Source organism: Streptomyces sp. NPDC058691, assembly GCF_042714775.1.
Taxonomy (GTDB): domain Bacteria; phylum Actinomycetota; class Actinomycetes; order Streptomycetales; family Streptomycetaceae; genus Actinacidiphila.
Map to the genome: position 1 here is coordinate 1 of NZ_JBHXSO010000016.1, position 112339 is coordinate 112339.

Consider the following 112339-nt stretch of genomic DNA (forward strand, 5'->3'; position numbering starts at 1 on the left):
ACCACCCCGCCCGGGCCGGGCACACAACGGTGGGGGGCGCCCGCCGACCCCGCTGCCCCCCGGCCGGGTCGGCCCCGTTCACCCCGGGCCGCCCCGCCACACCCACGCCGGCCCCGCCGCCTTTTCGTGCGCCCTGCTCCCGGCCGGGGCTGCCCGGCCGGGGCTACCGGCTACCGGCTACGGGTTGCGGTTGATGGTGAACGTGGACGTGGTGTTCTTGATGTCCAGGAAGTTGTCGTTGAGCTGCAGGTTGTTGAAGGTGACCGAGCCGACCGCCGGACCCTGGCCGGCCTCCGGCATCTCGTTGGCCCACAGGCCGAAGCCGGACTTGGCGTCGAAGGCGTCACCGCTGCGGTGGGCGCCGGTGATGGTCACGTTGGTGAGGATCGTGTCCTTGATCGGGTTCTGCGGCTGCCCGCCGACGTAGTTGGTCTGGAACATGATGCCGCTGTACGTCGGGTCCACGATGTCCACGTCGCTGACGCGGATGCCCTGGAAGACCTTCGAGGCGGAGAAGAGCCAGATGCCCGGGAAGGTCTGACCGCCCCAGAAGTGTCCGCCGGCGCGGACGATGGAGACGTTCTGGATGTTGGTCGGGTCGGTCCCGAAGCCGTTCATCGGGTAGCCGAAGTCCAGGGAGCTGATCGTGACGCCCGAGTAGACCAGCGTGTCCGCGATGAGGATGTTGCGGAACGTGTTGGCGTAGCCGCCGTAGACCGCGATGCCCGCGGCACGCCAGGTCAGCAGGGACGTCAGGTTCTCGTAGAGGTTGTTCTTCTCGTCCGCACCGCCCGCGTCGATCGCGGAGAAGAGCGCGAAGCTGTCGTCACCCGTGGCACGGGCCTCGATGTTGTCGAGGTGGTTGTCCGTGCTGCCGTTGGTCATGTTGATGCCGTCGGCGAAGGTGTCGCGGATGCGGGAGTTGGTGATGGTGACGTTGTCGGTGTTGGCGCCCCAGTAGAGGCAGACCGTGTGCTCATTCCAGACGTTGTCGATGGTGATGTTGGCGACGTTGGCGAAGTCGAAGACCTTGCCGGGACCGTCGATGCGGGAGGTGTAGTTGCCGAAGAACGCGAAGCCCGAGAAGGACGAGCCGTTGGCCGTGGAGTCGGCGCGGAAGCCCGCGTCGGTGTTGGACTGGCTCGACGGGGTGCGGAAGCGGGTGTACCAGGGGCCGGCACCGATGATCTTGACGGCCTTGCCGTAGACCTGGAACTTGCTGGAGGTGTCGTAGTCGCCGGCCGGCAGGTAGACACCCTTGATCGTGCCGGTGGTGTCCATGCGCGCCTTGTCCAGGGCGTTCTGGACGTCCTGCTGGCTGAAGCCGGTGGGCGCGGTGTACGCCGCGGGGTCGGGGTTGGCGATCGGCGTGGCCTGCTCGGTGTTGATGAAGTCGATCGCGTAGTTGGTGTTGTTGGCGCCGTCCTTCTGGAGCTTGATCTTGGCCCCGGCCGGCACGTTGGTGCCGAGCAGCATGCTGGCCTCGTCGTAGATGTGGCGCTGGCCGCCGTCGCCGGGGCTGTTGCCCGGGGCGGTCTCGTTGCCGTACAGCCACGCGTACTTGGAGGTCAGGTCGATGGCCTTGAGGAAGGTGCCGTTGACGTAGACGTTGAGCGTGGAGTCGATGCCCCCGCCGCCCGCCGAGTCCGGGATGGAGTAGCGCACGACCAGGGTGTTGGTGCTCGCCTTGGTGGTGAACTCCACCGAGCTGCCGGTGCTGTTCAGCGTGACGGCCTTGCGGCCGGACGCCTCGCCCGCGAGGTCGCCGACGGTGCGGTTCGGGCCGACGACCTGCGCGCCGCCGCCCAGGACGCCGTCCTCGGCCTCGTACATGTCGTACGGCATGTTGGCGCCGCGCCCGACGAACAGGGACTGGGTGCTGGTGTTGTTCTGCTGCTTGACCGCCAGCTCGTTGGCGTCGGCGGCGATCACCGTCTTGACGGTGTACTTGCCGTTGACCGCCGTCCAGGTGCCCAGGTTGACGGGGCTGCCGGTGCTGCCCGCGGCTATGGCGCCGCTGTAGGAACCGGTGAGCGTCTTCACGACACTGCCGGAGGCGGTGTCGGTGACCGTGACCGTGATCCCGTGGGCGCCGCCCGCGGAGGCCACGGTGCCCTGGTTCTTGATCGCGACCGAGAAGGTGACGGTGTTGCCCTTGCCCGGGTTGCCCGGCGTCCAGCTGGACGGCGCGGCGACCAGGTCCGAGCTGTCGACCGGCTTGACGACCAGCGGACTCGGGTTGCTGTAGGCGTTGTTGGTGTCGTTCTGCTCGATGACGGTGTTCGACTCGTCGACCTTCGCGCTCAGCGGGTAGCTGCCCGCGTCACGGGTGCCGATGTTCGCCGTCACCGTGGTCGAGGCGCCGGCGGCCAGCGCGCCGACCGCGGCGGTGCCGACCTTGGTGGTGCCCAGGTAGAAGTTGACGTTCGTGGCGCCCGAGGCCAGCTCGCCGATGTTGCGGACGGTGGCGGAGAGCGTGACCGCGTCGGTCTCGACCGGCGCGCTCGGGGACACGGACATGGCGGAGACCGTCAGGTCCGGGTTCGGCGCCGGGGTGCCGATCACCTGGAACTCGGCGACCTGCCCGCCGCCCGCACCGCTGTTGGCGGTGAACGTCAGCCGAACGTCGGCGACGCGCGCGCTGACCGGGATCGTCACCGTGTTGCCGGAGGCCGGGTTGAACGTGTAGTCCGCCGCGGCCTTGAGGCTGGTGAAGCCGCTCGCGCCCTGCTCCCGGCCGAGCACCTGGATGTTCTGGGTGCGGGTGCCCCAGGCGCCGTCGGGGTTGAGCTTGAGGACCAGCGAGGTCACGTCGGCGTTGGCGCCGAGGGAGACGGTCAGGGTGTTGGGGTAACTGCCGCCCGCGCCCTCCCAGTACGTGGTCACGCTGTTGTCGTTGGCGTTGGTCGCGACGAAGCTCTGGGTGGTGGAGGAGGCCGTGATCGGCTTGCCGACGGCCATGTTCGAACCGGGGCCGGTGGTGGAGCCGTTGCGGATGACGGTGGCGCTCGCGACGCTGCGGTTGCCCGCGGCGTCCTTGGCCTTGATGTAGTAGGCGACGGTCGCCGAGTCCGGCTGGGTGTCGGTGTACGTCAGCGTGCTGCCGGAGACCGTGGTGCGCAGCTGGTCGTTGGCGTAGACCTCGTAGCCGGTGACGCCCACGTTGTCCGACGAGGCGGTCCAGGTCAGCTTGATCTGGCCGGACGCGGGCTGGGTGTAGGCGAGGTTGCCGGGCTGCGAGGGCGCCTGCGTGTCGCCGCCGGTGTCGCCGGTGCGGGTGACGGTGTTGCTGTTGCCCGACTGGTTGCCCGCCGCGTCCTTGGCCCGTACCGAGTACGTGACCGTGGCGGTGTCGGGCTGGTTGTCGGTGAAGGTCGTCACGTTGCCGGCGACGCTCGTGCGCAGCGTGCCGTTGGCGTACACGTCGTAGCCGGTGACGCCGACGTTGTCGGTGGACGCGTTCCAGGTCAGCCGGATCTGGCCGGACGCGGGCTGCGTGTACGCCAGCCCGGTGGGCGCGGACGGCGCGATGGTGTCACCGGTGGCGGGGCCGTAGATCTCCAGCTCGGAGACCTGGGCGGCGATCCAGCCGGTGTTGGCCGTGACGTTGACCCGCACGTAACGCACGGTCGCCGCGGTCAGGTTGATCGTGACCGTGTTGTTGTTCCCGGGGGTGAACGCGTAGTCGTGGGACGCCACCAGGTCGCTGAAGTTCGACCCGTCCGTGCTGCCGCGCAGCGACAGCGTCTGCGTCCGCGCCTCCCAGGTCGGCGGCAGCTTCAGCACGACCTTGCTGACGCCCACCGAGGAGCCGAGGTCGGCCTGGAGCCACTGCGGGAAGGCGTTGTTGGGGCTCTCCCAGTACGAGGCCTGGTTGCCGTCGTTGGCGTTGGCCGGGCTGTAGGGGGCGTTGCTCCCGCTTGCGGTCAGCGTGCGGCCCAGGGCCAGGTTGTCCGACGAGGTGGCGGCACCGTGCACCTCGAGCTCGGAGACCTGGGCGGCGGACCAGCCGGTGTTGGCGGTGATGTTCAGCCGCACGTACCGGGTCGTGACGGAGGAGAAGCCGATCGTCACGGTGTTGCCCGACCCGGGCGCGAAGGTGTGCGCCGCCGAGCCGGAGAGGGTCGAGAAGGTGTTGCCGTCCGTGCTGCCCTGAACAGCGAACGTCTCGTCGCGCGCGCCCCACGGGGCGGGCAGCTTCACGACCACCTCGTCGATGTTCGTACCGCTGCCCAGGTCGACCTGGACCCATTGCGGTAAGGCGCTGCCCGCGCTCTGCCAGTACGTGTCCTGGCTGCCGTCGGTGATGTTCGCGACCCCGTACTCGGCGTGCGAACTGCTCGCGGTGGCCGGTCTGCCCGCCGCGAGGTTCGGCCCCCCGGCGGCCGAGGCGGGCGGCGCGGACAGGCCGAGCACGACCATGCCTGCCGCGATCACCCCCGCCACCAGCCGCTGGATCATGTGCTTCCTTCGCATGTCGTCCCTGTGCCTCTCGTGTATCGGTGACCGAGAAGTTGCGTTGATCGCTCATGAAATTGCGTTAACCGTGGCGATAGTTGCAGAGCCGATTGCGGGCGTCCATGGCTACGACCGGGCCTTTTGATATGCACGCGACAGGCTTGCGCTGCTGTGTCGTGCACCCGACACGTACTTGCGCGTGCACGTAAGATTTTGCGCAATTCGCAATTGCTCTTGCCTGCGGAGGTCGCCTTTACTACGCTCTCCGCCCCTCCGGCACCGCCTCGTCCAGGTGTTCGGACGCCGCCCCTCCGGATCCGCGGGGCACCTTCCGGCCGCGGCGCGGCCCCGGCGGCACGCGCGGGCGGGCTACGCCCGCTGGGCTCTGGCGGCGCGCAGCGCCTGACGGACGGACCAGAGCACGGAGACGAGAGGGACGGCGACGACCGCGCCGATGACGCCCGCGGCGATGGCACCGCCGATCACGCTGAGCGCGACCACGACGGGGTGGAGCCGGACGGCCCAGCTCATGACGAGGGGGTGCAGGACATGGCCCTCGATCTGGCCGATGACGACGATGAGGGCGACGACGACGAGCGCGATCAGCGGGCCCTGGGAGGCCAGGGCGACGACGGCGGCCACGGCGAGCGCGATGGGGGAGCCGATCAGCGGCACGAAGGCGGCGAAGAACTCCAGCAGCGCCAGCGGAAGCGCGAGCGGCACGCCGAGCGCGTAGAGGGCGAGCCCGACGAGGATGGCGTTGGTGGCGGCCACGAGCACGATGCCGTGCGTGTACCCGGTGAAGGTGCGCCATGCCGCCGTGCCGCCGACCGCCACCCGGTCCCGCACCGACAACGGCAACTGCCGGCAGAACCACTTCCACTGACGGTCGCCCGAGTGCAGGAAGAAGACCGAGCAGAACAGGGCGAGCGCGAAGACGGTGAGGACCTCGACGAGCCGTCCGGCGCCGCTGAGCGCGGTGCTGATGAGTGTCGAGCGGTGGCTGGACAGCCAGTCGCCGATCTTGGACTGCAGATCCGTCAGGGCCCTCGGGTCGAGCCGGAACGGCGGTGACTCCAGCCAGCGCTCGATTCTGGACAGCCCGGCCCCGAACTCCTTCTGCAGGCCCTCCTGTTCCTGGGCGACCGCCTCGCCGACCAGTGCCAGTACACCCATCACCAGGATGATGCTGCCGAGCAGCGACACCGCGACCGCGAGCGGCCGCGGGATCCACCGCGCCAGCAGGTTCGCCACCGGCCGGAGCATCGCCGTGCCGACCAGCCCGAGGAAGACGGCCACCGCGATCTCGTGGAAACGTCCCAGGACGGAGAAGATCCCCCAGACGACCACGCCGACGACGATGAGCCGCCAGCTGTAGGCGGCCGCCGTGTTGAGCGCGGGGAGCACCCGGGGCACGGTGCTCTGGGGAGTCCGGCCGGCCGCCGCGCGGCGGCCCGTGCGGATGCGGTCCCGGCGTCCTCCCTGCGGCGTGCCCGGGTGCGGGCCGCCCTGCGTGTGCGCTCGCCTGGGCATGGGCCCGCCACCACCTCCCGTACGCCTGGCACGTACCACCGCCCCCGGCCCCTGCAACGCGCCACCGGCGGCATTCGCCCGAAGGCACCCATCGCCGCCGGCTCGGGTGCCGGCTACGGGGAAGGGAAGACGTAGCAGCCGTTGCCGTCCGTGCCCGCGCCGGGGACGTCGTTGCGGACCTCGTGGTAGGCGGGGTGGTTCGGGACGGCTTGGCCGGCACCGCGGAGGGCGCGCGGAAGCGCATGGCGTCTCCCGGGGCGCGCCCAGTAGCCTCACCGCGTCCATTCCGCACCACGCAGGGGGAGACCGCCGTGGCATCGCCGTACAGCCGTTCCGAACCGTACGCACAGGGTCTGCTCGACGTCGGTGACGGCCAGCTGATCCACTGGGAGGTCAGCGGCAACCCGGAGGGCAAGCCCGTGGTGTGCGTGCACGGCGGCCCGGGATCCGGCGGCTCCCGGGGTTCCCGCAAGGGCTTCGACCCCGAGCTCTACCGGGTCGTGATGTTCGACCAGAGGGGCTGCGGGGAGAGCTTGCCGCACGCCTCCGACCCCGGTGTGAGCCTCGCCGAGAACACCACCGAACACCTGATCGCCGACATGGAGCGGCTGCGCGAGCACCTGGGCATCGAGCGCTGGATGCTCTACGGCGGCTCGTGGGGGTCGACCCTGATCCTCGCGTACGCCGAGCGCCACCCCGAGCGGGTCACCGAGATCGTCATCGTCGGGGTCACGACGACCCGGCCCGAGGAGACGGACTGGCTCTACCGCGGCGTCGGCCGCCTGGTGCCCGGCCCCTGGGAGGCCTTCCGCGACGCGCTGCCGCCCGAGGACCGCGACGGCGACCTGGTCGCCGCCTACAGCCGGCTGCTGAACAGCACGGACGAGGCCGTCCGCGCCAAGGCGGCGCGGGACTGGTGCACCTGGGAGGACGCGGTGATCGCCCACGAGAGCCTCGGGAAGCCCGGTGCCTACAGCGACCGCGCGGACGACGCGCTGATCGCCTTCGCGCGGATCTGCGCGCACTACTTCTCGCACGACGCCTGGCTGGAGGACGGGCAGCTGCTGCGTGACGCCCACCGGCTGGCGGGCATCCCGGCGGTGCTGATCCACGGGAGGCTCGACCTCGGCAGCCCGCTGACGACCGCATGGGAGCTGGCCAAGGTGTGGCCGGACGCGGAGCTGCAGGTCATCGACGACTCGGGGCACACCGGCAGCCCCGCGATGGGGCAGGCCGTGCAGCGCGCCATCGAGCGCTTCTCGGGGCGCGGGAGATGACCCGCGCCCCTGGTGTCACCCCGTTGTGCCGTCCTGCCACCACTGGCCGGGGTCCGACGCGGCGGGGGTCGACGTGTCCTCGGACGGCGTGTCGGTGTCCGTGGACGTGGGTGCCGGCGTCGGCGCGTCCGTGGGATCGGGGCTCGTCGGCGGGGTGCTGGGAGCCGGCTGGCTGGGCGTGGGCGGGGTCGCCGGGGGCGTGTGCGACGGGTGGGTGACCACCGGTGCCGGGGTGCCGGCGGGGTGCGTCGGGTGGGTCGTGTGCGGCGCGCTCGGGGCCGGGGTGTGCGGGGGCGCGGCGGCGTTCCTGGTGGGCTTGGCCGGCTTGTGCGTGGTCTTCACGGGGGTGGACGCCGAGGCCTTCGGGGACGGCGTCGCGGACGGCGACCCGTGCGCGGGCTTGTGGCTCTTGCCGGTGCCGCTCTTCTTCCCGGACGCGGTCTTCTCGCCGTGGACCGCCGAGTCGAGGCCCTTGCCGGAAGCGGCGTCGGGGCTGGGGGCGCTCGTGTCGGAAGCGGGCGCCGGCGAAGCGACGGCGGGCCGGGAGTTGCCTGCGGCCTCCGCGGGCTCCTGGAAGGACTGCTGGAGTGCCAAGGCGGTGCCGCCGAGCGCGGCCGCCGCTGCGACGCCCGCCGCCGTCACCTTCCACCGCAGGGACCGACCGCGGCGGTGCTTTGCCTGGTTGCTGCGTGGGGAAGCCATGGGAGGACAAGGACCCTTTCGAACGTGCCCCCCGCCCGAATGCGATGCCCCGTTGCCGCCTGAGCGACCGGGGCCGGATACGTCTGGACTCTGCGACAGCGGGCGCGGACAGCGCAAGGCCCTCGGGTCGGCGTCCGGTGGCCCTACCAGGCGCGATTCGGCGAAGTCGCAGGTCAGGGTGGTGATCGTCATGTCGGACGGTGTGGTGTGAAGTGCCCCACGCCGCCCGCCGTGGGCGTTTGGCCCCGAGGTGCCGTTTATTCCGTTCCCGGGAAGCATCCGGCTGAGGTCATGGTCACACGGCCTTAATCATTGAGATCGATCAACCGTCGTGTACGTTCAATTCCGCCCCGGACTTGTGAGGACGGGGTGATGGCCCTGCGCTCTGTGAGGGAGGCGCAGGAGGCCGCGCCCGTGGGGACGGTAAGTGCGGCTGACAGGACACGGCTGTCGCCCTGTCCGCCAGGGCGGGTGCCCGTCATCGCGCGTGGGGACGCTCGGACGTGACGGTCACCCGCCCTTCGCGCACCCGCACTCCGCGTTCCCGCCGAGCGCCATACTGCCCGGAGCTCAGCCCTCGTCGCAGGGGTTGTCGGCCGGGGAGGTCCTGACCCGGGCCAGGAGGCCGCGCAGCGTGGTGATCTCCTCGGGGGCGAGATCGGCGAAGAGTTCGTGCTCCACCTCTTGGAGAGCCTTCTCGACCCGGGTCAGCGTGTCGGTGCCCGCCTCGGTGATGGCGACGATGTGCCGCCGGCGGTCGGCCGGGTCGCGGCGGCGCTCGACGAGATGGCCGGACTCGAGGTCGTTGAGGATGCCGACCATGATGCTGGGGTCGACACCCAGTTCACCGGCGAGCGCCTGCTGGCTCATGTCGCCCGACCTGCCGAGCAGCATCAGCGTGCTGCCTTGACGGGGTGCCAGTCCGCAGACGGCGAAAGCGTGGTGCAGGCGGCCTCTGACGACGGCTCCGTGACGGGCCAACAGGAAGCAGAGCCGGTCCAGCGGATCGGATTCGGGATCCCGGGTCGCGTTCTCTTCGGCTGTCACGTCGGTCACCGTATCAAGCGGGAAACCATCCGTGGGCACGGATCGTTGCCGCCCCTCAATCATAGGCCGCGATGGTGTGCCCTGGCGGTCGCGGGCTCAGGCGACGGCCGGCGGCCCGCCGTGCAGGGCGATCGCCGCCAGCTCGCCGGCCGCGCCGGCCGGCGGGCTGGTGCGGGGGTGGACCAGGCGCAGGGCGCGTGTGAGATCGAGGTCACGCACGGGGACGGCGACCACGGTGCCGTTGGCGATCTCGGCGGCGAGTGCGAGCGAGCTGAGGACCGCGGGGGCGACCCCGTCGGCGACGGCGGTCTTGATGGCGGTCGTCGACGGGAGTTCGAGCAGGGGCGCGCCGAGGGGCACCGCGCCCACCCCGTGGAGGGCCCGTTCCAGATAGCGCCGGGTGCCGGAGCCGCGCTCACGGCTGACCAGCGGCGTGGCGGCCAGTTCGCCGGCGGTGATCCCCGAGCGGCGCCGGGCCCAGGGGTGGGCCGGGGCCACGATCACCGTGAGCTCGTCGCGTCCCACGGTGCGGGCGGTCAGTCCGCGCGGGACGTCGGGCGCCTCCACGAAACCGAGGTGGGCCCTGCCCTCCAGCACGGCGGCGCCGACCTCGTCGGAGTTGCCCGCGGTCAGGGCGACCGAGGTCTGCGGCGCGCGGGCCCGCAGCACCGCCAGCCACTGGGGGAGGAGGTATTCGGCCACCGTCATGCTGGCCGCCACCTGCAGCCGGCTCTCCGTGGTGCCCAGTAGGGAGGTCACGCCCGCGTCCAGCGAGGCCGCCGCGTCGACCGCGGTGCGTGCCCAGTCGGCGACCAGCGCGCCCTGCTCGGTGAGGCGCGAACCACGCGGAGACCGCTCCAGCAGTTGCAGCCCGAGCCGGCGCTCCAGATGACGGAGCCGGGAACTCGCGGAGGGCTGGCTGACGCCGTGCGCCCGGGCGGCCGCGCCCACGCTGCCCAGGCGGGCGACGGACAGCAGCAGGTCGTACGCCGCCAGGTCGCTCACGCGCTCGGGTAGGGGCATAGGCCCAGTCTATGACCCCATCGCGGAATGATCCCTACCGCGGTCCTCGCCGGCGACGGGAGGCTGAGGTCATGCACACCTCGCTCACCGCCCCGCCCAGGACCGGCGCCCACCCGCGCACCGGTCTGCTGCGGGAGCTGGACCACCCCTCCCAGCTCTTCCGCGACCTCGGCCCCAATTGGTACGCCTCCGTCATGGGCACCGGCATCGTCGCCGTCGCGGCGGCCGGCCTCCCCGTGCACATTCCCGGGCTGCGGACGTTCGCCACCGTCGTATGGGCCCTGGCCGCCGGCTGGCTCGTCGTGCTCACCGCCGCCTGGTCCGTGCACTGGACGCGGCACCCCGAGCGCGGCCGGGCGCACGCCGGGAACCCGGTCATGGCGCATTTCTGGGGCGCTCCCGCGATGGCCCTGATGACGGTCGGTGTCGGCACCCTGACGCTGGGTTCCGCGTGGATCGGGGAGCGCCCGGCGCTCGTCGTGGACGCGGTGCTCTGGTCGGCGGGCACCCTGCTCGGGCTGGTGACCTGGGTGTGGATCCCGTACCGCGCCATGACCGACCACCGTGTCACCGAGGACGCGGCCTTCGGCGGCTGGCTGATGCCCGTCGTGCCGCCGATGGTGTCGGCCGCCACCGGCGCGGCCCTGATACCGCACCTCGCGCCCGGGCAGGGACGGCTCACGCTGCTGCTGGCGTGCTACGCGATGTTCGGCATGAGCCTGATCGCGAGCCTGGTGATCATCACCCAGGTGTGGAGCCGGCTCGTGCACCACAAGACGGGTCCGGCCGCGATGGTGCCGACGCTCTGGATCGTGCTGGGGCCGCTGGGCCAGTCGGTCACCGCCGCCAATCTGCTCGGCGGGGTGGCGCCCTCGGTACTGCCGCGCCCCTACGCCACCGGCGCCGAGGTGTTCGGGCTCCTGTACGGCGTGCCCGTCTGGGGCTTCGCGATGATGTGGCTCGCGCTGGCGGCGGCGCTCACGGTGCGCACCGCGCGCCACGGCCTGCCCTTCTCCCTGACCTGGTGGAGCTTCACCTTCCCGGTCGGCACCTGTGTCACCGGCACCAGCGCGCTGGCGCTGCGCCTGCACGCGACGGCCTTCCAGGGTGCCGCGGTCGTGCTCGGCGCCCTGCTGCTCGTCGCGTGGCTCACCGTCGCGGTGCGCACGGCGCGGGCGGCGGCCCGGGGGAGCATCTTCCTTGCGGTGCCCGCGCGTTAGGGCTTGATGTTCTGGTTGAGGTGGAAGAGGTTGCCGGGGTCGTAGGCCCTCTTCACCTCCACCAGGCGGTCGTAGTTGCCGCGGTAGTTGGCCCGGATGCGGCTCTGGTCGTCGCCGGCCATGAAGTTGACGTAGCCGCCCTCCTGCGAGTGCGGCGCGATCGCGTCGTAGTAGCCGCGCACCCAGGCGGTGTTGGCGTCGTTGGCCGTGGCGTCGGGCCACATCCCGGCGATGACGGCGGCGAAGGAGGCGTCGCGGTAGGCGAAGGCGGTCGCGTCCGGAGCCACGCGGTGGCACGCGCCGTCGATCGGGTAGATGTGGACGGTCGAGTTGACCGCGGGCAGCCCCGGCGCGTGGGCGACGTGGGCGGCGATGGCCTTGTCGGTCAGTTCGGTGGCGAACGCGGCCTTCCAGTAGTGCTGGAGGCCCGGCGGAGTGAGCGCGTCGAAGAGGCCGTTCATCGCCGGATAGGGCATCGGGCCGACGTGCTCGGCGACCACGGGTGCCGCCTCGTGGAAGGGCCGCAGGGCGCGCTCGCCCTCCTCGGGCGGTCCCGCCCAGCACGCCACGACGGCGACGAACAGGTCCCCGTGCCGGTCCTCGGGGATGAACGGCAGCGGCGGGGCGATCTGGAACGCGGGGAAGGCGCCGAGCCGGTCGGGGGCGGCGGCGATGGCCTCCCGGTAGGCGCGCAGCACGGTGACCGCGTCGTCCATCTCGTAGAGCATCAGCCCGCCGTAGACGTCCGTCAGCGGTGCCAGCCGGAACCGGAACGAGGTCACCACCCCGAAGTTGCCGCCTCCGCCGCGCAGGGCCCAGAACAGGTCGTCGTGCTCCTTGCCGCTCGCGACGACCAGGTCGCCGTCGGCGGTCACGACGTCCGCGGAGACGAGGTTGTCGCAGCTCAGCCCGAGCCCCCGGCACAGGTACCCGATGCCCCCGCCGAGGGTCAGCCCGCCGACCCCGGTGGTGGAGATGATGCCGCCGGTCGTGGCGAGCCCGAAGGCGTGGGTCGCCGCGTCGAAGTCGCCCCAGGTGGCGCCGCCCTCGGCCTGTGCGGTCCGCGCCGCCGGGTCCACCCGCACCGCGCGCATGGCCGACAGGTCGGCGACGACACCGCCGTCACAGGTGCCGAAGCCGGGCACGCTGTGCCCGCCGCCGCGTACGGCCAGATCGACGCCGCTGTCCCGGGCGAAGTCCACGACGGCCCTGACGTCGCCCGTGTCGGCGCAGTGCACGACGGCCGAGGGACGCTTGTCGATCATGGCGTTGCGGACGGCGCGCGCCTGGTCGTAGCCGTCGCCGCCGGGGGTGACCACCGGGCCGCGGACGCGCTCGCGCAGCCGGTCGATCGAGGGGTTGCCCATGGCCCACGCTCCTCGTAGCGCTGAGGTCCCCCGCTGCCGCCGTCCCCCCCACGTCCCTTCCACGCTACGCCGCCGGGGCGTGGCCTCAAGCGGAACGGGCGTTGGTCTAGACCTTGACAGGTATAGGTCAATCCGGTTCATTGCTCAGTGCGAAACGCAACTCCCCCCACGCAAGGAGCAGTTACAGTCATGCGACGCACTCTGGCACTCCTCACCACCATCGCGGCCGCCGCCGGCATGGCGGTGGCCATCCCCTCAGGCTCCGCCTCCGCCGCCACCTGCGCGGCCCCGTGGAGCGCGTCATCGGTCTACACGAACGGGATGACGGCGTCCCTCGGCGGCCACAACTGGCAGGCCAAGTGGTGGACCCAGGGCGAGACCCCCGGCACCACCGGCGAATGGGGCGTCTGGGCCGACCAGGGCACCTGCGGCGGCGGTGGCACCGACCCCGGCAACCCGGGCAACCCCTCGGGATTCGTGGTCAGCGAGGCCCAGTTCAACCAGATGTTCCCGGGCCGGAACTCCTTCTACACCTACAGCGGCCTGGTCGCGGCGCTGTCGGCCTACCCCGGCTTCGCGAACACCGGCAGCGACACCGTGAAGAAGCAGGAGGCCGCGGCCTTCCTCGCCAACATCGCCCACGAGACCGGCGGCCTCGTCTACATCGTCGAGCAGAACACCGCCAACTACCCGCACTACTGCGACAGCGGGCAGCCCTACGGCTGCCCGGCCGGCCAGTCCGCGTACTACGGCCGCGGGCCCATCCAGCTCAGCTGGAACTTCAACTACAAGGCCGCGGGCGACGCCCTCGGCATCGACCTGCTGCACAACCCGTGGCTGGTCGAGCAGGACGCGGCCGTCGCCTGGAAGACCGGCCTGTGGTACTGGAACACCCAGAACGGCCCCGGCAGCATGACCGGCCACAACGCCATGGTGAACCAGGCGGGCTTCGGCCAGACGATCCGCTCCATCAACGGCTCACTGGAGTGCGACGGCCGCAACCCCGCGCAGGTCCAGAGCCGGGTGACCAACTACCAGCGCTTCACGCAGATCCTCGGGGTCCCCACGGGCGACAACCTCTACTGCTGACCGCCGGCGCACGCGGGCGCAGGGGCGCCGGCCCCCGCGCCCGCGGGCGCCCGTCAGGCCGGTCACCTCCCGTCCGGTCAGGCTCGGACCCTCGGGTGCCGGTACCGGACGCGTCCAGTGACTGCCGGTGTGTCCGGCCCTCGTCGTTGAGCAGCCGGACCGTGGTGCCGTTCGGCACGCCGGAGACCTCCGGGCGCACGTCGACGGGCGCGTCGCCGTCCACCGTGAGCGTCTCGACGATGACGGCCCGGCGGCCGCCGCCGGTCGCGGTGGAGGCCACCGTCACGCAGGCGCGGCCGTCGCGAATGGCCTCGAGGACCGTGTGGCGGCTCAGGTCGTCCGCGTACACCACGGTCAGCGGCAGCCCGATGACCTGCGGGACGCCGCGCGCGTCGCCGGGTGGGCGGACGTGGTCAACTCAGCAGCCCGCGCACCCGGTCCATCCGGGGCCGCGCCCGGTCCGCGTCCCGCCGCTCGGCGGCGGCCCGCGCGCCCTCCGGCGACTTCCAGTCCGCGTGCAGGGCCTCCCAGAAGTCCGTCCACGCCTCCGACTCGGTCATGCCCCGCCCCACCACGCCGGTGTCCCGGCACGCGACGCGATATCCCTCACCGGTCATCTCCACCGACACCTGGCGCTCCACGTCCCACCACCGCCTTCGGGGCACCGTCTCCCTGCCAGCCTCCCCACGTGCCCGCACCGCTCGCAACCCGGGCCACGAAAAAGCGTCCGGGCGCCGGCACGTTGCCGGCGCCCGGACGCCTTGGGCGCGGGAACCTCAGACGGCGGCCAGCGGGCCTTCCGTGGCCATGCGGTGCTGCATGGAGGTCAGCTTCCGGACGAAGAGGATCGCCAGGACGGCGGCGGCGACGTCCAGCGTGGTCGCGAACGTCATGGCGAGGGCGGAGTCCTGCACGGCGTCGGGGACCTCGGCACCGGAGTACATCCCGGAGGCCACCCGGTCGACGATCAGGCCGAGGATCCACAGGAGCCACCACGCGGTGATGATCCCCGTCCGGGCCGGACGCCACGAGCCGTCCGGGGCGCGCTGCGTACTGGCGGTCCAGATCTCACGGGCGATGCGGAAGGGGATGACAAGGTTGCCGACGGGGATGAACCACCCGCCGATGGCCCAGCCGCGGCCCTTGTCGAAGCCGCTGGGCGAGAAGACCTCGCCGTTGCTGCGCACCCGGAAGAACCAGATGATGAAGACGACCGCCGTGGCCGCGAGGCCGATGCCCTGCAGGACCGTGGCGAGCGCCACGAGCCCGTCGGCGGGGCCGGCCTCGCTGACCGCGGCGAGGTCGTCCGGTGACCACGTACCGGCCGTGGCGTACAGATTGATGTCCGCGCCGATCGCGAGCAGGTCGATCGCGATCACGAGTCCCAGCAGCGCGGTGAGCGCGTTCGCCAGGCCGAGCGGTGACCGGAGCACGCCGGGCAGGACCGGCGGCGTCGGGGTCGGCGTCAGGCCGGACGGGGAGTGCGGGACGCTGCCCGGCGGGCCGACAGGGGTGAAGGACACGGCGAAATCCCCCCCAAGGGATGTTGTTCGAGCGGTGGGCCCGCTGGGTGCGGGCAGGCAGGAACATATGTCACCAGGTCGGCGCACGTCCAAGCGGATTCGGACGCCCGGAACCGGCGCGTCCGGTGCAGCCGGTCCCGCGGGCGGGCGGGAACGCCTGCGGCGCCCGCCTCCGCCGTCGAACGGCGTGGAGCCCGGGCGAGGCGAGGTGCGTCGTCACCCGGGCCCGGCAGGCGATCCGCGGGGTGGAGCGCGACGATGGGGGGAGCGCAGGCAGACCCCCGGAGGCACGGATGACGGGCAGGGAACGGAACTTCGACCGGGCCGGTGACTCGGGTGGCCGGCGGGGGGTTCGGTCATGACCGCGGCAGCCGGCGTTCCCGGCACCCCCGGTCTGCCCGACTTCGCCGGGCAGACCGTCGTGGTGATCGGCGCCAGTGCGGGGATCGGGCTGGAGACCGCCCGCCAGGTACGCGCGAGGGGTGGCCGGCTGATTCTCGTCGGCCGTGACCCGGAACGGCTGGAGCAGGCGGCGCTCGAACTCCAGCCCCTCGGCACGGCGGCGTTCGACGCCACCGACACCGACCGCCTCAAGCAGTTCTTCGAGGATCTGAGCGGACCGGTCGACCATGTGCTGGTCACCGCCGGCGGTCCCGCCTACATGCCCCTCGAGGACATGGACCTCGCCGCCGCCCGCAGGCAGTTCGGCGACCGCCTCACGATGACACTCGCGGTCGCCCTCTACGGCCGCGAGAGGGTCCGGGCCGGAGGAACGCTGCTGTTCATCGGCGGCACCGGCGCCCGGCGCCCGGGCGCCGGCATGTCCGTCGTGGGCGCCATGACGGCGGCGCTGCCCGCCCTCGTCGCCAATCTGGCGCTGGAGATCGCGCCGGTCCGGGTCAACCTCATCGCCGCGGGATTCGTCGACACGCCCCTGTCGGCCTCGCTGCTGGGCGACCGACTCGAAGCGCGGCGTGAGGAGTTGCGGACCACGCTGCCCATCCGGCGGGTCGTGGGTCCGGGCGACATCGCCTCGCTGGCCCTCCACATCATGACCAACGACGCGCTCACGGGCGCGACCTACGACATCGACGGCGGCCAGCAGCTCCTTCCCCACTGACGGACTGACGGACTGACGGACTGACGGCTGATGCGTCGATCGTCAGTCCGTCAGTCCGTCACACCAGCGGGGGACGGCCGGACAGCTGGGGATACAGCGCTTCCGGACCCGCGGCGAGCGCCGCCTCGACCTGCCTGCTGACGTCGTCGGCGAGCACCTCGTCCAGTCCGGCGTCGACCCCGTCGACGGCCGCGCGGGCCACCGCGGCGGGATCGGCCTTCGGCCCCGACACGGCGGCGGCCATCTCCGTCGCCAGGTAGCTGACGTGCACGGCGGTCACCTGTGTGCCCTGTTCCGCGAGCGCCACCCGCAGGGCGTTGGTCACGGACCACTCGGCGGACTTGGCCGCCGCGTATCCGGCGCTGGCCGGGATCGACACCCAGGACAGCACGGACAGGACGTTGACGATCGCGCCGCCGCCGTTGCGCCCGAGAACCGGCGCGAAGGCCCGGCTCATGGCGAGGGTCCCCAGGACGTGCGTCTCGAACTCCTTGCGGAACGAGTCCAGTTCGGAGGTGAGCACATGGGCCCTTGTCGTCGAACCCGCGTTGTTGACGAGGAGCGTCACGTCCTGGGCCAGCCCGGCCGCCGCGTCCACGGATTCCTGGTCGGTGATGTCCACGGCGACCGGAATCGTCCCGGGTACGGAGACTTTCGCGGGATCACGCGCCCCCGCGTAGACCTTGGCCGCCCCGGCGTCGAGGAGCGCCCGCACGAACTGCTCACCGAGTCCGCGGTTCGCCCCGGTGACGAGCGCTACGGAGCCTTGGACCTTCATGGGGCACCTCACCGGCGATGGATTGCAGGGCGTACGACCGGCGTCGCGATGGTGTGCGAGCGTGCGGCGCCGCTCCCACGTCCAACGTAGGCCGCACGGGTTCCGGCCACCACCGGAGCCGGACGCCGGAGTCGGAGCGGGACGCAGGCGCCCGGCGCGGTCGTCTCGGACCCGGATCCGTGGCGGCAGCGGGTAGTTACGGCGAATTGATTAAGCTATTGTAAGTATTCATGGACGAGACGACACCGGCGTCGGCGGACGACCCCACGGAGGTCGGAGCGGCACTCCGGCTGGCCGTGGGCCGGATCGCGCGCCGACTGCGACAGGCACACGCCGTGGGGGACGTGACGCTCTCCGAGGTGTCCGTGCTGGCCCGGCTGGACCGTGAGGGCCCGGATTCCCCCGGCTCGCTCGCCGAGCTGGAGCGAGTGCGCCCGCAGGCCATGGCGACGACGCTGGCAGGGCTGGAGGAGCGGGGGCTGGTCAGCCGCCGCCCGGACGCCGCCGACGGCCGCCGCGCGGTCGTGACGGTGACGGACGCGGGCCGCAAGGTGCTCGCCGACCGGCGCTCGGAGTCCGTGCAACGGTTGGGCGCGGTCATCCAGGAGGAGTTCACCGACGACGAACGGCGGCGGCTGCTGGCGGTGCTGCCGCTGCTGGACCGGCTCTCGGAGCGGCTGTGAGCGGCACACGGACCGGTAAGGCGGCGGCGCGGCCCGGGGACGGCGGCCGGCCGGAGGACAACGACCGCTACAAGTGGGTGGCGCTCTCCAACACGACGCTGGGCGTCCTGATCGCGACCATCGACGGCTCGATCGTGATCATCTCGCTCCCCGCGATCTTCCGCGGCATCGGCCTGGACCCGCTCGCCCCCGGCAACATCGGCTATCTGCTCTGGATGATCCTGGGCTACCTGCTGGTCTCCGCGGTCCTCGTGGTCGCGCTCGGCAGGCTCGGCGACATGTTCGGCCGCGTCCGCATGTACAACATGGGCTTCGCGATCTTCGCCTGTGCCTCGCTCGCGCTGTCGCTCGACCCGTTCATGGGCGGCTCGGGCGCGCTCTGGCTGATCGGCTTCCGCATCGTGCAGGCCGTCGGCGGCTCGATGCTCACGGCCAACTCCGCGGCCATCCTGACCGACGCGTTCCCGGCCAGACAGCGCGGCATGGCGCTCGGCGTCAACCAGATCACCGCCCTGGCGGGGCAGTTCCTCGGACTGCTCGCCGGCGGGCTGCTGGCCACGATCCACTGGCGCGCGGTGTTCTGGGTCAGCGTCCCGATCGGCATCGTCGGCACCATCTGGTCGTACCGCAGCCTCCGCGAGACCGGCGTCCGCAAACCGGGCCGGATCGACTGGGTCGGCAACATCACCTTCACCGCCGGGGCGGGCGGTCTCCTCGCCGCCATCACCTACGGGATCCAGCCCTACGGCGGCCACCCCACCGGCTGGACCAACCCCTGGGTCTTCGGCGGCCTGGCGGCCGGTGTCGCGCTGCTGCTGGTCTTCTGTCTCGTCGAGACCCGCATCGCCGAGCCGATGTTCCGCCTCGGCCTCTTCCGTATCAGGGCCTTCGCCGCCGGCAACCTGGCCGCCCTGCTGATCTCCATCGCCCGCGGCGGGCTGCAGTTCATGCTGATCATCTGGCTCCAGGGCATCTGGCTGCCGCTGCACGGCTACGACTTCGAGGACACCCCGCTGTGGGCCGGCATCTTCATGCTGCCGCTCACCGTCGGGTTCCTCATCGCCGGCCCCGCCGCCGGGTACCTGTCGGACCGGTACGGCGCGCGGCTGTTCTCCACGACCGGACTGCTGCTGGTGGCCGCGGGCTTCGTCGGGCTGCTCATGCTCCCTGTCGACTTCCCCTATCCCGCCTTCGCGGGCCTGCTGCTGCTCAGCGGCATCGGGCAGGGCATGTTCTCGGCGCCCAACACCTCCGCGATCATGGGCAGCGTCGCGCCGGACCAGCGCGGCGTGGCCTCCGGCATGCGCTCGACGTTCCAGAACTCGGGCACCGCCCTGTCCATCGGGCTGTCCTTCTCGCTCATGATCTCCGGTCTGGCCGGCTCGCTCCCCGGCGCGCTGGAGAGCGGTCTGCGCGGCCAGGGCGTGCCCGCGGGCACCGCGAGCCAGGTGGCCGGGCTGCCCCCGGTCAGCACGTTGTTCGCCACCTTCCTCGGCAACAACCCGATCACCCACCTGCTCGGGCCCAGCGGCGTCCTGCACTCCCTGCCCGAGCACAACGTCGCGGTCCTGACCGGAACGGAGTTCTTCCCCGCACTGGTCTCCGGGCCCTTCCACCACGGGCTCGTCACGGTCTTCACCGCCGCCACCGCGATGTCCCTGATCGCCGCGGTCGCCTCGGTGCTCCGCGGCCGGCACCACAGGACCGGACCGGGCACACCGGCCGGCGCGAACGAAGGACAGGAAACAGAAGCATGGCGCACAGCGCACTCCTCGTGATGGACGTCCAGCGGGGCGTCCTCGACCGCTTCGCCACCGACACCGACTACCTGCCGCGCCTGCGCGGGGCCATCGACGCGGCCCACGCCTCCGGCATCCCGGTCCTCTACGTCGTCATCGGCTTCCGTGACGGGCACCCCGAGGTCAGCACCCGCAACAAGACCTTCAGCGCCCTGGCCGGCAGCGGCGCGTTCGCCGAGAGCGACCCCGGCGCGCAGATCCACCCGGACGTCGCCCCCGAGCCCGGCGACCTGGTCATCACCAAGAAGCGCGTCAGCGCCTTCGCCGGCAGCGACCTCGAGGTGGTGCTGCGCGCCCGCGGTGTCGACAGCCTCGTCCTGACCGGCATCGCCACCAGCGGGGTCGTCCTGTCCACCCTCCGCCAGGCCGCCGACCTGGACTTCGAGCTCACGGTGCTGGCCGACGGCTGCCTCGACGCCGACCCGGAAGTGCACCGCGTGCTCACCGAGAAGGTCTTCCCCCGGCAGGCCGCCGTCGTCTCCGTCGACGAGTGGGTGCTGGCCGTCAAGAACTGACCACCACGCGTCACGGCGGCACGGCACACCGCCGCCACCGGATCACCGCCGCCGCCCAGGTCCCGCCCCGGCCCTGGGCGGCGGCGTTTTGCCCAGGTCCGCCACCGTGCCCCGGCCGCGTCCCTGGGAGTGACAGGGACAGCCACCCTCCGGCAGGTACCGCCTACGGTGGAGCTATGGACAGCAGCAACGCCCTCGGCGACTACCTGCGGGCCCGTCGCGAACTGGTGCGGCCCGAGGACGCCGGGATCAGCTCCGGCGGCCTGCGCCGGGTGCCGGGTCTGCGGCGCGAGGAGGTCGCCACTCTCGCGGGCATCAGCGCCGACTACTACCTGCGGCTGGAGCAGGGCCGGGACCGCAATCCGTCCCTCCAGGTGCTGGAGGCGCTCGCCAGGGTGCTGCGGCTGGACGCGGACGCGACCGCCTACATGATCGGCCTGACCCGGGCGCGGCGGCGCGCCCCGGCACGGCCGGAGCGGGTGCCGCAGAGCATCCGGGAGCTCATGGACGGCTGGCCCGCCCATCCCGCCTACGTGCAGGACCGATTCGGCGAGCTGCTGGCCGTCAACTCCCTGGCGGCCGCCCTCTCGCCGAACTACGCCCCCGGGATCAACCTGCTGCGCGCCGTCTTCCTCGACCCCGCCGAGAGGGAGCTGCGGAGCGACTGGGAGGAGCTGACGGAGGACGGCGTGGCCGCGCTGCGCTCCCACGCCGGGGCCGACGTCGACGACCCGCGCCTGACGGCCCTGGTCGGCGAGTTGTCCGTGCGCAGCGACCGCTTCCGTGAGCTGTGGGGCCGGCACGACGTCCAGCCCAAGCGCGGCCGGATCACCAAGCTGCGGCATCCGCAGGTGGGAGACCTCGAACTGCGCTCCGACAAACTCACCATCGGCGGCACCGAAGGTCTGATCCTGGTCGTCTTCCACGCCGAACCGGGCAGCCGCGACGCCGAGTTGCTGGGCATCCTCGGCAGCCTCAGCGTGCCCGGCGGCGCGCCGCGCGAGGAGCCCGCGCGGCGGAGCGCGGACGACCGCCCGGAGCGAGGCGGTGCCCCGGGCGGCTGACGCGGCCGGGCCACCGCGCCGGTCCGGTGATGGCCCGGAGGCCGCGAGGTGTCAGGGCGCTCGCGGTCCCCGGGCGTTCCTGTGGGCGGGTCAGCCGCCGGTGGCGTCCGCGCCGTCCGGTACGCGGATCAGGTGCACCGCCGTGCTCGCCCAGTCCCCCGCGGGCAGGTCGAGCGTGAGCCCGTAGCCCGTCAGCACCGTGGTGTGGTGGACGGCGCCGGTGCGGGCGTCGCGGTAGCGGGCGCCGGGGGTGAGGCCGGCGAGGCGGACCGGGCGCCGGGGGGTGCCGTGGGGGAGCGGTGGCCGCCAGGCCAGCAGCAGGGTCTCCTCGCCGTCCGGGGAGACGTACTGGACGACGGTGGGCCCGTCGCCGTCCGGCCCGGCCGGCCGGTGCAGTACGCCGTGCTGGACGAGGTGGCGGACCGTCTTGTACTCCACCACCAGCTCCGCGGCTTCGGCCAGTTCCTCCTCCGGCCAGCGGCTCAGGTCGCCGCCGATGCCGAGCAGGCCGGCCATCGCCACATGGAATCGGAAGCGCAGCGGCACGGTACGGCCGGTGAGCTGGTTCGGGACGTCGGTGACCCAGGCGGCCATGGTGCGGGCGGGGTAGATCTGGGTGTGGCCGTGCTGGATGCGGGTGCGGTCGGCGGCGTCGGTGTTGTCCGAGGTCCACGCCTGGTCGGTGCGGGCGAGGATGCCGAGGTCGATACGGCCGCCCCCGCCGCTGCACGCCTCGATCCGCAGATCCGGGTGGTCGGCCCGCAGCCGGTCGAGGACGCCGTAGAGGTTGTGCACGTACCCGGTCCCCACGCGGTCGGCGCCACCGGCGGATTCCGGCCACCCCGCCTCGCTGAAGGCGCGGTTCATGTCCCACTTGAGGAAATCGATGCCGTGGTCGGCTACCAGCCGGGTCAGCCAGTCGTACGCCCAGTCGGCGACGTCACGGCGGGCGAAGTTCAGCACGAGCTGGTTGCGCAGCTCGGTGCGCGTGCGGTCGGGGACGTGCAGCACCCAGTCGGGGTGCTTGCGGTACAGGTCGCTGTCGGCGTTGACCATCTCGGGTTCCACCCACAGGCCGAACTTCATGCCGAGCCGGTGCACTTCGCGGACCAGCGGGGCCAGCCCGTCAGGGAAGCGGTCCGGTGCGGGGGTCCAGTCGCCGAGGCCCGCGCGGTCGTGGCGGCGGCCGCCGAACCAGCCGTCGTCGACGACGTAGAGCTCGACGCCGAGCGCCGCGGCCCGCGCGGCGAGTGCGGCCTGCGCTGCCGGTTCGACGTCGAAGCCCGTCGCCTCCCACGAGTTGTAGAGCACGGGCGCCGTCTCGCGCGGCCGGGGCAGGACGTGCGCCAGGGTGTACGCGTGCCAGGCACGGCTGGCCGCGCCGAACCCGCCGTCGCTGAAGAGCCCGGCCATCACCGGCGTGGTGAACTCCTCGCCGGGGGCGAGCGGCAGGATCGCGCCGTCGTAACCGGCGCCGCCGGTGAAGCCCGCCCGGCCGTCGGGGGTGTGCTGCGCGGTGATTCGCCAACTGCCGCTCCAGGCGCAGGCGGCGCTCCACACCCGGCCCTGCTCCTCCGTCGCGTCTCCCGCGTCGAGCATCACCCACGGGTTCGCGTGGTGGCTGGTGACGCCGCGGCGGCTGGTGAGGACGGTCTCCCCGGCCGGGAGCCGTTCGCGGTGCAGCCTGCCCTCCGCGGACCACTGCCCGGTGACGTGGCTCAGCCGGTAGCCGGGCAGTGCGGGCAGCGTCCAGGCGGCGGAGTCGGCGCGCGGCAGGGCGAGCGCCTGGTCGCCGGCGTTGCGCAGGACGGTCCAGCGCTCCACGACGTCGGTGTCCTCGTGCACCCGGTAGTGCAGCGTCACCTCCAGCGGGTACACGCGGTCGCGGAAGGAGAGCGCCAACTCGGCCGTCCCGGGGGAGGGTTCGTCGACCCGGTGACCGGCCGGCTCCCACTCGAAGGCGCGCGAGCCGTCCGCGAAGCGGACCTGGAGGGACGGCACCCCGTAGCGGGCACCGCCGTCGACGGGGAGTTCCTCGCCCACCGCCGGCCGCCCCTCGAAGCTGCTGGCCGGCGGAGCGAGGGGAACGGCCAGTTCCGCCGCCTCCGCGAGAGTCAGCCGCGGCCCCCAGGCGACGTGACAGGGGGCCCCGGTCTCGTCGGTCCGCAGCGCGTACGAGGTGCGCGCGGTGGAGAGCAGCCAGACCCCGGTGTGCGGGGCGAAGGAGATCAGGGCCATGGGTCCTCACGATCGGTCGACGCCACGAGGCAGATGGCGAAAGCCAACCGTGACCTTTGATCAAATGTCAACACCGACCCAGCACAACCCTTTACAAGTCCCGGTCGGCTCAAAACCGCAACTTCCGACCATCCTTGTTTCTTTCATTGACAGCAGAAAAGAACAGATCTAGGTTCCCGGCCATGCGCTCGACCCCACCCGGCGAGGCGATACCGGCCCACACTCCGGCCGCCTCGCAGATCTTCACCATCGTGCTCTCCCACGGCCCGCTCACCCGGGCCGACATCGCCCGGCGCGCCGGGCTGTCCGCCGCCGCGGTCACCAAGGCGGTCCGGCCCCTCATCGAGGCCGGCTACCTGGTGGACGAGGCGGACGAGGCGGCCCGCCCCGCCCTCGGGCGGCCCGCCAACCACGTCCGCGTGGATGCCGGCCGCGCCCTGTTCATCGGCCTCAAGGTGACCGGGGACGAGGTCATCGGCGTCCTCACCGACCTCTGCTGCCGGATCAGGGTCGCCCGGCACGTGCCGCTGACGAGCCGTGAACCGGGTCCGGTGCTGGCCGTCATCGGCGACCTGGTGCAGGAACTGCGCACCGAGGCGGACGGCTTCGGCGTCCAGGTCCGCGGACTCGGCCTGGCCGTGTCGGGCGACGTCGACCGGGGCGCGGGGGTCGTGCGCTGGTCGCCGTTCCTGGAGTGGCGGGACATCGCCCTGGCCGAGATCGTGGCCATGACGACCGGCCTGCCGGTCACCGTCGAGAACGACGTACGGGCCCTCACGGTCGCCGAGCAGTGGTTCGGGGCCGGTGTCGGGCTCACCGGCTTCGCCGTCGTCACCGTCGGCGCGGGCATCGGCTGCGGCCTGGTCGTGCACGGCAACGTGGTCTCCGGGGCCTACGGTGTGGCCGGCGAGATCGGCCACCTGCCCATCGACCCCACGGGCCCGGTCTGCCAGTGCGGCAACCGCGGCTGCGTGGAGGCCATCGCCGCGGACCCCGCCATCGTCCGGGACGTACGGGCGGCGACCGGCGTCGCGGTGGCCGACGCCGCCGAGGCCCTGGAACTCGCCCACCGGGGCGACCCGGGGGCCCGTGCGGTGTACGCGCGGGCCGGCGAGGCGATCGGCCGGGCCATCGGCGCCGTGGCCAACCTGCTGGGTCCCGAACGCGTGATCATCTCCGGCGAGGGCCTGGCGGCCTACGACCTGTTCGCCGACCAGATCCGCGACGCGTTCACCGCCGCCGCCTTCGGCACGGCCGCGCAGTGCGACCTGCAGACCCGGCCGCTGCCCTTCGACGAGTGGGCGCGCGGGGCCGCGGCCACCGCGATCCAGTCCTTCATCAGATCAGACACGCCAAAGGAGTAGTGATGACGCTGCAGAGCCGCACTTCCTGGACCGACTCCCAGCCCGGCCGCCGCCGCGTGGTCGGCGGCATGCTCGGCCTCGGGGCGGCCGCCCTGGCCGCGCCGCTGCTGACCGCCTGCGGCGGGGGAGCGGGAGCCGACCCCAAGACGGTGACCTTCGGGTCCAACGGCGCCGACGCCACGCCCAAGTCGGCCTACGCGGCGGTGACCAAGGCCTTCACCAAGGACAGCGGTCTGACGGTGAAGACGAACACCGTGGACCACGACAGCTTCCAGAAGAGCATCTCCACCTACCTGCAGGGCACTCCGGACGACGTCTTCACCTGGTTCGCTGGCTACCGCATGCAGTACTTCGCCAAGAAGGGCCTGTGCACGCCGCTGGACGACGTGTGGGACAAGATAGGCGACGGCTTCAGCGACGCGACCAAGCAACTGTCGCGCGGCGAGGACGGCAAGTACTACTTCGTGCCGCTGTACAACTACCCGTGGGCCGTCTTCTACCGCAAGAGCCTGTTCCAGGAGCGCGGTTACACCGCCCCCCGCACCTGGTCGGAGTTCACCGCGCTGGCCAAGCGCATGAAGAAGGACGGCCTGTCGCCCATCGCCTCCGGCTACGGCGGCGGCGACGCCTGGAGCATCCTGGGCGCCTTCGACTACCTCGACCTGCGGGCCAACGGCTACGACTTCCACATGCAGCTGATGCGCGGTGAGGTCGCCTGGACCGACCGCCGCACGGTCGCCGTCTTCGACCTGTGGCGCGAGATCGCTCCGTACTACCAGCAGGGCGCCGCGGGCCGTTCCTGGCAGGACGCCGCGCAGTCGCTGCTGGACAAGAAGTCCGGCATGGCGATCATCGGTCTCTTCGTCGGGCAGCAGATCTCCGACGAGAAGCTCCGCGACGACATCGACTTCTTCCCGTTCCCCGAGATCGACCCGGCGCAGGGCCAGGACGCCGTCGAGGCGCCCACCGACGGCTTCATGCTCAGCCGCCGGCCGAAGAACCAGGACGGCGCGAAGAAGCTGCTGGAGTTCCTCGGCAGCGCCGGTGCGGAGAACCTCTACATGGGCGTCGACCCGAGCAACGTGGCCGTCCACGCGAAGGCGGACACCGGCTCCTACAACCCGCTGCAGAAGAAGTCCGCCGAACTCATCGCCTCCGCCAAGCACATCACGCAGTTCGCGGACCGCGACAGCGACCCCGGCTTCGTCTCCACGGTCGTGCTGCCCGGGCTCACGCAGTGGCTGGGCCACCCCGACGACGCGTCGTCCCTGCTGAAGCAGATCGAGTCGCAGCGGTCCCGCTTCTTCACCGCCTGACCCGGACCGGGAAGGAACACCGTGCCGTCCGCTCCCCCCACCGCGCCGCCCCGCTCGCGCCCCCGGTCCCGCCCCGAGTCCCGTCCCAGGTCGCGTCCGCGCCGGCTCGGGCCCGGCGACCGCCTCTTCCTGACCATCGTCGTGGGCATCCCGCTGCTCGCGCTGCTGGTCTTCGTCTGGCTGCCCGCGCTGGCCTCCATGGGCCTGTCGTTCACCAGTTGGGACGGCATCGCGCTGTCCGACATCCACTGGACCGGACTGGAGAACTACCGGCAGATCTTCACCAACTACCCGCCGTTCTGGCCCGCGGTGCGCCACAACGTCATCTGGCTGCTCTTCACGGCGCTGCTGCCGACCCCGTTCGGCATCTTCCTCGCGTACCAGCTGGACCGGAAGCTGCGCTTCACCAGGGTCTACCAGACCGCGATCTTCCTGCCCATGGTGCTCTCGCTGGCCGTGGTCGGCCTCATCTGGGAGATCATCTACAACCCCGACAGCGGGCTGCTGGACGGGATCATCAACGCCGCCGCCCCCGGCCACCACATCGACTGGCTCGGCGACCCGGACCTCAACCTCTGGTCCGTGCTGGTCGCCTCGGCCTGGCGGCACACCGGCTACATCATGATCCTCTACCTGGCGGGCCTCAAGGGCTTCGACCCGGCCCTGAAGGAGGCCGCCGCCCTCGACGGCGCCAACGGCCGGCAGACCTTCCTCAAGGTGGTCTTCCCTGCGCTGCGGCCGGTCAACGTCATCATCCTGGTCGTCACCGTCATGGAGTCGCTGCGCGCCTTCGACGTGGTGTACGTGCTCGGCGGCGGCGTCGGCAGCAAGCCCGGGATGGAGCTGCTGTCCCTCCTGATCACCGACAACATCATCGGCGAGTCCAGCCACATCGGCTACGGCTCCGCGCTGGCCGTCGTGCTGCTCGTCGTCTCCCTCGCCGCCATCGGGACCTTCCTCGTACAGAACTTCCGCAAGGAGGCCCAGTGACCACCACCGCCACCGAGCCGGCCCCCTCCCGGGCCCGCGTCGAGCGCGGACCGGGGCCGCACACCGTCTCCCGCCCGCCCCGCCAGACGGGCCGTCACCTGATGCTCGGCGGCATCGCCCTGCTGTGGCTGCTGCCGCTGCTGTGGGCGGTGTACACCTCGCTTCGCCCGTACGAGGACACGGCCAAGCACGGCTATCTGTCCTGGCCGCACGGGATCAGCCTGGGCAACTTCACCGACGCCTGGACCCAGTCGGGCATGCCGCACTTCTTCTGGAACTCGGTGCTCATCACCGTGCCCTCGGTGCTGGGGACCCTGCTGTTCTCCGCGGCGGTCGCGTTCTTCGTCTCGCGCTTCGACTTCCGGTGGAACATCGCCCTGCTGATGCTCTTCACCGCGGGCAACCTGCTCCCCGCCCAGGTGCTCATCACGCCGCTGTACCGGCTCTACCTGCTGGTCCCGCTGCCCCCGTGGATGAGCGACTCGCTGCTGCTCTACAACTCCGTGTGGGGCATCATCGCCATCCACATCGCGTACCAGTGCGGGTTCTGCACCTTCGTGCTCAGCAACTACATGAAGACGATCCCACAGGAGATCTCCGAGGCGGCGCTCGTCGACGGCGCCCAGGTCTGGCGGCAGTTCTTCCAGATCATCCTGCCGCTGTGCCGGCCGGCCTTCGCCGCGCTGGCGACGCTGGAGTCGATCTGGATCTACAACGACTTCTTCTGGCCGCTCGCCCTCATCGAGACGGGCGACAAGCGCCCCATCACCTCGGCCCTGGCCAATCTGCAGGGCCAGTACTTCACCAACCCGAACCTCATCGCCGCCGGCGCCCTGATGACGGCCGTCCCCACGCTGCTGGTCTACTTCGCCCTCCAGCGGCAGTTCATCAGCGGCCTGACCATCGGCTCCGGCAAGGGCTGACGCCCCCGCGGCACCCGCCCCGCCCTGTCCGCCACACCCCCCACAACCCCAGGAGGCCGACCCATGCGGTCACCCTCGCACTCCGTCCTGCCCGCAAGCGCCGCCCGGACGCTGCTCGTCCTGGCCCTCACCGCCGGTGTGTCCACCGCCGTGCCCGCGGCCCAGGCCACCGCGCCGGAAGCGCCGGTCGCCACCGCGGCACCTGCCGCACCCGTCGCCGCCACGCCGTACATGGGCTGGTCGAGCTGGAGCATGCAGTCCTCCAAGTACCCCGGGCTCAACCCGGACGGCGACTACAGCTGGCTCACCGAGCAGAAGGTGCTCCAGCAGGCCGACGCCATGGCCGCCAAGCTCAAGAAGTACGGCTACAGCTACGTCAACATCGACGCCGGCTGGTGGCGCGACAACACCTGGAAGCCCGAGTTCGACGCCAACGGCCGCCAGACCGCGGACCCGGTGCGCTTCCCCCGCGGCATGAAGCCGGTCGCCGACCACATCCACGCCAAGGGCCTGAAGGCCGGCATCTACCTGCCCGTCGGGCTGGAGAAGGAGGGGTACGGCGACGGCAAGGTCCCGGTCTGGAACGCCCCGGGCTGCACCACCGCCGACATCGTCTACGGCGACCTGCGCACCACCAACGGCTGGGACAGCTCCTACAAGATCGACTTCTCCCGCCCCTGCGCGCAGAAGTACATCGACTCGCAGGCGCGGCTGATCGCCGACTGGGGCTACGACTTCCTCAAGATCGACGGCGTCGGCCCCGGTTCCTTCAAGAGCGGCGACAACCACGACAACGTCGCCGACATCGCCGCCTGGCAGAAGGCCATCGCCGCCACCGGCCGCCCCATCCACCTGGAACTGTCCTGGTCGCTCGACATCGGCCACATCGCCGACTGGAAGAAGTACTCCAACGGCTGGCGGATCGACACCGACGTCGAGTGCTACTGCGACACCCTGGTCAGCTGGGAGAACTCGGTCGACGACCGCTTCGCCGACGCCGCGGCCTGGAGCCGGCACGGCGGCCCCGGCGGCTGGAACGACCTGGACTCCCTCGACGTCGGCAACGGCGAGATGGACGGTCTGACCAAGGCCGAGCGGCAGACCTACATGACGCTGTGGGCCATCGCCAAGTCCCCGCTGTTCACCGGTGACGACCTCACCCGCCTCGACGCCTACGGCACCTCGCTGCTGACCAACCGTGAGGTCATCGCGATCGACCAGTCCAGCACCCCGCCGGCCCGCCCGGTCACCGCGACCGGCGACCGGCAGGTGTGGGCCGCGAAGAACGCCGACGGCAGCTTCACCGTCGCCCTGTTCAACCTCGGCGACGCCCCCGCCGCCGTCACCGCCGACTGGGCCGCCCTCGGCTTCTCCGGCCGCGGCTCCGTGCGCGACCTGTGGAACCACAAGGACCTCGGCAGCCTGAAGGACAAGGTCACCGCGACGCTGCCCGCGCACGGCTCGCGCCTGTTCACCGTCACCCCGCACGGCCCCGCCCAGGCGACCACCGGGTACGAGGCCGAGGCCGCCGGCAACACCCTGGGCGGCAGCGCCTCGGTCGCCGACTGCGGCGTCTGCTCCGGCTCCCGCAAGGTCGGCGACCTCTACCTCGGCGGCTCGCTGCGCTTCAACGACGTGGTCGTCCCCAAGGCCGGCGTCTACACGGTGAAGGTCGCCTACGTCAGCGGTGACCCGCGCCCGGCGGAGGTGTCCGTCAACGGCGACGCCGCCACCACGTACACGTTCCCGTCCACCGGCGACTGGGGGACGGCCGAGACCGTGAGCATCCCCCTCAGCCTCAAGGCCGGCGCCAACACCATCACCTTCGACAGCGGCTCCGGCTACGCCCCCGACATCGACCGGATCGACGTCCCGAAGCGCGCCTGACCGCCGCATGACCCGCGGGGCCCGGCGCGCGCGCCGGGCCCCGGCCGGCCGGCGGGGCGGGGTCCGGACCCCGCCAACGGGCGGAGGCCGTCCGGGCGAGGTAGACATCAAAGAGTGAGCCGTGGATCCGGATCCGGCGAGGGGCCGGGCGGGAAGATCGACTACGAGTCGGTGTTCCTGGCCTTTCCCGCTCCCGTGCTGCTGCTCACCCCGGATCTCGTCATCGCCGACGCCAACGAGACGTTCCTGCGGACCTTCGGCCTCGACCGGGCAGGCCTGCGCGGCATGCCGGCGGCCGAGGCGTTCCCCGTCCAACCGGACAACGACGTGAAGCGCATGAGCGCCTCGGCGCAGCGCGCCGTGGCCACCGGTGAGCAGGACGTCATCGGCCCGGTCCGGTACGACGCCGTGCGGCGCGACCCCGGCGACGACGGCGTGCGCTACTGGAGCCCCGTCCACATCCCCGTCGTCGGGCCGGACGGCGAGGTCAGCATGGTCATCGCGCGCCTGGACGACGTCACGGCCCTGGTCCGCGCCGGCGGCGGCCGGGATGCCGCGGGCGGCGTCCTGAGCAGCGACGTGCTCGCCACCGCCGGGCTGCTGGTGCGGGCGCAGGAGCTGGAGGAACTCAACGAGCGGCTGCGTGAGGCGCACGCCCGCGAGCGCGCCATCGCGGTCACACTGCAACGCGCGATGCTGCCCACCGTCGTCCACGACCAGTACGACTTCGCGGCCGTCCGCTACCGCCCGGCCACCGGCTCCCTGAACGTGTGCGGCGACTGGTACGACATGACCGGGCTGGAACGCAACCGGCTCGCGGTCGCCGTCGGCGACGTCGTCGGGCACGGCCTGGAGGCCGCGGGCGTCATGGGGCAGCTGCGCAGCGCGCTGAGCGCCGCCGTCCGTGCCTTCGGCCAGCCCGGGCCCGCGCTGAAGACCCTGGCCCGGTACGCCGTCACCGTCGACGGAGCGCTGGCCACCACCGCGGTCCAGATGGTCATCGACCGTGCCCGGGGCACCATCACGTACAGCAGGGCCGGCCATCCGCCGCCCGCGCTGCTGGACGCCGACGCCGAGACCGCGGTCTTCCTGGACGAGATCGCCGACCCCCCGCTCGGCGCCTGGACGTACGAGGCGAACCGGTCGCAGGCCACCGTGGGCTACTCGCCCGGGGCGACGCTGGTGTTGTACACCGACGGCCTGATCGAGCGCCGCGGCGAGGACATCGACGTCGGGCTGCGGCGGCTCGCCGACAGCATCGTCCGGCACCGCCGGCTCGGCCCGGAGGACCTCGCCGACGCCCTGCTGCGCGACCTGCGCGCCGAGGACGGCACGGACACCGACGACGACGTCGCCCTGGTCACCCTGCGCCTTTAGCGGGCGCGGCGCGGCGCGACCGGGCGCTGCCGGGGGCGCACATAGGGTGATCGGCACCGTGCGACCCGGGGTCCGTCCTGCGGCGGCGGTCGTGGAGAGGGAGGCGACGATGGCTGGGGAACCCGGCGGCCGGTGTGACGTGATCGTGGTCGGTGCCGGGGCCGCCGGACTGGCCTGCGCGGCCGACCTGAGCGCCGCGGGCCTCGCCGTGCGCGTCCTGGAGGCCTCCGACCGCGTCGGCGGCCGGATGCGGACCGACCGCCACCTCGGCTTCCTGCTGGACCGCGGCTTCCAGGTCTTCAACACCTCCTACCCGCAGGTGCGGCGCCGGCTGCGGCTGCGCGACCTGCGGCTGCGGGCGTTCACGCCCGGCGTGGCCGTGCACACCGACCGGGGGCGGCTGCTGTTCACCGACCCGACCCGCCGCCCGCGGGACGCGGCCGATCTGCTGCCGGGCCGCCTGGCCTCCGCCCGCGACCTGGCCGCGCTCGGCGTCCTGAGCGCCCGCGACATGCTGCTGCCCGCCCGCGTCCTGCGCGGCCGCGGGGACACGACGACGCTCACCGCGCTGGCCGCGGCCGGGCTCTCCGAGGACATCGTCGAGACCTTCTTCCGGCCGTTCCTTTCGGGCGTCTTCCTGGAGGACGATCTGGAGACGTCCAGCCGCTTCTTCCACCTGGTGTGGCGCAGCATGCTGCGCGGCACCCTCTGCCTCCCCGCGGAGGGCATCGGCGCGGTGCCCGCCCAGCTCGCCGGGCTGCTGCCCGAGGGCGTCGTCCGCACGGACGCCCCGGTGCGTGAGCTGACCGCGTACGGCGTCCTGCTGGACGACGGAACGGAGACGGCCGCGCCGTCCGTGGTCGTCGCCACCGGGCCGGCGGCCGCCGCCCGCCTGCTTCCGGGACTCCCGACGCCGGACACGCGCACCGTGACGACGCTCTACCACGCGGCCGACCGGTCGCCGCTGGCCGCGCCCACGCTCCTGGTCGACGCGCGGCGGCGCTTCCTCAACACGGTGGTCCTCACCGAGGTCCACCGAGGGCTGTCGCAGGACGGCCGCGCACTGGTGTCGACCTCCGTCCTGGGCGTCCCCGGACCGGACGAGGAGGCCGCGGTGCGGGAGGCGCTGGCCGACGTCTACGGGACCGACACGAGCGCCTGGGAGCCACTGCGCAATTGCACGGTCCCCGGCGCCCTGCCCGCGATGCCGCCGCCGTACCCGCTGAGCCGCACCAGCCGCTTCACCCCTGGCCGCTATGTGTGCGGCGACCACCGCGCCACCGGTTCCCTCCAGGGCGCGCTGGCCTCGGGCGCACGGGCGGCCCGCGAACTGCTGGCGGACCACCGCCGGGCGGCCCGGGCCTGACCGCTCAGCGGGCCGGCCGACCGTCCGGGCCGAGCGCGGCGTCGAGCAGGGACGTGGCGATCGAACGGGCGACGGCGCCGCTGCCGGGAGCGTTGAGCGCCGTGCTGCGGGCGACGGCGCCGTCGTACAGCAGGGCGAGCTGCTCGCCGAGTGTGTCCGGATCACGGGCGCCGGCGCGCCGTGCGAGGCCCGCCAGACGCCGGGCGAACTCGGTCTTGTAGGTCGCGGCGAGCCGGTGGACGGGATGGTCGGGGTCGGGGACCTCGACCGCGGCGTTGAGGAACGGGCAGCCGCGCAGCGGCGCCGACGGGTCCGGGGGCGGCCAGGAGAACACGGCGAGCAGCTGTTCCCCGGCCTCCCGCGCGGTCATCTCCGGCGGGACCTGCGGGGGCAGCAGTCCGTCCTCCATCCCGCGCAGAAAGGCGTGCACGAGCTCGTCCTTGCCGCTGAAGTGCTGGTACAGCGTGCGCTTGGACACCTCGGCGGCCGCCGTGAGCTGTTCCATGCCGGTGGCGTTGATGCCCTGGGCGGTGAACAGCTCGGTCGCCGCCTTGAGGATGCGCTCCCGGGCGCCGCGGCCGCGGCGCCGGCGGACGGGCGAGGGCTCGGTGGTGCTCATGCCTTCAGGATACCGATCGTTTTACTTAAGCGGAAACCCCTGTTACGGTCGCTTAAGTACACCGATCGGTTTGCTTAAGTGGGCCGCCGGCCCGGCACCGCGCCCGATCGACACGTCCCCCGCACTCTGTTGGAGACCTGGTCCATGACCTCCCCACCCCCGAACGTGACGCCCGCCGGCCACCCCGGCCCGGCACGGGCGTCCCTCTCCGGCGGCCGGCCCGCCGCACGCCCGGTGCACCCGGGCCTGGTCCTCGCCGTTCTGGCCACCTCGGTGTTCCTGTCCGGGCTGGACGCCTTCGTCGTCAACGTGGCGCTCGAGCCCATCGGCCAGGGCGTGGGCGAGACCTCGCTCTCGAAACTGAGCTGGATCCTCAACGGCTACGCGATCGTCTACGCCGCCCTCCTGGTCCCCGCCGGGCGGCTGACGGACCGCTTCGGCGGCAGGAACGGATTCCTGCTCGGTCTGAGCGTGTTCACCGCGGCCAGCCTGGGCGCAGCGGCCAGTGGCGACCTGTGGGTCCTGGTGGCCTTCCGCTTCCTGCAGGCGGCCGGTGCCGCCGTGCTCACCCCGGCCAGCCTGGGCCTCGTCCTGACCACGGCCCCGCCCGCCAAGCTCACCCGGTACATCCAGATCTGGGCGTCCAGCGGCTCGCTGGCCGCGGCGGCGGGGCCGATGGCCGGCGGACTGCTGGTGCAGGCCGCCTGGCAGTGGATCTTCCTGCTCAACCTGCCGATAGGCATCGCGGCACTGGTCCTCGCCGCACGCCTGCTGCCCCGCGGACGGCAGGCCGGCGCCGCCCGGATGCCCGACCTGCCGGGCGGCGCCCTGCTCGCCGTCGCGATCGGATCGCTGGCGCTGGGGCTGGTCCAGGCACCGGTGTGGGGCTGGGGCGCGGCGCCGACGATCGGCAGTTTCGCGGTGGCCGCCGTGGCGCTCGTGCTGTGCCTGCTGCGGTCCGCGCGGCACCCGGTCCCCGCCGTCGACCTGCGGCTGCTGCGCAACCCGGTCTTCGCCTGGGCCGGTGTCGCCACGCTGCTGTTCTACGCCGCCTTCGCCGTCCAACTGCTCGGCATCACCTTGTGGTTGCAGCAGGAATGGCACTGGTCGGCCATCGAGACGGGCCTCGGCGTCGCCCCCGGTCCCGCCATGGTGTTCGTCGCCTCCGCCGCCGGGCGGCGCCTCGCCCGGCGCCTGCCGGTCGGTGTGGTGGCGGCACTGGGCGCGGCGCTCGTCGCCGCCGGCACCGCGTTGCTCGCCCTCGCCGCGGGCGATCGGCTCCACTACGCCACCGACATCCTGCCGGGCTGGATCGTCGCGGGCGTCGGTGTCGGCCTGGCCCTGCCGACCCTGATCTCCTCGGCCACCGCCGAACTCCCCAAGGACAAGGCCGCCACCGGCAGCGCCGTCGTCGCCATGGCGGGCCAGGTCGGGAACGTGATCGGCGTCAGCGTCCTCGTCGTCCTCCTCGCGGCGGGAGCCGCCGGCCCGCCCGCACACACCTTCTCCCACGTCTGGTGGACGTCGGCCGCGGTCGTCGCCCTCAGCGCGCTGGCCGCGCTCGGCATCACGCCGCGACGCAGGACCGGCGTCGCGGAGCCCGGCGCCGCGGCCGGCTGAGCGTCGTGCGTCCCACGAAGAATTCCCGACTTCCCTCCGAGCCCAAGCCCAAGGAGATCTCCATGCGTTACACGACCTTCGGACACCGCACCGGACTGCGTGTCTCCGAGTACGCCCTCGGCACCGGCAACTTCGGCACCCGCTGGGGCGCCGGAGCCGACGCCGAGGAGTCCCGCCGCATGTTCGACCGGTTCGCCGAGGCCGGTGGCAACTTCATCGACACCTCCGACACCTACCAGTTCGGCGAGTCCGAAGAACTGCTGGGCGGCTTCCTCGCCGCGGACCGCGACCACTTCGTCCTGGCCAGCAAGTTCAGCAACGGGTACGCGGCGCGGAAGGACATCTCCAAGACCGGCAACAGCCGCAAGAACATGATCCATTCGGTGGAGGCCAGCCTGAAGCGCCTCGGCACCGACTACATCGACCTGTACTGGGTCCACTTCCCGGACGACCTGACGCCGGTCGAGGAGATCCTGCGCGGCATCGACGACCTGGTGCGGTCGGGCAAGATCCTTTATGCCGGGCTCTCCAACTTCCCGGCCTGGCGGATCGCCCGCGCCGCGACCCTCGCGGACGTCAACCACTGGGCCCCGGTCGCCGGTGTCCAGATCGAGTACAGCCTCGTCGAGCGGACCGCCGACCGCGAACTGCTGCCGATGGCCGAGAGCCTGGGCCTGGCCGCCGCGCTGTGGTCCCCGCTGGGCGGCGGGCTGCTGACGGGCAAGTACCGCGACGGCACGCAGGGCCGGCTGAGCGATCTCAAGACCCTGGTGCACACCGAGAGTTCCGACCAGAAGACCGCCGTCGTCGACACGGTGCTGGACATCGCACGGGAGACCGGCGCGACGCCCGCCCAGGTGTCCGTGGCCTGGGTCCGCGGGCGCGCGGAGCGGGCGGCGACCTCGTTCCTGCCCATCATCGGCCCGCGCAACGCCGCTCAACTGGAGGACTACCTGGGGGCACTGGAGGTCCGGCTCACCCCGGAGCAGTACGCGCGCCTGACCGACGTCAGCGCCGTCCCGCTCGGGGTGCCGCACGAGGCGGTCCTCGGCGTCCGCGACGTCGTGCGCGGCGGGGACGCCTCCCGCGTCGACGCCCCGGTGCGGCCGGTTGCCTGACCCCCGGGGCCCGCAAGTGCCCCGCGCCCTCCTGTGGCGCGGGGCACCGTCGGGAATGAATCCACCCCTCCGAAACGTAATGATAGGGTAAAACGCGCTGGTGGCCCGGCCTGCCGCGATGCTACCTGTGCCGTGGGGCCCGGACGGTCGAGGGCTGTGCCACCCGCCCGGCCACGCATCCATGGATCCATGACGTGGACCCACCCCCTGGGAGGCAAGAGTGGGCACTCGGCGGACGACACTTCCCGGCGTCGGGACGCAGTACGACGTCACCACCCGCGCGGGACGGCACCTCTCGGTGGTGGTGCACCAGGACGGCCGGCGCTTCCTGGGCTTCTACGGCGCCGAGGACCCCGACTCCTGCCTGGTGTCGATACCGCTGGAGGGCGAGGAGGCCGCCGTGCTGGCCCGGCTCCTGGACCCCACGCCGCTGGAGGCCGTGCACACCGAGGGGATCGGTCTGGTCACGGAGCAGATCCCGGTCAACTCACGTTCCCCGTACGCCGGGCGGCTGCTCGGCGACACCCGCGCACGGACCCGCACCGGCGCCTCCATCGTCGCCGTCATGCGCAGGACGAGCGCCCATCCCTCCCCGGGGCCGGACTTCCGGCTGGCGATCGGCGACACGCTGGTCGTCGTCGGCACCCGTGAGGGCGTGGACGCGCTGGCCGCGATCGTGGCGGGGGAGTGAGGATGCACGACACGACCGAACTCCTCATCGAACTCGGCGCCGTCATCCTCGGACTGGGACTGATCGGGCGCTTCGCCGGCCGCGTCGGGCTGTCGCCGATACCCCTCTACCTGCTCGCGGGGCTCGCCTTCGGGCACGGCGGCCTGCTGCCGCTCGACGCCAGCGAGGACTTCGTCGCCGTGGGCGCGGAGATCGGCGTGATCCTGCTCCTGCTGCTGCTCGGCCTGGAGTACAGCGCCTCCGAACTGGTCACCAGCCTGCGCACGCAGTACCCCTCCGGCGTGGTCGACTTCGCCCTCAACGCGGTGCCCGGTGCCGCCGCGGCGCTGCTGCTGGGCTGGGGCCCGGTGGCGGCCGTCGCCCTCGCCGGCGTCACCTGGATCTCCTCCTCGGGCGTCATCGCCAAGGTGCTGACCGACCTGGGCCGGCTCGGCAACCGGGAGACACCGGTGATCCTCGGCGTCCTGGTCATCGAGGACCTGGCCATGGCGATCTACCTCCCGCTGCTCACCACCCTCCTCGCCGGCATCGGCCTGGCGGCGGGCGGCCTGGCCCTCGCCATCGCGATGGGCACCGTGGGCGGCGTGCTCTTCCTCGCGCTGCGCCACGGACGCCTGCTGAGCAAGGCGGTCTCCTCGGAGAACCCGGAGATGCTGCTGCTGGTCGTCTTCGGCCTGGCCCTGGTCGTCGCGGGGTTCGCGCAGAAGCTCCAGGTCTCCGCGGCCGTCGGCGCGTTCCTCGTCGGCATCGCCCTGTCCGGTGAGGCCGCCGAGGGCGCGAGCCGGCTGCTCATGCCGCTGCGGGACCTGTTCGCCGCCGTCTTCTTCGTGTTCTTCGGCCTGTCCACCGACCCGGCCGCCATTCCGCCAGTCCTGCTGCCGGCGCTCGCGCTGGCCGCCGTGACCACCGTCACCAAGATCATGACGGGCTGGTACGCGGCACGTCGCGCCGGCATCCACACCCGGGGCCGCCTGCGGGCCGGCGGCACGCTCGTGGCACGCGGCGAGTTCTCGATCGTCATCGCGGGCCTCGCCGTCGCCAGTCAGCCACGCATCGGCCCACTGGCCACCGCGTACGTCCTGATCCTGGTCATCGCCGGCCCCCTGGCCGCCCGCTGGACCGAGCCCGCCGTCACCGCGCTGCGCGCCGTGCTCCGCCGCGCCCCGACCGCCGGGGCCAAGGGCGACCGTTCGATGGCGGCCGAGGAGCCTCCGGCCACGACCTCCGCGGGAGCCGCGAGCTCATCGGGCTGACGGCCCGCTGCGCGGCGGCGCGTTGGTGCGCCGCCGCGCACCGTGCGCTCCAGCGGGTCTCCGCGCGTTCCGCCCGCTTGTGGTGGGTGGCGATGATCTTCGCGGCGACCTCGGGCGGGCCGCTGAGCGGTCCCGCCCTCGCCGGACCCGGTCAGGAGTACGCCACGGTGGTGCGCCGCATCCACCTCCCTGCGGAAGGGCCGTCAGCGCCCGGGCAGTTGACCTTCACCTTGGGGGAGGCCACACCATCGGTCGGGCCGGGCGACGTGCCCGGTATGAGGAGGAGCGGGCATGGGGTTTCTGACCATCGGGACGTTCGCGAAGGCGTCCCGCCTGTCGCCCAAGGCACTGCGTCTTTACGACGACCTCGGCCTGCTGACCCCCGCTCGTGTCGACCCGGTGACCGGCTACCGCCTCTACGCACCGGAACAACTGGACCAGGCCCGGCTGGTCGCCTGGCTTCGGCGTCTGGGAATGCCCCTGGCCCGCATCCAGCACGTCACCACGCTGGAGTCGGCCGCGGCGGCCCAGGAGATCCGCGCGTTCTGGGCCCAGGTCGAAGCCGACACCGCCGCACGGCGGAACCTCGCTTCCTTCCTCATCGACCATCTGTCCCGGAAGGACCCCTCCTTGTCTCCGAACAGCAAGCCCCTGGGAATCCGTTACGCCGCCCTTTCCGACACGGGCCTGGTCCGCGAGAGCAACCAGGACACCGCCTACGCCGGCTCCCGCCTGCTCGCCGTCGCCGACGGCTACGGCAGTGGAGGAGCCCCCGCGAGCGCGGCCGCCATCGACGCGCTCAAGTACCTCGAAACCGACAGCATCCCGGCGGGCAATCTCCTCAACCTCCTCGAAGACGCCGTTGAACAGGCCAAGCGGGCCGTGGACGGCGCCGTCGAGACCGGTTCTTCACCCGACGGGGCCGGCACGACACTCACCGCGATGCTCTGGACCGGATCGCAGCTGGCCCTCGTCCACATCGGCGACTCCCGGGTCTATCTCCTGCGTGACGGAGAGCTGTTCCAAGTCACGCACGACCACACCATGGTGCAGTCGATGGTCGACGAAGGACGCCTCACCCCGGAGGAAGCCGCCTCCCATCCCCAGCGGTCGCTGCTGCTACGAGCCCTGGGCCAAGGAGTCGACGGCAACCCCGACATGCGCCTGCACGTCGCCCGGCAGGGAGACCGCTACCTGCTCTGCTCCGACGGTCTGTCGGCTGTCGTGCCCATCGATGAGATCCGGCAGGCGCTCTCCGACATCCGCGATCCCGAGCAGGCCACCCGCGAACTCATCGCGATCGCCAACGGCTTCGGCGGCCCCGACAACATCAGCTGCGTGGTCGCCGACGTCATGGAGCTCGCGTAGTCGGGAGCGAGCGGCATGCACTTCGCGATGCACCGGATCCGCCCTCGGCCCGGTGCCGGCGTGCTTCCCCGAACGCCGGAACGCGCGCGGCGCGCCGTCCTCCGGGGCCGTCTTTCCAGCGGCCCCGGAGCCGTGCCCGGTCGCGGTCATGTGTGGCTGAAAACCGCCGGTGCCGTGAGCGGGGTTGCGGGTGCCTCGCGCGGCTGACGGGGCGCTTGCGGGGGAGCTGTGTGCGGGGTGGGCAAGGGTGTCGCTCGCGGCTGCTCGTCGGGGGGCCGGCCGCAGGTGGAACGGGGGAATCGCACCGCCGCTACCGCGTGCCGGCCGGTGCCGGCGGGGTGTTCGGGCGGGGGCGCGGGAGGCGCCCCGCGGGCACCGGCAGGCGTGCGGCGTGCCGCTCCGGCCATGCGCGGAGTTTCGGCCACCTCCGGCGCCGCGGCCCAACGGCCGGCGAGTCGAGGTCGTGTCGTACCCCTTGACAGCGGCCCCGGGGGATTACAGCCTATGGCAACGTTGTCAGATGGCAACGTTGTCAGGCGGCGGCCCGAGCGGACCGGGTCGTCCACCTACCCGTCAGCGGGTGCCCGGATTGGATCACTTGCGTATGTCGACTCAGTCGTCCCACCCCTCCCGCCGGTCGGTCGTCGCCACCGGCACCACACTCCTCGCGAGCCTGGGAATCGGCGTCGCACTCCCCGGCACCGCCCGTGCCGCCGAGCCCGCCCGGACGGGCGGCGGCACCGCCGCCGGCGATCTGGCGGCCCACCGCCCGGTGGCCGTGTCGTCCACCGACTACGCCCCGACGCCGGGCGAGTTCGCGGTGGACCGCGTCAACGCGGTCGGCGTGCGCGGCACCGGATGGCGCGCGGCGGACGGCGACCCGCAGTGGATCTCGGTCGACCTGGAGGCCGACTGCGAGGTGACCGCCGTCCGGCTGACCTTCGAGGCCACGGCCGACGACCCGCCCTTCGTCCCGTCCAGCAGCGGCAACCCGCGCGACAGCACCACCGGTCAGGAGATCCTGTCCAGTTGCGCCGTGGACTTCGTCGTCGAGACCTCCCGCGACCACCGCACGTGGACGGCCGTCCATCGGACGGACTCCGGCACCGGCGGCGTCGTCGACATCGTCCTCGCCCGGCCGGTCACCGCCCGCTGGGTCCGGCTGACCGTGCACAAGCGCTCCAACGCCAACCCCCTCGGCCTCAACGGCTTCGAGGTGCACGGCCGGGCCCGCGGCCACCGCCCGGAGGCCACCGGCTGGACGGACTGGGGCGTGAACGACCACAAGGCGCCCGCGCTGGAGGCCGCCGCCGACGGCACCGTGCCGCTGGAATCCGGCTGGACGCTCACCATGGACGACTGGGCCGGTGCCGAGGTCGCGGACCTGTCCCGCACGGACGTCGACACCAGCCGCTGGCTGCCCGCCACCGTGCCCGGCACGGTCCTGGGCTCGCTGGTCGAGCAGGGCAAGCTGCCCGACCCGGTCACCGGGTTCAACAACCTCCACGTCCCGGAGGCGCTGTCCCGCCACGCCTGGTGGTACCGGCGGGAGTTCCGCCTGCCGCGGTCGCTGCGCACCGGCGCCGGCCGGCACATCTGGCTGGAGTTCGACGGCATCAACCACAAGGCGGACATCTGGCTCAACGGAGCCTCCGTGGGGAGCATGGAATTCCCCTTCGCCCGGTCCGCCACCGACATCACCGCGCACCTGGCGGCCGACGGCGAGCAGGCGCTCGCCGTGCGCATCACGCCGATGCCCTTCCCCGGCAGCCCGGGTGACAAGGGCCAGGCCGGTCTGGCCTTCGTGGACGCCGGCGCGACCATGATGAACCGCAACTCGCCGACGTATCTCGCCTCCTCCGGCTGGGACTGGATGCCGGCCGTGCGCGACCGGGCCGCCGGCATCTGGAACCACGTGCGGCTGCGCTCGACCGGCCACGCCGTCCTCGGCGACCCCCGGGTCGACACCGTCCTCCCCGACCTGCCCGACACCGGCACCGCCGAGCTGACGATCACCGTCCCCGTGCGCAACGCCGACACCACCGACCGGAGCGTCACCGTCAGCGCCTCGCTCTGCGGCGTGCGGGTGTCCCGGACCGTCACGGTGCCCGCCGGAAAGAGCACCGACGTCGTGTTCACCCCCGCCACCGACGCGCGGCTGCGCCTGCGCGACCCGGAGCTGTGGTGGCCCAACGGCTACGGCAGCCCCGCGCTGCACGACCTCACCCTCGTGGCCGCGGTCGGCGGCGCGGAGAGCGACCGCCGCAGCACCCGCTTCGGCATACGCCAGTTCGGCTACGAGTACGACATCCCGCTGCGCTTCACCTCCGGCAGCGACTCCTACACGCAGTCCGTCGCCCTCGGCGACCGCAAGGCCCGCCATGTGCGGGTGCGCTGCCTGACCCGCGCGACCGGCTGGGGCTCGTCGCTGTGGGGCCTGTCCGTGGTCGACAGCTCCGTCCCCGACGTCGACCTCGCGCTGCACAAGGACGCGACCGCCTCCTCGACGGACGACCCGGGCAACGCGCCGTCGAACGTCACCGACGGCGACGCCGGCACCCGGTGGTCCTCGTCCTTCGAGGACGACCAGTGGATCCAGGTGGACCTGGGGTCCTCGGTCTCCTTCGACCGGGTCGACCTGACCTGGGAGCGGGCCTACGCCAAGACCTTCGTGGTCGAGCTGTCCGACGACGGCGACTCGTGGACCGACGCGAAGTCCGTCGACAACGGCGCGGTCCCGCTGCCGTTCCAGAGCGGCGCCGCCAGCCTGCAGAACGTCGACTTCGACGCCCTCACCGCCCGCTACGTCCGCCTCAAGTGCGGCGCCCGGGCGACCAGCTGGGGCAACTCGCTGTGGACGCTGTCCGTGGTCGACAGCTCGGCCCCGGGCACCGACCTGGCCTTCCGCAAGAGGACCACCGCGTCCACCGAGGACTCCTCGAACCCCGCCTCCAACGCCACCGACGGCGACCCCGGCACCCGCTGGGCCTCGGACTACGAGGACGACCAGTGGATCCAGGTGGACCTGGGCTCCCCGGTCGCCTTCGACCGCGTCGCCGTCGTCTGGGAGCAGGCCTACCCGAAGACGTACACCGTCCAGGTCTCCGACGACGGATCGCAGTGGAAGGACGTCACGTCCGTCGACAACACCCCGGTCCCGCTGAAGATCAGCGTGAACGGCGTCCGCGTCTTCTGCCGCGGCGGCAACTGGGGCTGGGACGAACTGCTGCGCCGTATGCCCGAAGAGCGCATGGACGCGGCGCTGCGCATGCACCGCGACATGAACTTCACCATGATCCGCAACTGGGTCGCCAGCAGCAACCGCGAGGAGTTCTACGCCGGTTGCGACGAGCACGGCCTGCTGGTCTGGAACGACTTCCCCAACGCCTGGGCGATGGACCCGCCGAACCACGACGCGTTCAACTCCCTCGCCCGCGACACGGTGCTGCGCTACCGCATCCACCCCAGTGTCGTCGTCTGGTGCGGTGCCAACGAGGGCAACCCGCCCGGGGCGATCGACGACGGCATGCGCGACGCGGTCCACGACGAGGCGCCCGGCATCCTCTACCAGAACAACTCCGCGGGCGGCATCGTCACCGGCGGCGGCCCCTACGGCTGGGTCGAGCCGGACCGCTACTTCTCCGCGTCCACCTACGGCAGCGGCAACTTCGGCTTCCACACCGAGATCGGCATGCCCGTGGTCTCCACCGCCGAGAGCATGCGCAACCTCGTCGGTTCCGAGCCGGAGTGGCCCGTCGGCGGCGCGTGGTTCTACCACGACTGGAGCACCCGGGGGAACCAGGCCCCGCAGAACTACCAGGCCGCCATCGAGGCCCGCCTCGACACGGCCCGCGACCTCGACGACTTCACGCGCAAGGCGCAGTTCGTCAACTACGAGAACACCCGGGCGATGTTCGAGGCCTGGAACGCCAACCTCTGGGAGGACGCCAGCGGCCTCCTGCTGTGGATGTCGCACCCCGCGTGGCACAGCACCGTGTGGCAGACCTACGACTACGACTTCGACGTCAACGGCACCTACTACGGCGCCCGTTCCGCCTGCGAGGCGGTCCACGTCCAGGCCGTCCCCGGCTCCTGGCAGGTCGTCGCGGTCAACCACACCCCGCGCGCGCTGAAGGGCGTCACGGTCACGGCGCGACTGCTCGACCTCGACGGCCGTCAGCTCGGGAGCACCGTGCGCAAGACCCTCGACGTCGCCTCGTCGGGCACCACCGAGGCGTTCACGGCCGGGTGGGAGGACGGCCTGCCGGACTTCCACCTCCTGCGGCTGCGGATGGAGCGCGGGGGCACCGTGCTGTCGGAGAACACCTACTGGCGCTACCGCGAGCCGTCCGCCATGCGGGCGCTCAACTCGGCGCGCAGCGCCAGGGTCACCGCCACGGCCGGCAAGGTGACCCGGTCCGGCGAGCGCCGCGAACTGACGGCCACGGTCACCAACCGGGGCGCGTCGGTGGCGGCCATGGTGCGGCTGTCGCTCCTGGACTCCGGCAGCGGCGAGCGCGTGCTGCCGACCCTGTACGGCGACAACTACCTGTGGCTGCTGCCCGGCGAGTCGCGCACCCTCACCCTGTCCTGGCCGGCGCACGCCCTGCCCTCGGGCCGCCCCGCGCTGCGGGTGGACGGGTACAACGTCCCGCGGACGACGGTGCGGGCCGCCTCGGCCGGCTGACCGCCCGGCGCGGGCGGGGCTCCGGCCCCGCCCGCGGAGGGTGGTACTGCCGTTCCCAGGCAGGACGGGGCCAGCAAGAAGGCGATGCTCCGGGGCCTTCGTGCTGTTGAACTGGACATCGAGCGGCCCGGAGCGGCCCCCGCGAGAGACCAAGGAGTGCAGTGCCCATGCTTGCCACCGTCGGATCGAAGGACCGGGCCAGGTCGGCCGTGCACGGAGACCGATGGCTCGTGGGCTTCCGCTTCAGCACGCCGCAGGGCGCCCCGGGCTGCCACTACTACGTCGTCGGCGAGGCGGCCGACGCGCGGGAGGCCGTGGACATCGCGAAACGCCGGGCCGCCGGGGCGTACGAGTGCGCGGCCCGTGCGAACGCCGCGATCGACGACGTCGAGGTGCACCGTCTGCGCTGGAACCCCTTGGGGTGGGCGTATCTCGACAGCCCCGGCGGCCCGTGTGAGGCCCCAGGTGCCCGGCGCGCGCCGCACGTCTCCTCCATCTGAGGGCGCGTGCCACCGGATGACCCCGGCGTGCCCCGGTCGCGAGGCCCGGGCGGCCGAGGGGCGGCCCGCTTAGGATGGGGCGGAGGGATCTGGTGGCATGCGAACGTATGACGGAATGACCGCCGAGGAGCGTATGTCGGCGCGGCGCCGCCGCATCATGGACGCCGGGCTCGACCTGTTCCACACCCAGGGGTACTCGGGCACCTCCATCCGTTCCGTGCTGCGCCGGAGCGGACTGCAGGACCGCTACTTCACCGAGAGCTTCCCCTCCCTCGACGCCTTGATGGCCGGCATCCTGAGCGAGATCCAGGACGAGGAGGCCGCACGATGCCGCGCCGCCGTCACCGGCCCCGGAACGCGCCGGGAGCGCGCCCGCGGCATGCTGTGGGCGCTGGCCGCGGGTGTGGCCGACGACCCCCGCAAGGGCCGCGTCAAACTGGTCGAATCCCTCGCGGCCGGTCCGCTGGCCGCGAACGAGCGACGGCGCGGGATGCGGAACCTGGCCCGCCTGGTGGAGGGGCTGCTCCTGGAGGACCGGCCCGGCCCTGACACGCACACCGCGGTCATGGCCTTGGCGGTCGTGGGCGGTGTCAACCAGATCCTCCTGAACTGGGCCGACGGCACTCTTCCGCTGTCCCGCGACGACGTCGTGGAGCAGGGGCTCCGCCTCTTCGAAGCCGTGGCCGCGTTCGACGGCCTCCAGGCCCGCCGATAATCACAGGCCCGAAGCGGGCCCGGCTGTTAGCCTGGCGTACGAGTGATCCGGAACCAAGGGAACCAAGCGAACCAAGGGAGTCCGCACGTGGCGGGTGACGACGACATCTCCGGGTGATCCCGGGTGTCCTCGGCCATGGACAGGCGCGCACGAGTCGCCGCCTCCGTGGCCGCCACGTCATGCCATCCCACTTCCTTTCCCGCAGGGCCGCTCCGGCGCGCCCGCGGCGTTCCCCCGAGGGCTCACCCATGTCCGACGCGCACATCGTCTGCTCCCACCTGTCCTTTTCCTGGCCTGACGACACCCCTGTCTTCGAGGGCCTTTCCTTCACCGTCGGCGCCGGCCGTACGGGCCTGGTCGCGCCGAACGGCGCGGGCAAGAGCACGCTCCTCAAGCTGATCGCGGGGGAGCTCCGGCCCCGCGGCGGCTCCGTCACCGTCGGGGGCACGCTCGGCTACCTCCCGCAGTCCCTGCCGCTGACCGGCGACCTGACCGTGGCCGAGGTCCTGGGCATCGCCGGGGTGATCCGCGCGATCGACGCCATCGAGTCGGGGGACGCGAGCGAGGAGCACTTCGCCACCATCGGCGACGACTGGGACATCGAGGACCGCAGCCGCGCCGAACTCGACCGGCTCGGCCTCGGGGACGTCGGCCTCGACCGGCGCCTGCGCACCCTCAGCGGCGGGCAGGCCGTCACGCTCGGCCTGGCGGCGCAACTGCTCAAACGCCCCGACGTCCTGCTGCTGGACGAGCCCACCAACAACCTCGACCTGGACGCCCGCCGCACCCTGCACGGCGTCCTCGACGAGTGGCGGGGCTGCCTGCTGCTGGTCAGCCACGACCGCGAACTGCTCGACCGCGTCGACCGGGTGGCCGAACTCGAACGCGGCGAGGTCCGCTTCCACGGCGGCAACTACACGCAGTACGAGGAGGCCGTGCGCGTCGAGCAGGAGGCCGCCGAGAAGAACATCCGCAGCGCGGAGCAGGAACTCAAGCGCGAGAAGCGGGAGTTGCAGCAGGCACGGGAAAGGGCCGCCCGCCGGGCCGGCACCGCCGCCCGTTCCCTCGACAGCGCCGGCCTGCCCAAGATCTTCGCCGGGACGCTGAAGCGGCGTGCCCAGGAGTCCGCGGGCAAGTCGAACGAGACCCACTCCGCGCGGGTCAGCGAGGCCAGGGCCCGTCTGGACGAGGCGGGCCGCGCCCTGCGCGACGACACGCGGATCGTGCTGGAACTGCCGGACACCCGCGTCCCGGCCGGGCGCACGCTCTTCGTCGGCGAGCGGATGCGGGTCCGCCACGGCGGCCGCGACATCTTCGCCGGCGAGGGCGCCGACCTGACGATCCGCGGCCCCGAACGGATCGCGCTGACCGGGCCCAACGGCGCCGGGAAGTCGACGCTGCTGCGCCTGGCCGGCGGCGACCTCGCCCCCGGCGACGGCGCGCGGGTCAGGCACGCCGACGGCCGCGTCGCCTACCTCTCGCAGCGCCTCGACCTGCTGGACCCCGACCGCACGGTGGCCGAGAGCCTCGCGGACGCGGCCCCGGCGATGCCCGAGGCGGACCGGATGAACCTGCTGGCGCGCTTCCTCTTCCGCGGCCCGCGCGCCCATCTGCCGGTGCGGGTCCTGTCCGGCGGCGAACGGCTGCGCGCCACCCTGGCCTGCGTCCTGTGTGCGGAACCGGCACCCCATCTGCTGCTGCTGGACGAGCCGACCAACAACCTCGACCTCGTCAGCGTCGGGCAGTTGGAGAGCGCGCTGAACGCCTACGAGGGTGCCTTCGTCGTGGTCAGCCACGACGTGCGGTTCCTCGCCGCGATCGGCGTCGACCGCTGGCTGCGCCTGTCCGACGGGCGCCTGACGGAGACCGGCCCGGTGCTGCCGTAGGCCCCGCGCACGCCCGGCCCGTCCACCGGCCCGGCCATGATCAGCCGGTCCGCGCCTCCTGCGGGGGCGCGGGCTGCCAGGCGCGGGCCGGGACGATCAGCGGCCCGCCGGTGACGGGGTCGGGGACGACGACGGAGGCGAGGCCGAAGACGTCCTGGACCAGTTCGGCGGTGACGATGTCCTCCGGCGGCCCCTGGGCGACGATCCGGCCGGCCTTCATGGCGACGAGGTGGTCGGCGTAGCGGGCGGCCTGGTTGAGGTCGTGGAGCACGGCGACGACGGTCCGGCCGCGTTCGTGGTTGAGACGGCGCACCAGGTCGAGCACCTCCACCTGGTGGGCGATGTCCAGGTAGGTCGTGGGCTCGTCGAGGAGCAGCAGGTCGGTGTCCTGTGCCAGGGCCATGGCGATCCACACCCGCTGCCGCTGGCCGCCGGAGAGCTCGTCCACCGGGCGGTCGGCGAGGTCGGCGGTGTCGGTGCGCTCCAGGGCGTCGGCGACCGCCTGCTCGTCGGCCTCCGACCACTGCTGCCACCACTTCTGGTGCGGCTGGCGGCCGCGGGCGACGAGATCGGCGACCGTGATGCCGTCCGGCGGGGTGGGGGACTGCGGCAGGACGCCGATGGTCCGGGCGATCTGCCTGCCCGGGACGCGGGCGAGTTCGGCGCCGTCCAGCAGCACCACGCCGCGGCGCGGCTTGAGGAGCCGGCCCAGAGCCCGCAGAAGGGTGGACTTGCCGCAGGCGTTGGGCCCGACGACGACGGTGACCCGGCCGTCCGGGATCTCCAGGTCCAGGCCCTCGACGACGGTGCGGTCCTCGTACGCCAGGGTGAGGTCCTGCGCCGAGAGACGGCTGGTGGGCGTACGGCTCATGACGAAGTGCCTCCGGAACGACGGCTGCGGGTGCGGGCGATGAGCCACATCAGGTACGGCGCGCCCACCGCGGCGGTGAGCACGCCGACCGGAAGCTCGATCGGGGAGAACAGCCGGCGGGCCAGCAGATCCGCGACCACGACGACCAGGGCGCCGGTCAACGCCGAGGACAGCAGCGGGATCTGGGTCGTGCGGGTGAGCCGGCGGGCGATCTGCGGGGCGAGCAGCGCGACGAAGTCGACCGGTCCGGCCGCACCGGTCGCCACCGACGCCAGGACCACGCCGAGCGCGGTCAGACCGAGGCGGACCCGGTCCAGGCGCACGCCGAGCGCGGTCGCGGTGTCGTCGTCGAAGGACGCGCCGCGCTGGGCGCGCGCCGCCCACAGCGCCGCCGGGACGCCGATCAGCAGGACGAGCCCGAGCGGCCCGGCCTCCTCGTAGCCACGGCCGTTGAGGGAGCCGGTCAGCCAGACCTTGGCCTGCTGGGCCACCAGGTAGTCACCCTTGGTGAGGAACAGTTGGGTCAGCGAGCCGAGCGCGACCGACACCCCGATGCCCACCAGCACGAAGCGCGAGGAATGCAGACCGCGCCGCCAGGCGAAGACGTAGACGATCAGCGCCGCCGACAGACCGCCGGCGACGGACACGTACGGCAGCGCGTCGTACGCGACGGCGTTGAAACTCATCGCGGCGACGGTGGCCGCGCCCGCGCCGTGCGTGACGCCGATGACGTCGGGGCTGGCCAGCGGATTGCGCGCGACGGTCTGCACCAGCGCCCCCGCCACGCCGAACGCGGCCCCGGCCAGCAGTCCGACGACCAGCCGCGGCAGGCGCAGTGTGCCCACCACCAGTTCGTCGGGGCTCGGCCGCCCGAGCAGTACGCGGACGACCTGCGTGGGGGAGACGAACGACTCGCCCACGCACAGGTACGCCACCACCGTGCACGCCAGCAGCACCGCGAGCGCGAACGCGACGGCGACCGCCCGGCGGTGCACGAGGAAGCTGGCGCGCCCGCCGCGCAGGACGGTGTGCCCGGCGGGACGGACGGCCGCCGGGGTCTTACGTGTCATGAGGGTCACGCGGCCACCACCGCACGGCGCCGCACGAGCGCGATCAGGAACGGCACGCCGATCAGGGCGGTCATGACGGCCACCGGCACCTCCGAGGGCGGGAAGACGATGCGGCCGATCACGTCGGAGCCGAGGATCATCACCGGCCCGAGCAGCGCGGCCAGCGGCAGCACCCAGCGGTGCGCGCTGCCGACCAGTGCGCGGGCGATGTGCGGAACGGCGAGACCGGTGAAGGCGATCGGGCCGACGGCGGCAACCGCCGCGCCGGTCAGCACCGTCGCCCCGAGCGCGCCGAGCACGCGCAGCAGGCCGACGTTGTGGCCGAGGCCCTTGGCGGCGTCGTCGCCGAGCGCGAGGGCGTCCAGGCCACGGGCCATGGCCGCCACCAGCACCAGGCCGGCCAGCAGGAACGGCCAGATCTCGCCGATGATGTCGCTGCCGCGCCCGCTGATGGAGCCGACCTGCCAGAAGCGGAACTCGTCCAGCGCCCGGGCGTTGGTCGTGGCGATCCCGGAGACGAGCGAGGCGAGGAAGGCGTTCATCGCGGCGCCCGCGAGGGCGAGTTTGACCGGCGAGGCGCCGCCTCGCCCGCCGCTGGCGACGGCGTACACGCCCACCGCCGCCAGCGCCGCGCCCGTGAACGCGAACCACACGTAGCCGTTCAGCGTGTGCACACCGCAGAACGCGATCGCGCACACCACACCCACCGACGCGCCCTGGCTGACGCCGAGGATGCCCGGCTCGGCGATCGGGTTGCGGGTGACGCCCTGCATCACCGTCCCGGCGAGGGCGAGCGCGGCGCCCGCCAGGACGCCGATGACCGTGCGGGGAACCCGCAACGACCGCACCACCTGGGCGTCGTCACTCGTGCCGCCGTGCACCAGGGCCTGGATCACCTCGCCCGGCGCGATCTGGCGACTGCCCACGGCGAGGCTCAGCAGGACGGCGGCCAGCAGCATCAGTACGCCGGCCAGCAGCCAGGCGACACGGCGGCGGGTGGGTGGCGACATGCGCCGCGCTCACTCTCTCTTCGTCTGCCGTCAGGCCGTCAGGTACTTCTGGAGGTCGTCCAGCACCGCGTTGGCGGCGGTGACGCCGAGCCCCAGGTACCAGGTCTCGTCCGGCACGTCGACGGCGTGGCCGTCCTTGACCGCCTTGAGGTTCTTCCACAGCGGGTTGCCCTGGGCCTTGGTCTTGTCCGTGGCCTTCGGGTCCCCGTAGACACCGGTGAAGATCCAGTCGGCGTCCGCCTGGTCGATGTTCTCGGCGCTGATCTCGGCCGCCAGGTCCTCGATGTCCTGGTTCTTCGGGCGCGGGATGCCGACGTCCTTCAGGATCGTGCCGATGAAGGAGTCGTTCGCGTACAGCCGGATCGAGCCCTCGGGCATGTAACGGACCATCGAGACGGTCGGCTTGTCCGCGCCGAGCTTGTCGCCGAGGGCCTTGGCGCGCTTCTCGTACGCGGCGAGGTTCGCCTGCGCCTGCGCGGTCTTGTCGAGCGTGGCCGCGTTGAGGAGGTAGTTCTGCTTCCAGGTGAAGCCCGGACGGATCGAGAAGACGGTCGGCGCGATCTTCGACAGCTCGTCGTACGAGGCGGCTGCGCGCAGCTGGCTGCCCAGGATCAGGTCCGGCTTCAGCGCGGCGATCGCCTCCAGGTTGAGGCTGTTGATCGTGCCGATGTTCTTCGGCGTGCCCGCGTCCTTCTTCAGGTACGACGGCAGTTCCGGCGACCCCTCGGTGGGGGCCAGGCCGACCGGCTTGACGCCCAGGGAGACAACGTTGTCGAGTTCACCTACGTCCAGCACGACCACCCGCTTGGGCTGCGCCGCGATCTCGGTGCTGCCCATCGCGTGCTTGATCGTGCGGGGCCACTGACCGGGCTTGGCGTCGGTCCCGAGCGCGGCGGTCTTCTTCGCCGCCTCCGCGAAGTCCTGACCGCCCTGCGCGACCGACTTCGAGTCCTTCGACCCCGAACCGGCCGTGGCGGACGCGGCGGCGCTGCCCTCCTTCCCGTTCGAGGAGGAATCGCTGCCGCACGCGGCGAGGGACAGCGCGGCGGCGACGGCCAGGGCGACTGCGGCGGTGCCGCGGTGCCGAAGGGACATGTGAGGGCTCCTGTGGCTGTGGTTCACCTATGAATCATTAGGCGAGCCTTACCTTATGTTGTGCGGGTGTGGGCCGGTCAAACCGGCCGCGCTGCGCTGGCTGTCCGGGTAGGTTTTGTTCCCCGCCCTCCCGCCCGTGTGCCCTGTGAAGTCAGCACCCCGGCGCGCGTTTCAGTGGGTGCCGGGTTCGGGGCCTCCGGGGCTGGCCATTCTGGACAGCACATTTACGTGCGTTTCCAGCACCTGCCCATCCCATCCCGACCCGGATACCGCACACAAATATGCTCCACAGTCCAGAACGCCCACCCCTGCACCCCCGCCCCCTCCGTAGTAGCAAGCGCCTGATCCCCAGTGGGGGGTGGAAGGCAGCCATGGCACAGGCCGAGGGTTGGTGCAGCGGCACATCAGCCGCCCAGGCGTCACCGCCCACACACACCGCAGCGGCCGCCACGTCGCGCCGACAGCGGATCCCCCGGCCGGGTGTTGGGGCAGGCCTGGCGGGCCGATGGGGGCGGTATCCAGGCAACCGCGGCCGCCCCGGACCGCCTCCATACCCCCCACTGGGGATCAGGCGCATGACGAAACCGAGGGGGCGGGGGAGTTGGGGGCACCCCCAGCCGAAGGCTGGGGGAGGGTGGGCGCTCTGGACTGTGGAGCATATTTGGGTGCACAACCCGGAGTGATCAACGGCAGGTGCCCGAGGCACCGAAATGTGCTGTCCAGAATGGCCAGCCCCGGAGGCCCCGAACCCGGCACCCAACGAAACGCGCGCCGGGGTGCCAGACCGCGCCGGGCACACGGGCGGGAGGGCGGGGAAAAAACCGGTCAACGCCCCCGCACCCCGGCGTCCGGGGTGGTCAGCCATTGCGCGAAGGTCTGCCGGCCCCGGACACCGTCCCCCGCGGGAAGCAGCGCCCCTCCGGCGATGGCCCTGCCCGCCGCTCCGGGCAGGCGGACGGGGACGAGGAGCCGGCGCTCCCCGCGGGCGCGGGCCAGCCGGCGCACCATGTCGTCCATCTCCAGCACCTCCGGTCCCGCCAGGTCCGGGGCCAGGCCCGCGGGGGCGGCGCCCGCCAGCCGCACGAGCGCGTCGGCGACCTCCCGTGCGGCGATCGGCTGACTGCGCATCCGCGGCGCCATCACCGGGCCCCGCCGAGCCAGCATCTGCGCGGCGAACTCGTGGAATTGCGTGGCCCGCAGCACGGTGTTCGGCACGGGACCGGACAGGACCAGCTCTTCCTGCCGCCGCTTGCCCATGTAGTAGCCGAACTCCACCCGGTCGCAGCCGACGATCGACAGCGCGAGGTGGTGGCCGACGCCGGCGCGGGCACCCGCGCTCAGCAGATGGGTCGTGGCGGCGTCGAAGAAGGCCACCGACTTCCGCCTGCTGGTGGTCGTCACGTTGCTGACGTCGATCACCGTCGCGCAGCCGTGCAGCGCCTCGTCCAGTCCCGCCCCCGTCGTGAGGTCCACGCCCGCCGAGCGTGCCAGCACCACGGGCTCGTCCCCCGCGGCCCGCACGGCCTCCACGACCATCCGCCCGACCCAGCCGGTCCCACCTGCAACCGCGACGCGCATGTCCTCGCCCTTCCCGTGTTTCCCCTCGCGGGGTCCGCGGCATCCGGCCGCGGTGAGTCTCACACCGGAGGACGGGACAGCCGTGCCGGGTGTGACATCGGGGCGGAGCACGCCGCGCCCGCGCACAGCGCCCGCGGCTCGCCCGGGCTATCCGGCGGCCGTGACCGCGGGCTTGCGCACGCGGAAGGCGAACTGCCCGCAGAACGTGAGCTTGCGCAGGTTCACGAGGGCCGTGCGGCGCTTCGTCTTCTTCGCCCAGGTGTCGATCTCCGCGTTGAGCGGCGACGACTCGTCCCAGTACCGCGCGTACTCCGGCGGCCGGCCGTGGTACGTCCGCATGATCAGCGCGACGCCGTCCAGCGACGGCCGGATCTCCTCCAGGGCGAGCCCGGCCTCCTCGACCAGCACGCGGAAGCCGTAGGGCGTGTAGTTCCACAGGCTGAACGAGTGGTAGGGCTCGAACTGCGAGGTGCTGCCGATGAAGACCGCACCCGGCCGCAGCACCCGGCTGATCTCCCCGAGCAGTTCCCGGGGGTGCGAGACGTGCTCGAAGACCTGGTGCGAGTAGACGAGCGGGATCGTGGCCGAGCGGAACGGGAGCCGGACGCCGTCGTAGTAGACGATCGGGTCCCGTCCCGCGGCACGCTGCTGCGCCTCGGGGGAGTCGCGGATGTCGACGCCCACCCATCGCACCTTCGGGGCGTGTTGCCGGAACAGGCCGGCCGAGGTGCCGCGCCCGCAGCCGAGGTCCACCACCCGGTCCGGCGCGCCCTTGGCGGTCATGGCCTCGTCGAGGTAGTAGCGCGAGGTGACCTGCCGTGCGTGGTCGTCCGGAATGCAGTCGCTCATGAGCTCCCAGAGGGTCGCCATGGGTCGATGCTACGGACGGCGCGGGCCCCGGCACAGTTACCCGCGCCCACCGAGTGTCGCCGGAACGCGGGAGCAGGCGGCGAGCAGCTGATCGGTGGTGTCACGGGCGAACAGCGCGGCCGCCTCGGGGCCGCGGCCACGGGGCCGGTCCGGATCGGTGACCCGGTCCAGGGCGTCGACGAGCGACCAGGGGTCGGGGGCGTACCGGGTCAGCCCGAGCGCGGCCATCCGCCGCACACCCGCCTTGCCGTGGCCCGGGATGGGCCGGTGGCCGATCACCGGCAGCCCCATGGCCAGGGCTTCCAGCGCCGTCTGCCCGGCGGCGTTGTCCACGAGCGCGTCCGCCGCGGCCATCAGGCCGGGAACGTCGTCCTCCCAGCCGAGGGCGACGGTGTCCGCGATCCGCGCCAGCCGTGCCCGCAGTGGCGCGTTGCCCCCGCACATCGTCACGGGCAGGTAGCCGGCCCCCGCCAGCAGTCGCGCGGTGCCGGCCAGCCCCGTGCCGGCCCCCCAGGCACCCGCCGAGAGCAGCACGACCGGCCGGCCCGGCGCGCGGGACGCGAAGGAGCGCCGCCAGTGCTCCGCCCCGGGGGCCGGGGCGAGGAAACGGGACGCCACCAGGGGGCCGGTCGCGGCGGCGGGCCGTCCGGTGGCCTCCCGCGCGCGCCGCGCCGCGTCCTCGGTCAGGCAGCAGTAGAGGTCGTTGCCGGGGTGCAGCCACTGCCGGTGGACGTCGAAGTCGGTGACGACCACCGCGCTGGGCACGCGCAGCACGCCCTTGGCCCGCATCGCCCCGGTGAGCTGCGCCGCGAGATGGAACACGGGCACGACGAGGTCGGGCCGCTCGCGCTCGACCACCTCGGCCAGGCGCCCCTCGGCGAGGGCCGCCAGCCCGCCCGGGCCCGGCAGTCGTCCCGCGCCGGAACCCAGGAACGCCGAGTAGATGCCCGCGTAGAGCAGCGGGAGATGCAGGATCGAGGTCCGGTAGAAGGAGCGCAGTGCCGCGCCCGCGCGCGCCGGCAGCAGGTCGAGGACGTCCGTCCGGGCGGCGTGCGCGCCACGTTCGGTGAGCCGCGCGCCGAGTTCCCCGGCGACCGCGTCGTGGCCCGCGCCCATGGACGCGCTGATGACGAGGACCCGAGGGCGTGGCCGGCCCTCGTGGGCGCGGTGCGTCACGTCGGCGTCGGTCACCGGATCACCTCCGCGGAACTGCGGATTTCTTGGATGTATCGGAGTATCCGATGTGCCGCCGCGGCAAACACCGCGCCGGCCGCGAACCGTCGCAGAGCCGGGGCGGCGTTAGGGCGCTTTACTGAAACCGGAGGGAAACGTTTCCCGGGAAGCGAAGCGACGCCTGCCCCGACGCTGTGGCAGCGACAGAAAGCGACGCCCATGACAACTCACCCGTCCAAAGCGACCAGCGCCGACCGCGCTCTGTCCGGCAGGGCGGTACCGCCCGGCGCGCCGGCCCCTGTCGCGCTGGTGACCGGGGCGTCGTCGGGCATCGGTGCCGCCGTCGCCGACCGCCTCGCGGCCGACGGATGGCGCCTGCTGGTCAGCGGCCGCGACCCGGATCGGCTCGGTGCCGTCGCGGAACGCACCGCGGCCACCGCCCTGCGAGCCGACCTGGAGGACCCGGGGAGCCCCGAGCGGCTGGTCCGCGATGCCCTGCGCACCACCGGTCACGTCGACCTCCTCGTGGTCGGCGCCGGCATCGGCTGGGCCGGCCCGTTCGTGTCGATGCCGGCGGCGGCGGTCGAGCGGGTCTTCCACGTGGACGTGCTGGCGGCCATGGAGCTCGTCCGGCGCGCGCTGCCCGGCATGCTGGCGCGGCGCAGGGGGCACATCGTGCTGATCGGTTCCTTCGCCGGCACCGTCGGCGTGCGCGAGGAGGCGGTCTACTCGGCGGCCAAGTCAGCCCTCGGCACGTTCGCCGAGTCGCTGCGCTACGAGCTCGCGGGCAGCGGCGTACGGGTCACCCACGTGATCCCGGGCGTGGTGGACACGCCGTTCTTCGCCCACCGCGGCGTGGCCTACAAGCGGTCCCGGCCCCGGCCGGTGCCCGCAGAACGCGTCGCGGCCGCGGTCAGCGACGCGCTGCGACGGGGCCGCGCCGAGGTCTACGTGCCCGGCTGGCTGCGCGTGCCGGTGATGGTGCGCGGCCTGCTGCCCGGGGTCTACCGCCTGATGGCCGGCAAGTACGGATGAGACGGTGGACGCGCACGTCCTGACGATCGTGCTGGCCCTGCTGGCGGCCTGCGCGAACGGCGCGGCCTCGGTCCTCCAGCGCAAGGCCAATCTCCAGCAGGACGAGCAGCGACGGGACGAGCGGCCGGACGAGCGGCGGCGTGACCGGAGTGACTCCGGCGGCCGGGGGGTGCCCGGGATCGTGCGGCCCGTGCTGCGGCTGGTCAGGCGTCCCCTGTGGGCGGCCGGGATGGCCGCGCTGGCGCTCTCCGGCGCGCTGCAGGCGACCGCGCTCGCGGTGGGCCGGCTGTCCGTCGTCCAGCCGCTGATGGCCACCGAGCTGCTGTTCACCCTGATGGCGGGCAGCGTCGTCTTCTCCCACCGCCCGGACGGCCGTACCTGGCTGTGGTTCCTCGCCCTGGCCGCCGGACTCGCCGTGTTCCTGTCCGCCGCGGCCCCCTCCGCGGGACAGCCCACCGCCGTCGCGGACGGCTGGCTGCGCGCCGGACCGCCGCTCGCCGCGCTGGTGACCGTCCTGTGGCTCGTCGGGCGCGCGCTGCGCGGGGCGGCGGCACGGGCGGGCGTGCTCGGCTGCGCCACGGCGGCCGGTTTCGCCTGCACCGCCGCGCTGATCAAGGACGTCACCGGACGTATCCCCGACGGCTTCGGCGCGCTCGTCACCGCCTGGCAGCTGTACGCCGCCGCCGCGGTCGGTCTGCTCAGCCTGGTCATGCTCCAGGCCACCCTGCGGGCGGGCACGCTGGCGGCCTCCCAGCCCGCCCTCACCCTCGGGGACGCGCTGCTGAGCGTCGCCCTGGGGTGGGTGCTGTTCGGCGAGCGGATCGCGCTCGGCAGCCATCTCGGACCGGAACTCGCGGGCGTCGCCCTCATGGTGGCCGGGGTCGTCGGCCTGTCCCGCTCGCCCGCCCTGAGCGGGGGCTGGGACACACCCGACCGCGGACGGACGCCGGCCACGGTACGGACGGGGCGCCATGACTAGCACGGCGGCCGGGCGGACGGGCGCGGCCGCGCTGCTGCTGACGGCCACGCACATCGTCCCGGCCGCCACCTGGCTGCCCGGACTGCGCCGCCGTGCCTTTCCCGGCCTGGCCGGTCTCGGCCGCGCCGACCACATCGCGCTCACCTTCGACGACGGGCCCGACCCGCGCTCCACGCCGCGCTTCCTCGACGCGCTGGACGAACTGTCGGTCCGTGCCACCTTCTTCGTCCTCGGCGCGAGCGTGCTGCGCCACCCCGCCGTCGCCCGCGAGACCGTGTGCCGCGGCCACGAACTCGCCGTCCACGGCTGGACGCACACCCGTCCCTGGCTGCCCGCCCCGGGGCGGGACTGCGCGGCCCTGCTGCGGTCCGCGGCGGCGGTCCACGACACCACCGGCCGCGTGCCGCGCTGGTACCGGCCCCCCTACGGCATCCTCACAGGGGGCCGCTGGGCCGCCGCCGCGCGGGCGGGCCTCACCCCGGTGCTGTGGACGGCGTGGGGCCGCGACTGGACGGCCGAGGCCACCTCGGACAGCGTGCTGCGGACGCTGCGCGGCGACCTCGGTCCCGGCGGCACCGTGCTCCTCCACGACTCCGATCGGGCCTCCGCGCCCGGCAGCTGGCGCGCCGCCCTCGCCGCCCTCCCGCACCTCGTGGCCGAGTGCCGTGCCGCCGGTCTGACGGTCGGTCCGCTCGCCGACCACGCGGTGCGCGGCGCGCCGCGCGGTGACGACGAGTGATCGGACGTGTGATTTCGGTGACTGGCCGTTACGTGCTCTGAGGGTGGGCCAAGGCCCGTGAAACGGCAGGTCATCGGGGTGACGACGGCGGCGTGAAAGGGCCGGGTTGCGAGCCGCCGCCCCCTGTAGGACCGTGAGTTCGCAGTGGTACGACTGCCGCCCGAGGAGGCCGTCACGCCCGTCACGCCCCCTCGCGAACGCACCACCGGCGGCTGGACCCGCCGCCGACCTTCGCACCCGACTGCTACCGCACCAGGCAGCGGCCAGGAAGGCAGACCGCCATGCCACTCCTCCGCACGCTCGCGTTCCTCGCCACCGCCACCGGACTCACCGCGGCGATGGCACTCGCACCCACACAGGCCTCCGCCGCCACCCCGAGGAACACCCCCGGCGCGGCGACGTACGCCACCGTCCTCGTCAACTGCTTCGGTCAGCCGCGTGTCATCCCGGGTGACGTCCTCCTCGCCTGCGGCGACGGCAACGACCGCCTCGGAGGGCTCTACTGGACGAGCTGGGACCGCGACTCGGCCGTCGGATCGGGGTACGAGGAGGTCAACGACTGCGATCCGTACTGCGCGGCCGGCACCTTCCACACGTTCGCCGTCAAGGTACGGCTCTCCGGCAACGTGGCCTGGCCCGGCGATCCGCATCTGCGGCGCTACACGACACTGACGATCAGCTACCTCAATCGGAAGCCGTGGTGGCCGCACTCCGCCACCTACGAGCTGTGGGACGGCCCGCTCACCCGCTGACCGGACCCGCCCCAACTCCTCGGCGGGGCCCGGGCCTCACTCGCCCGTGCTCCCGTCGAGCCGTTCCCGCAGCAGGTCCGCGTGGCCGTTGTGGCGCGCGTACTCCTCGATCATGTGCGTGACGATGTAGCGGAGGCTGAACGTCTCGTCGCGCCACCGCACGGCGGCGTCCACGACGGCGCGGGAGTGCGCGCACTCCCGCTGCCACGCCGTCAACGCCTCGTCGGGGTCGGCTGATTCGACCTCGAACTCGGCGTACGCGCCGTCTCTCGTCGGCCCCCAGTACGGCTTGATGCCGGCGCCGCCCCACACGAGCCGGAACCGGATCCGTTCCACCTCGACGGCGTGCCGCATCAGCCCGAGCAGCGAGAGCCCCGAGGGCGGGACGGCTTTTTCGCGGAGTCGGGCCCGCGCGGCGAAGGATCAACAGGCCGTCCGGAACGAGGTGTTGACCATGGGGCTTTGTCCATCGGCGACCGCGGGAGGGATGCGGTCTACGCGACGCGGCCGCGGGCGTAGTGGCGGCGGGCCTTCATGCGGTTGCCGCACGTGGCCATGGAGCACCAGCGGGCCTGGTTCGCGCGGCTGCGGTCGATCAGGAAGAGACGGCACTCGGGGTTGGCGCACGCCCGGAGGCGCCCGGGGGCCGTGCGCCGTAGTTCGTCCCAGGCGAGGACGCTGTGCACCGCGAGGCGGGCGTCGTCGGGGACGACGAGTTCCCAGTCGAGGGTCTCGGGGCCGAACGCGGGCACCTGGTGGACGCCGCGCAGTACCTCGGCGAGCACCTGGGCGGTGCTCTCGCCGCGCACGACCTCGTCGAGGAGCTCTCTGGCACGTCGTGCGGCGGCCAGTTCCGCCGCGGTCCCGGTGCCGCCGCGGGCGCGGAGCCAGGCCGTACCGGCGTCGTCCTCGGCCAAGGCGTCCTCCCGCTCGCCGTGGACGATCGGGCGGCTGTTGAGGAGGGCGAGCAGGAACTCGCTGTCGGCCATTCCGGTCTCCCTTCCATCCCCACTCTGCGCGGGAGCTCTCACCAGCTTAAGGCGTCGTCCAGGTTGGACCCACCGGATGGTCCGCGGCAGGCAAGCGGGCCGGCCGGGCCGGTTGGGGGCAGGCGTTGACGTGTCTAACCCCTTCGGAGGAATTGACAGGTTAGCGCACATGCGTTTGGCTGGAGCTAACCGCACAGAGCATCTTCGGAGGTTAGGTCATGGTTCCCGTACGTCATCTCACCGTCACCGTCGCGGGGCAGGAGGTCTTCTACCGCGAGGCCGGGCCGCGCGAGGCCCCCGTGGTCGTCCTGCTGCACGGCTTCCCGACCAGCTCGCACATGTTCCGCAACCTGATCCCGCTCCTGGCCGACCGGTACCGGGTGATCGCGCCCGACCACATCGGCTTCGGGCAGTCGGCCATGCCGTCCCCCGAGCACTTCCCGTACACCTTCGACGCACTCGCCGACGTCACGCAGGGGCTCCTGGAACACCTCGGCGTGGAGAAGTTCGCCATGTACGTCCAGGACTACGGCGCCCCGATCGGCTGGCGCCTCGCACTGCGTACCCCCGCCCGGGTCACCGGCATCATCAGCCAGAGCGGCAACGCCTACACCGACGGCTTCGTGGAGGCGTTCTGGACCGGCATCTGGGCCTACGCGGCCGACCCGAACCCCGAGAACGAGAAGGCCATGCGCTACGCGCTGAGCGAGGAGGCCACCCGCTGGCAGTACCTCAACGGCGTTGCCGAGCCGAGCCTGGTGAGCCCGGACACCTGGCTGCACGACATGACGCTGCTGGACCGGCCCGGCAATGACGAGATCCAGCTCCGGCTGTTCCGGGACTACCCCAGGAACGTGGAGATGTACCCGGCCGTCCAGGAGTACTTCCGCACCAGCCAGGTCCCGCTGCTCGCCACGTGGGGCGCGGGCGACGAGATCTTCGGCCCCGACGGCGCCCGCGCCTTCCTCCGGGACCTCCCCGACGCCGAGGTCCACATTCTGGACGCCGGGCACTTCGCCCTGGAGAGTCAGCTCGACACGATCGCCGGCTACATCCGCGGCTTCCTGGGGCGCATCACGTCCTGACCCGCGCGGGCCGGCACGGCCCGCCCCGCGGGCCGCGGCGGGTTCGCGTAGCCTGGGAAGTTGCGGTCCCGCGGGTCCGGGGCGGGCCGTCGACCTGCTGACATCGTTGAGGGGACGTGAGGCGCCGGTGGTCCGAACCGACTGTGCCGAGCTCGACGAGGCTCCGGCGGACATGACGCCCGTACCGCCCACGGACGGGTGCGCGGAGTGCCTGGCGAACGGCCGGCGCGACTGGGTGCACCTGCGGCTGTGCCTGACCTGCGGGCGCATCGGCTGCTGCGACAGTTCGCCCGGCCGGCACGCCAGCGCGCACTACAAGGCGACCGGGCACCCGGTGATCCGCTCGTTCCAGCCGGGCGAGTCGTGGCGGTGGTGCTACGTGCACGGGACGACGGGCTGACGACGCCCGGCGTTCAGGAGCTTGCCGATGCGTCGTCCTCGGCGCGCGCAAGGCCGATGAACATGGTCCGGCGGAGGGATTTCACATACTGCCGGGCGACCTCGCTCGCCGCGGCGTCGTCACCGTGGCGCAGGGCGGCCAACGGATACGGCAGGTGGCAGCGGTACGGCTCGCGGACGACGGCCGCGTGCGGGGCGTCCGCCGCCCGCCCGGTGGGGGGGGCGCCCGGGGGGGGGGGGGCCCCCCCGCCCGCGGGGGGGAAACCCCCCGGGGCGGGCGCCCCCCCCCGCCGGGGGGGGGTACCGGTGGGGTCGGGTCCCCCCCCCGGGCCCGGGTATCTCAACCGCGCGGGTCAGGCGCGCCGTTGAGGGCGGTGAGCAGCGCCAGCGGAGTCGCGGCGGCCCAGGCCTGGGGGGAGCAGGAGTGGGGGTAGGGGACGGGGACGGGGTGGTCGGCGCCGCCGTAGCCCGCCATGACCTCCGGGAGGCGCCAGTCGTGCAGGGCCGCCGCCTGGACGAGGCCGTGGGCGACCCGGGAGGCCTCCTCGGCCAGGCCGCTGCGGGCGAGGCCGAGCACGATGACGGCGTTGTCGTGCGGCCAGATGCTCCCGCGGTGGTACGACAGCGGGTGGTAGGGCACCTGGCCCGCGGCGAGCGTGCGGATGCCCCAGCCGGAGAAGAAGTCCGGTTGCAGCAGTCGGCGGCCGACCGTGCGGGCGTCCTGCGGGTCGAGGATGCCGGACCAGAGCAGGTGTCCCGCGTCGGAGGCGAGGGCGTCGACCTGGCGGCCCCGGCCGTCCAGCGCGAGCGCGGGGAAATCGGCGTCCGTCATCCAGAAGTCCCGGCGGAAGCGCTCCCGGAGACCGGCCGCGGCCTTCTCCAGCCGGTCGGCCTCCTCGGGCTCCTCCCACACGGTGCGGGCGAGCCGGGCCGTGCGCACCAGCGCGTCGTAGGCGTAGCCCTGGACCTCCGAGACGGCGAGGGCGCCTTCGGGGCGGCTGCCGTCGGCGTTGCAGATCGCGCCCTCGGAGTCCTTCCAGTTCTGGTGGGCGAGTCCGCCGCGATCGGCGTCGGAGGTGTAGCGCAGGTAGTCGTCGGCACCGAGGCCGCCGGGGCCGAACATCCAGTCCACGGCGGCGCGGGCCTGGGGGCGCAGCCGCTTGGCGAGCGTGTGGTCGCCGGTGGCCGCGGTGTACGCCTCCAGGAGGACGAGGAAGAGCGGGGTGGCGTCGACGCTTCCGTAGTAGCGGCCGTACGGCACCTGCCGGAAGTGCGCGAGTTCGCCGTTGCGGACCTCGTGCACGATCCTGCCCGGCTGTTCGAGCCGGCTGTCGTCGTCCCGCGTGCCCTGGGTCGCGGCCAGCGCGAGCAGGGTGTCGGCGGCGAGTTCGGGCCTGTAGGGCAGGGCGAACAGGGAGGTGAGCATCGAGTCGCGGCCGAAGAGCGTCAGGAACCAGGGGATGCCGGCGGCCGGCACCAGCAGCGACTCCCCGGACGGCCCGGCGGCCGGCACCCGCAGCCGGGCCAAATCGGCCAGCCCCGCGGCGCAGGCGCGCGCGAGTTCGTCCCACGAGGTCAGCGTCCGCGGACGGGGCCGTGCCTGTACGAAGGCGTCCACCTCGGCCGCGTGCCGGTTGCGCACCGCGGCGGGGGACGGGGGAGCGGTCTCCTCCTCGGTGCCCTGCGGCACCGCCGTCACGGTGAGGGCCAGCTCGGCGGTTCCGTGGCCGGGCAGGTCGAAACGCCATGTGAGCTGGTGCGCCGTGCCGCCGTCGCGCGCCTGAAGGGGACGTACGTCCAGCGGCGCGGGGGAGGCGGCGACGGTGGTGCGCGAGGACCAGTCCTCGCCGCGCCGGTAGCGGAAGACGACGCCGGCCGGCGCCGCCTCCGCGGTCCTGACGGCGCCGGACTTGTCGTACCGGCGGTGGTCGGCCCGCAGCTCGAACAGGTCGGCGAAGTCGGCGTCCACCTCCAGGGCGATCTCCACGACGGTGGGTTCGGCCCGGTTGCTGACCACCCGGATCCGCTCGGTGAGTGCGCCCGCCACGACCGCCTGGAGGCGGAAGAGGGAGTACGCGGGCGGTTCGTCGCGGCCACCCGCGGGGGTGAGCACGAAGCCCTCGTCGGACGAGGTCAGCAGCGTGGGTTCGGCGCCGTTCGCGGTGAGCCGCCAGCGGCTGAGGTGCCGGGCGTCGCGGCGGAACAGGCCGTCCGGGGTGTCGCCGCGGCGCCCGGTGATGTCACCGGAAGGGCTGGTCGCGGCGAAGGTGCCGCGGTGCACCAGCAGACGATCGACGGTCATCGGCGGGGCTCTCCTTGTCCGTTGCCATGTGCCGCACGACCAGGGGCGGCGGGCTGCCGCAGCAGGTCCAGCGCGAGGGCCGCCGTCCAGCTGAAGCGGCGGATGCCGCGGCCCTGGCCGCTCCAGGGTTCGACGTACTCGGCGAAGCCGGTGGCGCGGGCGTCGGCGAGGACCTGGGCGCGCAGCCGGGCCGCGGCGTCGGTCTGCCCGTGCAGTGCCAGGCCGCGGTGCACCAGCCACGCGGTGTTGAACCAACTGGGGCCGCGCCAGTAGCGGTTGGCGTCGAAGACGGGTCCGGTCAGGTCGTAGCTGGGCACCAGGTGTGCCCGGCCGAGACCGAAGTGCTCGCCGTGCGCCGTGCCGGCCAGCGCCCGCACGACGTCGTCGGGCAGGCCCGGCACGATCAGCGGGACGATCCCGGAGACGCTGTAAACACGGACGGCCTCGCCCGAGACGAGATCGCGGGCGAGGAAGACGCCCGCCTCGGGGCTCCACAGGCGCTCGACCAGGGCGGCGGTTGCCGCCTCGGCCCGTGCGCGGTGCGGCGCGGGGTCGGCGCCGGTCTCCTCGGCGATGTCGGCCAAGGCGTGCTCGGAGGCGATGAGCAGGGCGTTGAAGCCGGGGTCCTCCAGCGCGAACGCGTGCGGGGTGACCGCGTCGTCGTAGCCGTGGTCCCGGTACGTGGCGGCCAGCCGCACATAGCGGCCGTAGTCCAGGTCGGTGGGCCGGTCGGCGGCCGCGCTGTGGTCGAGGTCGGCGCGCCGGAAGGACTCCGGCGGGGCCGGCTCGACGCGCGCGAGCGCCGCGTCCCATACGGGGCTGTTGTCGAGCCCGGGCTCCCAGGGGTGCACCACCGCGGCCAGGCCGCCGCCGCCGAGGTCGCGGGAGACGGCGAGCCAGCGGTGCCACGCGGCGAGCCGGGGGTACATCCGCCGCAGGAAGCCGCGGCGTCGGGACTCGGCGGGGTCGGCGCGGTGGACCTGCCAGGCGGCCAGCGCGTGCACGGGGGGCTGCACGATGCCGGACGTCTCGATGTCCGCCGGGGCGCCGCAGGCGGTGCCCGCGGAGGACGAGCGCCAGAAGTCGGGGCTCGGGAAGTAGGCGTCCAGCGGCACCGAGCGGTTGAACACGATGTGCGGGACACGGCCGTCGCCCCACTGCGCGCCGAGCAGTGTCTCCAGCTCGCGCTGGGCGCGGCGCGGCGACAGGTGACGCAGCCCGATGGCGATGAACGCCGAGTCCCAGCTCCACTGGTGCGGGTACAGGGTCCGCGAGGGCACGGTCGCCGCGCCCGTCCAGTTGGAGAACAGGACGTGCGCGGCGTCGCGGCGCAGCGCGGCGTCCTGGTCGGCGGCGGAGGAGCGCAGAGCCGGTTCGAGGACGGAGGTCATCCCGCTGCCCGGTGGAGGAAGGACGGGATCGAGCGCACGGCCTCGACCGGGTCCCCGGTCAGCCGGCATTCGGCGGCCAGGTAGCCGTCGTACCCGGCGGCGTCCAGCGCCCCGAGCCAGGCCGGCCAGTCCAGGTGGCCGGCACCGGCCTGGAAGCGGTTGGAGTCGCTGACCTGGGCGTGGCCGATGAGCGGCGCGACGGCGAGGATGGCGGCCGCGGGGTCGGCCTCCTCGATGTTCATGTGGTAGCTGTCGATGCCGATGCGCACCGAGTCCAGGCCGACGGTCCGGATCAGGTCGGCGGCCTGCTCCAGCCGGTTGACCATGTGGTCCTCGTAGCGGTTGAGGGGTTCCAGGAAGAGCGTGACGCCCTCGGAGCGGGCGTGCTCGCCGAGTTCGGCCAGGCCCTCCAGCAGGACCTGGCGGTCCTCCTCCTCGCTGCGCGGCGGCTCGAAGGGAGGCAGCCGGCGGGAGAACATGCCGTACGAGGCGGGCGTCTGGGCGCCGAGGCCGCCGAGTTCGCCGATGACGGTGAGCTGCGACTTCATCTGCTCCAGGGCGTCGCGGCGCAGCTCGGCGTCGAAGGCGCCGAAGAAGTGCAGCATGTCGACGCAGACGGTGGGCATGACCACGCCGTCGGCCTGGGCCTTGCGGAGCTCGGGCAGGCGGTCGCGGAAGTGGAAGTCGCCCTTCGCGCGCAGTTCTATGGCGTCGTAGCCCGCGCTCTGCGCGAACTCCCACTTCTGCTGCAGCGTCTCGCCGGGCAGCAGCTGTTCCTGGCAGGCGGTCTTGAACATGATCGAGTGGCCTCTCAGATCTCTCGGAACTCTCAGAACTCCAGGACGACCTGGAGCGCGTCGGCGGGACGCTCATCCAGCAGGACATAGGCGTCGGCCGCGTCGGCGACCGGCACAACATGGCTGACCAGGGACTTCACATCGACCTGGCCCTCGGCGACGAGCCGCAGGAAGGTCTGCTGGAGGCGTTCCACGGTCCAGCGTCCGGCGAGCTGCGGGGGCACGCCGCCGATCTGGGAGCAGATCAGCTGCACGCGGTTGTGGTGGAACTCGTCGCCCAGCCGCAGGCCCACGCCGTCGCCCTGGTAGAAGCCGGAGGCCACGACCCGGCCGCCCACCACGACCGAGCGCAGGGCCTCGTGCAGCGCGGGGTAGGCGCCGCTGATCTCGATGGCGACATCGGCGCCGCGGCCGTCGGTGGCCGCGCGGATCCGCTCGGCGACGGCGTCGGTGCGGGCGTTGAGGGTGGTGCTCGCGCCGTACTCGGTGGCCTTGGCCAGCCGGCTGTCCAGGGCGTCGACGGCGGTCACGCGGGCGCCGCTGAGCTGGGCGAGCCGGGTGGTGAGCAGCCCGATGACGCCCTGGCCGAAGACGGCGACGTCCTCGCCCACGTGCAGGTCGCTGCCGAGGACGGCGTTGTACGCGATCGCGCCGACCCGGGCGAAGGCGCCTGCCAGCGGCTCCAGGCCGGCCGGGAGCCGGTGCCCGACCATGCGCTCGGCGGGGACGATGCCCTCGCTGCGGTGACCCCAGATGCCCCAGACGAGGTCGCCGACGGCCGGCATGCCCGGCACCTCGACGAGTTCGGGTGAGACCTCGGTCACCTCGCCGACCTCGGAGTAGCCCCAGCCCGCGACGGGGTACTCGATGCCCGCCGCACCGTCCCGGAACAGGCGGGCCTCCGCGTCCCAGGTGCGGGTCAGGTACGGGTTGGTGCCGCGGTAGGCGGTGAGCTCGGTGCCCGCGGAGATGCCGGAGTAGCGGGTTCGCACGCGCAGATGGCCGGGGGGCAGGGCGGCTGACTCGCTGGGGGCGACCTCCACCTGACGGGGGCCGGTGAACTGGACGACGCGTTCCACAAGAGGCTCCGGAGAGTTCGGTTATGCAGACCGTTCAGCTATCTCGAGCTGACTTACGTCGAAGATATCCGAGACTTAAGTCTTGTCAACAAGCAAAAGTGGTGTTCTGATGCAACACATACGTAACGCAGGGCTGACGTGAGGACGGTTGATGGGGATGTGGTCCAGGCGGTCGAGGGCGCTGGCGAGCGGCTTGGCCGCCGCATTGGGGATCGGGCTGATGTCCGGGTGTGCCGCACAGGACACCGGTAAGCCCGACAACAAGATCACCGTCTGGAGCCTCGAGAACCTCAGCGACCGGATGGCGGCGACGAAGAAGAACGTCGCCGCCTTCGAGAAGCAGTCCGGGGTCAAGGTGAACCTGGTCGGCGTCGACGAGGGCCAGCTCCCGCAGCTGATCATGTCGGCCGCGGCGGCCGGCACACTGCCCGACGTCATCGGCGGCATACCCCTCGCCCCGGTCTGGCAGATGTACACCAACGGCCTGCTGAACACCGACGCCACCGCGAAGGTGATCCAGGACCTCGGCGCCGGGACCTTCAACGCCAACGCCCTCAAGCTCACCGCGGACGGCACCACCCGGCTCGGCGTCCCCAGCGACGCCTGGATGCAGATCCTCGTCTACCGCAAGGACCTCTTCGCCAAGGCCGGCCTCGCCGCACCGGACACCTACGACACCATGCTCAAGGCGGCGCAGAAGCTCAACACCGGTGGCGTCGACGGGATGTCGCTGTCCACCGACCCCGGGGACGTCTTCACCCAGCAGAGCTTCGAGGACATCGCCCTCGCCAACGGCTGCGAACTCGCCGGCAGCGACGGGAAGGTCACCCTCGACAGCCCGCAGTGCGAGCGTGCCTTCTCCGTCTACGACCGCCTCGGCGGCGAGTACGGCGCCCCCGGCACCCAGACCGTCGACACCACCCGGGCCACCTACTTCGCCGGGCAGTCCTCGATGATCGTCTGGTCCACCTTCCTCCTGGACGAACTGGCGGGACTGCGCAACGACGCCCTGCCCAGCTGCCCCCAGTGCAAGAAGGACCACCAGTACCTCTCCGACAACAGCGGGATCGTCACGGCGCTGCGCGGCCCCGACGCCTCCGCCCCCGCCCAGTTCGGCGAGATCTCCTCGTGGGTGGTCACCAAGACCGCCGAGACCGGGGCCTCCGAGAAGTTCATCCGCTACATGATGAGCGACGGCTACCCCGGCTGGTTCGGCATGGCCCCCGAGGGCAAGATCCCGGTCCGCGACGGCACCGCGGAGGAACCCGACAAGTACCTCAAGGCCTGGCGTGCCAGCGACATCGGCGTGGACACCAAGAAGCCCCTGCAGTCGGTCTTCTCGCCGCAGCTGCTGGACGAACTCACCGCCGGCGTCAGCAACATGAAGCGCTGGGGCATCACCCAGGGCCAGGGCGCGCTGGTCGGCGCCACCATCGGCGAGCTGCCCATCCCCAAGGCCGTCGGGGAGATGACCACCGGACAGACGCCTCCGCGCGAGGCCATGAAGCAGGCCGACGAGGAAGTCGCGGCACTGCAGAAGTCCCTCCAGTGACCCGCCACCGGCCTCGTCCTTCAAGGAAGCAGTGATGAGCACCGCACAGAGCACGCAGCAGCACAGAACCCCGGCAGCGGGCACCCCGAAGGGCCCCCGTGAGCGCCGGCCCCTGACCCTGGCCCAGCGCGAGAACCGGACGGGCCTGGCCTTCGTGTCGCCCACCGTCCTCGTCGTCCTGGTCGTCGTGATCCTCCCGATCGCCTGGACCGTGCTGCTGGCCTTCCAGCACGCCCGGCTGGTCGACATCCAGGGCATGGACTTCCTGTCCAACTGGACCTGGAGGAACTTCACCGAGGTCTTCACCTCGCCCGGCTTCTGGACCTCCCTGTGGACCACGCTCGCCTACACGGTCGGCGCCACGGTCGGTTCCATCGTCCTCGGACTCGTCGCGGCGCTCGCGCTGCGCCGCCCCTTCCGGGGCCGCGCGCTGCTGCGCGGCACCATGCTGCTGCCCTACGTGGCGCCGGTGGTGGCCGTGACGTTCGTCTGGGAGGTCGCCCTCAGCCCGCAGTTCGGCATCGTCAACGAGGTCGGCACCAACCTGCTGGGCTGGGACAAGCCCATCGCCTTCCTGTCGACCCGGTCGCAGGAGATCTCCCTGCTCGGCTGGCACGTCCACGTGCCGCTGGCCCTGCTCACCGTGATCGCCTTCGAGATCTGGCGCTACTTCCCCTTCGCCTTCCTCTTCCTCCTCGCCCGCCTCCAGGCGGTACCGGACGGGCTCGAGGAGGCCGCCGTCGTGGACGGCGCGACGATCACCCAGCGCTTCCGGCACATCCTGCTGCCGCAGCTCATGCCGGTCATCGCCCTGCTGTCGGTGCTCCGCTTCATCATGACGTTCAACAAGTTCGACGACGTCTACCTGCTGACCGGCGGCGGCTCCGGCACCGACGTCGTGGCCGTGCGCGTCTACGACTTCCTCACCGCCCGCTACGACGTGGGCGCCGCCGCGGCGCAGGCCCTGATCCTGGCGGCGATCCTCGCCGTGCTGCTCGGCATCTACTTCAAGTTCTTCGCCAAGAAGGTTCAGGAGGAGGCGTGATGGCCAGTCGCGCGCAGATCGAGGACCGGACCTTCGCGGTCCTGCGCTGGGTGGTGATCGCCGGCCTCGCGGTCGCCACGATCTTCCCCTTCTACTACATGGTGCTGCTGTCGCTGAAGCCGATCGACGAGCTCCTGCTCGACCCGGGCAAGCTCTGGGTCGGCACCTCCCAGATCACCTTCGACACCTACCGGACCGTCCTGGAGTCCGTCGACGACGGCGGCCAGGGCTTCCTGCGGATGCTCGGCAACTCCGCCATCGTGGCGCTCGGCACGGTGGCGCTGACCCTGCTGGTCTCCGTCCCCGGCGCGTACGCGGTGAGCCGGCTGAAGTTCTTCGGCGGCCGCCAGGTCAGCGCCGTCTTCCTCGCCGTGTACCTCTTCCCGGCCACGCTGCTGGCCGTGCCGCTGTTCGTGGTGTTCGCCCGGATCGGCCTGCAGGGCAGCCTGTTCGGCCTCGCGATCGTCTACATCGCGCAGACCGTCCCGGTCTCGATCTACATGCTGAAGAACTACTTCATCACCATCCCCGAGAGCATCGAGGAGGCCGCGGCGCTCGACGGCTGCTCGCGGCTGCAGACCGTGCGGCGGGTCGTCCTCCCGCTCGCCGCACCGTCGTTGATGGCCACCGGCCTGTATGTCTTCATGATCGCCTGGAACGAGTTCCTGTTCGCCCTGCTGTTCCTCGCGGCCGATCCCGACAAGTGGACGGTCTCCCTCGGCCTGGCACAGCTCGCCAACGGCATCGAGGTTCCCAAGACCGTGCTCATGGCCGGCTCGGTGGTGCTCACGATTCCCGTGGTACTCCTTTTCTACGCGGCCGAACGGCTTCTCACCGAGGGCCTGACCAGCGGCGCGGACAAGAGCTGAGCGCAGTGGCCCGACACGAGGGGGAACGAGCACGGATGGCAACGCCCTGGAGCACGGCAGGACATCTGCTGGAACTGATCCGCACCGGGCAGGCGACCACGCGCGGCGAACTCCAGAGTGTCACCGGCCTGTCCCGCTCGACGGTCGGCCAGCGGCTGGACCAGCTGTTCGCCGCGGGCTGGGTGGACGCGGTGCCGGGCGGCCCGTCCACCGGCGGACGGCCCTCTCTCCACCTGCGGTTCGACCCGGGGCACGCCGCCGTGCTCGCCGCGGACCTCGACACCGCCCACGCCCGGGTGGCCGTGCTGGACCTGTCCGGCCGGGTGCTCGCCGAGCACTCCGGGGACCTCCTCCTCGACGAGGGGCCCGAGCAGGTCCTGGACGAACTCGCGCGCCGGTTCGCGGGCCTGCTCGCCGCGGCCGGGATCGCCCCGGCCGCGGTGTGCGGCGTCGGCCTGTCGGTGCCCGGACCCGTCGACCAGTCGACGGGCGTGGTCGTCCGGCCGCCGATCATGCCCGGCTGGGACGGCTACCCCGTCCCGGGCCGCATGCAGGAGGCACTCGCCCGGTACGCCGGACTGCCGTCCGGCGTGCCGGTGCTCGTCGACAACGACGCCAACCTCATGGCCCTGGGCGAGCAGCGCGACTCGTGGCGCGACTGCTCGGCCTTCGTCCTGGTGAAGGTGTCGACCGGCATCGGCGCGGGCGTCGTCATCGACGGCCGGCCCTTCCGCGGCATCGACGGCGGCGCGGGCGACCTCGGCCACATCCGCCTGCACGACGCGCCGGAAGCGCGCTGCATGTGCGGCTCCTACGGCTGCCTCGCCGCCGTCGCCAGCGGCCGGGCGCTGGCCGGGCAGCTCAGCGCCCTCGGCGTCGCCGCCGCCTCCGCCGCGGACGTCCGCGCCCACCTGGACGCGGGCCATCCCGACGCGGTGCGACTGGCCCGCGAGGCCGGCCGGCGCTGCGGCGAGGTCCTGGTCACCGTCGTCACGCTGCTCAACCCCGGCGTCCTGATGATCGCCGGCGACCTCGCCGAGACCCACTTCGTCACGGGCGTCCGCGAACTGCTCTACCAGCGCGCCCTTCCCCGCGCCACGCGCCATCTCCAGGTCGTCACCTCGCGCCTCGCGGAGCGTTCCGCGCTCGCCGGCGCCACCGCCATGGTCGTGGAGCACCTTTACGCGCCGGACCAGGCCAACGCCCGCCTGGCGGCCGAGGACCCGAACCGCCTCTTGGAGCAAGCCCAGTGAACAGCCCCGCCCCCCTTCCCGCTTCCGGCCCCGCCCCCCTTCCCGCTTCCGGCCCCGCCCCCCTTCCGGCCTCCGGCCAGGCCCCCGTACGGGTCGGCCTCATCGGCGCCGGTCCGTGGGCCCGAGCCATGCACGCCCGGATGATCGCCGCCGGTCCCGAGACCCGGCTCACCGCGGTGTGGGCCCGCCGGTCCGAGGCCGCCCAGGAGATCGCCGACGCCTACGGCACGTTGGCCGCCGGCAGCCCGGAGGAGCTCTTCGACCAGTGCGAGGCCGTCGCCTTCGCCGTGCCCCCGGCCGTGCAGGCCGAACTCGCCGTGCGCGCCGCCAAGGCGGGCAAGGCCGTACTCCTGGAGAAGCCGCTCGGACCGGACCTGGCCTCGGCACGTGCGGTCGCCGACGCCGTCGCCGAGGCCGGCGTCGTCTCGCAGATGGTGCTGACCAAGCGCTACCACCCCGTGACCCGCGACTTCCTGCGCCGGGCCCGGGACACCGAGGTCGTCGGCGCGCGCTCCTGCTACCTCCACGGGGCCTTCCTCGGCGGGGAGTTCGCCACCGGCTGGCGGCTGGAGCAGGGCGCCCTGCTCGACCTCGGCCCGCATCTGATCGACCTGCTCGACGCCGCGATCGGCCCGATCACCGCGATCCGCGCCACCGGCGATCCCCGCCGCTGGGTCGAGCTGACCTGCGAGCACGAGAACGGCGCCGTCAGCCAGGCCTCCCTGTCCGGGAGCGTCAACCTGCCCAAGGCCCGTACCCGGGTCGAACTCCTGGGCCCCGGCGGCGAGCTGACCTACGACACCGCCGGCATCGACCACGAGGAGTGCTGGCCGATCCTGCGCGCCGAGTTCGCCGAGGCCGTCCGCACCGGGCGTCCCGGGGAACTGGACGCCGCGCGCGGGCTGCGCCTGCAGGAGCTGATCGAGGCCGCCGTCCGCTGACGTTGGGCGGGGGCGGGCCGCGGAGTCACGGCCGGGCGTGCGGCGGGTCGAGCGCGAACACCGTCAGCCACTCGGAGTCGGCCGTGTGGTAGCCGAGGTCGGCCAGTGCCGGGGCCACGGCGCGCATGTGCTCGGCGCCGTAGACGATGCCGATCGTGTACGGCTCCTTGTGGTCCCCGCGGGCGCGGTGCAACTCCTTCACCGCGTCCAGCAGGAGGCGGTCCCGCCGGTGCAGTATCACGTCGTCCATCCCCGTCATGACGCCGGCGGCGGCCTCCTCCGTGTCGGTGAGCAGGTCCTCGGTGCGCAGGTGCCGGGCCATGAACCGCCGGGTGCCGAGCAGTCGCATCCCCGTCGCGTAGACGGGCACGAGGGCGGCCACCGCGGCCCTTTCCCTGAGCGGGACGCGCCGCCATCTGCTCTCGAACTCCTCGCCCGTCATGTCCGGGCACACCACCGGCACGCCCAGCGCGCGGTAGTCGATGTCCTGCACGACCAGGCCGAGCCGTTCGCTGCCGTCCAGCCGGCGGTAGGACTGCGTGAGCGCGGCCGCGCTCGGCGACTCGCCTCTGATCCCCTCCGCGATCACCAGGTCGCACAGGGCGCGCAGCCGGGCGGTGACCTGGTCGTAGAAGGACCGTTCCCCCAGGTGCACCATGGGGAAGATCACGAAGGACAGTCCGCTGCCGCGTCTGCGGAAGCGGACGACCGCGGAACGCACCCCCGCCAGTTCGGTCACCTCGATGAACTGCATGCGGCCCCCCCACGGCTCCCCACTGAAGAGGACGCCCCTGCGGAGCGGTCAGTTGCGGGCGCGAGGGGTCAGTTGGTGAACCGGGCCAGCAGGAGCGCGAGGCGGTCGGCGTGGCGCTCGCGGGGGAGGCGTCCGCCGCGGGTGAGCGTCGCCAGGCCGTGCAGCGCGGCCCAGAACGTCTCCGTCAGCAGGCCGAGGTCGTCGTCCCCGGCGTGCGGACGGACGGCCTCGGCGAGTTCGCCGAAGGAGGCGTGCAGGGCGGCCGGAGCCTGCGGCGTGGCGAACGGCAGGTCGACGGCCTGGCCGAACATCGCGTCGTACAGGGCCGGGCGCCGCTCGGCGAAGCCGGTGTAGGCCGCGCTCACGTCGGCGAGCGCGCGGTGGGCGTCGGGCGCCGCCGCCCGGGCCGCGCGCAGCTCCTCGGCCAGGTCGGCGAATCCCTCCACCGCGACGGCCGCCATGATGGCGTCCTTGCCCTTGAAGTGGCTGTACAGGACCGGCTGGCTGTACTCGACGCGCTCGGCGAGCCGCCGGGTCGTCACCGCGTCCCAGCCCTCGGCCTCGGCGAGTTCGCGGGCCGCCGTGATGATCAGCGCCTCCCGCTCGGCACGTTCGCGCTCTCGGCGCGTCCGGATCGTCATGGCTCGATTCTAGCAGCGCTAGATTTCATGTCGACGCTCTGCTAGCGTCATTCCTGTTCCTAGCAACGCTAGCCACAGGCCACAGGGGGAAGACATGCTCAGCACCATCGCCTACTCGCTCGCCGTCGTGCTCAACCTCTTCGTCCTCTTCATCGGGGCCCGCTTCCTCTTCGCGCCCCGCGCGGCGGCGGCCGGCTACGGCGTCCCGGCGAAGGAGAACGGCGACGGCGCCTACCTGACGGTCAAGGGCCTGCGCGACGGCGCGTACGGCGTGCTCGGCCTGGCACTTCTGGCCTTCGTGGGCGCGGCGGCCGAGGCGTGGTACATGCTGGTCGTCGCTCTGCTGCCGCTCGGCGACACCCTGATAGTGCTCCGTAACGGCGGCACGAAGGCCGTCGCGTTCGGGATCCACTTCGCGACCGCCGTGGTCGTACTGATCAGCGCCGCCCTGCTCTTCGCCGTCTGACCGCCGCTGACCGCCGCCGCTCACATCAGCCGAAAGGATCCGGCCGTGTCTTTGATCGTTCCCGGCTTCACCGAGTCCGTGGTCGTCCGTACCGCCGACGCCGAGGTCGTCGGCCGCGCCCCCACGACCATCCGGCTGCTGGCCGACAGCAGCGCCACCGGCGGCGCGCTGTCCACGCAGCGCGTCACGCTCGCCGACGGCGCCGACGGGGCCAGGCCGCACCGCCACGGCAACTCCGCCGAGCTCTTCTACCTGCTCGACGGCACCGCCCAGCTCCTGTCCGGCGAACAGGTCGTGACCGCGGAACGCGGTGACCTCGTCATCGTCCCGCCCGGCCTCTCCCACGCCTTCGCCGCCGCCCCCGGCCACGACGCCGACATCCTCATCGTCATCACCCCGGGTGTGGAACGTTTCGAGTACTTCCGCCACTTGGAGCGCATCGCCTACGGCAAGCAGCCGCCGGAGTCCCTTCTGGACGTCCAGGAGCTCTACGACACGTACTTCGAGACCAGCGTCCCCTGGAAGGAGGCCCGTTCCTGACGGTGCCACGCCGGCCGGCCAGGGGGAGATCCCGTTGGCCGGCCCGGGCCCGCCGGGGTACGGTGAGGCCACTTCGAACAGCATGCTCCCTGGAACGACGCCGCAGAGCGGGAGCACGAACGCGCCGCGGGTGCGGGGGCCTTGGAGGGGCGGCAGTGATGACGCCCGCCCTCCCGAAGGAGAACCGCCCTCATGAAGATCGGCCTCGGCCTCCCCATCGACGACCCCGCCCGGCTGCCGGCCTGGGCACGGCGCGCCGACGCGGGCCCTTTCACCACGCTGGGCCTGCTGGACCGCCTGGTCTACGGCAATCCCGAACCGCTCGTCGCCCTCGCCGTACTGGCCGGCGCGACGACCCGGATCCGGCTCCAGACCGAAGTGCTGATCGCGCCGCTGCACACCACCGCGCTGCTCGCCAAGCAGACGGCCACGCTGGACCGCCTTTCCGGCGGACGGCTCACCCTGGGCATCGGGGTCGGCGGCCGCGAGGACGACTACCTCGCCGCCGGTGTCGACCCACGGCGCCGCGGACGCCGGCTCGACGAACAGATGGCGGCGCTGCGCCGCACCTGGACCGGCGAGGACCACGGCGCGGGCATCGGGCCGATCGGACCCGCGCCCGCCACACCCGGCGGTCCCGAAGTGCTCTTCGGCGGCTTCGCCCCGGCCGTGACGGAACGTGTCGCCCGCTGGGGCGACGGCTTCATCGGCGCGGCTCTGCCCCCGCGGTCGATGGACCGGCTCTTCCGGGACGTGGAGCGTGCCTGGACGGCGCGCGGCCGGGCGGGGCGGCCGCGCCTGCTGGCCCAGGTGAACGTCGCGCTCGGTGCGGAGGCCGTGGCCGAGGAGGCACGCGCGAACATCGGCGCGTACTACGCGTTCACCGGCGACGCCGCCGGGATCGCCGCGGGCCTGCTCACCACGGAGCGGGCGATTCGCGACGCCGTCGCCGCGTTCACCGCCCTCGGCGCCGACGAGGTGATGCTCTACTGCTGGTCGCCCGATCCGGACCAGGTCGGACGCCTCGCCGACGCGGCCTTCTGAGGCCGGGACTGCCCAGGGCCGCCGGGCGCCGGGCCGTCCGGCCCGGCGGCCCGTTCCGGCGCCGTGACCGGGCGCGATAATCGAGGTATGAGTCAGCGCAATGCTTCGAACCCCACGCTGGGTGACTTCCTGCGGGCCTGCCGTGCGCGCGTGAACCCGGTCGAGGCGGGTCTGCCCGACGACGGGCGCCACCGCAGGGTGCCGGGGCTGCGGCGCGAGGAGCTGGCACAGCTGGCGAACGTCAGTGTCGACTACGTGGTGCGGCTGGAGCAGGGCCGCACGGCGCACGTGTCGACCGCTGTGCTGGAGTCGCTGGCCCGGGCGCTGCGGCTGCGGCCCGACGAGCGGGACTACCTGCTGCGGATCGCCGAGGCGGGTGCGACGTCGCACGCGCCGGTGTCGGACCCCGTGGCGTCCGGCGTCCGGCCGCAGACCCGGACCCTGCTCGACGGCTGGGCCTTCCCCGCGCTGCTGCTGGGGCCCCGGCTGGACGTACTGGCGTGGAACCCGCTCGGCGCGGCCCTCCTGGCGACCGATTTCGGCGCCCTGCCGGAGGAGGAGCGCAATCTCGTGCGGCTGGCGTTCCTGGAGCCGTTCTTCCGGGAGCTCTACGCGGACTGGAGGCACGTGGCGCGCGAGTGCGTGGGGTACCTGCGCATGGGCATGGCGCACGATCCCGGGGACGCGCGCCTGCTCGCCCTCGTCGAGGAACTGTCCACCGCGGACCCCGACTTCCGCCGCTGGTGGTCGGACCACCGGGTACGGACGCGGGCGGTGGGCACCAAGAGCTTCCGGCATCCGGTCGCGGGCGCGATGACGCTGGACTTCCAGAGCCTGGTGCTGGGGGACGAACCGGACCGCACGGTCTTCGTCTACACGGCGCAGCCGGACACACCGTCGCACGAGGCGCTTCGCTTCCTGGCCACGTGGTCCTCGGCCCCGGCGCCCGCGCGAGGGTGACCTTCGCGGCCGGACGATCCGCGTCCGCGTGGTACCGCCGGTCCCAGGCAGGTGTCTCCTACGGTCAAGGCCTCTCTGGTCCGCGCCCGGCGGCGGCCGCACGCTGGTGACGGATCGGCGAACCGGCCGGTCCCGTATCCATGAGGAGCACACCACCATGACCACGTGGTTCATCACCGGAGCGTCCCGCGGTTTCGGTCTGGAGATCGCACGGCAGGCCCTGGAGCAGGGCCACGACGTCGTCGCCACGGCCCGGGACCCGCGACCGCTACGGGACGCCCTGGCGGCCCACGGCGACCGGGTGCTGGCCGCGCCGCTGGACGTCAACGACGAGCGGCAGGCGCAGGCCGCCGTCGACGCGGCGGTCGAGCGGTTCGGCGGCATCGACGTCCTCGTCAACAACGCGGGCCGGGGCCTGCTCGGCGCGGTGGAGGAGACCAGCGACGCCGAGGCGCGGGCGGTCTTCGACACCAATCTCTTCGGCCTGCTGACCGTGACCCGGGCGGTGCTGCCGGTCATGCGGGCGCGGCGTTCCGGGCGCATCGTCAACCTGAGCTCGGTCGGCGGTTTCGTGGGCTGGGCGGGCTGGGGGCTGTATTGCGCGACCAAGTTCTCCGTCGAGGCCGTCACCGAGGCGCTGCGGCTGGAACTCGCCCCGCTGGGCATCCAGGCGACCTCCATCGAACCGGGCCCGTTCCGCACCGACTTCCTCGACTCCTCCTCGCTGCACCGCACCGAGCGGGTCATCGGCGACTACGAGGGCAGCTCGGGCGGCATGCGCGCCTGGGCCGACGACAGCAACCACGCCCAGGACGGCGACCCGGTGAAGGCGGCCGCGGCCATCATCACCGTCGCCGGGGCGGAGCGGATGCCGGCCCGTGTGCCGCTGGGCAAGGCGAGCGTCAGCGACGTCGAGGGCAAGCTCGCCGAGGTGGCCCGCGACATCGACGTCTGGCGTGAGGTGGCGCTGTCCACGGACTTCGCCCCCTCCGCCTCGTAACCGGCACCTCGCGCGTCCGGCGGGGTGAGGGGCGGTCAGGCCATCATGCAGGAGCGCCCTCGCGCACATTGATGAAATCAAATGGCCTCACATGAACGGAGTTGAACGCTTCCGCCCGGGAACCCGTATCAGACGGCGATGTCAACCGCGGGGATTGAGCGGAAGAGAGGCACGGATGAAGCTTGATGTGGCAGCGCAGGCGTGGGTGGAGAACTGGGGCGCCCAGGCCGTTTGCCGCGTGTCCGACCCGGACGAGCTGTTCGCGCAGGGCTCCGCACAGAACAGGGCCAAGGCCGTGTGCGCCGGCTGCCCGGTCCGCACCGAATGCCTCGCCGACGCACTGGACAACAAGATCGAATTCGGCATCTGGGGCGGGATGACCGAGCGCGAGCGCCGCGCCCTCCTGCGCCGCCGCCCGTCCGTCACCTCCTGGCGCGCACTGCTGAGCACCGCCCGCTCCGCGTACGAGGGCGGTCCCGTCGAGGCCGCCGGCTGATCACCCCGTCGCCCGGCAACCCCGGACCCCGGCCTGCTCGTGTGTGTGCGAAGACACCGACGCAGGCCGGGGCCGCCGCGTGAGCGGCGGGGGTACGGCGCGGTGGTCCGGGACATGGCTCCCCTTTCCCGCCCCGCTCAGCCGGAGGCCTCAGCCGCCGGCTGAGCGGGGGAACGCGCCCGGCGGCGCGGCACCGATGAGGGCCGCGTCCCGCGGGTGGACCGCCGTACGCGGCCGCGGTACCCCCGGCCCGGCCGTGTCCAGCCCGCGCAGGAGCGGCGCTTCGATCAGGTCCCAGGCCCCGGCGACCGAACCGCCGACGACCACCGCGGACGCGCCGAAGCGGACGATCCACAGGCCGAGCGCCAGCCCCAGCGCCTCGAAGGCCTCGTCGAGCACCCGGCGGGCCTGACCCGATCCGGCCCGCGCCCGCTCGGCCACGTCGCGTACGCCCGCCGCGCTCTTCACGCCGGCCACGCCCGTCACGTCCCCTTCTTCGCCCGTCGCCGCGAACCGCCGGACCAGGGCGCGGGTGGAGACGGTCTCCTCCAGCGGGCGGCCGTCGACGGTCAGCAGGTCGGCGCGGCCCTGCGGAGGCACGTCGGGCCCGGAGACGACGCACGTGCCGTCGGCGAGGAACGCCGAACCCACTCCGGTGCCGAGGGTGATCCCCACCGCCCGGCGGTGCCCGGCCGCGGCGCCGGCCGCCGCCTCGCCCAGCAGGAAGGCGTGCGCGTCGTTGACGAACGTCACGGCGGCCATCCGCTCCCCGAGGACATGGCGCAGCGCGGCGCCGACGTCCACCCCGTCCAGGGCGTCGAACTTGCCGACGCCCCGGTAACGGGCGACGCCGGCCGCGTAGTCGAAGGGGCCGGGCAGAGCGACGCCCCATGTGGTGCCCGCCGGCGGCAGCGACGCCGCGCACCGGGCGACCCCGTCCACGATCTCCCGCGCGGAGCCGTGCGGCGCCAGCGGAGCGGCCCGGCGCGTGCCCGGCCGCACCGTCCGCGTCGCCGGGTCGACGAGGGCCGCCGCCACATGGCTGCCGCCGATCTCGAGGACGGGAACGTCCGCCGGGACGGCCGCGACGCTCACCGCACCAGGGCCTTCACCAGGCGGGCCCCGCCCGCGCCCAGCGGCGCCACGGTGTAGCGGCCCACGGCGGCGGGGACCACCAGGGTCTCGGCGTATGCCAGCGTGACGCGGTGCCCGGCCGCGGTCTCCACGACGGCGCCCTCGCCCTCGACGACGTTGAGGATGTGGAAGCGGTCCGCGGTGTCGTCGTCGGCGCGGCCACCGGGGGCGAGGACCGTGCGGCGCACCTCGAAGAACATCTCCGGCAGCGACCCGATCACCTCCTCGTGCCAGCCGTCGCCCTCGCGCAGCGTGCGCGGCCGCGGCACGAGGGTGTCGGCCACGGCGGCGCCCGCCCGCGAGCGGTCGAGGTTCGAGAAGGCGTGGCCGACGTGGACGGGGCGCTGCGCGCCGTCGGCGTCCCGCCGGAGCCAGTCGTAGAAGCGCAGCGAGTACAGGTAGGGGGTGGCGCTGATCTCCAGCACGACGTTGCCGCGGCCGCTGCCGTGCGGTGTGCCCGCGGGGATCAGGAACAGCTGGTGGGGGTCGGCGGGGAAGGTGCCGACATGCCGCTCGATGTCGAAGGCCTGCCCGTGGTGGTGCGCCGCGTGCGCCTCGCGTTCGAACCGCTCGACGTCCGCGTCCTCGCGCAGCCCGAGGTAGACCTTGGCGTCCTCGCCGCCGACCATCATGTAGTAGGTCTCGTGCTGGGTGTACGGCCAGCCGAACACCTCGCGCATGTAGTCGGACTGCGGATGGCAGTGCACCGACAGGCTGCCGCCGTCGACGGTGTCGAGGTAGTCGAAGCGCACGGGGAAGGACGTGCCGAAGGCGCGGTGCACGGGTTCGCCCATGATCTCCCGCGGGTGCAGCCCCACCAGCAGCTGGAACGGGACCTCCACCTCGGCCCCGGGACCGTCCCCGACCAGGACGCCCGACTCGGGCGCGATGAGCTCGTACCCCAGGGCGGTGTTGCGTGCCTCCTGGTTCATGCCGAGCGTGTTCTGGGCCCAATGGCCGCCCCAGGAGGTGGTGTTGAAGGTCGGCCGGGTGCGGAAGGGGCGGCCCGCGAGCGCGGCGGCGGTGCGTCGGAGCGTCGCGCCGTCCAGGGACGCGGGCGAAGCCGTGTCCTGGAGGTCCAGCCACCGGTCGAGGCGGGGGGCGAGGGACTCGCGGTGCTGGTCCAGGAGCGGCCAGTCGATGTAGAACAGCCGCTTGGTGGTGCCCGGTCCGGCGTCCTCGGGCTGTGCGAGGTTGCGGGCGGTGCCGGCCGTGATCGCCGCCTCCGCGTAGCGTTTGGGCAGGTCGGCGTACCACAGCACGTCGTGGGCGACGAGCGCCGCGCCGGGGCCGAGGACGACCGCCCAGCCCGCGCCGGGCCGGCCCGGCGCGGGAACGCCGTCGAAGAGGTCGGCGAGGGTGCCCTCGGCGAGGGTGGCGAAGTGCGGGTCGTCGGGCAGCCGGGCGGACCGGGTCGCCTTCTCGACCACGTCCCAGGGGGCGTGGTGCTCGCGGACGTCCAGGAAGGACAACGGCAGACCGGTCGTGGCCGCCGCCGCGCGCAGGCCGGCGACCGCGGCGGTCCAGTCGAGGACACCGGGACCGTCGAGGGCGAGGACGCCCGGGCCGTCCGGCAGCGCGGCGAGGGCGGCCGCCCAGCCGCGGACGACCGTGCCGCCCACGGGGGCCTGACGGGGATGGGCGTCGTAGGAGGGAACACCGGCGGGAGGCGTCATGGGGGCCTGCTGCTTCCTTGATCGGGTGCGGACGGGCGCAGTCGGGCAACGGAGCCGCCCGGGACCCGCGCTCGCCGTGCGAGGGATGAATGGATGTGAAGCATCTGCTCCATTCGGCGAGAGGACCATACGTATGGCCGGCCCGTCGATGCAATGCCCGTACGCAAATGTTCTGTTTGCGGCGCCGGGTTCGTGTGACGTCCGCACCCTGTTCGAGAAAAATGCCACCGAATGCTTCCCGTCCGTCGGGCGTGATGCCATAGTGGCCGCGCCGATAGATCTGAAGCATCTGAAGTATCCGACTCGTTGAGGAGATCCCCCCGTGGCAGAAGCGCCCACCCCCGACCCCACGGGACCGAGCGACACGGCGGACCGTTACCGCCCGGGGTACGAACTCGTCGCGGAGCAGTTGCTGACCTACATCGCGGAGCAGAACCTGATGCCGGGCGACCGGCTGCCCACCGAGCAGGGGCTGGCGGAGATCCTCGGCGCGTCCCGCAATGTGACGCGCGAGGCGGTCAAGGTCCTGGCCGCCATCGGCCGCCTCAGTGTCCGCAAGGGAGCGGGCATCTTCGTTGCCGCCTCACCCGGGGCGCTCGCCGACGACCAGCTCGCCCACTTCCAGCCGACCAGCATGGAGCATCTGCTGATGCTCCTCGACTACCGGCGCCTCATCGAGTCCGAGACCGCTCGCCGCGCCGCGGCGCTCGCCACGCCGATCGAGGTCCGGACGATGCGCGAGCACGCGGAGGCATCGCTGACCGCCGGGACGGCGGGCGAGGTCGAGGAGTTCGCCCGTGCGGACGCGCTCTTCCACGACGCCGTCGGCATCGCCGCCCACAACGTCTTCCTGCGGTCCAGCGTCGCCAACATCCGCCGCTTCGTGTCCCAGTCGGACGTCCTGCTCTTCCACGGGGACGTCCCCGGGTCCCTGGAGGTGGCGGGCAACCAGCACATCGCCATCGCCCAGGCGGTCGCCGCCGGCGAGGCCGACACCGCGGCCGAGCTGATGGCCGCCCACATCGACACCACCCAGGCCCAGTTCGAACGGAAGATCCGCGACCGCCTGTTCAACGTGGCCGGCCGCCCCTCGCCGTCCGAACCGGCCCCCGACCGCGCACCGCGCGGGACGACCGCACCCCGGCCGCCGTCCGGTGACCGGCGCACGTCCGCGTCGTAACCCGAGCATTCCGGCGTACGCCCTCACGTCCACCTTCGCCACCACCGAGGAGTTCCACGACGTCGCCGAACAGTGCCTCGCCGCCGGCTACCGCGGTATCAAGCTCCACGCGTGGGGGGACGCCCGCAGGGAGCACATGAACCTCGCCGACGTCATCAGGGCGGGCGCCGCCACCTTCGGCGTACGGGTGGGCACCATCCTGCGCGGCGGCGTCACCGGGGGCCGTGCGCACCGCCCACTGGCCGACGCCTTCCGGATCCGTGCCGAGGTGCACGGCTCGGACATCCCCCATCACCACCTGTGCATGCGACGCCCAGGGCTCGGTGCACGCCCCCACCGCCCCCGGGATCGCACTTCCCCTCGACTGCGAGTACCCCGCGGCACTCGCCCGCTTCGTCGAGGCACCCACCGGCTGAGTCGGCTCACCCGCACGTGAGATCAGAAAGGCAAGACGATGACGTCTTCCGCAGTCCCGCACGCCCGCCCCGCCCGCCCCCGCCGCAGATCCCTGGCCGCCGCCGTCCTCGCCCTGTGCGCGGCCACCGCCCTCGCCGGCTGCGCCAGCGCCGACACCAGCACCTCCAAGGACGCCGGCACCGGCGCGTTCAAGCCCGTCAAGCAGGACGGCGGCGCCACGGTCACCGTCTGGGCGGACTCCACCCGGCTGCCCGCCGTGCAGGAGTACCAGAAGACCCACCCCGACGCGAAGCTGAACATCGTCACCTACGACGGCGGCGCCGACGGCTCGAGTTACCTGCAGACCAAGGTGCAGCTCTTCGACCGCACCGGGAAGGGCTGGCCGGACGTCGTCTTCGGCACCCCCACCGACGTCACCTGGGCGACCACTCCCACCAAGCCGGGGGCGGTCCCGTTCGCCGCGCCGCTCGACCAGGACCTGGTCCCGCAGGCCACACTCGGCAACTTCGCCAAGGGCTCCCTCGCCCCCTGCCAGGCCGGCGGGCACACCTACTGCCTGCGCAACGACATCGCCCAGGTCGTGCTCTGGTACAACAAGTCGCTCTTCGACCAGTGGGGTTACCAGGTGCCCACCACCTGGCCGGAGTACCAGGCGCTCGGCGAGAAGATCGCCAAGGAGCACCCCGGTTATCTCTCCGGCTCGGTCGGCGACACCAACTCGCAGGAGTCGTACCTGTGGTCCAGCCGGTGCCCGGCCTTCGACCTCAAGGACTCCGGCCATCTGCGGGTCGCGCTCCAGGACGAGAAGTGCACCCGTATGAGCAAGCTGCTGGACTCCCTCATCTCCGCCAAGGCCGTCAGCACCCAGGGCTTCTTCAGCCAGGGCTTCGCCAAGACCAGCGGGCGCAAGGTGGCCATGGCGTACGGGCCCTCCTGGTACGGCCAGTACCTGTTCAACGCCGCCTTCAAGGTGCCGGCGGGCCAGATCGCCGCGGCCCCGCCGCTGTCCTGGCCCGGTGAGTCGACCCGCGCCACCGGCAATGTCGGCGGCGGTGTGTGGATGGTGTCGGCCCACAGCGCCAACCTCAAGGCGTCCGCGGATCTCGTCACCTGGCTGACGACCTCCGACGCCAACCAGGGCAAGGCGCCCACCTACCCCGCGTACGCTCCCGCGGCCAAGGTCTGGCTCGCCAACCCCGACATCAAGAAGTACTTCGCGGGCGACGTCGGCCCCGCGTTCCAGCAGGCCGCCGACGAGGTCTGGACGGGCTGGGGCAACACCCGCTTCAGCGACGCCACCGCCTGGTCCGGCGTCGTCCTCCCGGCGCTGACGGCCGGCAAGTCGCTCACCGCGACGCTGCCCGCCTGGCAGTCCGCCATCGCCGACGAGGCCAAGGCCCACGGCTACAAGGTGACCACGCAATGACCCTGCTCGACACCCCGCAGGTCGCCGTCCCCGCCCCCCGCCCCGGTGTCAGGCCGCGGCGGGGGAGGGGCGGCGGCCCCGCCGGCTACCTCTTCGTCGCCGGCTACTCGGTCCTGCTGCTCGCCTTCGGCGTCTTCCCCACCGGATACGCCCTCTACCTGTCGGTGACCAATGACCGCGGCCAGTTCACCGGCCTCAACCAGTTCGTCAAGGTCGCCCAGGACTACCGCTTCGTGCCCGCGTTCACCAACATCGCGCTCTACCTGGTGATGTGGCTGATCGTGCTGATCGTTCTGACGGTGGTGACCGCCGTCGCCCTGCGCGGACGCATGCGCCCGGGGCTGTCGGCGCTGCTGCGCTTCCTGTACTACATCCCCGGCGCGCTGGCCGGCGTGGCGAGCGTCCTGGTCTGGCTGTTCATGCTCGATCCTGAGGTCAGCCCGGCCTCCGGACTGCTGCACGCGCTCGGCTTCCACACCTTCGCCGAGGTGCTCGCCCCCGGGGACCTGCCGGTGATCTTCATGCTGATCGCCTTCTGGACCGGCGCCGGCGGCTGGATGGTCGTGATGTACGGGGCGCTCAACAACATCCCGGACGAGGTCCTGGAGGCGGCGCGGGTGGACGGTGCCGGGCCGTGGCAGACGGCGTGGCACATCCAGATCCCCATGATCCGGCAGTGGATCGTGTACATGGCGATGCTCGCGTTCGCCGGCGGCACCCAGCTCTTCGTGGAGCCGCAACTGCTCCAGACCGCGAGCCTGGGCCGGGTCAGCCCGACCTGGTCCCCCAACCAGCTGGCCTACGTCTTCGCCTTCCAGCAGGGCGACTTCAACGGCGCCGCCGCCATCTCGGTCTTCCTGCTCGCGCTCGGCCTGATCTGCGCCGGGCTGCTGGTCTCCCGCAGCAACATGTTCACGATGGACGAGAAATGACGCTCTCCGCTCCCGCTCCCGCCCCCGTTCGTGCTCCGGCGACCGGTCGCCGCCCCGCGCCGTCCCGTGCCCTGTCGGTCCTGGTGATCGGCGTGCTGCTCACCGCCCTGCTGGTCTTCTTCGTGCTGCCGGTCCTGTGGCTGCTGCTCGCACCCTCGAAGACCGCCGACCAGATGATCCACGACGCGCCGCTGTCCTTCGGCTCGTTCGCCCGGATCGGCGCGTCCTGGCGGCACCTGTTCGCCTTCCAGGACGGCGCGATGCTCACCTGGCTGCGCAACTCCGCCGTCTACTCCGGCGCCTCGCTGGTGCTGACCCTGCTCACCAGCGTCCCCGCCGGGTACGGGCTGGCGCTGACGCGCTTCAGGGGCCGCCGCACCCTGCTCACGATCACGCTCGTCACCATGATCATGCCGTCCGCCGCGCTGGTGCTGCCGATCTTCCTGGAGCTCAACCGCTTCCACCTGATCGGGACGGCATGGTCGGTGATCCTGCCCTTCTCGTTCTACCCGTTCGGGGTGTACCTCGTGTACATCTACTTCGCGACCAGCCTGCCGCGCGAACTGCTGGCGGCCGCCCGCATCGACGGGTGCACCGAGTGGCAGGTCTTCGCCCGCATCGCGTTGCCGCTGGCGAAACCCGTCGTCGGGCTGGTGGCGTTCTTCAGCTTCGTCGGCAACTGGAACAACTTCTTCCTGCCGTATCTGGTCCTGCCCAACAGCGACGAGTTCCCGGTGCAGGTGGGCCTGAACCAACTGCTGTCCTCCACCCCCTCGTTCAACCCGGTGGCGGGCGCGGGTCTGGACATCACCGTGCCCGAACTGGCGCTCGCGATCATCGTGGCGATCCTGCCGGTGCTGGTGCTCTTCCTCTTCTCGCAGCGCACGCTCGTGTCCGGGATGCTGGCCGGCTCGACGAAGGAGTGACCGCGGGCCTCCCGTCCGGTCCGGACAGGGTGCCCGGACCGGATGTGCGGTGCCGGCCGGTGCCGGCGGCGATCCCGCCGGTGTCGTACCGCGCCTTCGTGCCCGGGCGCGGGGGAGACTGCGGGACGTGGACGCCGTACTGCATGCGCTGTCGATCGCCGGATCGATGACCTGGGAGATCACCTGGGCCCTGATCCTGGGCTTCGCCCTCTCCGCGGTCGTCCAGGCCGTGGCCCGAAAGGAGAGCGTCGTCGCCCTGCTCGGCGACGACCGCCCGCGGACCCTGGTGATCGCCGCAGGACTGGGGGCGGCCTCCTCCTCGTGCTCCTATGCCGCCGTCGCCCTGGCGCGCTCGCTGTTCCGCAAGGGGGCGAGCTTCACCGCCGCGATGACCCTGGAGATCGCCTCCACCAACCTCGTGATCGAGCTGGGCTTCATCCTCGCCCTGCTGATGGGATGGGAGTTCACGGTCGCCGAGTTCGTCGGCGGGCCCATCATGATCCTCGTCCTGGCGGTGCTCTTCCGCCGGCTGCTCCGGCCCGGCCTGCTGCGGCAGGCCCGCGAACAGGCCGACCGGGGCCTCGCCGGGTCGATGGAGGGGCACGCGGTGATGGACATGACCGTTCGGCGCGAGGGGCCGTTCATGCGCCGGCTGCTCTCACCCGAGGGCTTCACCGTCACCTCGCACGTCTTCGTGATGGAGTGGGCCGCGATCCTGCGGGACCTCGTGGTGGGCCTGCTCATCGCCGGTGCGGTGGCCGCCTGGGTCCCCGACGCCTTCTGGCAGGCCTTCTTCTTCGAGGACCACCCGCTCGCCGCCAAGATCTGGGGACCGCTCATCGGCCCCGTCGTGGCCATCGCCTCGTTCGTCTGCTCCATCGGCAACGTGCCGCTCGCGGTGGTCCTGTGGACCGGTGGCATCAGCTTCGGGGGCGTCGTCTCCTTCATCTTCGCCGACCTGCTGATTCTGCCGATCCTGAACATCTACCGGAAGTACTACGGCACGCGGATGGCGCTGTTCCTGCTCGGCACCTTCTACGTCGCCATGGTCGTGGCCGGCTACGTGGTCGAGTTCCTCTTCGGCAGCCTCGGCCTGATTCCCGACCCCTCGCAGGCGCGTGTCCCCACCGACGGCGTCCGCTGGAACTACACCACCTGGCTCAACATCGCCTTCCTCGCCCTCGCCGCGGTCCTGCTGGCGCGTTTCCTGACCACCGGTGGAGGCCGCATGCTGCGCATGATGGGCGGTGCGCCGCCGCCGGCCCACGAGCGGGGGCACGGCTGAGGCGGACCGCACGTCCGCGCCCCTGGCCCCGCCGCGGCCGCCTCGCCCCAGACGCACGGCCCACCCTGCCGCGCCGGCCTGGCCGGGCCGGCAGCGATCGGAAGGGGGGACCGGCGCTCCCTGGATCGGTGATGCCTTCATCGGCGCGGCGGCGGCGCCGAATCTGGTGGTGAGCGGTTCCGGGGCCCGTCAGGGCCCGGCCGCGAACCGACGGAGCTACGAGAAGCTGCAACTGCTCCCCGTACTCGGCGAGCGGATGCCCGGCACCTGACGCGGCCGGCCGGCACCCCGGAACACCGGAGGTGCCGGCCCCGCGGCGGGGACCGGCACCTCCAGGCGAGCGACAGGTGGTCAGGCGAGCCCGGTGGCCCGCAGAACCGTCTGCGTCACGGTGTTGCCGCGCGTGTCCGACGCCCGGACCCGCAGCGACAGGAACGCGGCGCCCCGCGGGGCGTCGAGCCGGACGCGGGCGGCCCCGGAACCGGCGGACCGGAGCGAGGACTTGCGCCAGGTGCGCCCGTCGTCGTACGAGACCTCGACGGAGTCCGTGCGCAGCGACGCACGGGCCACGCCGGGCAACTGTGAAGGCGTCACGACGAGTTCGGCGTCCCGCCGCGCCGTGCCGTCCGCCCGGGTCGTGATCCCGTAGTCGAGTTGCGGCAGCGGGAGCGTCCGCGCGCCGTCCCCGTGCGGGGTGGCCGAGGAAAAGGCCCACTCGGTGCGCGTGGCCGTCGAGTACGGATAGCCCTCCGTCCGCTCGGTGGAGGTCACCAGGCGGTAGCGGGCCGAGGCGCCCGGCAGGTCGGTGCCCAGCCAGGTGCCGTCGGTGCGGGTGACCAGGGTGCCGTTCCGGTAGAGCTCGTTGACCTGGGACGTGCTGCCCGGGCCCACGATGCCCGCGTGGTCGCGGCCGCCGTCGCCCCAGCCGGGCACGGTCACCTCAAGCCGGTCGCCGGTGCGCTGCGGCAGCTGCTGGCTCTCGTTGATCCGCGGGTGCTCGACGGGACCGAACCACTGGACGTGCGTGGTGCGGCCGGCCGGGTAGCCGGCCAGCCCGGAGAACTGCATGGAACGGATGCCGTTGGAGGCCTCCTCCATCCAGGTGGCCTCGCCCGCGGGCGTGACCCAGTCGGTGCGCTCCGCCCCGGCGGTCGACAGGCGCTGCCCGCCCACCTTCACCCCGAGGTACGGCTGGATGTCGTAGCGGAACTCGTCGACCTCGGTGCCGGGTTCGTTCCGGAAGCCGACGTCGACCCGGGCGAGGTCGCGCTCGGCGGGCGCGTAGCGCCGGCTCGCCGGGATGCCGCCGTGCCAGGTGCGCACCAGGTCGTACAGGTAGCCCGTCTCGGCGTGCCCGGCGACCCGCATCGGCACGGAGCCCGTGCGGCTGTCCTGGATGCGGCCGATCAGGGTCTCGCCCTCGGTGTGCGAGATGCCGGCGATGACGAGGTCGGTACGGCGCACCGGTTCGCGCAGCCGGCCGCCCAGGTCGTTGACCACCACCAGCAGGGCGACGCCCGCCTTCTGCGCGGCGGTGTACTGGTCATCGGCCGCGGCGGTCGCCGCGGACCGTTCGTCTTCGTCATCGTCGTCATCGTCCGGCGGTTGTACGTACCGGACCACGGCGACCTTGCCCTTGGCGCCCGCGGCCGCGTACTCCGCGGCCGTGCCGTCGCCCGCGAACACGGCCGGCAGGGTGCGGGTGCCCTCGGCCGGGCGGCCGGAACCGGGCTGCAGCCACAGGTCGTCGAACTCCTGCGAACCGGCGGTGAGGGCGAGCAGCGGCTGCTGCATGCGCCAGCGGACGGTGTATGCCAGATCGCCGCCGGCCGGCTTGCCGACGGGCAGCGCCCACACGCTGTCGAAGCCGTCGCCGACGGTCACCGTGTCGGTGATGGCGGGGGTGCCGTCCTTGAAGGACTGGCTGAAGTCCATGCGGATGTCGCTGTCCGTGGACGTCCGCGGGGTGACGACCTCGGTCCTGCGCAGCTTCGTGCCGTCGAGCACGGCGTCGGTGTCCGTGCCGCGCATCTGGACGCCGGTCTTTGCCAGCAGGGCCCGGCCGAACGAGGACTCACCGTGCGTCCCGCGGACGGCGATCCAGGTCCACACCGTGTACGTGCCGGACGGCACGACCGCGTCGAGCGTGCCGTCGAGGTCGCTGTAGGCGGCCTGGGCGTACTCGTCGCCCTTGCGCTGGTACATCACGAGGTCCGAGACGGGGTCGCCGGCGCGGTCGGTGACGTGGACCCGCAGATGGTGCATCTCCTCGCGGGTGCTGACGGCGAGCAGGGTGCGGGTGACGACCTTGCCGTCCACGGTGGCCTCGACCTGGCCGGTGTAGCGGCCTCCGGCCGGAGCGCGGTCCAGCACGGTGGTCACGGTGGTGGAGGCCGTGCCGTGCGCGGGCACTGTGAGTTGACGTTCCGTCAGGGAGAACAGGCCCTCCGGGGCGTCCGGCGCGTCGACGCGCGCGCTGAGGGTGAGCGGGTTGTCCCCGGGGTTGGTCCACTCGATCGTCCGGGTCACCGTCTCGCCGGGCGCGCCGCCGAGGGAGTGGATGCCGGCGTCGGCGACTCCGGTGGCCACCAGGGTGCTCCCGGTGGCGGCGACCGCGTCGACCCGGCCGTTGCCGCCCGCGTCGGCGGGGTTGGCGGGCGTCGGCTCGGCGGTGCTGACCAGGGCGTTCTTGATCGTGGCGCCGGACCAGTCCGGGTGCCGGGCCGCGACGAGGGCGGCGACGCCCGCCACATGCGGGGTCGCCATGGAGGTGCCGCTCAGCGTGGCGTACGGGCCGGACCCGAAGGTCGCGTACTGCGAGCGGGCGGCCAGGATGTCCACCCCGGGGGCGGTGACCTCCGGCTTGAGCGCGTCGTCCCGGAAGCGGGGACCGCGGCTGGAGAAGTCGGCGACGGTGTCGGAGGCGTCCACGGCGCCGACCGTGAGGGCCGCGTCCGCCGCGCCGGGAGCGGCGACGGTGGCCTCGCCAGGGCCGGCGTTGCCAGCCGCGATGGTGAACAACGCGCCCGTCTCGGCGCTGAGTTGGTTCACGGCCTGGCTCATCGGGTCCGTGCCGTCGGACGGCCGGTCGCTGCCGAGGCTCAGGCTGACCACGCGCGCCTTGGCGTCGCGGGCGGCCCACTCCATGCCGCTGATGATCCACGAGTCCGAGCCGCTGCCGGCGTTGTCGAGAACCTTGCCCACGTGCAGCCGCACGCCGGGGGCGACGCCCTTCTCCTTGCCGCCGGACGCCGCGCCGTTGCCGGCGATGGTCGAGGCCACATGGGTGCCGTGCCCGTGGTGGTCGGTGACGTCCTGGCCGGGGACGAAGCTGCGGGAGTCGGCGACCACGCCGTCGAGGTCGGGGTGGCCGGTGTCGTAGCCGGTGTCCAGGACGGCCACGTCCACGCCCTGCCCGGTGTCGCCGCCTGCCCACACCTCGGGGGCGCCGATCTGCGCGACGCTGTCCGCGAGGTCCGCGCTGACCTTGCCGTCGAGCCAGACCTTGCGGACGTCGCCGGTCAGCGCGGGGCGGTCCGCCGCGGCCTTGGCGGCTGTGGTGGCCGTGGCCTTGGCCGCGGTCCGTGCGGGCGCCTGCCGTGTGAGGTCCGCCCAGAAGTCCGCGGCGCGGTCGTGGCTCTCGGTGAGGGCCGTGCCGCCGATGCTGGTCAGCGCCCGCGCGCCGGTGGCGCCTTCGGGAAGGGCCGGGGCCGCGAGCCTGCGGCGGGCGTCGGAGGCGTAGGTGAGGATGACGGGCAGACCGTGGGAGCGTCCGTCGTCGTAGCCGTCGGCTATCAGCCGGGTGACGTTGAACAGGTCGGTGTCGAGGAGCCCGGCGGCCACGTAGCGCTCGGCCGCGGCCGGGTAGACGTAGGTGTCGCCGCCCTGAGTGGTGATGCGGGCATCGGCGCGCCCGCCGTCCGGGCCCTCCACGGTGAGGGAGGCCGGGCCGGAGCCGCCGGGGGTGAGGGTCACGCGGTCGCCGGTGAGAAGGGTGACGGTCCGTGAAGGAGAGCCTGAGGGCGCTCCCTTGACGGTCGCGGTGCGCTTCGTGGGGGTGGGAGCGGTGGCGTGGTCACTGGCCGATGCCGGTGGGATCACCATCAGCACGGCCGCGACGCCCGCGGCGCCCGCGATGGACTGCAGGCCTGATCGGCCCCGAAAGAGCGGTCTCACATGGGTCCTTCACGCTAGATCCGTCCAATGTCCGCCGCATGCTAGCGACTTGAACGTTTCAAGAGAGAGGAAACCGCAGGTGGGGCGGCGGCGTCTTTACGACGTCTGTCGGGATCACGTCATGCGTGGAGGGCCGCCAGAAGCGCGAGGAACGGGACCGGGACCACCAGTCCCGCGAGGGCCCACGGGCGCACCGGGCGTCCCTTGGAACGGGGGACGGCCACGTCGACCAGGAGGACCAGGGCCAGGACGAAGAGCCCGGAGAGCGCGAGCAGGAACATCACGGGACCGGCGTGGTCGAGCACGTGGTAGTCGCAGGTACCGGAGAAACCGGGCGCGGAGGCGTCGGAGACGCTGCGGCAGTCCATCGGCAGGTACTCGGTCAGCAGCCACCAGGCGCAATACAGCGGCACGACGGCCGGCACCCCGAGGGCGAGATTGACCAGGATCCGCGCCACGGCCCGCACCCCGGTCCGCATTCCGGCCCGTAGCCGTGCCCGGGACCGTCCCGTCCGGGGCGTCTCCGTCGTGGGCCGGTTGTCCCCGGCCGGTGCCCGCTCGGCCTGCCGCGTCATCGGCCTACTTCCCGCCGGTCAGGCATGTCACGAGGTCGTGCCAGCCGGAGTTCAGGCGTTCCAGGGGCATCCCGCGGCCGCTGATCAGGTAGTCGTCGAGCGTGGTGTTGAGGTAGCCGAGCAGGGTGTGCGCGACGAGCTCGATGTCCCCCGGTGCCCCCGACTCCCGCAGCAGCAGGGCGATATGGGTGTGCTTGACGTGGTACGACGGGTTGAACCGGCGGCGCGGATGTGCCGCCACCGCGGTGTACAGGTCGCGGAACGTGTGCTCGTGGCGGATCACCGCCGGCCCGAAGGCGCGCAGGCGGTCGAGCGGCGGGGCGTCCGGCCCCAGCGGCGGGGGCCCCATGAGGAAGGCCGCCTGGATCTGCTGCTCGTGGTGGTCCAGGAGCGCCACCATCAGCCCCGCGCGGTCGCCGAACCGCCGGAAGACCGTGCCCTTGCCGACTCCCGCGGCGGCGGCGACGGCCTCCATGGTCACGTTGGCGGCCCCGTGCTCGGCGGAGAGCTCGGCGGCCACTTCGAGCAGGCGCCGCCGGTTGCGCGCGGCGTCGGCCCGCAGCCGGGGCTGCTCGCCGATCGCGGTCAGCGCGATGTCCGCCGTGACGGCGTCGAATGCGGCGCGGATGGCCGGGGGCGGCTCGGTCATGGCCACAGCCTAGCGGTGAGAGGTAAGTGGACCACGGTCCGTTTAGGTGCTAGAAAGGTGAACCGGACCGCGGTCCGCTTATTCGCACTCTGCTCTCCGGGAGACCCCCCATGTCTGTCCGCATCCTCGCGCTCGTCGGCAGCCTCCGCGCCGGCTCCCACAACCGCCAGCTCGCCGAGGCCGCCGTCAAGCACGCCCCGGCCGGCGTCGAGATCGAGCTGTACGAGGGGCTGGCCGAGATCCCCTTCTACAACGAGGACCTCGACGTGGAGGGTGCGGTGCCGGAGGCCGCCGCCCGCCTGCGCGCCGTCACGGCCGAGGCCGACGCCCTCCTGCTCTTCTCGCCCGAGTACAACGGCACCATCCCGGCGGTGCTGAAGAACGCGATCGACTGGCTGTCCCGCCCGCACGGCCAGGGCGCGCTGACCGGCAAGCCGGTCGCCGTCGTGGGTACCTCCTACGGCCAGTACGGCGGCGTCTGGGCGCAGGACGAGGCCCGCAAGGCGGCCCGCATCGCGGGCGCCGCGGTGCTCGAGGACGTCAAGCTCTCCATCCCCGGCTCGGTGGTCCGCTTCGCGGAGACGCACCCGGTCGACGACGCCGAGGTGGTCGCCGGCCTGACCGAGGTCATCGAGCGCCTCGGCTCCACGGCCGCCGCGGCCTGACCTCCGCCCCGGCTCCGGCCTCACGCCCCGGCATCCGGCGGCGGCGCGACGCACTCGTCGCGCCGCCGTCGCGCCGCTTCCGGGGCCCTGCCCCCGCGTCGGGACGCGGAAGCCGTCGCGCGTCCTGCTACAAAGGGACAAAACGTCCACGTCGTGCGTACGGGAGCGAGGGCCTGCGTGGGGTACGTCAGTTCACTCGGCGCGGGCCTGGTCGTGGGTGTGATGTACGGGCTCCTGCGGGTCAGGTCGCCCGCGCCGCCGTTCGTGTGCCTGGTGGGCCTGGCCGGGATGCTGATCGGCTACGGGCTGCTGGAGTCGTTCGCATGAGGACCCTGGCCAGGAACGGCGCCGTGTCCTTCGCGGCGGGACTCCTCGCGGGCGTCCTCTACTGGCTGTTGGGCGTCCGGTCGCCCGCCCCGCCGTGGATCTCCCTCGTCGGCCTGCTGGGCATCCTCGTGGGCGAGTACGCCGCCCGGACGCTGCTCGGCAGGTGGCGGAACCGCGGCACCCCTACCCCTACGGCGACGGACTGAACGGCGGTTCCGGCTCCGTGCCGGGCCGCAGCCACGTCGACAGCGCCCACCACCAGTGCAGCGCGGCCATCGGGCCGGAGGGGCCCTCGGCAGCGGGATCCGCCGGGGAGCCGCCCGTGATCCGGCGCAGCCGCGCGAGCCGGTAGCGGACGGTGTTGGGATGGGTGAACAGGGCGGCCGCGGTCTGGTCCAGCCGCCGGCCGTGGTCGAGGAACGCCAGTGCGGTGAGGGCGAGTTGCCGGTGGAAGTCGTCCGCCGGGTCGAGGGCGCCCAGCAGTCGGTCGCTCAAGTAGACGCCCAGCAACGGCTGTTCCCCCAGTGCCGTCTCGCCCGCGAGGTCGGTGAGGTCGTGCAGACCGCGGCGCCCGCCGCGCGCGCCGACCCGCAGCGCCAGCAGGCAGAGGCGGTACGCCGCGCCCGCCCCGGCCAGGGGGACGGCGGGGGAGATCACGGCGAGCGGCCCCGCGCCGTCCGCGACCGGGCCCGCCGGACGGCACGGCAGCAGACCCGCGAGCCGCTCCTCGACCAGCGCGGCGATCCCGCGCGCCGGCAGCCGAACGGCCCCGGGGTCACGGGCGTCCGCGACGAGGCAGTGGTACGCGCCGTCCGGCCGTAACCCGGCCCCGGACAGGTCCCGTGGAGCGGGCACCACGCCGTTCACGAGCACCTGCCGCAGCAGCCGGGCCCGGGCCGCGCCCTCCGCGGTCGCCGGCAGGCCGCGCTCCGCCGCGCGGTAACCGTTGATGACATGGCGCTCGACCGCGTCGCCGTACTCCTTCAATCGCAGGACCGCGGTCAGCAGCATCCCGTCGGGCACCCCGGCCGAGCGGCTGCGGTCGACGGTGATCTCCACCGCGCGGGTCAGCCCGGCCTGCACGCCGCGCAGTACGGAGGTCATGGGGACGCCCTGGGCCGCCCGGTCGGTGCCCAGTCCCAGCGCGGCGCCGAAATCCTGCTCGTCCACCCGGTCGAGGGTGCCGAGCCATCCGCCCGCGGCGCGGACCATGGCGGTGACGTGCCGGCGGGTGTCGTCCTCGCGGAGCCGGGCCACCTCGGGGGAGTGGGTCCGCGCGGCGTGCACGAGTTCCCCGCGTACGTCCGCGTCGGCGGCCATGGCGCGCAGGATCCCGGCGACGGGCTCGCGCTGATCGGTGACGGTCAAGAGCCTCGCCCCTCTTCGTCCGAGCGCTGTGCACGGGACACAACGGCGGTGCGGACGCGTTGACACCGGGCGACTACCGCGCCGGCGCGACCTCCTGGTTACCTGTGAGCTACCGAAGGTAACAGCAAGGTCACCGGGACAACAGCCTTCGTGCGTTCCGCCCCCTCCGCGTTCGGAAGGCCTGCCCATGGACAGCACGGACAGAATGCACAGCACTGACAGCATGGACAGCACAGACAGACCGGCACAGTCCCCCCTGCCCAGCCGCCGCCACGTGCTGGCGGCGGCCGGCGGAGTCCTCGCGGGCGCGGCCGCCTTCTCGCAGGCCGCCCCCGCCTTCGCCGCGGCGGCGCAGGACGCCGACGCGATCGTCATAGGCCACGGCCTTGCCGGTCTGGTCGCGACGGCCGAACTCGCCCAGGCCGGGCGCAAGGTGCTCCTGCTGGACCAGGAACCGGAGACCAACCTCGGCGGGCAGGCGTTCTGGTCGTTCGGCGGGCTCTTCCTGGTCGACTCCCCCGAGCAGCGCCTGATGGGCATCAAGGACTCCCGCGACCTGGCGTGGCAGGACTGGCAGGGCGCGGCCGGCTTCGACCGCGGCGTCGGCGACCCCACGGGCCAGGACTACTGGGGCCGCCAATGGGCCCAGGCGTACGTGGACTTCGCCGCGGGGGAGAAGCGTTCCTGGCTCTACGGGCTCGGTGTGCGGTGGTTCCCCATCGTCGGCTGGGCCGAGCGCGGCGGCGGCCTCGCGGACGGCCACGGCAACTCGGTACCCCGCTTCCATGTCACATGGGGGACAGGACCGGCCGTCGTCGAGCCCTTCGAGAAGAAGGTCCGGGCCGCCGTGGCCCGCGGCAAGGTGGTGTTCAGGTTCCGCCACCGCGTCGACGAGGTCGTACGGACCGGCGGAGTCGTCACCGGCGTGCGCGGTGCGGTGCTGGAGCCGAGCAACGCGCCCCGGGGCACGCGCAGTTCGCGCACGGTGGTAGGCGACTTCGAGTTCCGCGCGCCGGTGGTCGTCGTCACCTCCGGCGGCATCGGCGCGAACCACGACCTCGTCCGGCAGAACTGGCCGGCCCGCCTCGGCGCCCCGCCCAGGAACATGATCTCCGGGGTCCCCGAGCACGTGGACGGACGCATGCTCGCCATCACCGAGGCGGCGGGCGGGCGCATCGTCAACCCCGACCGTATGTGGCACTACACCGAGGGGCTGCGGAACTACGCCCCGATCTGGGCCAAGCACGGCATCCGCATCCTGCCCGGCCCCTCGTCCCTGTGGTTCGACGCCACCGGCAAGCGCTTCTCCGCTCCGGATCTGCCGGGTTACGACACCCTGAGCACGCTCAAGGCGATCACCGGCAGCGGCCACGACTACTCGTGGTTCGTGACGACGCAGAAGATCATCGCCAAGGAGTTCGCGCTCTCCGGCTCCGAGCAGAACCCGGACCTCACCAACAAGGACATCCCGCTCACCCTCTCCCGGCTCTGGCAGACCCCGGAGCCGATCGAGCGGTTCAAGAAGAACGGCGCCGACTTCGTCGTCGCGTCCAACCTGACCGACCTCGTGGCGGGCATGAACCGCCTGACCGGGGAGGGCCTGATCGACCTCGCCGACCTCAAGCGGCAGATCGACGCCCGGGACCGCGAGACCGACAACCCCTACAGCAAGGACGTCCAGGTCATGGGCATCCGCAACGCCCTTTCCTACACAGGGGACTTCCTCAGCCGCACCGCCCAGATGCACAAGATCCTCGACCCGGGAGCGGGCCCGCTGATCGCCGTGCGCCTCAACATCCTGACCCGCAAGACCCTCGGCGGCCTGCAGACCGATCTGTCCGGCCGGGTCCTGGACGCAGGCGGCACTCCGGTCCCCGGCCTCTACGCCGCGGGCGAGGTCTCCGGCTTCGGCGGCGGGGGAGTCCACGGCTACCGCTCCCTTGAGGGCACGTTCCTCGGCGGCTGCCTCTTCTCCGGCCGCCAGGCGGGCCGGGCGGCGGCGGCCGCCACGGCGACCTGAGCGGCGCGTCCGCCGCCGGTCAGCGGGAGGCGTCGGGGTGCGGGACCAGCCGGGGGTCGAGGACGCGGTGCAGCCGGTGGGCGACCGGGCGGAAGCCGCGGGCCGGCCAGAAGACGGAGGAGTCCGGATTGGCGGCGCGCCAGTCCGTGACGCAGACCCGGAATCCGCGGTCGGCGGCGTCGGCGAAGGCGTGCTCGGTGAGCCGGCGCCCGACTCCCCGGCCGCGGGCCTCCGGCGCGGTCGCCGCGAGGAGCAGTTCGACGCTGCCGCGGGGCTTGAGCGGTGAGGCCTCCTCGTCGGGCACCGGCCGCATCACGGAGAAGCCCCGGGCCCCGTCGGGCCCTTCGGACAGCCAGTACGTGACGTCGGGGTCCGCCAGGAGTTCCAGGTGGCCCGGGCGCAGGTCCTCGTAGAAGGACGCGTCGACGAACGCGAAGACCGGCGGCCCGGTGTGCGCGTCGGCGACGAGGCGGAACAGCGGCTCCAGCGCGTCGACGTCGGCCGGGCCCGCGGCCCGTACGTCGTCGTGCCGGGCCGCCCCGGTGGCGGGCAGTCCGGCCAGGGCGTGCACCTGCTCGTAGCCGAAGCAGAGCGACAGCCACAGCGGCAGGTCGGCGGTGGCGGACACGGCGTAGTGGTGCAGCCGGCCCTCGGCGAGCCACGGTCCGGCCAGTTCGGCGTAGAGGCGGCGCAAAGTGCGGTCGTCCCGCCCCGCGCAGTGCTCCGGACCGCTCCACACATGGCGGCCGCGCGCGTCGTCCCCGGGGATCGCCAGCAGATATCCCGTCAGCTCGCCGTCCTCCTCGGCGACCGCGCCGCGCGCTCCCCGTTCCCAGGCGCCGTGCAGCAGCCCGGCGCAGTGCGCGGGGTCGCCGAGGCGGCCGTCGAGGGCGGGTTCGGCCGCCAGTTCGCGGCGGTACCGGGCCGCGAGGAGTCCGGCCGCGGCGTCGGGGTCGGCGGCGGTGAAGGGCCTGAGGGACGGGATGGTCATGGCGGGACCCTACGTGCCGCGCAACCCGCGTGCTGATCAATTTCGGACAAAGACTTGTCGTAGCCATGACAAAGATGCCTGTGCGATGCCACGCTGTGCCCGTCACGCACAGCGTCGTGTCCTCCCCCCACCCCCGAACGCCCGTGTCCACCCGTCCGGGCCCCGTCCCCCCACACACGGACAGCGTCGTCCCCGATCTGCGAACCCCGTCCCGCACCGGCTCACCCGGCCTCCGGGACCGCACGGCCGTCACCAGCCGCCCATCGCAGAGGAGAACCCCATGTCCCTTTTACGCCCCAACTCCCGCCCCCGCTCCGGGAAGACCGCGGCAATCGCCCTGACGGCAGCCGCCGCGCTGCTCGCCACCGCCGTCCCGTCCGGCGCGGCGCTCGCCGCCGGCCACGGACACCAGGCCGCGAGGACCGCCGCCGCGCTCCGCGCCGGCGCGGCCCCGGCGAAGCTCACCCCGTCCGCCCGCGCGTCCCTGATCCGCACGGCGGCCGCCGGCACCGGTGTCACCGCCAAGGCGCTGGGCCTCGGTTCGCGGGAGCGCCTGGTCGTCAAGGACGTCGTCAAGGACGCCGACGGCACCCTGCACACGCGCTACGAGCGCACCTACGCCGGCCTGCCCGTGCTCGGCGGCGACCTCGTCGTCCACCGCGACGGCGCCCGCCTCACGCAGTCCCGCGCCACCCGCGCCGCCGTGTCGGTGCCGAGCACCCGGCCGGCGTCCACCGCCGCCGCGGCCGCGAAGAAGGCCGTCGCCGCCACGCCGTCCCTCGCGGCGAAGGCCCGTGCCGCCGGCACCCCGCGGCTCGTGGTCTGGGCCGCCACCGGGAAGCCGGCGCTGGCGTGGGAGACCGTGGTCGACGCCGTCCAGGCCGACGGCACGCCCAGCGAACTGCACGTCGTCACCGACGCCCGTACCGGCAAGGAGCTCTCCCGCCAGGAGGGCGTCAAGACCGGCACCGGCACAGGGGCGTTCGTCGGCACCGTCCCCCTCGGCACCACGGCGTCCGGCGGCACCTACCAGCTCAAGGACGGCACCCGCGGCGGCCACTACACCACCGACCTCAACAACGGCACGTCCTCCGGCACCGGAACGCTCTTCACCGACGCCGACGACGTGTGGGGCGACGGCACGGTGGCCAATCGCCAGTCCGCGGGCGTGGACGCGCACTTCGGGGCCGCCGCCACCTGGGACTACTACAAGGACACCTTCGGCCGGAACGGCATCTACAACGACGGCGACGGCCGTTACAGCCGCACCCACTACGGCAGCAACTACGTCAACGCCTACTGGAGCGACACCTGCCGCTGCATGACCTACGGCGACGGTTCGGGCAACACCCACCCGCTCACCGCGATCGACGTGGCCGGCCACGAGATGAGCCACGGCGTCACCAGCGCCACCGCCGGTCTCAACTACAGCGGTGAGTCCGGCGGTCTGAACGAGGCCACCTCCGACATCTTCGGCTCGATGGTGGAGTTCCACGCGAACCTCGCCGCCGACACCCCCGACTACCTCATCGGCGAAGAGATCGACATCAACGGCGACGGCACCCCGCTGCGCTACATGGACAAGCCCTCCAGGGACGGCGACTCCGCCGACTACTGGTCCTCCTCGCTGGGCGGCCTGGACGTCCACTACTCCTCGGGTCCGGCCAATCACTTCTTCTACCTCCTCGCCGAGGGCAGCGGTGCCAAGACGATCAACGGCGTGGCCTACGACAGCCCGACCTACGACGGTGTGCCCGTGCCCGGCATCGGCGCCTCCGACGCCGCCGCGATCTGGTACCGCGCGCTGACCACGTACATGACCTCCACGACCGACTACGCGGGGGCCCGCACCGCCACCCTGCAGGCCGCCGCCGACCTGTTCGGCGCCTACAGCCCGACATACGTCACCGTCGCGAACACCTGGGCGGCCATCAACGTCGGGCGGCGCATCGTCGACGGCATCGACCTCATCCCGCCGGGCGACCAGCTCAGCGGTGTCGGACAGGCGGTCTCCCTGCAGATCGAGGCGACGACCAGCAACGTCGGCGCCACGCTGGAGTACACGGCCGGCGGCCTGCCCGACGGGCTGAGCCTCGACCCCGCCACCGGGCTGATCACCGGCACCCCGACGGCCACCGGGACCGCCGACGTCGTCCTGACCGTCACCGACAGCACGGGCGACACCGCCTCCACCGGCTTCACCTGGACCGTCGCGTATGTCTACGGGAACGGCACCCGCGTCGACATCCCCGACGTGGGCCCCGCCGTCGAGTCCCCGATCACGGTCAGCGGCCGGGGCGGCAACGCCTCCGCCGTCACCCAGGTCTACGTGAAGATCGTCCACACCTGGCGCGGTGACCTCACCGTGGACCTGGTCGGCCCCAGCGGCACCGTCCACTCGCTGCTCAACCGCAGTGGCGGCTCCGCCGACAACGTCGACCAGACCTTCACGGTGGACGCCTCCGCGGAGACGGTCGACGGCACCTGGAAGCTGCGGGTGCGCGACCTGGCGTCGCTCGACACCGGCTACATCGAGAAGTGGACCCTCACGCCGTAGCCGCCCCCGTACGACCCCCCGCCGGGCCGGGGCCCCCCCCCCCCGCCCCCCCCCCCCCGGCCGGTCCCCCCGCCCCCACGCCCGCCTGCCGAAATCCCGTTGCGGCGCGACCCCGTCGCAGGCCACCATCCCCAGGTGCCGACAACCTCTCCAGCCGACGGCCGCGCCGGGATCGACGCCTCCCTCGTGCGGCGGCTTGTGGGCGCCCAGTTCCCCCAGTGGCGGGACCTGCCCGTGACCCCCGTCGAGAAGGACGGCTGGGACAACCGCACCTACCGCCTGGGCGACGCGATGACGGTCCGGCTGCCGACCGCCGCCGGCTACGTCCCCGCCGTGGCCAAGGAACACCAGTGGCTGCCCCGGCTCGCGCCGCGCCTGCCCGTCCCCGTCCCGCCGGTCCTGGCGATGGGCGCCCCCGGCGAGGGCTATCCCTACCCGTGGTCCGTGCGCGGCTGGCTGTCCGGGGAGACCGCCGACCGCGGCCGCATCGACGATCTCCCCCGGTTCGCCGGCTCTCTGGCCGGGTTCCTTCGCGCCCTGTGGCGCTGCGACGTATCCGGCGGGCCCGCCGCCGGTGAGCACAGCTGGTACCGGGGGGCCTCGCCCGCCCACTACGACGACGAGACCCGCCGCTGCATCGCCGTCCTCGACGGCCGCGTGGACACCGCCCGGGCCACCGCCGTCTGGGACGCGGCCCTCGCCGCCGAGTGGCGGGGCGAACCCGTCTGGTTCCACGGGGACATCGCGTCCGGGAACCTCCTCGTGGCCGACGGCGACCTCGCGGCCGTCATCGACTTCGGCACCTCCGGCGTCGGTGACCCGGCGTGCGACCTGGTCATCACCTGGAACTTCTTCTCCGGCGCCGCCCGAGAGACGTTCCGCGATGCCGTCGCCGTGGACGACGCCACCTGGGCCCGGGCCCGCGGCTGGGCCCTGTGGAAGGCGCTGCTGGTCCTCACCGGCGTCATCGACAGCGACCCTGCGCGGGCCGCCGTCAACGAGCGCGTGATCCGCGAGGTACTCGACGACCACGACCGCCACGACCGCCACGCCTAGCTAGGGACGGTCGCCGACCTCCTCCGCGTCCAGGGCCTCCCAGCGCAGCAGGTCACCGGGCTGGCACTCCAGGACTTCGCAGAGGGCGGCGAGCGTCGCGAAGCGCACCGCCTTGGCGCGGCCGTTCTTGAGCACCGCCAGGTTGGCGGGCGTGATCCCCACGCGGTCCGCGAGCTCGCCCACGGACATCTTCCGCCGGGCCAGCATCACGTCGATGTCGACGGTGATCGGCATCAGATCACCTCGTCCAGCTCGGCCTGCATCCGCGCCGCCTGGACGTCGCGCGCGACGGCCTGGGCGAGCAGCATCCGCAGTACGAGCACCAAGAGCGCGACCCCCAGGATGGCCACGCCCACCCCGCCCATGATCAGGGTGACGCCCGGGTCGTCCCGCTGGCCCGGCGCATTGATGAGCGTGACCGCGAACCACACCAGGGCGGCCGCCACGATCGCGCCGATCACGACGTCCACGTACCGGAAGGCGGCGTGGGTGAACACGGTTCCGCGTCGCACCATCGTCACCAGCCGCCACACGCAGACCAGGGCCACCTGGGCCGACAGCATGCCCAGGATCGTGATCAGGCGCAGCGGAGTCAGCGGGAGCGAACCGTCCTCCGGGTCGTTCCCGCTGACCAACGCCCACACCATCCCCGCCTGCACGAACACGGTGCCGGCGAGCACCACCACGAGCACGGCGCGCAGCGCGAGCACTGTAATCTTTCCCATCACCCCTCCATCCATCGAACAACGATGGAAAGCTATCGAGAAACGATAGGCATGGCAAGCGAGGGTCAGCGTTCAGGGCAGATGCCGGACGCCGCCCGTCGTGGTGTCCGCCCGCAGCCGGGCGGCGTCCTGTCCGGGCGGGGCGCCGAACAGGCGGCGGTACTCGCGGTTGAACTGCGTGGGGCTGCCGTACCCGACCAGATGACCGACGCCGGCGACGTCGCCCGGCCGGACGACCAGCAGGGAGCGGGCCTCCTGGAGGCGGATGCGTTTCTGGAACTGCAACGGGCTCATGGTGGTGACCTCGCGGAAGTGCCGGTGGAACGCCGACGGGCTCATCCCGGCCAGCCGGGCGAGGTCCTCGATCCGCAGCGGATCCGCGTAGTTGTCGCGGATCCAGCGGATCGCCCGGCTGACGTGGTGCAGACCGCTGCCGGCCAGGCCGATCTGCCGGACCATGCCCCCGTACGGGCCGGTGAGCAGCCGCCAGAGGATCTCCCGTTCGATCAGCGGCGCGAGCACGGGCACGTCGGCCGGGTGGTCGAGCAGCCGCAGCAAGCGGGCGACGGCGTCGAGCAGTTCGGCCCCGGCCTCGCCGGTCGCGATCGCGGGCGGGCCCGCCGTGGCGCGCGAGCGCGGGCCGGCGGGGGCCTCCAGGAGCAGCGGGGCGATGGCGGCCGGGCGCAGCACGAGTCCCATCCCCAGCGACGGCGAGCGCGGGCCCGCGTCGATGAAGTGGCCGGTGACGGGCAGGTCGGCGCTGACCACCAGGCACTGCCCCGCCCGGTACTCATAGGTCTGGTCGCCGAGCAGGAGACGCTTGCCGCCCTGCGCCATCACGACCAGCAGCGGCTCGGTCAGCGAGTAGTCCGGCTCCGCCGTCTCCACCCGGGAGAGCAGCAGTCCGTCGACGGGGGTCAGCAGGTCGGGGCGGGCGTGGGCGGCGATCCGGTCGCGGATCTCCGCCAGTAGATCGGGAACGGTGAGCACGTCCTCAGGGAACCACCCCCGGCGCCGGCCGCACAGCCCGATCCGCGTGAAGTCGACAGGATCGGGCAAGAGCCCGCGTCTTTCGGCCTACCGGCACGGACCCGCCCCGCGCTTCGATGGTCAGGACCGGTTCGAAGACCGTCTCGACACCCACGGGAGCATGTCCATGTCGCTCGACCACTACGTCACCCTCGGCCGCTCGGGGCTGCGCGTCAGCCCGTTCGCCCTCGGCGCGATGACCTTCGGGGAGGACCCCGGCGGCGCCGGGTGCAGCGTCGAGGAGTCCGAGAAGATCCTCGCGACCTACCTCGACCTGGGCGGGAACTTCATCGACACCGCGAACTTCTACACCAACGGCCACTCCGAGAGCATCCTCGGCGACTTCTTCGCCGCCCGCCCCGGACGGCGCGAACACGTGGTGCTCGCGTCGAAGTTCTTCACCAACCTCCACCCCGGCGACCCCAACGGCGGCGGCGCCGGCCGCAGGTCGGTCGTCGCCCAACTCGACGAGACCCTGCGCCGGCTGCGGACCGACTGGATCGACCTGTACTGGTTGCACAATTGGGACCGGAACACGCCGATCGAGGAGACGATGCGCACCCTCGACGACCTGGTCCGGGCCGGCAAGATCCGCTACATCGGCTTCTCCAACACGCCCGCCTGGCTCACCGCCCAGGCCCAGACGACCGCGCTGCTCAGGGGCTGGACCCCGCTGATCGCGCTGCAGGTCGAGTACTCGCTGCTGGCCCGCACCGTGGAGGGCGAAATCGCGCCGCTCGCGCTCGACCAGGGCATGGCGCTGGTGCCGTGGAGCCCGCTGAAGAACGGCTTCCTGTCGGGCAAGTACCGGCGCGGCACGCGCACCGCAGACTCGGCCCGCACCTCCTTCGTCGGCGAGCCCACCGACGGGGAGTTCGTGGTGATCGACGCGGTCACCGAGATCGCCGACGACCTCGGGACCACCGCGGCCGCCGTCTCGCTCGCCTGGCTGCGCGCCCGCGAGGGCACCGTCGTGCCCATCGTCGGCGCCCGGCGCCTGGAGCACCTGGAGAGCAATCTCGCCGGGCTGGAGGTCTCCCTCACCGCGGAGCACCTGCGGCGGCTGGACGAGGTGTCGGCTCCGGTCCTGGGCTACCCGGCGCCACTGCACGGCGCGCTGCGGGCGATGCTGCAGTTCGGCGGCACCACCGTCGACGGCGAGTCCTCCACGGTGTACCCGCCCCTCCTGCAGAGCGACGTCCGCTACTGAGGCTGTCCCCGGCGTTTCGTCAGTCCGTGCGGCCCGTGGCCGCGACCGTGACGCCGAGGCCGATCATGGCGAGGCCGCCCGCGCCGCCGAGCAGGGACAGACGGCGGTCGGAGCGGCCGAGCCAGGCGCGGGCGGCGGAGGCCGTGAGGCCCCAGCAGGTGTCGGTGATCAGGCCGATGCCGATGGGGACGAGTCCGAGCAGGAGCATCTGGCCGGGCAGGTGGCCGGCCGTGGGATCGACGAACTGGGGGAGGACGGCGGCGAAGAAGACGATGCCCTTGGGGTTGGTGACGCCGACCGTGAAGCCGTCGGCCACCGTGCGCAGGTCCCCGCGCGCCGGGGGCCCGGCAGCGGTGTCCGCCGCGCCGACCGTCATCTCCCCGCGGTGCCGGAAGGCGCGCACTCCGAGGTGCACCAGATAGGCGGCGCCCGCCAGTTTGACGGCGAGGAAGAGCGGCAGGGAGCGTTCGAACAGCGAGCCGAGGCCGAGCGCGACGGCCACCACGAGCAGATACGACCCGAGGAAGTTCCCGAGGACCGAGGCCATCGCGGTGCGGCGGCCGTGTGCGAGCGCCCTGCCGATGACGAAGAGCACGCTGGGCCCTGGGATCACAATGACGATCAGGGACATGGCCGCGAACGCGAGCAGCCGGTCGGTGGACACCACGGTCCTCACCTCCGCGGCCATTGAAGCAGCAGCGGTGCCCCTCGGGTCAGTGGTCGGCGCCTCACGAACGCCTTCCCGTACGGCCTCAGCCGCCCGGCGGACGCCGCAGTACTCTGGTGGCTCGGGCCTTCAGGCCCCGGACTTCGTGATCAGGGAGGGAACGATGAACGCCGGCCCCCACTCCCAGGTCCCGCGGCCCTCGCGCGACGACGACGCCGAGGCCGCCGTGGACGCCGCACTCCGCACCGCCCGCTTCGGCAGGCTGCCCGAGCGTGTCCCGTTGGAGAAGACCGTCGAGAGCCGGCCCGCCGCCGCCCCGAACGATCCCGGTTTCGGCCGGAACCCGGACACGGACTGGCTCATCCGCTACTGCGCGTGACCGGCTGATCGCCGGATCGCCGTGCTCAGACGACGATGAGGTCCCAGGCCGTCATCGCGTCCGCCAGCCGCAGGTGGGGCCCCGCCTCCGCGGTGCGGCCCAGGCGCTCCAGGGAGCGGCCCAGCAGCAGGTGGGCGTGGGGGTCGTTCGGCTCGGTACGCAGAATGTGCTTGAGTTCCTTCTCCGCCTTCGTGAACTGGGCGGAGTAGTAGTACGAGCGCGCCAAGAGCATGCGAACCGCCAGGTTGCGGGGCGCCACGTCCACGATGCCGCTGAGGACTCGCGCGGCCGCCCTGTAGTGCTGGCCGTTGAAGTACAGCGTCGCTCGTTTGAACGTCTCCGCAGTCGAGCTGTTCATGCGGGGCACCTTTCCGTTTCCTCGTTCTCGCTGTCTCGACAGCGCCCCTCCGGGTGGTGGGTCGTCCGGTCCCACGACCGGTAGCGGTGCCAACCGTCCGGAGTGTCCGTTTGTTCCGCCCGCGGATCCGATCCGCGGGCGGAAGGCGGTGGCGGGGCCCGGCGTCCGGGCGCCCGTACGGTCAGTGACCCGCGGGAAGCCCCGGGTACAGGTTGGCGAGGTCGCCGGAGAGCGCGGCGCGCGCGGCCCGGCTCTTGTCGTCGGCGATCACTTCCAGGGCGCGGGCCTGGATGCCGTCCAGGGCGAGCCCGGCCACCTTGACGGGGTCGACCTTGTCGGACTCGGGCACGTAGTCCGCCATGTCGGTGTCCATGTAGCCCACGTGCAGGGCGGTGACGTCGATGCCGGACGGCGCCAGCTCCTGCCGCGTCACATTGGTCATCGCCCACTCGGCGGCCTTGGCGGCGCTGTAACCGCCGTAGTTCGGGTAGTGCACCCAGCTGAGCACGGACAGCACGTTGAGCACGGCTCCGCCGCCGTTGCCGGTGATCACCGGGGCGAAGGCCCGGGTCATGTCGAGCGAGCCGAAGAAGTGGGTCTCCATCTCCAGGCGGATGTCGGCCATGTCACCGGCTATGAGCCCGGCGTGCAGGCTCACGCCCGCGTTGTTGATGAGCAGCGTCGCGTCCGGGGCTGCCTCGGCCGCCCGGGCCACGGAGGCGGGGTCCGTGATGTCCAGTTCGAGCGGCACGACCCCGGGCAGATCGACCGAGGACGGGTTGCGCGCCCCCGCGTAGACCTTCGCGGCGCCGCGCTCGAGCAGCTGGGCGGCGAAGTGCCGGCCCAGGCCGCGGTTCGCGCCGCTCACGACGGCCACTGCGTTCCTGATGTCCATGATCTCTGATTTCTCGTTTCGGCAGGGAGGCTGGGTAGGTATTCACAACCTAGACCACCTGGATATGAATACGCAACTCAGGGGTAGGATGGGCACATGACTACCGGCAAGGCCACGCAGAAGGACCGCGACAGCGAAGAGGTGTGCTCGATCGCCCGCGCTCTGGAGGTCGTGGGGGACCGGTGGACGCTGCTGATACTCCGCGACGCGGCGCTGATGGGCGCGACCCGCTTCGCGGACTTCCGCGACCGCCTCGGCATAGCCGCCGACGTCCTCGCGCTGCGGCTGGGCACGCTGGTCGAGGAGGGCGTCATGGAGAAGCGGCCCTACCGCGAGCCCGGCGCCCGCACGCGCTTCGGCTACCACCTGACGCCGAGCGGCGAGCAGCTGCTCCTGGTCCTGGCCGCACTCCAGCAGTGGGGCGACGACAACCGTCCGCCCTCCATCGGGCCCACCGTCCTGCGGCGCTCCGGGGACGAGGGCCGTTCGGTGCGCGTGGCGTTCGTCGACGACGCCGACGCCGTCGTCCCGGCGGACGGCGTGCGGTTCCTGGCGGCGCCCGTCCCGCGGGACTGAGGGCGGGTGAACCGCCCGTGCCCATGGCCGCGCACCCGGCCGGTCCGCTCTTGTGATGTCCGGATCCGCCGTCGTCCGCGCACCAGTTGATGTTGCACAATGAGCTTCTCGCGGCCCGGAGGGGGACGTTGTGCTGCTGGTGGACCTCGACACCGTGCCGCCGGGCGAGCGGGTGGCGGCGTTCCACCACGCGATGACCGACGAGTCCGTGCCCAACGACATCGTCCACGAGGAGTCCGGGGCCGGCATCCACGCGCGGATGGAGCTGTGGCGGGTGGGCGGGCTGGAACTGTTCGCCACGCGCAACTCGGGCTTCGAACTCCGGCGCACCGCCGGGCATGTGCGCCGCCGGCGCAACCGTCCGATCGTCGCGGTCTCCTTGCAGACGGGAGGAGTCGGCCGCGCCGAAGTGGGCGGAGAGCAGCGGCTGCTCGGCCCGGACGAGGTGTTCGTCTTCCACGAGTTGACGCCCCGCCGCTACGGCTGGTCGGGTGACGGGGCCGGCCGGGCCGTGACGATCGAGACCGAACGGCTCGGCCTGCCCGTCGAGGTGGTGGCGAAGGCGGGCCTGCACCTGCGTGCCAGCCCGTTGCACGATCTGGTCCTGGGACATCTGCGGGGACTGTGGCGGGACCCGGCCGTGCTCGAGGCCGACCCCGGTGCGCCGGCCCTGGCGAGCGCGACCACCGACCTCGTCCGCGCGCTGCTGATCTCGGCGGCGTACGACGAACGCGAGCCCGCGACCAGGGCGGTGATGGACGACACCCTGCTCGCCCGCGTCATGGCCCACGTTCGCCGCCACCTCACGGAGCCCTGCCTGACGCCCGAGCGGATCGCCGCCGACCACGCGATCTCCGAGCGCCATCTCTACGCGCTGCTCCGCCGCGCCGGCATCAGCCTCGAACAGTGGATCATCACCGAACGGCTCGAAGAGGCCCGGCGGTTGCTGGCCTCCGTCCGGCACGACCACCTCACGATAGCGGCGGTGGCGGCGCGTTGCGGGTTCGGCAACGCGAGCCACTTCGCCCGCCGGTTCCACGCCGCCTACGGCATGACACCGCGCGAGTGGCGCCGGAACGGGCGCGCGTGACACCACCGGCCGCCGGGCGCACCCCGGGATCTGAGACGATCGGGGCATTGCAGGAACGGGCGGCCCGCGCCCAGCCGGCCTTGTACCACCTGGACGCCGACGGCTGGTGGCTGCGCCACGCACCCCGCTGCTCCTGGTGGGTGGGCGCGACGCTGCCCCATGGTGCTGTTGGTGCAGGCGAGTTGGCCGGCAGGGTCGGCGAGGTGGAGGACTTCTACGCCGCCCACGGCACGCCCGCGCGGTTCCAGATCACCCCGGGCGTGTGCCCGGAAGGGCTCGACTCCCTGCTCGCGGGGCGCGGCTACCGCCGTGAGGGCCCGGTGTCGTTGCGGACGGCCGTGACCGCGCGTGTCGCGGAAGTGCCGTCCCCCGGTGCCTTGCGGGTACGCGTGGCGGAGCACCCGACGCGCGCGTGGTTCGACGGGTGGCTCGCGGTGCAGGGACACGGCGCCGACCCGGGCTGCGAGTGGGACCTGCTCGGCCGGGTTGAGTCGCCATCCGCGTACGCCTGCGCGCTGATCGGGGACGAGGTCGTCGCCGTCGGCCGTGCGGTCGCCGACACGGGCTGGGCGGGGGTGTTCGGCATGGGCACACTGCCCGCGGCCCGCGGCAGGGGCGCCGCCCGCAGTGTGCCGGCGGCGCTGGCCGGCTGGGCCGGCGCCACGGCCGCCGGCCGGATGTATCTCCAGGTGGAACGGGGCAACTCGGCGGCGATGCGGCTGTACGTGGCGGCCGGGTTCGGCGAAGTGTCCGCCTATCACTACCGCGTGGCGGACTGATCCGCTCCGGACGGCCCCGGCATGCCGAGGTCGATCCACTGCCCGTTCTCCGCGGTGCGCAGCCGCGCGGCGAGCCCCGCGTCGTCGAAGGCCCGGTCGACGTCGGCGCGGCCCTCGGTGAAGTGGGCCCAGCTGTCGCAGTGCGCGGGGACCACGAGCGGCGAGCCCAGGACGGAGGCGGCGGCGCTCGCCCGCTCGGCGGTCAGCGTCAGCGGGCGGTTGCGGCTCCGTACCGGCACCCGCGCGCCGCCCATGAACAGTACGGCGATGTCGACCGGCGGCATGCGCCGGGCGATCTCGGCGAGGACCCCGACAGAGGCGTTGTCGCCGCTGATGTACACCGTGGGCAGTCCCGTGCCGCTCAGGACGAACCCGGTGACCTCGCAGTTCACATGGCCCTGCTCGTCCCGTTCGCCGTCGTCGGGACCGTGCTGCGCGGGCACGGCGTGGACGGTGACGGTGTCTCCGCCGGGCCTGGGCAACTCGACGCTCTCCCATGCCGCGAGTCCGCGGGCGGGCGGCCCGAGCCGGCGCGCGGACGCCGGCCCGGTGAGCACCAGCGAGGACGCCAGGGCGAAGGCCCGTCCGCGCACGTCGAGGTTGTCGGGGTGCAGGTCGTGGCTGACCAGGACGGCGTCCACGGGGCCGAGTTCGTCCTCGTGGGCGGCCGGTGCGGCGGTCTTGGTGAGATACCCGTGCTCCCCGGCCTCGTCGAAGGTGGGGTCGGTCACCAGCCGCAGCCCCCCGATGTCGAGGACGGCGGTGGGGCCGCCGATGACGCAGACCGCGCAGCCCCGGCGCTCGGGACTGATGCGAGGGGCCACGGCGGCACCCGCCTCTCGTTCGGTGGAACTCGGTGCTACTCGGTGCTACTCGGCGGTGATCGGGGCGACGGGGCCGGTGACTAGTAGGTCGAGAAGTCGGCCATCATGGCCATGTCCTCGTGCTCCAGGTTGTGGCAGTGGAGCATGAAGTGGCCCGTGTAGTCGGTGAAGCGGACGGCCACGTCCACGGTCTCACCGGGCCCCATGGCGATCGTGTCCTTCCAGCCGTGGTCGAACGGCCCCGGTGCCTTGCCGTTGCGGGACACCACGCGGAAGGGGTCCAGGTGCACATGGATCGAGTGGAAGAAGACCGACTTGAAGCGCCAGATCTCGGTGGTCCCCAGTTTCGCGCGGGTCAGTGAGCGGCCCGGCCGGTAGGCCTCGCCGTTGATCGTCCAGCCGGCGCGGCCCGAGTGCCGGAACTCGAAGGTGCGGGTGGCGACGGCCTTCGCGGGGTCGAGGACGCTCTCGGCCCGCAGCGCCAGCCGGTCGGGGACGCGGGCGTCGTCGTGGACGGCACGCGTGGACGGCGAGACGTCGAAGCGCATCACGTCCGCGGTGGTCCGGCTGCCGAAGCGGTTCAGCACGCGGACCTTGGTGCCGGGCCGGTAGCGGGAGAAGTCCACGACGATGTCGAAGCGCTCACCGGGTGCCAGCCGCAGGGTGTCGTGGCGCAGCGGGCGTTCCAGCAGGCCGCCGTCGCTGCCGATCTGCACCAGGCCCTTGCCGCCGGGGGGCGGCGGGTCGAGGGCGAGCTTGAAGTAGCGGACGTTGGAGCCGTTGAGCAACCGGAGCCGGTAGCGCCCCCGTTGGACCCGGTGCACGGGCCAGGGGGCACCGTTGACGAGGATGACGTCGCCCTGCACGCCGGCGGTGTGGTTGCGCGAGACACCGGGGGAGTGCATGTTCGGGTCGCCCGGGTACATGAGCGAACCGTCCGCCTCGAAGGCCCGGTCGACGATCATGAGGGGGATGTCCCGCTCGCCGCGGGGCAGCGCGAGGGCCTCGTCCTCGTCGTCGGTGAGCAGGTGGAAACCGGCCATGCCGTGCCAGACGGCCGAACCGGTGTAGCCCATGCGGTGGTCGTGGTACCACATGGTGGACGCGCGCTGCTGCATGGGATACGTGTACGTGCGCTCGCCGTAGGCGATGTTGCCGTGCGTCTCGCCCATGTCGTCCATGCCCGCCATCGCGTCCTCGACGGACAAGCGGCTGTTGACCGGCATCGTCAGGTCGATCGGGTACCCGTCGCTGTCCTGCGGAGTGTGGCCGCCGTGCAGATGGACCACGGTCGGCTGCGACAGCTCGTTGCGGTGCCGCACGACGGTACGCCGTCCTGAGCGGGAGATGATCGTGGGCCCGGGGAAGGTGCCGTTGTACGTCCAGCAGGTGGTGCGCAGACCCGGCAGGATCTCGAGCTTCGCCTCGCGCTGCACGATCTGGAAGGTGTCGGTGCCGCCGGCCGTCTGGAGCGGGCGCGGTGCCGGGGGGATCGGCAGGGGCACCTGGTAGGGGCGGGGAAGCGGGGCCTTGCTCCGCAGGGCACCGCCCGGTGGCACGTCGGCCGGGGCCAATGCCGTGGCGCGGGTTGCCACCCCCGCCCCGATGACCGCCGCCGCACCCGTGGCGAGAAAGCGGCGCCGGTCGATACCTCGGATCACGTTGGCTCCCATCCACGCCGATTTGATCGTTTTGCGGCTTTCGTCAGCATAGGGCTGCACCGTACACACGAAAGGGTGGGACACGCGTGCCAGGGCGACACCCATGGGACCTGGCGAATAGACATATCAACGCACTAAAAGCCCCTGGTTCGCGCCGGGACCAGCAGGTCAGGCAACCCGAGACGGTGGTAGAAGCGCTCGCGGACGTGGTCGGCGACGACCGAGACGACCTCGGACCCGTCGTCGACGGGGTCGATGTGGGTGCGGAAGGGGCGGTGGCCCGCCGGCAGGCCGACCACCCGGACGATCTCCCGCGCCACGTCGGCGACATCGGCGCCCTCGGGGGTCATGGCCGCCAATGCCCTGCCGACCTGGCCGGTCATGCCCGCGTACCGCGTCTCGTACGCCTCCGCTACGGCACGGTCCGCGGCGAACCCCGCGTTGGCGAAGTGGTCGGTGCCGCTGGTGAAGGCACCGGGGACGACGATCGTCGACTCGATGCCGAACCGGGCGAGTTCGGCGGCGTAGCTCACGGCGAGCGCGTCCATGGCGGCCTTCGCCGCGAAGTACGGGGCGAGGTAGGGCGGGGTGCCGCCGCGGGTGCTGGAGGAGCCGACCCACAGCAGCAGTCCGTGGCCCTGCTCGCGCAGATGGGGCAGGGCGGCCCGGTTGACGCGCTGGGTGCCCAGCACGTTGGTGTCGTAGGCGGCGGCCAACTGCTCCGGGGTGAAGGCCTCGGCGGGACCGAGCACCATGTGGCCGGCGTTGTGGATCAGCACGTCGAGCCGCCCGGACTCCGTCAGGACGCGGGCCACGGCGCGGTCGGCGCTGTCCTGGTCGAGCACGTCGAGTTCGACCACGCGCAGGTCGATGTCCTCGCGGGCGGCGCGGTCGC

General features: G+C 72.6%; 99 protein-coding genes and 1 pseudogene (1 of these 100 cut by a window edge). 58 read left to right on the forward strand and 42 right to left on the reverse strand.

What is annotated here, in order from left to right; translation table 11 throughout:
• Nucleotides 1-177: 177 nt before the first annotated feature.
• Together ACFWVC_RS13490 and ACFWVC_RS13495 are read right to left on the reverse strand one after the other, a co-directional pair.
• On the reverse strand, nucleotides 178-4422 hold the full coding sequence (locus tag ACFWVC_RS13490; RefSeq protein WP_384284076.1) for a discoidin domain-containing protein: 4245 nt from the start codon (nucleotides 4420-4422) through the stop codon (nucleotides 178-180).
• Between the two features lie 405 nt (nucleotides 4423-4827).
• Complete coding sequence (locus tag ACFWVC_RS13495) at nucleotides 4828-5991, reverse strand: AI-2E family transporter (protein WP_384283742.1); 1164 nt, start codon at nucleotides 5989-5991, stop codon at nucleotides 4828-4830.
• A 311-nt stretch (nucleotides 5992-6302) separates the two neighbouring features.
• Here ACFWVC_RS13495 and pip point away from each other — a divergent pair, with 311 nt between their 5' ends.
• On the forward strand, nucleotides 6303-7268 hold the full coding sequence (gene pip, locus ACFWVC_RS13500) for a prolyl aminopeptidase (RefSeq protein WP_384283744.1): 966 nt from the start codon (nucleotides 6303-6305) through the stop codon (nucleotides 7266-7268).
• A gap of 15 nt (nucleotides 7269-7283) precedes the next feature.
• Here the strand turns inward: pip and ACFWVC_RS13505 are convergent, their stop codons facing one another.
• The 3 genes from ACFWVC_RS13505 to ACFWVC_RS13515 form a co-directional block, all read right to left on the reverse strand.
• Entirely contained in the window at nucleotides 7284-7970 is a 687-nt protein-coding gene (locus tag ACFWVC_RS13505) for a hypothetical protein (protein WP_384283746.1), read from the reverse strand.
• Nucleotides 7971-8540: 570 nt separating this feature from the next.
• The gene (locus tag ACFWVC_RS13510; protein ID WP_384283748.1) at nucleotides 8541-9017 is read right to left on the reverse strand and encodes a MarR family winged helix-turn-helix transcriptional regulator; all 477 of its coding nucleotides are present in this window, start codon (nucleotides 9015-9017) and stop codon (nucleotides 8541-8543) included.
• 96 nt (nucleotides 9018-9113) lie between these two features.
• On the reverse strand, nucleotides 9114-10040 hold the full coding sequence (locus ACFWVC_RS13515) for a LysR family transcriptional regulator (RefSeq protein ID WP_384283750.1): 927 nt from the start codon (nucleotides 10038-10040) through the stop codon (nucleotides 9114-9116).
• A gap of 71 nt (nucleotides 10041-10111) precedes the next feature.
• On the opposite strand from ACFWVC_RS13515, the gene ACFWVC_RS13520 reads away from it, so the two are divergent.
• On the forward strand, nucleotides 10112-11260 hold the full coding sequence (locus ACFWVC_RS13520; RefSeq protein ID WP_384283751.1) for a TDT family transporter: 1149 nt from the start codon (nucleotides 10112-10114) through the stop codon (nucleotides 11258-11260).
• On the opposite strand, the gene ACFWVC_RS13525 is transcribed toward ACFWVC_RS13520, so the two are convergent.
• The gene (locus tag ACFWVC_RS13525) at nucleotides 11257-12627 is read right to left on the reverse strand and encodes an FAD-binding oxidoreductase (protein ID WP_384283753.1); all 1371 of its coding nucleotides are present in this window, start codon (nucleotides 12625-12627) and stop codon (nucleotides 11257-11259) included. The genes ACFWVC_RS13520 and ACFWVC_RS13525 overlap by 4 nt on opposite strands.
• Before the next feature lie 237 nt (nucleotides 12628-12864).
• Here ACFWVC_RS13525 and ACFWVC_RS13530 point away from each other — a divergent pair, with 237 nt between their 5' ends.
• The gene (locus tag ACFWVC_RS13530) at nucleotides 12865-13716 is read left to right on the forward strand and encodes a glycoside hydrolase family 19 protein (RefSeq protein ID WP_384284077.1); all 852 of its coding nucleotides are present in this window, start codon (nucleotides 12865-12867) and stop codon (nucleotides 13714-13716) included.
• Between the two features lie 413 nt (nucleotides 13717-14129).
• Here ACFWVC_RS13530 and ACFWVC_RS13535 read toward each other — a convergent pair whose 3' ends face one another.
• Nucleotides 14130-14381 carry a hypothetical protein gene (locus ACFWVC_RS13535; protein ID WP_384283755.1) on the reverse strand — a complete coding sequence of 84 codons (252 nt, stop codon included), beginning with the start codon at nucleotides 14379-14381 and terminating at the stop codon, nucleotides 14130-14132.
• A 111-nt stretch (nucleotides 14382-14492) separates the two neighbouring features.
• Nucleotides 14493-15239 (reverse strand): DUF4328 domain-containing protein, encoded by a 747-nt coding sequence (locus tag ACFWVC_RS13540; protein WP_384283757.1) that lies wholly within the window; start codon nucleotides 15237-15239, stop codon nucleotides 14493-14495.
• A gap of 358 nt (nucleotides 15240-15597) precedes the next feature.
• On the opposite strand from ACFWVC_RS13540, the gene ACFWVC_RS13545 reads away from it, so the two are divergent.
• Entirely contained in the window at nucleotides 15598-16359 is a 762-nt protein-coding gene (locus ACFWVC_RS13545) for an SDR family oxidoreductase (RefSeq protein ID WP_384283759.1), read from the forward strand.
• 58 nt (nucleotides 16360-16417) lie between these two features.
• On the opposite strand, the gene ACFWVC_RS13550 is transcribed toward ACFWVC_RS13545, so the two are convergent.
• Nucleotides 16418-17137 carry an SDR family oxidoreductase gene (locus ACFWVC_RS13550; RefSeq protein WP_384283761.1) on the reverse strand — a complete coding sequence of 240 codons (720 nt, stop codon included), beginning with the start codon at nucleotides 17135-17137 and terminating at the stop codon, nucleotides 16418-16420.
• A 230-nt stretch (nucleotides 17138-17367) separates the two neighbouring features.
• Here ACFWVC_RS13550 and ACFWVC_RS13555 point away from each other — a divergent pair, with 230 nt between their 5' ends.
• The 4 genes from ACFWVC_RS13555 to ACFWVC_RS13570 all read left to right on the forward strand — a co-directional run bounded on the left by ACFWVC_RS13555 (nucleotide 17368) and on the right by ACFWVC_RS13570 (nucleotide 21198).
• Nucleotides 17368-17820 carry a MarR family winged helix-turn-helix transcriptional regulator gene (locus ACFWVC_RS13555; RefSeq protein ID WP_384283763.1) on the forward strand — a complete coding sequence of 151 codons (453 nt, stop codon included), beginning with the start codon at nucleotides 17368-17370 and terminating at the stop codon, nucleotides 17818-17820.
• Nucleotides 17817-19598 carry an MFS transporter gene (locus tag ACFWVC_RS13560; RefSeq protein ID WP_384283765.1) on the forward strand — a complete coding sequence of 594 codons (1782 nt, stop codon included), beginning with the start codon at nucleotides 17817-17819 and terminating at the stop codon, nucleotides 19596-19598. Before ACFWVC_RS13555 ends, ACFWVC_RS13560 begins: the two co-directional genes overlap by 4 nt.
• Entirely contained in the window at nucleotides 19574-20134 is a 561-nt protein-coding gene (locus ACFWVC_RS13565; RefSeq protein ID WP_384283767.1) for a cysteine hydrolase family protein, read from the forward strand. The genes ACFWVC_RS13560 and ACFWVC_RS13565 overlap by 25 nt, the downstream gene beginning before the upstream one ends.
• Before the next feature lie 176 nt (nucleotides 20135-20310).
• On the forward strand, nucleotides 20311-21198 hold the full coding sequence (locus ACFWVC_RS13570; RefSeq protein WP_384283769.1) for a helix-turn-helix domain-containing protein: 888 nt from the start codon (nucleotides 20311-20313) through the stop codon (nucleotides 21196-21198).
• A gap of 90 nt (nucleotides 21199-21288) precedes the next feature.
• Here the strand turns inward: ACFWVC_RS13570 and ACFWVC_RS13575 are convergent, their stop codons facing one another.
• Nucleotides 21289-23436: an alpha-galactosidase gene (locus ACFWVC_RS13575; RefSeq protein WP_384283771.1), complete on the reverse strand. Its 2148-nt coding sequence runs from the start codon at nucleotides 23434-23436 to the stop codon at nucleotides 21289-21291.
• Between the two features lie 182 nt (nucleotides 23437-23618).
• Here ACFWVC_RS13575 and ACFWVC_RS13580 point away from each other — a divergent pair, with 182 nt between their 5' ends.
• From ACFWVC_RS13580 to ACFWVC_RS13610, 7 genes are all read left to right on the forward strand, one after another.
• On the forward strand, nucleotides 23619-24800 hold the full coding sequence (locus tag ACFWVC_RS13580; RefSeq protein ID WP_384283773.1) for an ROK family protein: 1182 nt from the start codon (nucleotides 23619-23621) through the stop codon (nucleotides 24798-24800).
• 2 nt (nucleotides 24801-24802) lie between these two features.
• Nucleotides 24803-26116 (forward strand): ABC transporter substrate-binding protein, encoded by a 1314-nt coding sequence (locus ACFWVC_RS13585; RefSeq protein WP_384283775.1) that lies wholly within the window; start codon nucleotides 24803-24805, stop codon nucleotides 26114-26116.
• Nucleotides 26117-26137: 21 nt separating this feature from the next.
• Nucleotides 26138-27106, forward strand: coding sequence for a carbohydrate ABC transporter permease (locus ACFWVC_RS13590; RefSeq protein ID WP_384283778.1), 969 nt, complete (start codon nucleotides 26138-26140; stop codon nucleotides 27104-27106).
• On the forward strand, nucleotides 27103-28029 hold the full coding sequence (locus ACFWVC_RS13595; protein WP_384283780.1) for a carbohydrate ABC transporter permease: 927 nt from the start codon (nucleotides 27103-27105) through the stop codon (nucleotides 28027-28029). The genes ACFWVC_RS13590 and ACFWVC_RS13595 overlap by 4 nt, the downstream gene beginning before the upstream one ends.
• A 63-nt stretch (nucleotides 28030-28092) precedes the next feature.
• The gene (locus ACFWVC_RS13600; RefSeq protein ID WP_384283782.1) at nucleotides 28093-29916 is read left to right on the forward strand and encodes an alpha-galactosidase D; all 1824 of its coding nucleotides are present in this window, start codon (nucleotides 28093-28095) and stop codon (nucleotides 29914-29916) included.
• Between the two features lie 114 nt (nucleotides 29917-30030).
• Nucleotides 30031-31293, forward strand: coding sequence for a PP2C family protein-serine/threonine phosphatase (locus ACFWVC_RS13605; RefSeq protein ID WP_384283784.1), 1263 nt, complete (start codon nucleotides 30031-30033; stop codon nucleotides 31291-31293).
• 109 nt (nucleotides 31294-31402) lie between these two features.
• Complete coding sequence (locus tag ACFWVC_RS13610) at nucleotides 31403-32659, forward strand: NAD(P)/FAD-dependent oxidoreductase (protein ID WP_384283786.1); 1257 nt, start codon at nucleotides 31403-31405, stop codon at nucleotides 32657-32659.
• Nucleotides 32660-32663: 4 nt separating this feature from the next.
• Here the strand turns inward: ACFWVC_RS13610 and ACFWVC_RS13615 are convergent, their stop codons facing one another.
• Nucleotides 32664-33278, reverse strand: coding sequence for a TetR/AcrR family transcriptional regulator (locus ACFWVC_RS13615; protein ID WP_384283788.1), 615 nt, complete (start codon nucleotides 33276-33278; stop codon nucleotides 32664-32666).
• A gap of 144 nt (nucleotides 33279-33422) precedes the next feature.
• Between ACFWVC_RS13615 and ACFWVC_RS13620 the strand changes: the two genes are divergently transcribed.
• The 9 genes from ACFWVC_RS13620 to ACFWVC_RS13660 all read left to right on the forward strand — a co-directional run bounded on the left by ACFWVC_RS13620 (nucleotide 33423) and on the right by ACFWVC_RS13660 (nucleotide 47116).
• On the forward strand, nucleotides 33423-34898 hold the full coding sequence (locus ACFWVC_RS13620; RefSeq protein ID WP_384283790.1) for an MFS transporter: 1476 nt from the start codon (nucleotides 33423-33425) through the stop codon (nucleotides 34896-34898).
• 62 nt (nucleotides 34899-34960) lie between these two features.
• Nucleotides 34961-36016 carry an aldo/keto reductase gene (locus tag ACFWVC_RS13625; RefSeq protein ID WP_384283792.1) on the forward strand — a complete coding sequence of 352 codons (1056 nt, stop codon included), beginning with the start codon at nucleotides 34961-34963 and terminating at the stop codon, nucleotides 36014-36016.
• Between the two features lie 220 nt (nucleotides 36017-36236).
• Nucleotides 36237-36707 carry a cation:proton antiporter regulatory subunit gene (locus ACFWVC_RS13630; protein ID WP_384283794.1) on the forward strand — a complete coding sequence of 157 codons (471 nt, stop codon included), beginning with the start codon at nucleotides 36237-36239 and terminating at the stop codon, nucleotides 36705-36707.
• A 2-nt stretch (nucleotides 36708-36709) separates the two neighbouring features.
• Nucleotides 36710-37960, forward strand: a complete 1251-nt coding sequence (locus ACFWVC_RS13635) for a cation:proton antiporter (RefSeq protein ID WP_384283796.1) — start codon at nucleotides 36710-36712, stop codon at nucleotides 37958-37960.
• A gap of 291 nt (nucleotides 37961-38251) precedes the next feature.
• Entirely contained in the window at nucleotides 38252-39328 is a 1077-nt protein-coding gene (locus ACFWVC_RS13640; RefSeq protein ID WP_384283798.1) for a MerR family transcriptional regulator, read from the forward strand.
• A 604-nt stretch (nucleotides 39329-39932) separates the two neighbouring features.
• Nucleotides 39933-44015 carry a discoidin domain-containing protein gene (locus ACFWVC_RS13645; protein ID WP_384283800.1) on the forward strand — a complete coding sequence of 1361 codons (4083 nt, stop codon included), beginning with the start codon at nucleotides 39933-39935 and terminating at the stop codon, nucleotides 44013-44015.
• Between the two features lie 167 nt (nucleotides 44016-44182).
• Nucleotides 44183-44515, forward strand: a complete 333-nt coding sequence (locus ACFWVC_RS13650) for a hypothetical protein (protein WP_384283803.1) — start codon at nucleotides 44183-44185, stop codon at nucleotides 44513-44515.
• A 97-nt stretch (nucleotides 44516-44612) separates the two neighbouring features.
• Complete coding sequence (locus ACFWVC_RS13655) at nucleotides 44613-45230, forward strand: TetR/AcrR family transcriptional regulator (RefSeq protein ID WP_384283806.1); 618 nt, start codon at nucleotides 44613-44615, stop codon at nucleotides 45228-45230.
• 248 nt (nucleotides 45231-45478) lie between these two features.
• On the forward strand, nucleotides 45479-47116 hold the full coding sequence (locus ACFWVC_RS13660) for an ABC-F family ATP-binding cassette domain-containing protein (protein ID WP_384283809.1): 1638 nt from the start codon (nucleotides 45479-45481) through the stop codon (nucleotides 47114-47116).
• Nucleotides 47117-47156: 40 nt separating this feature from the next.
• Here ACFWVC_RS13660 and ACFWVC_RS13665 read toward each other — a convergent pair whose 3' ends face one another.
• The 7 genes from ACFWVC_RS13665 to ACFWVC_RS13695 form a co-directional block, all read right to left on the reverse strand.
• A complete protein-coding gene (locus tag ACFWVC_RS13665; RefSeq protein WP_384283812.1) occupies nucleotides 47157-47987 on the reverse strand; it encodes an ABC transporter ATP-binding protein in 831 nt (276 codons plus the stop codon).
• Nucleotides 47984-49057 carry a FecCD family ABC transporter permease gene (locus ACFWVC_RS13670; protein ID WP_384283815.1) on the reverse strand — a complete coding sequence of 358 codons (1074 nt, stop codon included), beginning with the start codon at nucleotides 49055-49057 and terminating at the stop codon, nucleotides 47984-47986. Before ACFWVC_RS13670 ends, ACFWVC_RS13665 begins: the two co-directional genes overlap by 4 nt.
• A 5-nt stretch (nucleotides 49058-49062) precedes the next feature.
• Nucleotides 49063-50067, reverse strand: a complete 1005-nt coding sequence (locus ACFWVC_RS13675; RefSeq protein WP_384283818.1) for a FecCD family ABC transporter permease — start codon at nucleotides 50065-50067, stop codon at nucleotides 49063-49065.
• 30 nt (nucleotides 50068-50097) lie between these two features.
• Complete coding sequence (locus ACFWVC_RS13680) at nucleotides 50098-51162, reverse strand: ABC transporter substrate-binding protein (RefSeq protein WP_384283822.1); 1065 nt, start codon at nucleotides 51160-51162, stop codon at nucleotides 50098-50100.
• An 825-nt stretch (nucleotides 51163-51987) separates the two neighbouring features.
• The gene (locus ACFWVC_RS13685; protein WP_384283824.1) at nucleotides 51988-52740 is read right to left on the reverse strand and encodes an SDR family oxidoreductase; all 753 of its coding nucleotides are present in this window, start codon (nucleotides 52738-52740) and stop codon (nucleotides 51988-51990) included.
• Nucleotides 52741-52887: 147 nt separating this feature from the next.
• Nucleotides 52888-53610, reverse strand: coding sequence for a class I SAM-dependent methyltransferase (locus ACFWVC_RS13690; RefSeq protein ID WP_384283827.1), 723 nt, complete (start codon nucleotides 53608-53610; stop codon nucleotides 52888-52890).
• Between the two features lie 36 nt (nucleotides 53611-53646).
• On the reverse strand, nucleotides 53647-54801 hold the full coding sequence (locus ACFWVC_RS13695) for a galactosyldiacylglycerol synthase (RefSeq protein ID WP_384283830.1): 1155 nt from the start codon (nucleotides 54799-54801) through the stop codon (nucleotides 53647-53649).
• Nucleotides 54802-55002: 201 nt separating this feature from the next.
• Here ACFWVC_RS13695 and ACFWVC_RS13700 point away from each other — a divergent pair, with 201 nt between their 5' ends.
• The 4 genes from ACFWVC_RS13700 (at nucleotide 55003) to ACFWVC_RS13715 (ending at nucleotide 58288) form a co-directional block, all read left to right on the forward strand.
• On the forward strand, nucleotides 55003-55818 hold the full coding sequence (locus tag ACFWVC_RS13700; protein ID WP_384283833.1) for an SDR family NAD(P)-dependent oxidoreductase: 816 nt from the start codon (nucleotides 55003-55005) through the stop codon (nucleotides 55816-55818).
• Nucleotides 55819-55822: 4 nt separating this feature from the next.
• A complete protein-coding gene (locus ACFWVC_RS13705; RefSeq protein ID WP_384283837.1) occupies nucleotides 55823-56797 on the forward strand; it encodes a DMT family transporter in 975 nt (324 codons plus the stop codon).
• Nucleotides 56790-57536: a polysaccharide deacetylase family protein gene (locus ACFWVC_RS13710; RefSeq protein ID WP_384283840.1), complete on the forward strand. Its 747-nt coding sequence runs from the start codon at nucleotides 56790-56792 to the stop codon at nucleotides 57534-57536. Before ACFWVC_RS13705 ends, ACFWVC_RS13710 begins: the two co-directional genes overlap by 8 nt.
• A 281-nt stretch (nucleotides 57537-57817) precedes the next feature.
• Nucleotides 57818-58288: a hypothetical protein gene (locus tag ACFWVC_RS13715; RefSeq protein WP_384283842.1), complete on the forward strand. Its 471-nt coding sequence runs from the start codon at nucleotides 57818-57820 to the stop codon at nucleotides 58286-58288.
• A 36-nt stretch (nucleotides 58289-58324) separates the two neighbouring features.
• Here the strand turns inward: ACFWVC_RS13715 and ACFWVC_RS13720 are convergent.
• Nucleotides 58325-58678, reverse strand: a pseudogene (locus ACFWVC_RS13720) (DUF664 domain-containing protein); the annotation flags it as partial.
• A gap of 104 nt (nucleotides 58679-58782) precedes the next feature.
• Nucleotides 58783-59277: a CGNR zinc finger domain-containing protein gene (locus tag ACFWVC_RS13725; RefSeq protein ID WP_384283845.1), complete on the reverse strand. Its 495-nt coding sequence runs from the start codon at nucleotides 59275-59277 to the stop codon at nucleotides 58783-58785.
• Between the two features lie 218 nt (nucleotides 59278-59495).
• On the opposite strand from ACFWVC_RS13725, the gene ACFWVC_RS13730 reads away from it, so the two are divergent.
• Together ACFWVC_RS13730 and ACFWVC_RS13735 are read left to right on the forward strand one after the other, a co-directional pair.
• Complete coding sequence (locus ACFWVC_RS13730) at nucleotides 59496-60362, forward strand: alpha/beta fold hydrolase (RefSeq protein ID WP_384283847.1); 867 nt, start codon at nucleotides 59496-59498, stop codon at nucleotides 60360-60362.
• Between the two features lie 172 nt (nucleotides 60363-60534).
• A complete protein-coding gene (locus tag ACFWVC_RS13735) occupies nucleotides 60535-60762 on the forward strand; it encodes a UBP-type zinc finger domain-containing protein (RefSeq protein WP_384284079.1) in 228 nt (75 codons plus the stop codon).
• A gap of 339 nt (nucleotides 60763-61101) precedes the next feature.
• Here ACFWVC_RS13735 and ACFWVC_RS13740 read toward each other — a convergent pair whose 3' ends face one another.
• Genes ACFWVC_RS13740 through ACFWVC_RS13755 form a run of 4 tightly spaced genes read right to left on the reverse strand, consistent with a single transcriptional unit; the run spans nucleotide 61102 to nucleotide 66330 of the window.
• Nucleotides 61102-63063, reverse strand: coding sequence for a glycogen debranching N-terminal domain-containing protein (locus tag ACFWVC_RS13740; RefSeq protein ID WP_384283850.1), 1962 nt, complete (start codon nucleotides 63061-63063; stop codon nucleotides 61102-61104).
• On the reverse strand, nucleotides 63060-64454 hold the full coding sequence (locus ACFWVC_RS13745; protein WP_384283853.1) for a hypothetical protein: 1395 nt from the start codon (nucleotides 64452-64454) through the stop codon (nucleotides 63060-63062). Before ACFWVC_RS13745 ends, ACFWVC_RS13740 begins: the two co-directional genes overlap by 4 nt.
• Nucleotides 64451-65251, reverse strand: coding sequence for a TIM barrel protein (locus ACFWVC_RS13750; RefSeq protein ID WP_384283855.1), 801 nt, complete (start codon nucleotides 65249-65251; stop codon nucleotides 64451-64453). The genes ACFWVC_RS13745 and ACFWVC_RS13750 overlap by 4 nt, the downstream gene beginning before the upstream one ends.
• 32 nt (nucleotides 65252-65283) lie before the next feature.
• The gene (locus ACFWVC_RS13755) at nucleotides 65284-66330 is read right to left on the reverse strand and encodes a zinc-binding alcohol dehydrogenase (protein WP_384283858.1); all 1047 of its coding nucleotides are present in this window, start codon (nucleotides 66328-66330) and stop codon (nucleotides 65284-65286) included.
• 151 nt (nucleotides 66331-66481) lie between these two features.
• Between ACFWVC_RS13755 and ACFWVC_RS13760 the strand changes: the two genes are divergently transcribed.
• From ACFWVC_RS13760 to ACFWVC_RS13780, 5 genes are read left to right on the forward strand one after another with little or no spacing between them, the layout of a single operon-like run.
• Complete coding sequence (locus ACFWVC_RS13760; protein WP_384283861.1) at nucleotides 66482-67882, forward strand: ABC transporter substrate-binding protein; 1401 nt, start codon at nucleotides 66482-66484, stop codon at nucleotides 67880-67882.
• Between the two features lie 34 nt (nucleotides 67883-67916).
• On the forward strand, nucleotides 67917-68927 hold the full coding sequence (locus tag ACFWVC_RS13765; protein ID WP_384283864.1) for a carbohydrate ABC transporter permease: 1011 nt from the start codon (nucleotides 67917-67919) through the stop codon (nucleotides 68925-68927).
• Nucleotides 68927-69796, forward strand: a complete 870-nt coding sequence (locus ACFWVC_RS13770; RefSeq protein WP_384283868.1) for a carbohydrate ABC transporter permease — start codon at nucleotides 68927-68929, stop codon at nucleotides 69794-69796. The genes ACFWVC_RS13765 and ACFWVC_RS13770 overlap by 1 nt, the downstream gene beginning before the upstream one ends.
• A gap of 35 nt (nucleotides 69797-69831) precedes the next feature.
• A complete protein-coding gene (locus ACFWVC_RS13775; RefSeq protein ID WP_384283871.1) occupies nucleotides 69832-71049 on the forward strand; it encodes an ROK family protein in 1218 nt (405 codons plus the stop codon).
• Nucleotides 71046-71990 carry a Gfo/Idh/MocA family protein gene (locus ACFWVC_RS13780; protein ID WP_384283873.1) on the forward strand — a complete coding sequence of 315 codons (945 nt, stop codon included), beginning with the start codon at nucleotides 71046-71048 and terminating at the stop codon, nucleotides 71988-71990. The genes ACFWVC_RS13775 and ACFWVC_RS13780 overlap by 4 nt, the downstream gene beginning before the upstream one ends.
• A 25-nt stretch (nucleotides 71991-72015) precedes the next feature.
• On the opposite strand, the gene ACFWVC_RS13785 is transcribed toward ACFWVC_RS13780, so the two are convergent.
• Nucleotides 72016-72744, reverse strand: a complete 729-nt coding sequence (locus tag ACFWVC_RS13785; protein ID WP_384283876.1) for a hypothetical protein — start codon at nucleotides 72742-72744, stop codon at nucleotides 72016-72018.
• Between the two features lie 68 nt (nucleotides 72745-72812).
• A complete protein-coding gene (locus tag ACFWVC_RS13790) occupies nucleotides 72813-73385 on the reverse strand; it encodes a TetR/AcrR family transcriptional regulator (protein ID WP_384283879.1) in 573 nt (190 codons plus the stop codon).
• Between the two features lie 94 nt (nucleotides 73386-73479).
• Here ACFWVC_RS13790 and ACFWVC_RS13795 point away from each other — a divergent pair, with 94 nt between their 5' ends.
• The 6 genes from ACFWVC_RS13795 to ACFWVC_RS13820 all read left to right on the forward strand — a co-directional run bounded on the left by ACFWVC_RS13795 (nucleotide 73480) and on the right by ACFWVC_RS13820 (nucleotide 77891).
• Nucleotides 73480-73851, forward strand: a complete 372-nt coding sequence (locus ACFWVC_RS13795) for a DUF4267 domain-containing protein (protein ID WP_384283881.1) — start codon at nucleotides 73480-73482, stop codon at nucleotides 73849-73851.
• A gap of 45 nt (nucleotides 73852-73896) precedes the next feature.
• Nucleotides 73897-74391, forward strand: a complete 495-nt coding sequence (locus ACFWVC_RS13800; protein ID WP_384283883.1) for a cupin domain-containing protein — start codon at nucleotides 73897-73899, stop codon at nucleotides 74389-74391.
• Nucleotides 74392-74583: 192 nt separating this feature from the next.
• Nucleotides 74584-75435 (forward strand): LLM class flavin-dependent oxidoreductase, encoded by an 852-nt coding sequence (locus ACFWVC_RS13805; RefSeq protein ID WP_384283885.1) that lies wholly within the window; start codon nucleotides 74584-74586, stop codon nucleotides 75433-75435.
• An 87-nt stretch (nucleotides 75436-75522) separates the two neighbouring features.
• Entirely contained in the window at nucleotides 75523-76395 is an 873-nt protein-coding gene (locus tag ACFWVC_RS13810; RefSeq protein WP_384283887.1) for a helix-turn-helix transcriptional regulator, read from the forward strand.
• Between the two features lie 157 nt (nucleotides 76396-76552).
• Nucleotides 76553-77395, forward strand: a complete 843-nt coding sequence (locus tag ACFWVC_RS13815) for an oxidoreductase (protein ID WP_384283889.1) — start codon at nucleotides 76553-76555, stop codon at nucleotides 77393-77395.
• Nucleotides 77396-77570: 175 nt separating this feature from the next.
• Entirely contained in the window at nucleotides 77571-77891 is a 321-nt protein-coding gene (locus tag ACFWVC_RS13820) for a WhiB family transcriptional regulator (RefSeq protein WP_384283892.1), read from the forward strand.
• A gap of 150 nt (nucleotides 77892-78041) precedes the next feature.
• Here ACFWVC_RS13820 and ACFWVC_RS13825 read toward each other — a convergent pair whose 3' ends face one another.
• Nucleotides 78042-78986 (reverse strand): ROK family protein, encoded by a 945-nt coding sequence (locus ACFWVC_RS13825; RefSeq protein WP_384283894.1) that lies wholly within the window; start codon nucleotides 78984-78986, stop codon nucleotides 78042-78044.
• Nucleotides 78983-80701 carry a class I mannose-6-phosphate isomerase gene (locus tag ACFWVC_RS13830; protein WP_384283896.1) on the reverse strand — a complete coding sequence of 573 codons (1719 nt, stop codon included), beginning with the start codon at nucleotides 80699-80701 and terminating at the stop codon, nucleotides 78983-78985. The genes ACFWVC_RS13825 and ACFWVC_RS13830 overlap by 4 nt, the downstream gene beginning before the upstream one ends.
• A gap of 322 nt (nucleotides 80702-81023) precedes the next feature.
• On the opposite strand from ACFWVC_RS13830, the gene ACFWVC_RS13835 reads away from it, so the two are divergent.
• The 6 genes from ACFWVC_RS13835 to ACFWVC_RS13860 all read left to right on the forward strand — a co-directional run bounded on the left by ACFWVC_RS13835 (nucleotide 81024) and on the right by ACFWVC_RS13860 (nucleotide 86867).
• The gene (locus ACFWVC_RS13835) at nucleotides 81024-81881 is read left to right on the forward strand and encodes a FadR/GntR family transcriptional regulator (protein WP_384283898.1); all 858 of its coding nucleotides are present in this window, start codon (nucleotides 81024-81026) and stop codon (nucleotides 81879-81881) included.
• A complete protein-coding gene (locus ACFWVC_RS13840) occupies nucleotides 81856-82317 on the forward strand; it encodes a hypothetical protein (RefSeq protein WP_384283900.1) in 462 nt (153 codons plus the stop codon). Before ACFWVC_RS13835 ends, ACFWVC_RS13840 begins: the two co-directional genes overlap by 26 nt.
• A gap of 18 nt (nucleotides 82318-82335) precedes the next feature.
• A complete protein-coding gene (locus ACFWVC_RS13845; RefSeq protein ID WP_384283901.1) occupies nucleotides 82336-83724 on the forward strand; it encodes an ABC transporter substrate-binding protein in 1389 nt (462 codons plus the stop codon).
• Nucleotides 83721-84656, forward strand: coding sequence for a carbohydrate ABC transporter permease (locus ACFWVC_RS13850; RefSeq protein ID WP_384283903.1), 936 nt, complete (start codon nucleotides 83721-83723; stop codon nucleotides 84654-84656). Before ACFWVC_RS13845 ends, ACFWVC_RS13850 begins: the two co-directional genes overlap by 4 nt.
• Complete coding sequence (locus ACFWVC_RS13855; RefSeq protein WP_384283905.1) at nucleotides 84653-85582, forward strand: carbohydrate ABC transporter permease; 930 nt, start codon at nucleotides 84653-84655, stop codon at nucleotides 85580-85582. Before ACFWVC_RS13850 ends, ACFWVC_RS13855 begins: the two co-directional genes overlap by 4 nt.
• A 127-nt stretch (nucleotides 85583-85709) precedes the next feature.
• Nucleotides 85710-86867, forward strand: coding sequence for a permease (locus ACFWVC_RS13860; RefSeq protein WP_384283907.1), 1158 nt, complete (start codon nucleotides 85710-85712; stop codon nucleotides 86865-86867).
• Between the two features lie 351 nt (nucleotides 86868-87218).
• Here ACFWVC_RS13860 and ACFWVC_RS13865 read toward each other — a convergent pair whose 3' ends face one another.
• The 3 genes from ACFWVC_RS13865 to ACFWVC_RS13875 form a co-directional block, all read right to left on the reverse strand.
• Nucleotides 87219-91043 (reverse strand): S8 family serine peptidase, encoded by a 3825-nt coding sequence (locus ACFWVC_RS13865; protein ID WP_384283909.1) that lies wholly within the window; start codon nucleotides 91041-91043, stop codon nucleotides 87219-87221.
• Nucleotides 91044-91162: 119 nt separating this feature from the next.
• Nucleotides 91163-91501: a hypothetical protein gene (locus ACFWVC_RS13870; RefSeq protein ID WP_384283911.1), complete on the reverse strand. Its 339-nt coding sequence runs from the start codon at nucleotides 91499-91501 to the stop codon at nucleotides 91163-91165.
• A gap of 121 nt (nucleotides 91502-91622) precedes the next feature.
• Nucleotides 91623-92267 (reverse strand): TetR/AcrR family transcriptional regulator, encoded by a 645-nt coding sequence (locus ACFWVC_RS13875; protein ID WP_384283913.1) that lies wholly within the window; start codon nucleotides 92265-92267, stop codon nucleotides 91623-91625.
• A gap of 110 nt (nucleotides 92268-92377) precedes the next feature.
• Here ACFWVC_RS13875 and ACFWVC_RS13880 point away from each other — a divergent pair, with 110 nt between their 5' ends.
• The 3 genes from ACFWVC_RS13880 to ACFWVC_RS13890 all read left to right on the forward strand — a co-directional run bounded on the left by ACFWVC_RS13880 (nucleotide 92378) and on the right by ACFWVC_RS13890 (nucleotide 93465).
• On the forward strand, nucleotides 92378-92932 hold the full coding sequence (locus tag ACFWVC_RS13880) for an NADPH-dependent FMN reductase (protein WP_384283915.1): 555 nt from the start codon (nucleotides 92378-92380) through the stop codon (nucleotides 92930-92932).
• 177 nt (nucleotides 92933-93109) lie between these two features.
• Nucleotides 93110-93259, forward strand: coding sequence for a DUF1427 family protein (locus ACFWVC_RS13885; protein WP_384283917.1), 150 nt, complete (start codon nucleotides 93110-93112; stop codon nucleotides 93257-93259).
• Entirely contained in the window at nucleotides 93256-93465 is a 210-nt protein-coding gene (locus ACFWVC_RS13890; RefSeq protein ID WP_384283919.1) for a DUF1427 family protein, read from the forward strand. The genes ACFWVC_RS13885 and ACFWVC_RS13890 overlap by 4 nt, the downstream gene beginning before the upstream one ends.
• On the opposite strand, the gene ACFWVC_RS13895 is transcribed toward ACFWVC_RS13890, so the two are convergent.
• The gene (locus tag ACFWVC_RS13895) at nucleotides 93449-94627 is read right to left on the reverse strand and encodes a helix-turn-helix domain-containing protein (RefSeq protein ID WP_384283921.1); all 1179 of its coding nucleotides are present in this window, start codon (nucleotides 94625-94627) and stop codon (nucleotides 93449-93451) included. The genes ACFWVC_RS13890 and ACFWVC_RS13895 overlap by 17 nt on opposite strands.
• A 223-nt stretch (nucleotides 94628-94850) precedes the next feature.
• Between ACFWVC_RS13895 and ACFWVC_RS13900 the strand changes: the two genes are divergently transcribed.
• Nucleotides 94851-96647, forward strand: a complete 1797-nt coding sequence (locus ACFWVC_RS13900; protein ID WP_384283923.1) for an FAD-binding dehydrogenase — start codon at nucleotides 94851-94853, stop codon at nucleotides 96645-96647.
• Nucleotides 96648-96666: 19 nt separating this feature from the next.
• Here ACFWVC_RS13900 and ACFWVC_RS13905 read toward each other — a convergent pair whose 3' ends face one another.
• Nucleotides 96667-97638 carry a GNAT family N-acetyltransferase gene (locus ACFWVC_RS13905; RefSeq protein ID WP_384283925.1) on the reverse strand — a complete coding sequence of 324 codons (972 nt, stop codon included), beginning with the start codon at nucleotides 97636-97638 and terminating at the stop codon, nucleotides 96667-96669.
• A gap of 280 nt (nucleotides 97639-97918) precedes the next feature.
• Here ACFWVC_RS13905 and ACFWVC_RS13910 point away from each other — a divergent pair, with 280 nt between their 5' ends.
• Nucleotides 97919-100195, forward strand: a complete 2277-nt coding sequence (locus tag ACFWVC_RS13910) for a M4 family metallopeptidase (RefSeq protein WP_384283927.1) — start codon at nucleotides 97919-97921, stop codon at nucleotides 100193-100195.
• A gap of 135 nt (nucleotides 100196-100330) precedes the next feature.
• Nucleotides 100331-101251, forward strand: a complete 921-nt coding sequence (locus ACFWVC_RS13915; protein WP_384283929.1) for an aminoglycoside phosphotransferase family protein — start codon at nucleotides 100331-100333, stop codon at nucleotides 101249-101251.
• On the opposite strand, the gene ACFWVC_RS13920 is transcribed toward ACFWVC_RS13915, so the two are convergent.
• From ACFWVC_RS13920 to ACFWVC_RS13930, 3 genes are all read right to left on the reverse strand, one after another.
• Nucleotides 101252-101485 carry a helix-turn-helix domain-containing protein gene (locus ACFWVC_RS13920; RefSeq protein ID WP_384283931.1) on the reverse strand — a complete coding sequence of 78 codons (234 nt, stop codon included), beginning with the start codon at nucleotides 101483-101485 and terminating at the stop codon, nucleotides 101252-101254.
• Nucleotides 101485-101976: a DUF2975 domain-containing protein gene (locus tag ACFWVC_RS13925; protein WP_384283933.1), complete on the reverse strand. Its 492-nt coding sequence runs from the start codon at nucleotides 101974-101976 to the stop codon at nucleotides 101485-101487. Before ACFWVC_RS13925 ends, ACFWVC_RS13920 begins: the two co-directional genes overlap by 1 nt.
• A 72-nt stretch (nucleotides 101977-102048) precedes the next feature.
• Entirely contained in the window at nucleotides 102049-102966 is a 918-nt protein-coding gene (locus tag ACFWVC_RS13930) for an AraC family transcriptional regulator N-terminal domain-containing protein (protein ID WP_384284081.1), read from the reverse strand.
• Between the two features lie 160 nt (nucleotides 102967-103126).
• Here ACFWVC_RS13930 and ACFWVC_RS13935 point away from each other — a divergent pair, with 160 nt between their 5' ends.
• Nucleotides 103127-104215, forward strand: coding sequence for an aldo/keto reductase (locus tag ACFWVC_RS13935; RefSeq protein ID WP_384283936.1), 1089 nt, complete (start codon nucleotides 103127-103129; stop codon nucleotides 104213-104215).
• A gap of 19 nt (nucleotides 104216-104234) precedes the next feature.
• On the opposite strand, the gene ACFWVC_RS13940 is transcribed toward ACFWVC_RS13935, so the two are convergent.
• On the reverse strand, nucleotides 104235-104882 hold the full coding sequence (locus tag ACFWVC_RS13940) for a LysE family translocator (RefSeq protein ID WP_384283940.1): 648 nt from the start codon (nucleotides 104880-104882) through the stop codon (nucleotides 104235-104237).
• A 163-nt stretch (nucleotides 104883-105045) separates the two neighbouring features.
• Here ACFWVC_RS13940 and ACFWVC_RS13945 point away from each other — a divergent pair, with 163 nt between their 5' ends.
• Entirely contained in the window at nucleotides 105046-105261 is a 216-nt protein-coding gene (locus ACFWVC_RS13945) for a hypothetical protein (protein ID WP_384283942.1), read from the forward strand.
• A 25-nt stretch (nucleotides 105262-105286) separates the two neighbouring features.
• On the opposite strand, the gene ACFWVC_RS13950 is transcribed toward ACFWVC_RS13945, so the two are convergent.
• Nucleotides 105287-105619 carry a tetratricopeptide repeat protein gene (locus ACFWVC_RS13950; RefSeq protein WP_384283945.1) on the reverse strand — a complete coding sequence of 111 codons (333 nt, stop codon included), beginning with the start codon at nucleotides 105617-105619 and terminating at the stop codon, nucleotides 105287-105289.
• Between the two features lie 181 nt (nucleotides 105620-105800).
• Complete coding sequence (locus ACFWVC_RS13955) at nucleotides 105801-106514, reverse strand: SDR family oxidoreductase (protein WP_384283948.1); 714 nt, start codon at nucleotides 106512-106514, stop codon at nucleotides 105801-105803.
• Between the two features lie 96 nt (nucleotides 106515-106610).
• Between ACFWVC_RS13955 and ACFWVC_RS13960 the strand changes: the two genes are divergently transcribed.
• From ACFWVC_RS13960 to ACFWVC_RS13970, 3 genes are all read left to right on the forward strand, one after another.
• Nucleotides 106611-107090: a winged helix-turn-helix transcriptional regulator gene (locus ACFWVC_RS13960; protein ID WP_384283951.1), complete on the forward strand. Its 480-nt coding sequence runs from the start codon at nucleotides 106611-106613 to the stop codon at nucleotides 107088-107090.
• A 130-nt stretch (nucleotides 107091-107220) separates the two neighbouring features.
• A complete protein-coding gene (locus tag ACFWVC_RS13965) occupies nucleotides 107221-108180 on the forward strand; it encodes a helix-turn-helix domain-containing protein (protein WP_384283955.1) in 960 nt (319 codons plus the stop codon).
• A 47-nt stretch (nucleotides 108181-108227) separates the two neighbouring features.
• Entirely contained in the window at nucleotides 108228-108959 is a 732-nt protein-coding gene (locus tag ACFWVC_RS13970) for a GNAT family N-acetyltransferase (RefSeq protein ID WP_384283957.1), read from the forward strand.
• Here the strand turns inward: ACFWVC_RS13970 and ACFWVC_RS13975 are convergent.
• From ACFWVC_RS13975 to ACFWVC_RS13985, 3 genes are all read right to left on the reverse strand, one after another.
• Complete coding sequence (locus tag ACFWVC_RS13975) at nucleotides 108941-109783, reverse strand: MBL fold metallo-hydrolase (protein WP_384283959.1); 843 nt, start codon at nucleotides 109781-109783, stop codon at nucleotides 108941-108943. The genes ACFWVC_RS13970 and ACFWVC_RS13975 overlap by 19 nt on opposite strands.
• 80 nt (nucleotides 109784-109863) lie before the next feature.
• Nucleotides 109864-111456 (reverse strand): multicopper oxidase family protein, encoded by a 1593-nt coding sequence (locus tag ACFWVC_RS13980; RefSeq protein WP_384283961.1) that lies wholly within the window; start codon nucleotides 111454-111456, stop codon nucleotides 109864-109866.
• A 122-nt stretch (nucleotides 111457-111578) separates the two neighbouring features.
• Nucleotides 111579-112339 carry the 3' portion of an SDR family NAD(P)-dependent oxidoreductase gene (locus ACFWVC_RS13985; protein WP_384283963.1) on the reverse strand. Its footprint extends 142 nt past the window's final position, so only the last 761 of its 903 coding nucleotides appear in the window; the start codon falls outside the window, past its right edge; the stop codon is at nucleotides 111579-111581.

What these genes read in the sequence shown, in the direction of transcription:
- ACFWVC_RS13490 (WP_384284076.1), bottom strand. Translation starts at nt 4,422, where the DNA reads ATGGTCGTGCTCGGCCTGTCCGCGCCGCCCGCCTCGGCCGCCGGGGGG.
- ACFWVC_RS13495 (WP_384283742.1), bottom strand. Translation starts at nt 5,991, where the DNA reads ATGCCCAGGCGAGCGCACACGCAGGGCGGCCCGCACCCGGGCACGCCG.
- ACFWVC_RS13505 (WP_384283746.1), bottom strand. Translation starts at nt 7,970, where the DNA reads ATGGCTTCCCCACGCAGCAACCAGGCAAAGCACCGCCGCGGTCGGTCC.
- ACFWVC_RS13515 (WP_384283750.1), bottom strand. Translation starts at nt 10,040, where the DNA reads ATGCCCCTACCCGAGCGCGTGAGCGACCTGGCGGCGTACGACCTGCTG.
- ACFWVC_RS13520 (WP_384283751.1), top strand. Translation starts at nt 10,112, where the DNA reads ATGCACACCTCGCTCACCGCCCCGCCCAGGACCGGCGCCCACCCGCGC.
- ACFWVC_RS13525 (WP_384283753.1), bottom strand. Translation starts at nt 12,627, where the DNA reads ATGGGCAACCCCTCGATCGACCGGCTGCGCGAGCGCGTCCGCGGCCCG.
- ACFWVC_RS13530 (WP_384284077.1), top strand. Translation starts at nt 12,865, where the DNA reads ATGGCGGTGGCCATCCCCTCAGGCTCCGCCTCCGCCGCCACCTGCGCG.
- ACFWVC_RS13545 (WP_384283759.1), top strand. Translation starts at nt 15,598, where the DNA reads ATGACCGCGGCAGCCGGCGTTCCCGGCACCCCCGGTCTGCCCGACTTC.
- ACFWVC_RS13550 (WP_384283761.1), bottom strand. Translation starts at nt 17,137, where the DNA reads ATGAAGGTCCAAGGCTCCGTAGCGCTCGTCACCGGGGCGAACCGCGGA.
- ACFWVC_RS13555 (WP_384283763.1), top strand. Translation starts at nt 17,368, where the DNA reads ATGGACGAGACGACACCGGCGTCGGCGGACGACCCCACGGAGGTCGGA.
- ACFWVC_RS13565 (WP_384283767.1), top strand. Translation starts at nt 19,574, where the DNA reads ATGGCGCACAGCGCACTCCTCGTGATGGACGTCCAGCGGGGCGTCCTC.
- ACFWVC_RS13570 (WP_384283769.1), top strand. Translation starts at nt 20,311, where the DNA reads ATGGACAGCAGCAACGCCCTCGGCGACTACCTGCGGGCCCGTCGCGAA.
- ACFWVC_RS13575 (WP_384283771.1), bottom strand. Translation starts at nt 23,436, where the DNA reads ATGGCCCTGATCTCCTTCGCCCCGCACACCGGGGTCTGGCTGCTCTCC.
- ACFWVC_RS13580 (WP_384283773.1), top strand. Translation starts at nt 23,619, where the DNA reads ATGCGCTCGACCCCACCCGGCGAGGCGATACCGGCCCACACTCCGGCC.
- ACFWVC_RS13585 (WP_384283775.1), top strand. Translation starts at nt 24,803, where the DNA reads ATGACGCTGCAGAGCCGCACTTCCTGGACCGACTCCCAGCCCGGCCGC.
- ACFWVC_RS13600 (WP_384283782.1), top strand. Translation starts at nt 28,093, where the DNA reads ATGCGGTCACCCTCGCACTCCGTCCTGCCCGCAAGCGCCGCCCGGACG.
- ACFWVC_RS13610 (WP_384283786.1), top strand. Translation starts at nt 31,403, where the DNA reads ATGGCTGGGGAACCCGGCGGCCGGTGTGACGTGATCGTGGTCGGTGCC.
- ACFWVC_RS13615 (WP_384283788.1), bottom strand. Translation starts at nt 33,278, where the DNA reads ATGAGCACCACCGAGCCCTCGCCCGTCCGCCGGCGCCGCGGCCGCGGC.
- ACFWVC_RS13620 (WP_384283790.1), top strand. Translation starts at nt 33,423, where the DNA reads ATGACCTCCCCACCCCCGAACGTGACGCCCGCCGGCCACCCCGGCCCG.
- ACFWVC_RS13625 (WP_384283792.1), top strand. Translation starts at nt 34,961, where the DNA reads ATGCGTTACACGACCTTCGGACACCGCACCGGACTGCGTGTCTCCGAG.
- ACFWVC_RS13635 (WP_384283796.1), top strand. Translation starts at nt 36,710, where the DNA reads ATGCACGACACGACCGAACTCCTCATCGAACTCGGCGCCGTCATCCTC.
- ACFWVC_RS13640 (WP_384283798.1), top strand. Translation starts at nt 38,252, where the DNA reads ATGGGGTTTCTGACCATCGGGACGTTCGCGAAGGCGTCCCGCCTGTCG.
- ACFWVC_RS13645 (WP_384283800.1), top strand. Translation starts at nt 39,933, where the DNA reads ATGTCGACTCAGTCGTCCCACCCCTCCCGCCGGTCGGTCGTCGCCACC.
- ACFWVC_RS13650 (WP_384283803.1), top strand. Translation starts at nt 44,183, where the DNA reads ATGCTTGCCACCGTCGGATCGAAGGACCGGGCCAGGTCGGCCGTGCAC.
- ACFWVC_RS13655 (WP_384283806.1), top strand. Translation starts at nt 44,613, where the DNA reads ATGCGAACGTATGACGGAATGACCGCCGAGGAGCGTATGTCGGCGCGG.
- ACFWVC_RS13660 (WP_384283809.1), top strand. Translation starts at nt 45,479, where the DNA reads ATGTCCGACGCGCACATCGTCTGCTCCCACCTGTCCTTTTCCTGGCCT.
- ACFWVC_RS13665 (WP_384283812.1), bottom strand. Translation starts at nt 47,987, where the DNA reads ATGAGCCGTACGCCCACCAGCCGTCTCTCGGCGCAGGACCTCACCCTG.
- ACFWVC_RS13670 (WP_384283815.1), bottom strand. Translation starts at nt 49,057, where the DNA reads ATGACACGTAAGACCCCGGCGGCCGTCCGTCCCGCCGGGCACACCGTC.
- ACFWVC_RS13675 (WP_384283818.1), bottom strand. Translation starts at nt 50,067, where the DNA reads ATGTCGCCACCCACCCGCCGCCGTGTCGCCTGGCTGCTGGCCGGCGTA.
- ACFWVC_RS13680 (WP_384283822.1), bottom strand. Translation starts at nt 51,162, where the DNA reads ATGTCCCTTCGGCACCGCGGCACCGCCGCAGTCGCCCTGGCCGTCGCC.
- ACFWVC_RS13685 (WP_384283824.1), bottom strand. Translation starts at nt 52,740, where the DNA reads ATGCGCGTCGCGGTTGCAGGTGGGACCGGCTGGGTCGGGCGGATGGTC.
- ACFWVC_RS13690 (WP_384283827.1), bottom strand. Translation starts at nt 53,610, where the DNA reads ATGGCGACCCTCTGGGAGCTCATGAGCGACTGCATTCCGGACGACCAC.
- ACFWVC_RS13700 (WP_384283833.1), top strand. Translation starts at nt 55,003, where the DNA reads ATGACAACTCACCCGTCCAAAGCGACCAGCGCCGACCGCGCTCTGTCC.
- ACFWVC_RS13710 (WP_384283840.1), top strand. Translation starts at nt 56,790, where the DNA reads ATGACTAGCACGGCGGCCGGGCGGACGGGCGCGGCCGCGCTGCTGCTG.
- ACFWVC_RS13715 (WP_384283842.1), top strand. Translation starts at nt 57,818, where the DNA reads ATGCCACTCCTCCGCACGCTCGCGTTCCTCGCCACCGCCACCGGACTC.
- ACFWVC_RS13725 (WP_384283845.1), bottom strand. Translation starts at nt 59,277, where the DNA reads ATGGCCGACAGCGAGTTCCTGCTCGCCCTCCTCAACAGCCGCCCGATC.
- ACFWVC_RS13730 (WP_384283847.1), top strand. Translation starts at nt 59,496, where the DNA reads ATGGTTCCCGTACGTCATCTCACCGTCACCGTCGCGGGGCAGGAGGTC.
- ACFWVC_RS13735 (WP_384284079.1), top strand. Translation starts at nt 60,535, where the DNA reads ATGACGCCCGTACCGCCCACGGACGGGTGCGCGGAGTGCCTGGCGAAC.
- ACFWVC_RS13740 (WP_384283850.1), bottom strand. Translation starts at nt 63,063, where the DNA reads ATGACCGTCGATCGTCTGCTGGTGCACCGCGGCACCTTCGCCGCGACC.
- ACFWVC_RS13745 (WP_384283853.1), bottom strand. Translation starts at nt 64,454, where the DNA reads ATGACCTCCGTCCTCGAACCGGCTCTGCGCTCCTCCGCCGCCGACCAG.
- ACFWVC_RS13750 (WP_384283855.1), bottom strand. Translation starts at nt 65,251, where the DNA reads ATGTTCAAGACCGCCTGCCAGGAACAGCTGCTGCCCGGCGAGACGCTG.
- ACFWVC_RS13760 (WP_384283861.1), top strand. Translation starts at nt 66,482, where the DNA reads ATGGGGATGTGGTCCAGGCGGTCGAGGGCGCTGGCGAGCGGCTTGGCC.
- ACFWVC_RS13765 (WP_384283864.1), top strand. Translation starts at nt 67,917, where the DNA reads ATGAGCACCGCACAGAGCACGCAGCAGCACAGAACCCCGGCAGCGGGC.
- ACFWVC_RS13770 (WP_384283868.1), top strand. Translation starts at nt 68,927, where the DNA reads ATGGCCAGTCGCGCGCAGATCGAGGACCGGACCTTCGCGGTCCTGCGC.
- ACFWVC_RS13775 (WP_384283871.1), top strand. Translation starts at nt 69,832, where the DNA reads ATGGCAACGCCCTGGAGCACGGCAGGACATCTGCTGGAACTGATCCGC.
- ACFWVC_RS13785 (WP_384283876.1), bottom strand. Translation starts at nt 72,744, where the DNA reads ATGCAGTTCATCGAGGTGACCGAACTGGCGGGGGTGCGTTCCGCGGTC.
- ACFWVC_RS13790 (WP_384283879.1), bottom strand. Translation starts at nt 73,385, where the DNA reads ATGACGATCCGGACGCGCCGAGAGCGCGAACGTGCCGAGCGGGAGGCG.
- ACFWVC_RS13795 (WP_384283881.1), top strand. Translation starts at nt 73,480, where the DNA reads ATGCTCAGCACCATCGCCTACTCGCTCGCCGTCGTGCTCAACCTCTTC.
- ACFWVC_RS13805 (WP_384283885.1), top strand. Translation starts at nt 74,584, where the DNA reads ATGAAGATCGGCCTCGGCCTCCCCATCGACGACCCCGCCCGGCTGCCG.
- ACFWVC_RS13810 (WP_384283887.1), top strand. Translation starts at nt 75,523, where the DNA reads ATGAGTCAGCGCAATGCTTCGAACCCCACGCTGGGTGACTTCCTGCGG.
- ACFWVC_RS13815 (WP_384283889.1), top strand. Translation starts at nt 76,553, where the DNA reads ATGACCACGTGGTTCATCACCGGAGCGTCCCGCGGTTTCGGTCTGGAG.
- ACFWVC_RS13820 (WP_384283892.1), top strand. Translation starts at nt 77,571, where the DNA reads ATGAAGCTTGATGTGGCAGCGCAGGCGTGGGTGGAGAACTGGGGCGCC.
- ACFWVC_RS13830 (WP_384283896.1), bottom strand. Translation starts at nt 80,701, where the DNA reads ATGACGCCTCCCGCCGGTGTTCCCTCCTACGACGCCCATCCCCGTCAG.
- ACFWVC_RS13845 (WP_384283901.1), top strand. Translation starts at nt 82,336, where the DNA reads ATGACGTCTTCCGCAGTCCCGCACGCCCGCCCCGCCCGCCCCCGCCGC.
- ACFWVC_RS13850 (WP_384283903.1), top strand. Translation starts at nt 83,721, where the DNA reads ATGACCCTGCTCGACACCCCGCAGGTCGCCGTCCCCGCCCCCCGCCCC.
- ACFWVC_RS13855 (WP_384283905.1), top strand. Translation starts at nt 84,653, where the DNA reads ATGACGCTCTCCGCTCCCGCTCCCGCCCCCGTTCGTGCTCCGGCGACC.
- ACFWVC_RS13875 (WP_384283913.1), bottom strand. Translation starts at nt 92,267, where the DNA reads ATGACCGAGCCGCCCCCGGCCATCCGCGCCGCATTCGACGCCGTCACG.
- ACFWVC_RS13880 (WP_384283915.1), top strand. Translation starts at nt 92,378, where the DNA reads ATGTCTGTCCGCATCCTCGCGCTCGTCGGCAGCCTCCGCGCCGGCTCC.
- ACFWVC_RS13890 (WP_384283919.1), top strand. Translation starts at nt 93,256, where the DNA reads ATGAGGACCCTGGCCAGGAACGGCGCCGTGTCCTTCGCGGCGGGACTC.
- ACFWVC_RS13900 (WP_384283923.1), top strand. Translation starts at nt 94,851, where the DNA reads ATGGACAGCACAGACAGACCGGCACAGTCCCCCCTGCCCAGCCGCCGC.
- ACFWVC_RS13905 (WP_384283925.1), bottom strand. Translation starts at nt 97,638, where the DNA reads ATGACCATCCCGTCCCTCAGGCCCTTCACCGCCGCCGACCCCGACGCC.
- ACFWVC_RS13910 (WP_384283927.1), top strand. Translation starts at nt 97,919, where the DNA reads ATGTCCCTTTTACGCCCCAACTCCCGCCCCCGCTCCGGGAAGACCGCG.
- ACFWVC_RS13920 (WP_384283931.1), bottom strand. Translation starts at nt 101,485, where the DNA reads ATGCCGATCACCGTCGACATCGACGTGATGCTGGCCCGGCGGAAGATG.
- ACFWVC_RS13925 (WP_384283933.1), bottom strand. Translation starts at nt 101,976, where the DNA reads ATGGGAAAGATTACAGTGCTCGCGCTGCGCGCCGTGCTCGTGGTGGTG.
- ACFWVC_RS13935 (WP_384283936.1), top strand. Translation starts at nt 103,127, where the DNA reads ATGTCCATGTCGCTCGACCACTACGTCACCCTCGGCCGCTCGGGGCTG.
- ACFWVC_RS13945 (WP_384283942.1), top strand. Translation starts at nt 105,046, where the DNA reads ATGAACGCCGGCCCCCACTCCCAGGTCCCGCGGCCCTCGCGCGACGAC.
- ACFWVC_RS13950 (WP_384283945.1), bottom strand. Translation starts at nt 105,619, where the DNA reads ATGAACAGCTCGACTGCGGAGACGTTCAAACGAGCGACGCTGTACTTC.
- ACFWVC_RS13955 (WP_384283948.1), bottom strand. Translation starts at nt 106,514, where the DNA reads ATGGACATCAGGAACGCAGTGGCCGTCGTGAGCGGCGCGAACCGCGGC.
- ACFWVC_RS13960 (WP_384283951.1), top strand. Translation starts at nt 106,611, where the DNA reads ATGACTACCGGCAAGGCCACGCAGAAGGACCGCGACAGCGAAGAGGTG.
- ACFWVC_RS13980 (WP_384283961.1), bottom strand. Translation starts at nt 111,456, where the DNA reads ATGGGAGCCAACGTGATCCGAGGTATCGACCGGCGCCGCTTTCTCGCC.